At 60.4% G+C, this 115343-nt stretch carries 93 protein-coding genes and 1 pseudogene (2 of these 94 running past the window's edge); 49 read left to right on the plus strand and 45 right to left on the minus strand.

Annotation, left to right across the window (positions count from 1 at the left end):
* The 9 genes from CSQ93_RS08105 to CSQ93_RS08145 all read left to right on the plus strand — a co-directional run.
* On the plus strand, positions 1–392 hold the 3' portion of the coding sequence (locus CSQ93_RS08105; RefSeq protein ID WP_099377631.1) for a sulfite exporter TauE/SafE family protein. The gene continues 379 nt to the left of window position 1, outside the view; only the last 392 of its 771 coding nucleotides appear in the window; the start codon falls outside the window, past its left edge; it ends in the stop codon at positions 390–392.
* A gap of 22 nt (positions 393–414) precedes the next feature.
* A complete protein-coding gene (locus CSQ93_RS08110; protein WP_099377632.1) occupies positions 415–2841 on the plus strand; it encodes a heavy metal translocating P-type ATPase in 2427 nt (808 codons plus the stop codon).
* Positions 2841–3020 (plus strand): cbb3-type cytochrome oxidase assembly protein CcoS, encoded by a 180-nt coding sequence (gene ccoS / locus CSQ93_RS08115; protein WP_099377633.1) that lies wholly within the window; start codon positions 2841–2843, stop codon positions 3018–3020. The genes CSQ93_RS08110 and ccoS overlap by 1 nt, the downstream gene beginning before the upstream one ends.
* A 241-nt stretch (positions 3021–3261) precedes the next feature.
* Positions 3262–4689 (plus strand): cytochrome-c oxidase, cbb3-type subunit I, encoded by a 1428-nt coding sequence (gene ccoN / locus CSQ93_RS08120; RefSeq protein WP_046681775.1) that lies wholly within the window; start codon positions 3262–3264, stop codon positions 4687–4689.
* A gap of 15 nt (positions 4690–4704) precedes the next feature.
* Positions 4705–5319 (plus strand): cytochrome-c oxidase, cbb3-type subunit II, encoded by a 615-nt coding sequence (gene ccoO / locus CSQ93_RS08125; protein ID WP_099377634.1) that lies wholly within the window; start codon positions 4705–4707, stop codon positions 5317–5319.
* 1 nt (position 5320) lies between these two features.
* Positions 5321–5524: a cbb3-type cytochrome oxidase subunit 3 gene (locus CSQ93_RS08130; RefSeq protein WP_035823305.1), complete on the plus strand. Its 204-nt coding sequence runs from the start codon at positions 5321–5323 to the stop codon at positions 5522–5524.
* A complete protein-coding gene (gene ccoP, locus CSQ93_RS08135; protein WP_099377635.1) occupies positions 5517–6437 on the plus strand; it encodes a cytochrome-c oxidase, cbb3-type subunit III in 921 nt (306 codons plus the stop codon). Before CSQ93_RS08130 ends, ccoP begins: the two co-directional genes overlap by 8 nt.
* Before the next feature lie 2 nt (positions 6438–6439).
* Positions 6440–7822, plus strand: coding sequence for a cytochrome c oxidase accessory protein CcoG (gene ccoG, locus CSQ93_RS08140; RefSeq protein WP_035823309.1), 1383 nt, complete (start codon positions 6440–6442; stop codon positions 7820–7822).
* A 54-nt stretch (positions 7823–7876) separates the two neighbouring features.
* Entirely contained in the window at positions 7877–8401 is a 525-nt protein-coding gene (locus tag CSQ93_RS08145) for a FixH family protein (RefSeq protein ID WP_099377636.1), read from the plus strand.
* A 3-nt stretch (positions 8402–8404) separates the two neighbouring features.
* Here CSQ93_RS08145 and fnr read toward each other — a convergent pair whose 3' ends face one another.
* Positions 8405–9163, minus strand: coding sequence for a fumarate/nitrate reduction transcriptional regulator Fnr (gene fnr, locus CSQ93_RS08150; protein WP_099377897.1), 759 nt, complete (start codon positions 9161–9163; stop codon positions 8405–8407).
* Positions 9164–9412: 249 nt separating this feature from the next.
* Here fnr and CSQ93_RS08155 point away from each other — a divergent pair, with 249 nt between their 5' ends.
* Positions 9413–12487, plus strand: coding sequence for a response regulator (locus CSQ93_RS08155; RefSeq protein WP_099377637.1), 3075 nt, complete (start codon positions 9413–9415; stop codon positions 12485–12487).
* Positions 12488–12613: 126 nt separating this feature from the next.
* On the opposite strand, the gene CSQ93_RS08160 is transcribed toward CSQ93_RS08155, so the two are convergent.
* From CSQ93_RS08160 to modA, 4 genes are read right to left on the minus strand one after another with little or no spacing between them, the layout of a single operon-like run.
* A complete protein-coding gene (locus CSQ93_RS08160) occupies positions 12614–13381 on the minus strand; it encodes a TOBE domain-containing protein (RefSeq protein WP_199534327.1) in 768 nt (255 codons plus the stop codon).
* Between the two features lie 34 nt (positions 13382–13415).
* Positions 13416–14117, minus strand: coding sequence for a sulfate/molybdate ABC transporter ATP-binding protein (locus tag CSQ93_RS08165; protein ID WP_099377898.1), 702 nt, complete (start codon positions 14115–14117; stop codon positions 13416–13418).
* A gap of 17 nt (positions 14118–14134) precedes the next feature.
* Positions 14135–14806: a molybdate ABC transporter permease subunit gene (gene modB, locus CSQ93_RS08170; RefSeq protein ID WP_099377639.1), complete on the minus strand. Its 672-nt coding sequence runs from the start codon at positions 14804–14806 to the stop codon at positions 14135–14137.
* Between the two features lie 17 nt (positions 14807–14823).
* A complete protein-coding gene (modA, locus tag CSQ93_RS08175; protein ID WP_099377640.1) occupies positions 14824–15582 on the minus strand; it encodes a molybdate ABC transporter substrate-binding protein in 759 nt (252 codons plus the stop codon).
* A gap of 166 nt (positions 15583–15748) precedes the next feature.
* On the opposite strand from modA, the gene CSQ93_RS08180 reads away from it, so the two are divergent.
* Positions 15749–16531 carry a sterol desaturase family protein gene (locus CSQ93_RS08180; RefSeq protein ID WP_099377641.1) on the plus strand — a complete coding sequence of 261 codons (783 nt, stop codon included), beginning with the start codon at positions 15749–15751 and terminating at the stop codon, positions 16529–16531.
* Here CSQ93_RS08180 and CSQ93_RS08185 read toward each other — a convergent pair.
* From CSQ93_RS08185 to CSQ93_RS08195, 3 genes are all read right to left on the minus strand, one after another.
* Positions 16528–17532, minus strand: a complete 1005-nt coding sequence (locus CSQ93_RS08185) for a bile acid:sodium symporter family protein (protein WP_099377642.1) — start codon at positions 17530–17532, stop codon at positions 16528–16530. The two genes, CSQ93_RS08180 and CSQ93_RS08185, sit on opposite strands and share 4 nt — an antisense overlap.
* 100 nt (positions 17533–17632) lie before the next feature.
* Complete coding sequence (rhaI, locus tag CSQ93_RS08190) at positions 17633–18928, minus strand: L-rhamnose catabolism isomerase (RefSeq protein ID WP_099377643.1); 1296 nt, start codon at positions 18926–18928, stop codon at positions 17633–17635.
* 59 nt (positions 18929–18987) lie between these two features.
* Entirely contained in the window at positions 18988–21096 is a 2109-nt protein-coding gene (locus CSQ93_RS08195) for a bifunctional rhamnulose-1-phosphate aldolase/short-chain dehydrogenase (protein ID WP_080753378.1), read from the minus strand.
* A gap of 329 nt (positions 21097–21425) precedes the next feature.
* Here CSQ93_RS08195 and CSQ93_RS08200 point away from each other — a divergent pair, with 329 nt between their 5' ends.
* The 7 genes from CSQ93_RS08200 (at position 21426) to CSQ93_RS08230 (ending at position 28731) form a co-directional block, all read left to right on the plus strand.
* Positions 21426–22259, plus strand: coding sequence for a DeoR/GlpR family DNA-binding transcription regulator (locus tag CSQ93_RS08200; RefSeq protein ID WP_099377644.1), 834 nt, complete (start codon positions 21426–21428; stop codon positions 22257–22259).
* An 89-nt stretch (positions 22260–22348) separates the two neighbouring features.
* The gene (gene rhaS, locus CSQ93_RS08205) at positions 22349–23335 is read left to right on the plus strand and encodes a rhamnose ABC transporter substrate-binding protein (RefSeq protein ID WP_416208788.1); all 987 of its coding nucleotides are present in this window, start codon (positions 22349–22351) and stop codon (positions 23333–23335) included.
* 114 nt (positions 23336–23449) lie between these two features.
* Positions 23450–25000 carry a sugar ABC transporter ATP-binding protein gene (locus tag CSQ93_RS08210; RefSeq protein WP_099377646.1) on the plus strand — a complete coding sequence of 517 codons (1551 nt, stop codon included), beginning with the start codon at positions 23450–23452 and terminating at the stop codon, positions 24998–25000.
* On the plus strand, positions 24988–25983 hold the full coding sequence (locus tag CSQ93_RS08215) for an ABC transporter permease (RefSeq protein WP_099377647.1): 996 nt from the start codon (positions 24988–24990) through the stop codon (positions 25981–25983). The genes CSQ93_RS08210 and CSQ93_RS08215 overlap by 13 nt, the downstream gene beginning before the upstream one ends.
* Positions 25980–27029 (plus strand): ABC transporter permease, encoded by a 1050-nt coding sequence (locus tag CSQ93_RS08220; RefSeq protein WP_416208787.1) that lies wholly within the window; start codon positions 25980–25982, stop codon positions 27027–27029. Before CSQ93_RS08215 ends, CSQ93_RS08220 begins: the two co-directional genes overlap by 4 nt.
* Positions 27030–27031: 2 nt before the next feature.
* On the plus strand, positions 27032–27346 hold the full coding sequence (gene rhaM, locus CSQ93_RS08225) for an L-rhamnose mutarotase (RefSeq protein ID WP_099377648.1): 315 nt from the start codon (positions 27032–27034) through the stop codon (positions 27344–27346).
* 8 nt (positions 27347–27354) lie between these two features.
* Positions 27355–28731, plus strand: a complete 1377-nt coding sequence (locus tag CSQ93_RS08230) for an FGGY-family carbohydrate kinase (protein ID WP_099377649.1) — start codon at positions 27355–27357, stop codon at positions 28729–28731.
* A gap of 59 nt (positions 28732–28790) precedes the next feature.
* Here the strand turns inward: CSQ93_RS08230 and CSQ93_RS08235 are convergent, their stop codons facing one another.
* The 4 genes from CSQ93_RS08235 to CSQ93_RS08250 form a co-directional block, all read right to left on the minus strand.
* Positions 28791–29153 (minus strand): BON domain-containing protein, encoded by a 363-nt coding sequence (locus CSQ93_RS08235; protein WP_034752546.1) that lies wholly within the window; start codon positions 29151–29153, stop codon positions 28791–28793.
* A 267-nt stretch (positions 29154–29420) separates the two neighbouring features.
* The gene (locus CSQ93_RS08240) at positions 29421–30788 is read right to left on the minus strand and encodes a sigma 54-interacting transcriptional regulator (RefSeq protein WP_099377650.1); all 1368 of its coding nucleotides are present in this window, start codon (positions 30786–30788) and stop codon (positions 29421–29423) included.
* Positions 30785–31327 (minus strand): hypothetical protein, encoded by a 543-nt coding sequence (locus CSQ93_RS08245; RefSeq protein WP_233516111.1) that lies wholly within the window; start codon positions 31325–31327, stop codon positions 30785–30787. Before CSQ93_RS08245 ends, CSQ93_RS08240 begins: the two co-directional genes overlap by 4 nt.
* Complete coding sequence (locus CSQ93_RS08250; RefSeq protein WP_099377651.1) at positions 31324–32736, minus strand: HAMP domain-containing sensor histidine kinase; 1413 nt, start codon at positions 32734–32736, stop codon at positions 31324–31326. Before CSQ93_RS08250 ends, CSQ93_RS08245 begins: the two co-directional genes overlap by 4 nt.
* A 283-nt stretch (positions 32737–33019) precedes the next feature.
* Between CSQ93_RS08250 and CSQ93_RS08255 the strand changes: the two genes are divergently transcribed.
* Complete coding sequence (locus tag CSQ93_RS08255) at positions 33020–35890, plus strand: insulinase family protein (protein ID WP_099377652.1); 2871 nt, start codon at positions 33020–33022, stop codon at positions 35888–35890.
* A gap of 24 nt (positions 35891–35914) precedes the next feature.
* On the opposite strand, the gene CSQ93_RS08260 is transcribed toward CSQ93_RS08255, so the two are convergent.
* Positions 35915–36319, minus strand: coding sequence for a VOC family protein (locus CSQ93_RS08260; protein WP_099377653.1), 405 nt, complete (start codon positions 36317–36319; stop codon positions 35915–35917).
* A gap of 55 nt (positions 36320–36374) precedes the next feature.
* Positions 36375–37271 carry a helix-turn-helix transcriptional regulator gene (locus CSQ93_RS08265; RefSeq protein WP_099377654.1) on the minus strand — a complete coding sequence of 299 codons (897 nt, stop codon included), beginning with the start codon at positions 37269–37271 and terminating at the stop codon, positions 36375–36377.
* Between the two features lie 129 nt (positions 37272–37400).
* Here CSQ93_RS08265 and CSQ93_RS08270 point away from each other — a divergent pair, with 129 nt between their 5' ends.
* Positions 37401–38438, plus strand: coding sequence for a methyltransferase domain-containing protein (locus CSQ93_RS08270; protein WP_099377655.1), 1038 nt, complete (start codon positions 37401–37403; stop codon positions 38436–38438).
* Between the two features lie 12 nt (positions 38439–38450).
* Here the strand turns inward: CSQ93_RS08270 and CSQ93_RS08275 are convergent, their stop codons facing one another.
* Positions 38451–39350 (minus strand): LysR substrate-binding domain-containing protein, encoded by a 900-nt coding sequence (locus CSQ93_RS08275; RefSeq protein ID WP_099377656.1) that lies wholly within the window; start codon positions 39348–39350, stop codon positions 38451–38453.
* Positions 39351–39462: 112 nt separating this feature from the next.
* On the opposite strand from CSQ93_RS08275, the gene CSQ93_RS08280 reads away from it, so the two are divergent.
* Positions 39463–40722, plus strand: a complete 1260-nt coding sequence (locus CSQ93_RS08280; RefSeq protein ID WP_099377657.1) for an MFS transporter — start codon at positions 39463–39465, stop codon at positions 40720–40722.
* Here CSQ93_RS08280 and CSQ93_RS08285 read toward each other — a convergent pair.
* A complete protein-coding gene (locus CSQ93_RS08285) occupies positions 40719–41378 on the minus strand; it encodes a helix-turn-helix transcriptional regulator (RefSeq protein WP_099377658.1) in 660 nt (219 codons plus the stop codon). The two genes, CSQ93_RS08280 and CSQ93_RS08285, sit on opposite strands and share 4 nt — an antisense overlap.
* 125 nt (positions 41379–41503) lie before the next feature.
* Here CSQ93_RS08285 and CSQ93_RS08290 point away from each other — a divergent pair, with 125 nt between their 5' ends.
* Genes CSQ93_RS08290 through CSQ93_RS08310 form a run of 5 tightly spaced genes read left to right on the plus strand, consistent with a single transcriptional unit; the run spans position 41504 to position 48238 of the window.
* Positions 41504–41986: a DUF2165 family protein gene (locus tag CSQ93_RS08290; protein WP_099377659.1), complete on the plus strand. Its 483-nt coding sequence runs from the start codon at positions 41504–41506 to the stop codon at positions 41984–41986.
* Between the two features lie 46 nt (positions 41987–42032).
* Positions 42033–43133 carry an efflux RND transporter periplasmic adaptor subunit gene (locus CSQ93_RS08295; RefSeq protein ID WP_099377660.1) on the plus strand — a complete coding sequence of 367 codons (1101 nt, stop codon included), beginning with the start codon at positions 42033–42035 and terminating at the stop codon, positions 43131–43133.
* A 15-nt stretch (positions 43134–43148) separates the two neighbouring features.
* Entirely contained in the window at positions 43149–46241 is a 3093-nt protein-coding gene (locus CSQ93_RS08300; protein ID WP_099377661.1) for a MexW/MexI family multidrug efflux RND transporter permease subunit, read from the plus strand.
* Entirely contained in the window at positions 46238–47638 is a 1401-nt protein-coding gene (locus CSQ93_RS08305; protein ID WP_099377662.1) for an efflux transporter outer membrane subunit, read from the plus strand. The genes CSQ93_RS08300 and CSQ93_RS08305 overlap by 4 nt, the downstream gene beginning before the upstream one ends.
* A 24-nt stretch (positions 47639–47662) precedes the next feature.
* Positions 47663–48238, plus strand: coding sequence for a DUF1349 domain-containing protein (locus CSQ93_RS08310; protein ID WP_099377663.1), 576 nt, complete (start codon positions 47663–47665; stop codon positions 48236–48238).
* A gap of 1 nt (position 48239) precedes the next feature.
* On the opposite strand, the gene CSQ93_RS08315 is transcribed toward CSQ93_RS08310, so the two are convergent.
* Both CSQ93_RS08315 and CSQ93_RS08320 read right to left on the minus strand, forming a co-directional pair.
* The gene (locus CSQ93_RS08315) at positions 48240–48638 is read right to left on the minus strand and encodes a DUF4440 domain-containing protein (protein ID WP_099377664.1); all 399 of its coding nucleotides are present in this window, start codon (positions 48636–48638) and stop codon (positions 48240–48242) included.
* Positions 48635–50056 carry an MFS transporter gene (locus CSQ93_RS08320; RefSeq protein ID WP_099377665.1) on the minus strand — a complete coding sequence of 474 codons (1422 nt, stop codon included), beginning with the start codon at positions 50054–50056 and terminating at the stop codon, positions 48635–48637. The genes CSQ93_RS08315 and CSQ93_RS08320 overlap by 4 nt, the downstream gene beginning before the upstream one ends.
* 127 nt (positions 50057–50183) lie before the next feature.
* On the opposite strand from CSQ93_RS08320, the gene CSQ93_RS08325 reads away from it, so the two are divergent.
* Together CSQ93_RS08325 and CSQ93_RS08330 are read left to right on the plus strand one after the other, a co-directional pair.
* Positions 50184–51086, plus strand: a complete 903-nt coding sequence (locus CSQ93_RS08325; RefSeq protein ID WP_099377666.1) for a LysR family transcriptional regulator — start codon at positions 50184–50186, stop codon at positions 51084–51086.
* A gap of 115 nt (positions 51087–51201) precedes the next feature.
* Positions 51202–52029, plus strand: a complete 828-nt coding sequence (locus CSQ93_RS08330) for a hypothetical protein (RefSeq protein WP_158301173.1) — start codon at positions 51202–51204, stop codon at positions 52027–52029.
* A 24-nt stretch (positions 52030–52053) separates the two neighbouring features.
* On the opposite strand, the gene CSQ93_RS08335 is transcribed toward CSQ93_RS08330, so the two are convergent.
* The 4 genes from CSQ93_RS08335 to CSQ93_RS08350 form a co-directional block, all read right to left on the minus strand.
* Entirely contained in the window at positions 52054–53109 is a 1056-nt protein-coding gene (locus CSQ93_RS08335; protein WP_099377668.1) for a bifunctional nicotinamide-nucleotide adenylyltransferase/Nudix hydroxylase, read from the minus strand.
* Positions 53106–54821 (minus strand): NAD+ synthase, encoded by a 1716-nt coding sequence (locus CSQ93_RS08340; RefSeq protein ID WP_099377669.1) that lies wholly within the window; start codon positions 54819–54821, stop codon positions 53106–53108. Before CSQ93_RS08340 ends, CSQ93_RS08335 begins: the two co-directional genes overlap by 4 nt.
* A gap of 94 nt (positions 54822–54915) precedes the next feature.
* A complete protein-coding gene (locus CSQ93_RS08345) occupies positions 54916–55428 on the minus strand; it encodes a ClbS/DfsB family four-helix bundle protein (protein ID WP_099377670.1) in 513 nt (170 codons plus the stop codon).
* On the minus strand, positions 55428–56072 hold the full coding sequence (locus CSQ93_RS08350; RefSeq protein WP_099377671.1) for an ArsR/SmtB family transcription factor: 645 nt from the start codon (positions 56070–56072) through the stop codon (positions 55428–55430). The genes CSQ93_RS08345 and CSQ93_RS08350 overlap by 1 nt, the downstream gene beginning before the upstream one ends.
* A 59-nt stretch (positions 56073–56131) precedes the next feature.
* Here CSQ93_RS08350 and CSQ93_RS08355 point away from each other — a divergent pair, with 59 nt between their 5' ends.
* On the plus strand, positions 56132–56620 hold the full coding sequence (locus CSQ93_RS08355) for a DUF2938 domain-containing protein (protein ID WP_099377672.1): 489 nt from the start codon (positions 56132–56134) through the stop codon (positions 56618–56620).
* Here the strand turns inward: CSQ93_RS08355 and CSQ93_RS08360 are convergent, their stop codons facing one another.
* Positions 56621–59050, minus strand: coding sequence for a DUF3772 domain-containing protein (locus tag CSQ93_RS08360; RefSeq protein WP_099377673.1), 2430 nt, complete (start codon positions 59048–59050; stop codon positions 56621–56623).
* Between the two features lie 268 nt (positions 59051–59318).
* On the opposite strand from CSQ93_RS08360, the gene CSQ93_RS29430 reads away from it, so the two are divergent.
* Positions 59319–60998: a methyl-accepting chemotaxis protein gene (locus CSQ93_RS29430; RefSeq protein WP_099377674.1), complete on the plus strand. Its 1680-nt coding sequence runs from the start codon at positions 59319–59321 to the stop codon at positions 60996–60998.
* Between the two features lie 112 nt (positions 60999–61110).
* Here the strand turns inward: CSQ93_RS29430 and CSQ93_RS08370 are convergent, their stop codons facing one another.
* From CSQ93_RS08370 to msuE, 3 genes are all read right to left on the minus strand, one after another.
* Entirely contained in the window at positions 61111–62139 is a 1029-nt protein-coding gene (locus tag CSQ93_RS08370; RefSeq protein ID WP_099377675.1) for a methionine synthase, read from the minus strand.
* A 28-nt stretch (positions 62140–62167) separates the two neighbouring features.
* Positions 62168–63145, minus strand: a complete 978-nt coding sequence (locus CSQ93_RS08375) for a DUF1852 domain-containing protein (protein ID WP_099377676.1) — start codon at positions 63143–63145, stop codon at positions 62168–62170.
* Positions 63146–63213: 68 nt separating this feature from the next.
* Positions 63214–63795 carry an FMN reductase gene (gene msuE / locus CSQ93_RS08380; protein ID WP_099377677.1) on the minus strand — a complete coding sequence of 194 codons (582 nt, stop codon included), beginning with the start codon at positions 63793–63795 and terminating at the stop codon, positions 63214–63216.
* A gap of 128 nt (positions 63796–63923) precedes the next feature.
* Here msuE and CSQ93_RS08385 point away from each other — a divergent pair, with 128 nt between their 5' ends.
* Positions 63924–64823, plus strand: coding sequence for a LysR family transcriptional regulator (locus CSQ93_RS08385; RefSeq protein WP_099377678.1), 900 nt, complete (start codon positions 63924–63926; stop codon positions 64821–64823).
* A 19-nt stretch (positions 64824–64842) separates the two neighbouring features.
* Positions 64843–65709, plus strand: coding sequence for a methylenetetrahydrofolate reductase (locus tag CSQ93_RS08390; RefSeq protein WP_233516129.1), 867 nt, complete (start codon positions 64843–64845; stop codon positions 65707–65709).
* Positions 65710–66238: 529 nt separating this feature from the next.
* On the opposite strand, the gene CSQ93_RS08395 is transcribed toward CSQ93_RS08390, so the two are convergent.
* Complete coding sequence (locus CSQ93_RS08395) at positions 66239–67090, minus strand: hypothetical protein (RefSeq protein WP_099377680.1); 852 nt, start codon at positions 67088–67090, stop codon at positions 66239–66241.
* A gap of 989 nt (positions 67091–68079) precedes the next feature.
* Between CSQ93_RS08395 and CSQ93_RS28775 the strand changes: the two genes are divergently transcribed.
* Positions 68080–68625 (plus strand): hypothetical protein, encoded by a 546-nt coding sequence (locus tag CSQ93_RS28775; protein ID WP_158301175.1) that lies wholly within the window; start codon positions 68080–68082, stop codon positions 68623–68625.
* A 493-nt stretch (positions 68626–69118) separates the two neighbouring features.
* On the opposite strand, the gene CSQ93_RS08400 is transcribed toward CSQ93_RS28775, so the two are convergent.
* The 8 genes from CSQ93_RS08400 to CSQ93_RS08435 form a co-directional block, all read right to left on the minus strand.
* The gene (locus CSQ93_RS08400; protein WP_099377681.1) at positions 69119–70207 is read right to left on the minus strand and encodes a hypothetical protein; all 1089 of its coding nucleotides are present in this window, start codon (positions 70205–70207) and stop codon (positions 69119–69121) included.
* Positions 70207–71883, minus strand: coding sequence for an AAA family ATPase (locus CSQ93_RS08405; RefSeq protein ID WP_099377682.1), 1677 nt, complete (start codon positions 71881–71883; stop codon positions 70207–70209). The genes CSQ93_RS08400 and CSQ93_RS08405 overlap by 1 nt, the downstream gene beginning before the upstream one ends.
* On the minus strand, positions 71880–73256 hold the full coding sequence (locus tag CSQ93_RS28780; protein WP_158301176.1) for a restriction endonuclease subunit S: 1377 nt from the start codon (positions 73254–73256) through the stop codon (positions 71880–71882). The genes CSQ93_RS08405 and CSQ93_RS28780 overlap by 4 nt, the downstream gene beginning before the upstream one ends.
* Positions 73253–74707, minus strand: coding sequence for a class I SAM-dependent DNA methyltransferase (locus tag CSQ93_RS08415; RefSeq protein WP_099377683.1), 1455 nt, complete (start codon positions 74705–74707; stop codon positions 73253–73255). Before CSQ93_RS08415 ends, CSQ93_RS28780 begins: the two co-directional genes overlap by 4 nt.
* A 42-nt stretch (positions 74708–74749) precedes the next feature.
* A complete protein-coding gene (gene hsdR / locus CSQ93_RS08420) occupies positions 74750–78253 on the minus strand; it encodes a type I restriction-modification system endonuclease (protein WP_099377684.1) in 3504 nt (1167 codons plus the stop codon).
* Positions 78254–78789: 536 nt separating this feature from the next.
* Complete coding sequence (locus CSQ93_RS08430; protein ID WP_158301177.1) at positions 78790–80595, minus strand: AAA family ATPase; 1806 nt, start codon at positions 80593–80595, stop codon at positions 78790–78792.
* Positions 80585–81040 carry an ABC-three component system middle component 2 gene (locus CSQ93_RS28785; protein ID WP_233516112.1) on the minus strand — a complete coding sequence of 152 codons (456 nt, stop codon included), beginning with the start codon at positions 81038–81040 and terminating at the stop codon, positions 80585–80587. The genes CSQ93_RS08430 and CSQ93_RS28785 overlap by 11 nt, the downstream gene beginning before the upstream one ends.
* Entirely contained in the window at positions 81030–82067 is a 1038-nt protein-coding gene (locus CSQ93_RS08435; RefSeq protein WP_158301179.1) for an ABC-three component system protein, read from the minus strand. The genes CSQ93_RS28785 and CSQ93_RS08435 overlap by 11 nt, the downstream gene beginning before the upstream one ends.
* Positions 82068–82271: 204 nt before the next feature.
* On the opposite strand from CSQ93_RS08435, the gene CSQ93_RS28790 reads away from it, so the two are divergent.
* Entirely contained in the window at positions 82272–83315 is a 1044-nt protein-coding gene (locus CSQ93_RS28790; protein WP_158301180.1) for a TniQ family protein, read from the plus strand.
* A 9-nt stretch (positions 83316–83324) separates the two neighbouring features.
* Here the strand turns inward: CSQ93_RS28790 and CSQ93_RS08440 are convergent, their stop codons facing one another.
* The 4 genes from CSQ93_RS08440 to CSQ93_RS29165 are packed head-to-tail and all read right to left on the minus strand — an operon-like array spanning position 83325 to position 89520.
* Positions 83325–85100: a TnsD family Tn7-like transposition protein gene (locus tag CSQ93_RS08440; RefSeq protein ID WP_099377687.1), complete on the minus strand. Its 1776-nt coding sequence runs from the start codon at positions 85098–85100 to the stop codon at positions 83325–83327.
* A gap of 14 nt (positions 85101–85114) precedes the next feature.
* Complete coding sequence (locus CSQ93_RS08445) at positions 85115–86638, minus strand: ATP-binding protein (RefSeq protein WP_099377688.1); 1524 nt, start codon at positions 86636–86638, stop codon at positions 85115–85117.
* On the minus strand, positions 86639–88825 hold the full coding sequence (locus CSQ93_RS08450; protein WP_099377689.1) for a DDE-type integrase/transposase/recombinase: 2187 nt from the start codon (positions 88823–88825) through the stop codon (positions 86639–86641). It lies immediately after the preceding gene.
* The gene (locus CSQ93_RS29165) at positions 88825–89520 is read right to left on the minus strand and encodes a TnsA endonuclease N-terminal domain-containing protein (RefSeq protein ID WP_199534313.1); all 696 of its coding nucleotides are present in this window, start codon (positions 89518–89520) and stop codon (positions 88825–88827) included. Before CSQ93_RS29165 ends, CSQ93_RS08450 begins: the two co-directional genes overlap by 1 nt.
* Positions 89521–89906: 386 nt before the next feature.
* On the opposite strand from CSQ93_RS29165, the pseudogene CSQ93_RS08465 reads away from it, so the two are divergent.
* A pseudogene (locus tag CSQ93_RS08465) lies at positions 89907–91038 on the plus strand (IS256 family transposase).
* A gap of 305 nt (positions 91039–91343) precedes the next feature.
* Here CSQ93_RS08465 and glmS read toward each other — a convergent pair.
* Entirely contained in the window at positions 91344–93173 is a 1830-nt protein-coding gene (gene glmS, locus CSQ93_RS08470; protein WP_099377690.1) for a glutamine--fructose-6-phosphate transaminase (isomerizing), read from the minus strand.
* A gap of 161 nt (positions 93174–93334) precedes the next feature.
* On the opposite strand from glmS, the gene CSQ93_RS08475 reads away from it, so the two are divergent.
* Positions 93335–93808, plus strand: a complete 474-nt coding sequence (locus CSQ93_RS08475; RefSeq protein WP_099377691.1) for an Lrp/AsnC family transcriptional regulator — start codon at positions 93335–93337, stop codon at positions 93806–93808.
* Between the two features lie 651 nt (positions 93809–94459).
* Here CSQ93_RS08475 and glmU read toward each other — a convergent pair.
* Complete coding sequence (gene glmU, locus CSQ93_RS08480; protein ID WP_099377692.1) at positions 94460–95836, minus strand: bifunctional UDP-N-acetylglucosamine diphosphorylase/glucosamine-1-phosphate N-acetyltransferase GlmU; 1377 nt, start codon at positions 95834–95836, stop codon at positions 94460–94462.
* Between the two features lie 25 nt (positions 95837–95861).
* Between glmU and CSQ93_RS08485 the strand changes: the two genes are divergently transcribed.
* From CSQ93_RS08485 to CSQ93_RS08505, 5 genes are all read left to right on the plus strand, one after another.
* Positions 95862–96767 carry a DUF6279 family lipoprotein gene (locus CSQ93_RS08485; protein WP_199534314.1) on the plus strand — a complete coding sequence of 302 codons (906 nt, stop codon included), beginning with the start codon at positions 95862–95864 and terminating at the stop codon, positions 96765–96767.
* Positions 96768–96837: 70 nt separating this feature from the next.
* Positions 96838–97497, plus strand: a complete 660-nt coding sequence (rsmD, locus tag CSQ93_RS08490) for a 16S rRNA (guanine(966)-N(2))-methyltransferase RsmD (protein ID WP_099377693.1) — start codon at positions 96838–96840, stop codon at positions 97495–97497.
* A gap of 112 nt (positions 97498–97609) precedes the next feature.
* Complete coding sequence (gene coaD / locus CSQ93_RS08495) at positions 97610–98107, plus strand: pantetheine-phosphate adenylyltransferase (protein ID WP_034752633.1); 498 nt, start codon at positions 97610–97612, stop codon at positions 98105–98107.
* Between the two features lie 14 nt (positions 98108–98121).
* Positions 98122–98385 (plus strand): YfhL family 4Fe-4S dicluster ferredoxin, encoded by a 264-nt coding sequence (locus CSQ93_RS08500; RefSeq protein WP_035823425.1) that lies wholly within the window; start codon positions 98122–98124, stop codon positions 98383–98385.
* Between the two features lie 112 nt (positions 98386–98497).
* Complete coding sequence (locus CSQ93_RS08505; protein WP_099377694.1) at positions 98498–99094, plus strand: chalcone isomerase family protein; 597 nt, start codon at positions 98498–98500, stop codon at positions 99092–99094.
* An 81-nt stretch (positions 99095–99175) separates the two neighbouring features.
* Here the strand turns inward: CSQ93_RS08505 and CSQ93_RS08510 are convergent, their stop codons facing one another.
* Positions 99176–99481 (minus strand): hypothetical protein, encoded by a 306-nt coding sequence (locus CSQ93_RS08510; protein WP_099377695.1) that lies wholly within the window; start codon positions 99479–99481, stop codon positions 99176–99178.
* A 192-nt stretch (positions 99482–99673) separates the two neighbouring features.
* On the opposite strand from CSQ93_RS08510, the gene CSQ93_RS08515 reads away from it, so the two are divergent.
* Positions 99674–100654, plus strand: a complete 981-nt coding sequence (locus tag CSQ93_RS08515) for a LysR family transcriptional regulator (RefSeq protein WP_034752642.1) — start codon at positions 99674–99676, stop codon at positions 100652–100654.
* Between the two features lie 51 nt (positions 100655–100705).
* Here CSQ93_RS08515 and CSQ93_RS08520 read toward each other — a convergent pair whose 3' ends face one another.
* Entirely contained in the window at positions 100706–102262 is a 1557-nt protein-coding gene (locus CSQ93_RS08520; protein ID WP_099377696.1) for a methyl-accepting chemotaxis protein, read from the minus strand.
* A gap of 205 nt (positions 102263–102467) precedes the next feature.
* The gene (locus tag CSQ93_RS08525) at positions 102468–102923 is read right to left on the minus strand and encodes an Lrp/AsnC ligand binding domain-containing protein (RefSeq protein ID WP_010393827.1); all 456 of its coding nucleotides are present in this window, start codon (positions 102921–102923) and stop codon (positions 102468–102470) included.
* Between the two features lie 206 nt (positions 102924–103129).
* Here CSQ93_RS08525 and putA point away from each other — a divergent pair, with 206 nt between their 5' ends.
* Positions 103130–106783 (plus strand): trifunctional transcriptional regulator/proline dehydrogenase/L-glutamate gamma-semialdehyde dehydrogenase, encoded by a 3654-nt coding sequence (gene putA / locus CSQ93_RS08530; protein WP_099377697.1) that lies wholly within the window; start codon positions 103130–103132, stop codon positions 106781–106783.
* Between the two features lie 75 nt (positions 106784–106858).
* Here putA and CSQ93_RS08535 read toward each other — a convergent pair whose 3' ends face one another.
* Positions 106859–107635 carry a 5'-methylthioadenosine/adenosylhomocysteine nucleosidase gene (locus CSQ93_RS08535; protein WP_099377698.1) on the minus strand — a complete coding sequence of 259 codons (777 nt, stop codon included), beginning with the start codon at positions 107633–107635 and terminating at the stop codon, positions 106859–106861.
* Between the two features lie 1452 nt (positions 107636–109087).
* On the opposite strand from CSQ93_RS08535, the gene CSQ93_RS08540 reads away from it, so the two are divergent.
* From CSQ93_RS08540 to CSQ93_RS08565, 6 genes are all read left to right on the plus strand, one after another.
* Entirely contained in the window at positions 109088–110713 is a 1626-nt protein-coding gene (locus CSQ93_RS08540; RefSeq protein ID WP_099377699.1) for a GMC family oxidoreductase, read from the plus strand.
* Between the two features lie 133 nt (positions 110714–110846).
* Entirely contained in the window at positions 110847–111617 is a 771-nt protein-coding gene (locus CSQ93_RS08545; protein WP_034783853.1) for an ABC transporter ATP-binding protein, read from the plus strand.
* Complete coding sequence (locus CSQ93_RS08550; protein WP_099377700.1) at positions 111617–112339, plus strand: ABC transporter ATP-binding protein; 723 nt, start codon at positions 111617–111619, stop codon at positions 112337–112339. Before CSQ93_RS08545 ends, CSQ93_RS08550 begins: the two co-directional genes overlap by 1 nt.
* 76 nt (positions 112340–112415) lie before the next feature.
* Complete coding sequence (locus CSQ93_RS08555; RefSeq protein WP_099377701.1) at positions 112416–113624, plus strand: ABC transporter substrate-binding protein; 1209 nt, start codon at positions 112416–112418, stop codon at positions 113622–113624.
* A gap of 164 nt (positions 113625–113788) precedes the next feature.
* Positions 113789–114673: a branched-chain amino acid ABC transporter permease gene (locus tag CSQ93_RS08560; RefSeq protein ID WP_034752662.1), complete on the plus strand. Its 885-nt coding sequence runs from the start codon at positions 113789–113791 to the stop codon at positions 114671–114673.
* Positions 114674–114704: 31 nt separating this feature from the next.
* A protein-coding gene (locus CSQ93_RS08565; protein ID WP_035823444.1) for a branched-chain amino acid ABC transporter permease crosses the window boundary here: on the plus strand, positions 114705–115343 show its 5' portion. 342 nt of this gene lie beyond the right edge of the window; only the first 639 of its 981 coding nucleotides appear in the window; the start codon lies at positions 114705–114707; its stop codon lies beyond the right edge, outside the window.

The following is a 115343-nucleotide window of genomic DNA, read 5'->3' on the forward strand; positions in this document are numbered from 1 at the left end:
TGGAAGCGGCCGGCAACGTCGTCTGGCGCCGCGTGCGGCCCCTGTTGAAACCGCTGATGCCGATGGATACGCCGTTAAAAGCGCTGGCCGTGGGCGGGCTGTGGGGCTGGGTGCCGTGCGGCATGGTCTACAGCGCGCTGCTGACGGCCATGCTGCAAGGCTCGGCGCTGAACGGCGCGGCCACGATGGCCGCCTTCGGCCTGGGCACCCTGCCCACCCTGCTGGGCATGGGTTTACTGGGTACGCGGCTGCGCGCGCAGATGCAGCGCCGTCCCGTGCGCATCGCCAGCGGCTTGCTGGTGCTGGGCTTTGGCCTGCTGGGCCTGCTGCGCGCCGCGCATGGCGTGTCGCTGGGCTGGCTCGACGCCCTGTGCGTCACGGGCCATCCATGAAAAGACGCATGAAACCAAACCTATGAATGCTGTTTTACAACCCTCCGCCTGCTTCCATTGTGGCTTGCCCATACCAGGCGGCTCCAGCTGGAACGTCACCATCGACGACGTGCCGCGCGCCATGTGCTGCCCCGGCTGCGAAGCGGTGGCGCAAACCATCGTCGACATCGGCCAGAGCGCATACTACCGCGACCGCGACGAATATGCCGTCAACGCGGCTGATGCGACCATGGTGCCGCCCGAGCTGCGCCTGTACAGCAATGATGACGCGCAATTCGCGCGCGACGCCAGCAGCTGCGAAGCGACCCTGTCCGTCGAAGGCATCCGCTGCGCCGCCTGCGTCTGGCTGATCGAGCGCCAGCTGACGCGTCTGCCCGGCGTACAGGCGGCCAGCCTGAACGTCGCCACGGAGCGCCTGTACGTGCGCTGGAGCCGCGCCGAATGCGAACCGGGCGACATCCTGCAAGCCGTGCGGCAAGTCGGCTACACGGCCTATCCGTATGATGCCGTGCGCCATGGCGAGCGCCTGCAAAAGGCCAGCAAGACCCTGGGCCGCCAGCTGTTCGTGGCCGGTCTGTCGATGATGCAGGTCATGATGTACGTGGCGCCCGCCTACCTGGCCGAAGATGGCACGCTGGACGACAATATGGCCAGCCTGATGCGCTGGGCCAGTTTGCTGCTCACCTTGCCGGCCATCTGTTACTCCGCCATGCCCTTCTTCCAGGGCGCCTGGGTCAGCTTGCGCGCGCGCACCCTGGGCATGGACGTGCCCGTGGCGCTGGGCATCCTGGCGGCCTTCTTCGGCAGCGTGGTGGCGACCTTTACGGGCCGCGGCGAGGTGTATTACGACTCGGCCACGATGTTCATTTTTCTCTTGCTGTGCAGCCGCTATTTCGAGCTGCAGGCGCGCCGCAAGGCCGCCTCGGCCCTTGAGCGCCTGCAGCACGCCTTGCCCGCCTCCGCCTCGCTGATGGCGGGCTTCCCGGACCACCGCGCCACCACCCTGGTGCCGGCCGGCAGCCTGGCCGTGGGCGACATCATCCTGGTCAAACCGGGCGAGGCAATCGCCGCCGACAGCGTCATCATCGAAGGCACGAGCGCGCTTGATCTGTCGCTGCTGACGGGCGAAAGCGCGGCGCAGCGCAGGAAAATGGGCGAACAGGTGCCGGGCGGGGCGATCAACGCCAGTGCGGCGCTCATCTTGCGCGTATTGAAACCGGCGCGCGAAAGCACCCTGTCCGATTTATTGAAACTGATCGAGCGGGCCGGCAGCGGCAAGCCGCAGATCGCGCAGTGGGCCGACAAGGTCGCCGCCTGGTTCGTGCTGGGCCTGCTGCTGTTTGCCATCGCCGTGTTCGCCTTCTGGAGCTGGCATGACCCAGCCCAAGCCTGGCCCGTGGCCATTGCCGTGCTGGTCGTGTCGTGCCCGTGCGCGCTTTCTCTGGCCACGCCGACGGCGCTGGCGGCCGCCACCGACAGCCTGTTGCGGCGCGGCGTGCTGATCGTCCAGCCACACGTACTGGAAACCTTGCACCGCGCCACCCACATCGTCTTCGACAAGACGGGCACCCTGACCCTGGGCCGGCCCGTGCTGCGGCAAATCGAAGGACTCGGCAGCATGGGCGAGGACGCGTGCCTGCAGGTGGCCGCCGCGCTGGAAGCGGGCAGCGCCCATCCGCTGGCGCAGGCGATACTGGCAGCAGCCAAGGAACAGCCACGCACGCACGCGGAACAGTTGCAGGAAGTACAGGGCCAGGGCCTCGAAGGCAGCGTCGATGGTGTGCGCTACCGCCTGGGCAATGCGGCCTTTGTCGCCGCCATCGCCGGCCCGCCGCTGGGCGATACGGCCGTCGGCATGCAGGGCATGACGCCGCTGTACCTGGGCACGCAAGGGCGCTGGCTGACGCGCTTCCTGCTCAGTGACGCGCTGCGCCCGGAAGCGCGCGAAGTGGTCGCGTATTTCCACCGGCGCGGCAAGCAAGTCGTGCTGCTCAGTGGCGACCAGGAAGCGCTGACGCAAAGCGTGGCGACGGAACTGGGCATCAACACGGCCTGCGGCGAATGCCTGCCCGATGAAAAGCTCGATTTCGTGCAGCAACTGCAGGCCACGGGCGCCGTGGTGGCGATGGTGGGCGACGGCATCAACGACGCCGCCGTGCTGAGCGGCGCCGACGTGTCCTTCGCCATGGGTTCCGGCGCCGCCCTGGCGCAGGCCCATGCGGACACGGTGCTGCTGTCGAGCCAACTGGTTTCCGTGCTCGACACGGCGAAAACGGCGGCGCGCAGCATGCGCATCATCCGCGAAAACCTCGCTTGGGCAACCCTGTACAATCTGACGGCCATCCCGGCCGCCGCGCTGGGTTTTTTGAACCCCTGGCTGTCCGGCGTCGGCATGGCTGCCAGCTCGGCCGTCGTCATCGCCAACGCCCTACGCCTGCGGAAAGTCTAATGGAAGCTCTTTACCTCCTGATCCCCTTGAGCGTCGTGGTCGTCTTCATCGCCCTGTGGGTGTATTTCACGGCGTCCGACAGCGGCCAGTTCGACGACCTCGTCGGACCGGGCCTGCGCGTGTTGCAGGACGACGATACGACAGCCAAGCCGCCGACGCCCGGCGAACCGCATCCCTGACCCCACCAGCCCGGCTGGCGTCCCGCACGCCATGCCGGCGCGTCTGCCCCTCATCCCTCCTGATTGCAGGGATCTTGCATGGCTTTTTTGACGGGAATTTGATCGAGATATCACTTTATTTCGATGCCAGTTCGCTACGCTTATTTCATCCGGGGAATTTTGATCCACATCAAAGTTTTTTCGCGGTCAAACACTTACTCTCTGGCCACCATCATAAATAGTAATTCCAGGGAGAGTCTTTGTGGATCAATCGCTGAACTATAACTACAAGATCGTGAAGCAATTCGCGGTCGCTACTGTGGTATGGGGCATCATCGGCATGCTGGTTGGCGTTATCATCGCCGCTCAGCTGGCCTGGCCTGCCCTGAACCTCGATATACCATGGCTGACATACGGACGCTTGCGTCCGCTGCACACGAATGCGGTGATTTTCGCCTTCGGCATCTGCGGCCTGTTCGCTACTTCGTACTACGTTGTACAACGCACCTGCCAGGTGCGCCTGTTTTCCGACAAACTGGCCGCCTTCACGTTCTGGGGCTGGCAAGCGGTGATCCTGTGCGCCGTCGTCAGCCTGCCCATGGGCCTGACCCGCGGCAAGGAATACGCGGAACTGGAATGGCCTATCGCCATCCTCATCGCCGTCGTCTGGATCGCCTATGCCATCGTGTTCTTCGGCACCCTGATCAAGCGCAAGGTCAAGCATATCTACGTGGCCAACTGGTTCTTCGGCGCCTACATCCTGGCCGTGACGATTTTGCACGTGGTCAATGGCGCCGTCATGCCAGCCTCGTTCACCAAGTCGTATTCCGCGTATGCGGGCGTGCAGGACGCCATGATCCAGTGGTGGTACGGCCATAACGCGGTGGGTTTCATCCTGACCGCCGGCTACCTGGGCATGGTTTACTACTTCATCCCGAAACAGGCCGAGCGCCCCGTGTACTCGTACCGTCTGTCGATCGTCCACTTCTGGGCGCTGATCTTCACCTACATGTGGGCCGGCCCGCATCACCTGCACTACACGGCATTGCCTGACTGGACGCAATCGATCGGCATGGTCTTCTCGCTGGTCCTGCTGGCACCAAGCTGGGGCGGCATGATCAACGGCATCATGACCCTGTCGGGCGCCTGGCACAAGCTGCGTACCGACCCGATCCTGAAATTCATGATCGTTTCGCTGTCGTTCTACGGCATCGCCACCTTCGAAGGTCCGATGATGTCGATCAAGACCATCAACTCGCTGTCGCACTACACCGACTGGACCGTTGCCCACGTGCATGCGGGCGCCCTGGGCTGGGTGGGCTTCATCACCATGGGTTCGATCTACTATCTGCTGCCACGCCTGGCGGGCCGCACGCAGATGCACAGCACGCGCCTGGTCGACGTGCACTTCTGGGTGGCCACCATCGGCATCGTGCTGTACATCGCCGCAATGTGGATCGCCGGCGTGATGCAGGGCCTGATGTGGCGCGCAGTCAATCCGGACGGCACCCTGACCTACACCTTTGTCGAGAGCGTGAAAGCGACGTATCCGTACTACGTGGTGCGCGTGGCCGGTGGCCTGCTGTACCTGTCGGGTATGTGCATCATGGGCTACAACACCTGGATGACCTTGCGCGGCAGCAAACTCCCCGTCGCCCGCATTCCGGAACTGAACGCGGCGCACGCCTGATAGGAGCATAAGCAAATGAAATTTTCACATGCATGGATTGAGAGAAACCCCTGGCTGCTGATCGCCCTGGTCACCGTGGTGATCAGCATCGGCGGCGCCGTCGAGATCGTCCCCCTGTTCTTCCAGAAGAGCACGACGGAGCCGGTCGCCGGCCTGAAACCGTACTCGCCGCTGCGCCTGGCTGGCCGCGACATTTACGTGCGCGAAGGCTGCTACAACTGCCACTCGCAGATGGTGCGTCCGCTGCGCGCGGAAACGGAACGCTATGGCCACTATTCGGTCGCTGGCGAGTTCGTCTACGACCGTCCGTTCCAGTGGGGTTCCAAGCGCACGGGGCCGGATCTGGCCCGCGTGGGCGCGCGCTACAGCGATGAATGGCACCGCACGCACTTGAACAACCCGCGCGACGTGGTACCCGAGTCGAACATGCCGTCCTACCCCTGGCTGGCGAAGACCAAGCTGGTGCCTGACGACATCATGCCGAAGATGCGCGCCCTGCAACGCCTGGGCCAGCCGTACAGCGATGCAGAAATCGCCGCCGGCCCCGCGCAGTTGCAGGACAAGACGGAAGAAGACGCCCTGGTCGCCTATCTGCAAGGCCTCGGTACATTAATCAAAACAAGGAATTAGCATGGCAATCGAAAACCTGTTTGACAGCGCCAGCAGCGTCATGACGGTGGTTTCCTTTACGACGTTCGTGGGCATCCTGTGGTGGACGTTCAGCCGCAGCAACAGCGACTTCGACGCGGCGGCACGCCTGCCGTTCGCCGATGACGCGCTCGACTATCCGGCCGAGGCCGAGATGAACCTGGCGAAGGAGCATCACCATGGCTGACTTTACCAATGGCTTCTGGAATATCTACATCGTCGTGCTGTCCCTGCTGGGCATCATCGGCTGCGGCGTGCTGCTGTACTCGCAGTCGAAAATCAAAGTGGTCGAGGGCGCCCCTGCCGACGGCACCACGGGCCACGTCTGGGACGAGGACTTGAAGGAACTCAACACGCCGATGCCGCGCTGGTGGATGTGGTTGTTCTACATCACCATCGTCTTCGCCCTGGCCTACCTGTTCCTGTATCCAGGCCTGGGCACCTATGCCGGCAGCCTGGGCTGGAAATCGACGGGCCAGTACGAGGAAGAGCTGAAGAAGGCGGAAGCCGACTACGGTCCCCTGTTCAACAAGTACCTGAGCCAGGACTTGAAGACGGTGGCGGCCGATCCGCAGGCACTGGCCATCGGCCAGCGCCTGTTCCTGACCTATTGCGCGCAATGCCACGGTTCGGATGCGCGCGGCAACAAGGGCTTCCCCAACCTGACCGACAAGGACTGGCTGTATGGCGGTGAACCCGACATCATCAAGACCACCATCCTGCACGGCCGCAATGGGCAGATGCCACCGATGGGCGCCGCCCTCGGCTCCGAAAAGGATGTCGAGAACGTGGCCCATTATGTGCTGAGCCTGTCCGGCTCGACCTCGGATCCCGTCAAGTCGGTGCTGGGCAAGGCCAAATTTGGCGCCTGCATGGCCTGTCATGGCGCCGATGCCAAGGGTAACCAGATGCTCGGCGCGCCGAACCTGACGGACAAGACCTGGCTGTACGGCGGCAGCGCCGATACCATCATGGAAACCGTACGCAAGGGACGCAACAACACCATGCCGGCCTTCAGTGATTTCCTCGGCGAATCCAAGGTACACGTGCTGTCGGCGTATGTCTGGAGCCTGTCGAATCCGCAGGCACCCGCCAAGTAAAAATGGAACCTCAAGTCATCAAGATGTATGCGGCCCGCGAGCAGATCTACCCTCGCGAGGCCAAAGGACGCTACGCTACCTGGCGATGGGTATGCGTATGGCTTACCCAGCTGGCGTTCTACGGCTTGCCGTGGTTGACCTGGAATGGCAGGCAAGCCCTGCTGTTCGATTTGACCACGCGCAAGTTCTACATTTTCGGCGTCGTGCTGTGGCCCCAGGATTTCATCTATCTGGCGGCCCTGCTGATCATCTGTGCGTATTTGTTGTTCCTCGTCACGGCCATTGCCGGGCGGGTGTGGTGCGGGTTCTCTTGCCCGCAAACGGTATACACGGAAATTTTCCTGTGGGTCGAACGCCGCATCGAGGGTACGCGCAGCGCGCGCATGGCCCTCGACAAGCAGGGCCCCTCCGTGCGCAAGGCGTTCAAGAAGACGGCCAAGCACCTGGCATGGGGCGCCATCGCCCTGTGGACGGGCTTTACCTTTGTCGGCTACTTCACGCCGATCAAGGAACTGGCGCAGTCGGTGACCACCTTGAATTTCGGTCCCTGGGAATGGTTCTGGGTCTTGTTCTACAGCCTGGCAACCTACGGCAACGCGGGCTGGCTGCGCGAGCAGGTGTGCAAATACATGTGCCCCTACGCGCGCTTTCAGAGCGCCATGTTCGACCAGGACACCCTGATCATCACCTACGATGCCAAGCGCGGCGAACCACGCGGCGCCATGAGCAAGAAGGCCGGCAACAACGACAAGCTGGGCGACTGCATCGATTGCACCCTGTGCGTGCAGGTGTGTCCGACCGGCATCGATATCCGCAACGGCCTGCAGTATGAATGCATCGGCTGCGCCGCCTGCGTCGATGCCTGCAACAGCGTGATGGACAAGGTCGAGCGGCCGCGTGGCCTGATACGCTACAGCACCGACCATGCGATGGAAAACAACTTCAATTCGAAGCAGATACGCCAGCGCGCCATGCGCCCGCGCGTCCTGATCTACACTTCCATCCTGGCCCTGATCATCATCGCCGTATGTACGTCGCTGGCCCTGCGCACGCCCCTGAAAATGGACGTGATCCGCGACCGCGGTTCGATGGGACGCGAAGTGGAAGACGGCATGATCGAAAACGTCTACCGCCTGCAGATCATGAACACGTCCGAGCAAAGCCAGCATTTCAAGATCAGCGCTTCCGGCTTGCCGGGCCTGACCTTGCTGACGCGCGAAGAAGTGACCTTGCAGCCGACGGAAACGCTGGGCTGGCCGATCCGCCTGCGCGTGCCGCACGGCGTGGGAGAGAAGGGTTCGAACAAGATTGCGATCGAATTGCAATCGCTGGACAACCCCTCGCTGCATGTGCGCGAAAGCGCGGTATTCATCGTGCCGCGCTAAAGTAGGAAGGCCGGTCCCCGCATGGGGATTGGCCGTTTACACAGGAGAAATACCATGTCCGACAGTCTGAAACTGCAAGCCCCCGTTGCACCGTGGTACAAGCATCGCTGGCCATGGCTGCTGATGATCGGCCCCGGCCTGTCCGTGGTCGTCGGCAGCTTCATGGGCTATATCGCGTTTACGCAGCCCGATGCGCTGGTGGTGGGCGATTATTACAAGCAGGGCAAGGCGATCAACCAGGATTTGAAGCGCGACACGATCGCCAGCGACCTGGCCATGGATACCAGCTTGTCCTACGACGTGGCGTCAGCGCGTCTCAGTGGTTCCGTGCACAGCTTCGGCAAAGCTTACCAGGGTCCGCTGCAGCTGCACCTGGCGCATGCGACCCTGCCGGAAAAGGACATCAAGCTGCTGGTGCGGCCCGATGCGGCCGGCAATTTCTCGGTGGCGCTGCCGATGCTCGAGCGCAGCCGCTGGCAAGTGCTGGTGGAAAATGACAAACGCGAGTGGCGCCTGTCCGGCATCTGGACCTGGCCGCTGCAACGCAGCATCGCGCTGCATGCGGACGAAGAGCTGTAAGCCTTATTTGCAGACGTCTGTACCGGCCGTAATGGCCTTCAGCTTGGCCGGCTGCAATATCTCGATCTCGCGGTTCGACACGCGCAGCCAGCCTTCCTTCTTGAATTTGGATAGCAGGCGGCTGACGCTCTCGATGGTCAGGCCCAGGTAGTTGCCGATTTCCTCGCGCGACATGCGCAGCTGGAAATTGCTGCCCGAATAGCCGCGCGCTTCATACCGCGACGCCAGGTTGACGATGAAGGCGGCAAACCGCTGCGTCGCCTGCATATTGCCCAGCAACAGCATGACGCTTTGCTCGCGCGTGATTTCCTGGCTCATCATGCGGTGGAAATGGCGCAGCAGAGTCGGCATATTGCCCAGCAATTGTTCCAGGCTGGAAAACGGGATTTCACACACTTCGCTGTCTTCCAGCGCCACCGCATTACAGTGGTGGCGGTCGGCGCTGATGGCGTCCATGCCCAGCAGTTCGCCGGCCATCTGGAAGCCCGTCACCTGCTCTTCGCCACCGGGATTGATCTGGTACGTCTTGAAGTGCCCCAGGCGGATCGCATACAGGTTCTGGAACGAATCGCCGATACGGAACAGTGAAGCGCCGCGCACGATCTTGCGGCGGCGGCCAATGATCTGGTCCAGCCTGTCCATGTCGCCCATATCGAGGCCCATCGGCAGGCACAATTGATGCATGCTGCAGGTCGAGCATCGCGCACGCAACGCCTCCACGTTCACGGTGGGCAAGGTGGGAGTGAGTAGCGCTTCAGTCATGTCGGTACCTTTTAGAAAATGCAACAACAAGTTTACTGCATACAGCTGCATACAGGGTTGCCGTATGCCAATTTCACCGTAATTTCGGCGAATAAACGACGTCCAGCCTTTAATTATATGGCAACATCGTCAAAAGCCCGTACGGGGCGGGCAATTTGCGCGGTGGCGCTTGCCAAGCTGGGGTATTGATAGGAAAATTCCTGACAGCATTATCTGCCGCCTGTGCCGCCCGGTACTGAAAAGGAAATCATGAAGCCTCTCGGCATCAAAGCAAAAGTCGCGCTGGCCACCAGCCTGACCTCGATCGCCATGATCGCGCTGGTCACCATGATCCAGGTGCAGCACATGCGCGACGACTTCACCCGAGTACTGCTGAGCCAGCAATCGTCCCTGATCACCCGCACCGCTGCCGAGCTCGACGACAAGCTGGGCATGCTGCTGCAGATCGTCACCCTGACGGCCCGGCAACAGCCGCCGGAATTGATCGCCCGGCCCGCCCAATTGCGCGAATACTATTCGCGCCGCTCGATGCTGGTGCTGTTCGATGACGTGCTGGTGCTCGACGCGCAGGGCGCCATCGTGGCCGACATGCCGGAAGTGGCGGGGCGCGCCGGCATCAACGTTGCCGAACGCGAGTATTTCCAGACCGTCCTGCGCACGCGCCAGCCCATGATCACCGAACCGATGCTCGGTAAATCGAGCGGCATGCCCATCGTGCAGATGGTGGCGCCCGTGCTGGCCGCCGATGGCCGGGTGGCCGGCGTGGTGATCGGCGTGCTGCGCCTGTACAAGGACAACCTGCTGGGCCGCCTGCGCTCGGAAAAGATCGGCAAGAGCGGCTATTACTTCATCCTCACGCGCGGCGCCGTGCCACGCTATGTGCTGCACCCCGATACGAGCCGCTTGCTGCAACCGCGCAAGCCGAACGCCAACCTGACGACGACCCAGTTGCTGAAGGAAGATGGCGAAGGCAGCATGGTCAGCACCAACAGCCGCGGCATCACGGCCGTCAACAGCTTCAAGCGCCTGAAATCCGTGAACTGGCTGCTGGCCGCCTCGCTGCCCGTCGAGGATGCCTTCGAACCGTTCGATGGCGTGCTGTACCGGCTGGTGCTGTGGAGCATCCTCGCTTCGCTGCTGGCCGCTGCCGTTCTGGGCTGGGTCACCGTGCGCCTGCTGTCGCCGCTGGTGCGCCTGCGCGACACCTTGCTGGCCCTGCGCACCAGCGGCAGCCGCTTCACCCCCGTGCCGGTACAGCAGCGCGACGAGATCGGCGAACTGACGGAAGCGTTCAACGGCCTGATGAGCGAACGCGACCGCCTGCAGCAGGAACTCGAAGCGCGCGCGGCGGAGCTGGAACAGGAACGCGACCGCGCCGAAGCGGCCAACCGCGCGAAGAGCGATTTCGTGGCCAACATGAGCCATGAAATCCGCACGCCCCTCAATGCCGTGCTGGGCATGGTGTATTTGCTGGGCAATACCAGGCTCGACACGGAACAGCGCAAGTATCTGACCATGGTGCGCGTGGCGGGCCAGTCGCTGCTGGGTATCCTCAACGACGTGCTCGACTATTCGAAGATCGAGGCGCGCCGCATGGAATTGTCGCCTGTCGAATTCGACCTCGACGAAGTCATGAATACCCTGGCCACGACGATGACGATGAATGCGGGCGAAAAGGAACTGGAACTGGCCATCGCCGTCGAACCCGATGTACCGCGGCGCCTCGTCGGCGACGCCCAGCGCCTGCAGCAAATCCTCGTCAACCTGGCCGGCAACGCCATCAAGTTCACGGAGAGCGGCGAAGTGGTGGTGGCCGTCAGCCTGGCCGAGAGCGAGAGCGGCCGCGCCTGGCTGCGCTTCGAAGTGCGCGACACGGGCATCGGCATGACGGAACTGCAGCAACAGCAGCTGTTTTCCGCGTTTTCCCAGGGCGACCAGAGCATCACGCGGCGCTTCGGCGGCACGGGCCTGGGCCTGGCCATCAGCAAGCAGCTGATCCACATGATGGGCGGCGACATCGCCGTCGCCAGCAGCGAAGGCAAGGGCAGCCGCTTCTGGTTCAGCGTGCCCTTCGAGATGCTGGCGCAACCGGCCGAAACGCGGCGCACGCCCGCGCTGGGCCAGCTGCGCCTGCTGGTGGCCGACGATAACCGCACCACGCGCGAACTGATCGTCAAGCTGATCGAGGCATGGGGCTGGCTGGCCGACGAAGTGGACTCCGGCTTTGCCGCCATCGAACTGTACCGCGAACGCCTGGCGCAGCAGCAACCGTACGACGTGGTGCTGGCCGACTGGCACATGCCCGTCATGGACGGCCTGGCCACAGCCAAGGCCATCCGCCAGGCGGCCAGCGGCCAGCGCCAGCCCATCGTGGTGATGGTCAATGCCTTCGCCCGCAACCACCTGGAGGAAATTTCCAGCGCGGCCGAGGCCGACGTTGTGCTGATGAAGCCGATCACGGGCTCCAGCCTGTTCGATGCCCTGCACCAGGCGCTGATTACCAAGAACGACGGCGGCGAGCCACGCATGCTGCACCAGCCGCTGGGCACGGAACTGGCCGGCGTGCATTTCCTGCTGGTGGAAGACAATCATTTGAACCAGGCCGTGGCGCGCGGCATCCTCGAACACATGGGCGCCACCCTGGACGTGGTGGGCGACGGCTTGCAAGCCGTGGAACGGCTGCGCACGGAAGCGTTGCGCTACGACATCGTGCTGATGGACATGCAGATGCCCGTCATGGACGGTTTCAGCGCCACCCACATCATCCGCACGGAACTGCGCCTGAACCTGCCCGTGATCGCCATGACGGCCGGCGTGCTGGCGTCCGAGCGCGAGCGCTGCATGACGGCCGGCATCAGCGACTTCATCGCCAAGCCCGTGGTGGTGGAAGAGATGATGGAAGTCATCCTGCGCCACCTGTCCAAGCGCCCGCAAGTGCAGACGGCCGAGCCGGCACGCGTCGCCGATGAGGAAGTGTTTTCCATGGCACCGCTGATGCGCGTGATGGGGCGCGATGCGAAGGGGCGCGGCGTGCTGCGACGCATGGTGGAAGACGCGCTGAACAAGGGCATGACACCCGTGCGCGACGCCGAAACAGCGTTGCAGGCAGGCCGCCACAGCGACGTGGCGCGCATCCTGCACAGCGTGCGCGGCTCCGTCGGCACCCTGGGCACGAAACGCCTGATCCGCGCCGCCTTCGCCACCGAGGAAGCCATCGATGCGGGCCGTCTGGACGAGGTGCCGGCGCTGCTGGCGCACACGGCGCAGGAACTGGAACTGGCGCTGGCGGCCGCGGCGGATTGGTTGTCCAGGCTGAAGGATTAGCACCCAAACGCCTAAGAAAATCGTAGCGAGCGGCAGTGAGTTGTGCCTAAGAAGCGCAACCGTGCTAGAGCACGGTGAGCATCGCAGGCCGCAAATCGCGACGCGCAGTAGGTTTGCTTTGGCGTTTTATGCGGGCACGCCCAGAATCACGCTGGACGCCTTGAACATCGCCGTCACATTGCTGCCAAGCTCGATGCCCAGGTCGGTACTGCTTTGATTCGTGATGATGGCGGCGATCGTGCCGCCGCGCGGCAGGTCCAGCACCACTTCCGTGTTGACGGCGCCCGTCTGCACGCGCGTCACCACCCCGGCCAGCTGGTTGCGCGCGGAAAAGCGCGCGCCATGGCTGTCCGTCACGAGGATGATCGACGAAGCCTTGATCAGCGCGAACGCTTCCGCGCCCGGCACCAGGCCCAGGCTGGCGCTGCTGCCCTGCGTGACGATGGCCACGATGTGCTGGCCGCCCGGCAATTCCAGCGTGACTTCATCGTTGACGGCGCCCTGTTTCAGTTCGGCCACCTTGCCCAGGAATTGATTGCGTGCCGTGGTTTTCATGGCCATTCTCCGTATGAGTAAAAGGTCGTCGGCGATGCCTTCCGCCTGGCTGCCCAGCTGGCGCAGGTAACGGGCATGCTCGCGCTCGATGATGCGGAAATTGTCGACCAGCTGGCGTCCCCGTGGCGTCAGCCGCGTGCCGCCGCCGCCCTTGCCGCCCGTCAGGCGCTCGACCAGCGGTTCGCCAGCCAGGTTGTTCATCGCGTCGATGGCATCCCAGGCCGCCTTGTAGCTCATCTTCACAAGCTTGGCCGCCTGCGTGATGGAGCCGCACTCGGCGATGGCACCCAGCAATTCCACCCGGCCGGCGCCGCCCAGGTTTTCTCCGCCCACCGTCATCCATACCGAGCCTTGCAGGCCAATGGCCGCTGATTTATCCAATGCGTTCACCCAATGCCATGTGTTCTTCCCTGTTATCGATCTGCCCGTCGCGCAAGTACAGCACATGCTCGCCCAGGATGCGCGCATCTTCCGGATCATGTGTGATCAGGATCATGGGCACGTCCAGGCGCTGCTGCCACTGGCTCAGTTCCAGCCGCATTTTGACACGCAGGGCCGGATCGAGGGCGGCAAACGGCTCGTCGAGCAGCAGCGCAGCCGGCTCGGCCACGAGCGCCCTCGCCAGCGCCACCCTTTGGCGCTGGCCACCGGACAACTCGTCGGGAAACTGCTGCGCCAGTTCCTGCAAGTGGAATGCGTCCAGCCAATGCTCGACCTTCTGCAATTTTTCGCGCGCGCGCGGGTTGAACCAGCCGCGGCTCAGGCCAAAACCCACGTTCTGGCGCACCGTCAGGTGCGGGAACAGCGCGTAATCCTGGAACAGATAGGCGACATTGCGCTGCTGCGGCGGCAAATTGATGCCGGCGGCGGAGTCGAACAGGGTGCGCCCGTTCAGGCGGATATGTCCTGCATCCGGTGTAAACAGTCCGGCAATGGCTTTCAGGGTCATGCTCTTGCCGGCGCCGGACGGGCCATACATGGCGATGCGCTGGCTGCTGGAGGTGCATTGCACCTGCAGGTCGAAGCGGCGTTTGCCGGAGCGCAAGGTGGCGCGGAGGTCGAGGTCGAGTTGCATAGGCATCATCATAGGCGTCATTTGTGCGCGATGCGCCCGGGTGCCAGGCGGCCAGCCGACAACAGCACCACGATGCAGACAACAGAGATAATCAGGACCAGCGTATTGGCCACTTCATCCTGACCCGCCTGCACGGCTTCAAACACGGCCACCGACAGGGTCTGCGTCTTGCCGGGGATGCTGCCGGCCACCATCAGGGTGGCGCCGAACTCGCCCAGCGCGCGTACAAAACCCAGCAGCACGCCGGCGAGGATGCCGCGCCAGGCCAGCGGCAAGGTCACGCGAAAGAAAATCGCCATTTCCGAGATGCCCAGCACGCGGGCCGCCTGCTCCAGCTGGCCGTCGACGGCCTCGAAGGCGGCGCGGGCGGGCTTGAAGACGAGGGGAAAGGCGACCACGGTGGAGGCGATCACGGCGCCCTGCCACGTAAAGATGAGGTTGATGCCGAAGTTATCCTGCAGCCAGATGCCCAGCGTGCCGCGCCGGCCCAGCAGCACCAGCAGGTAATAGCCGAGCACGGTGGGCGGCATCACCATCGGCAGGGTCAACAGGGCGTCGAGCAGTTCGCGCCCGGGAAAACGCGTGCGCGCCAGCAGGTAGCCCGTACCGATGCCAAGCAACAAATTGAGCGCCGTGGCCCATGCTGCTACCTTGAGCGACAGGGCCAGCGCGGTCCAGGCGATATCCATGCAGGTGCGTACCTAAATTATGGCTTTTTGAAACCGTACTTGGCGAGAATGGCTTGTGCCGGCGCCGTCTGCAGGTAGCTGACGAAGCGCTTCGCTTCGGCCGCATTGCCGCTGCCCTTGATGGTGGCGATCGGGTACAGCACGGGCGCGTCCAATGGCACCTCCAGCACCACGTTGACCTTGTCTTTCATGATGGCCGCGTCGGTGGCGTAGACAAAGCCCGCATCGACTTCGCCGCGCGCCACGTAGTCGAGCGACTGGCGCACGTTCTGCGTGCCGATGGCCTTGGCTTGCACGGCATCCCACAGCTTCGCCTTCTTCAGCGCGCCTTCGGAGTAGCGGCCGACGGGCACGCTGGCCGGGTTGGCGATGGCCACGCGCGTCACATCTTTATGCGTCAGGTCCGTCAAACTCTTGATGCCCAGCTTGCTATCGTGCGGCACGATCAGCACCAGGCTGTTGCCGACGAAATCCATGCGGTCGGCCGGCAAGACGAAGCCCTGTTTTTGCGCCGCATCCATGGTTTCCTGGTCGGCTGAGGCAAACACGTCCACGGGCGCGCCCTTGACGATCTGTTGCAGCAGCACGCCCGAGGCGGCGAAGTTCAGGGATACCTTGCTGCCTGGATACTGCGCCTCGTAGCTTTGCGCCGCATCCTTGAACGCATTCGTCAGGCTGGCCGCGGCCGACACCACCACTTCGCCGGCAAGGGCGGAGGTGGCGGCGGTGGCCAGCAGAGCGGTGCCAAGCAGGCGGGCGAGGGAGGTGAGGCGCATGATCGTATCCTTGTAAAGTGAACGGTGAACAAGGAGCGTAATATACACTTATATATAGCGTTCTGCCATTGCATGGGTCAAGACAATGCCAATGGCATTGACAGATGCAGATGGCCGGACTATTTTTAAGAATAGAAGAATATCCACTACTTTCCAGGGTTAAACGATGGGATACGCAGCGGTACTGCTTGGCCCCTCGATGCTCCTGGCGGTCATTCTTCTGGCACTGCTCATCGAGAGGCGGCATCCCCTGCAGCAACAGCCTTCGGGTGCGTCACGCTTCAATCTGGCGTATATGGTCATCTATGCCGCCAGCGGCGCCATGCTTGCCCCGCTCACGGCCATCGTCACGGTGCAGCTTGTCAATGCAGCCGGCGGCGGGTTCATCAATCTCGACGCATCCGGCTCGATGCTGGCGCCGGCATTCATCGTGTATGCCCTCAGCATGGATTTTCTGGAATACGCCTTTCATCGCGTGCAACACCGCGTACCCGCCATGTGGGCCATGCATTCCTTCCATCACAGCGATACGACCATGAATGCCAGCACCACGACCAGGCACTATTGGGCCGAAGCGGGCATCAAGGCACTGAGTATCTATCTGCTTGCGGGGATCTTGTTCAAGACCAACATGGTGATTTTAGGAATGTACGGCATCCTGGGCTTGTATCATGTTTTTCCGCATATGAATGTCCGGGTCGGCTTTGGCCGTTACTGGATGTTGTTCAATTCACCGCAGTACCATCGCGTTCATCATTCGGCGCAAGCTGAACATTTCAACCGTAATTTCGCCGGGCTGTTCCCCGTCTTCGACCGGTTGTTCGGCACCCACCATATTCCCTGCGCGGAAGAGTATCCGCCGACGGGTCTGGACACGGGCAAGGCGCCGGGAACCTTGCTTGACGCGCTGACGTGGCCAGTGCGCAGCAAGGCCCCGTCCGCGCCCTAGACGCGCGCCACCGCCACCTCGTCGCGCCGCGCATACCGTTGCGCGATCACGGCGCAGATCATCAGCTGAATCTGGTGGAACAGCATTAGCGGCAAGATCACCATGCCCAGCGAACGCGTGGAAAACAGCACCTTGGCCATCGGTACGCCGCTGGCCAGGCTTTTCTTCGAGGCGCAAAAGACGATGGCGATTTCATCTTCCTTGTTGAACCCCAGGCGGCGGCTGACAAAGGTGGATATGCCCAGCACCAGCGCCAGCAGCAGCAGGCTGATCAGCCCCAAGGCCACCAGCGTTTCCACCGAAATCGTATGCCACAGGCCTTCGCTGACGGCTTCGCTGAAGGCCGTGTAGACCACCAGCAAGATCGAACCCTGGTCGACGTATTTCAAGGTGGCTTTATGGCGGTCGACCCAGCGGCCGATCCAGCGGCGCAGGAACTGGCCGGCCAGGAAGGGCAGCAGCAGCTGCATGACAATCGACAATACCGCGTCCACCGACGACTTGCTTTCCGCGCCCTTGGCCACCAGCAAGCCCACCAGGATGGGGGCGAGGAAAATGCCGATGAAGTTCGAGGCCGAGGCGCTGCAGATGGCGGCCGGCACATTGCCGCGCGCCATGGCCGTCATGGCGATCGACGATTGCACGGTAGAGGGCAGAGCGCACAGGAACAAGATGCCCATGTACAGGTCGGGCGTGAGGAAGGTCAGCGCCAGCGGGCGCAAGGCCAGGCCCAGCAGCGGAAACAGGACAAAGGTGCTGGCCAGCACCAGCAAGTGCAGGCGCCAGTGCATGGCGCCGGCCACCACGGCTTCGCGCGACAGCTTGGCGCCGTGCAGGAAGAACAGGGCGCCGATGGCCACCGTGGTGATGTTGCCGAAGACCACGGCCGTCTGGCCCGTGCAAGGCAGGAAAGTGGCCAGCGCCACGGTGACGAGCAGGGCGAGGGTGAAGTTATCGGGTTGCAGATTGCGCAGCAGGGCGCGTGGAGAGAAAGAAGACATGCGTGGACCTGGTAGCGGCGCAGGACAGCGCCAGTGCCAGGCATTCTACCTGCTTGCTTGGCGGCATGCAGGGAAGATGCATGCCGCCCAGTTCGCTGCTTTAAACAATACCGCTGCTGCTCGCCCCTGCCTTCGGTGGACGCGCGACGCCACGCGCTTCGCGGTAACCGCTGCTGCGGTAGCAGGCGACCGGATCGATGGCCGCGCCCGAACGCAGGCGCGCCATGGCCAAAATCGCGCTGACATCGGTACGGAATGCCTGCTTCAAGGCCTGCGCGGACGCATGCACGTCATTGCTTTCCTGCAGGTGGCGCAATCCGGCGCGGTCGACCAGCGCGGACTGGATAAAGGCGCGCTGTACCTCGACGGCGCTGCTCATCAGGCTTTCGATCGGGTCGGTCACATTGTGCGACTGGTCCAGCATGTAGGCGGGGTTAAAGGTGCTGCCTTCGCGCTCGGCCGCATCGGCCAGTTCATTGAATACCAGGAACAACTGGAACGGGTTGATGCTGCCCGAATCGAGGTCGTCGTCGCCGTATTTGCTGTCGTTGAAGTGGAAGCCGCCCAACTTGCCGAACTGCGCCAGGCGCGCGACGATCATTTCAATATTCGTGTTTGGCGCATGGTGGCCCAGGTCGACCAGACATTTGGCTTTCGGGCCCAGGGTGGTGGCGCAGGCAAAGCTGGTGCCCCAGTCGGCGATGGTGGTGGCGTAGAAGGCCGGCTCGAACAGCTTGTGTTCGATGAAAATATTCCAGTCGGCGGGCAGGGCGCCGTAGATGTCGCGCATGCTGTCCAGGTAGCGCTCCAGCGCACCACGCAGATTGTGTTGGCCGGGGAAGTTGGCGCCATCGCCGACCCACACCGTCAGCGCTTTCGAACCGAGCGCGCGGCCCAGTGCTATGCATTCGATGTTGTGCTCGACCGCCTGCGCGCGCACGCTGGCGCTTTGCGAGGTCAGACTGCCGTGCTTGTAGGTGTGCTCCTGGCCCAGCTGGTCCTGGAAGGTGTTCGAATTGACGGCGTCAAAGCCCAGGCCATAGCCTTCGGCGACTTCACGCAGGGCTGCCGTGTCGCTCACTTTGTCCCATGGAAAATGCGGCGAGACGGCGGGCGTGGCTTGCGTCAGTTGATGGATGACGGCGCAGTCTTCCAGCTTTTCAAATATATTGCGCGGTTCGCCCACGCCGGGGAAACGGGCAAAGCGGGTGCCGCCGGTGCCGGCACCCCAGGTTGGCACGGCCACGGCAAAGGTCTGCGCCAGCGCCGTCAGTTTTTCAATGTCCTGGCCGCGCCGTTCCAGCACGCCGGCCAGCGCCGCATAGTCGGCGTCGAGGTCGGACTGCAGCTTGGCATTGTGTTCGGCCACCAGGCCTTCGTTGATCATGGTGTTCATGCTTCGTCTCCTTGTGCACAGCGCGGCGCGTTGGCCGGCTGCTTTTTTATAGGACTTGATTATCGTGTAAATGCGGCCGCGTTGCCGGCATCGACATTGATGATATTGCCGGTACTCTTGGCGGCTTTTTCGCTGGATAGGAAATACACGGCTTCGGCGATGTCTTCCGGCAGCACGCTGCGTTTGAGCATGCTGCGCTGGCGGTAGAATTCCTCGATATCGTCCGAATCGATCTTGTTCGAGGCGGCCCGCTCTTCCTTCCACTTGCCATCCCAGATGCGCGAACCGCGGATCACGGCGTCGGGGTTGACGACATTGACGCGGATGCCGTGCGGCGCGCCTTCCAGCGCCAGGCAACGGGCCAGGTGAATCTCGGCCGCCTTGGCGGTGCAATAAGCCGAGGCGCCACCGGAGGCCACCAGGCCATTCTTGCTGGCCACATACACCATGCTGCCGCCCAACTGCTGCTGCTTCATGATGCGGAAGGCGGCGCGGCTGACCAGGAAGTAGCCGGTGACCAGAATCGACTGGTTGCGTTCCCACATTTCCAGGGTCGTGTCTTCCACCGGCGCCGACGAGGCGATACCCGCGTTCGACACCAGCAGGTCGACGCCGCCAAAGCGCAGCGCGGCCGCGTTCAGGATGGCCTCTACTTCATGCTCGGCCGTGATATTGGCGCGCACCGTGGCGATATTGTCGCGGCCCGCCACCTTCAGCAGCGCCTGCTCGGCTTCTTCGAGGGCGCCGCCATCGATATCGGTCAGCATCACGCACGCGCCTTCCTGCAGCAGCTGGCGCGCCACGGCCTGACCGATGCCGCCGGCGCCACCGGTTATCAGCGCGATGCGGCCGGCCAGGCTTTTCGGTTTCGGCATGCGCTGCAGCTTGGCTTCTTCCAGCAGCCAGTATTCGATATCGAAGGCTTCCTGTTCCGGCAGGCCGACATAGGTGTCGACGCCATTGGCGCCGCGCATCACGTTGATGGCGTTGACATAGAACTCGCCGGCGATGCGCGCCGTCGCCTTGTCCTTGGCGAACGACAGCATGCCCACGCCAGGGATCAGATAGATGATCGGGTTGGCGTCGCGCACGGCGGGGCTGTTGTCGTGCTTGCAGCGCGTATAGTAGGCGAGGTAGTCCGCGCGGTAGGCGGCCAGCGCATCGTCGAGGCCCGCCACCAGCTTGTCGAAGTCTGGGCTGGCGGGCTCGAAGTCGATCACGAACGGGCGGATCTTGGTGCGCAGGAAGTGGTCGGGGCAGGAAGTGCCGAGCGCGGCCAGCGGCAGCAAATCGTTGCTGCAAACAAAATCGAGCACATTGGCGCTGTCGTCGAAGTGGCCCAGCTTGTATTCGTCCTGGCTGATCTTGCCGCGCAGCAGGGGCATCAGCCGCTGCGCCAGCGCGGCGCGTTCTTCCGACGGCAGCGGTGCGACCTTGGCGCCGCCAAACGCCGGTTGTCTGGTATTGGCGGCCAGCCAATCTTCGGCGCGCTTGATGATGGCCAGCGTGACTTCATAGCAGGACTTGGCCGTATCGCCCCAGGTAAACAGGCCGTGGCCTTCGAGGATGATGCCCTTCAGGTTCGGCTGCGCCTGCGATACGGCTTCCAGTTTCAGGCCCAGGTCGTAGCCGGGGCGCTGCCATGGTAGCCAGCCCAGTTCGCCTTCAAAAATCTTTTGCGTCAAAGCCTTGCTGTTGGCGCAGGCGGCGATCGCGATCACCGCATCCGGATGCATATGGTCGACATGCTTGCGCGCGATATACGCATGCAGCGGGGTATCGATACTGGCCGCGCGCGGGTTCAGGTTGAAGGTGCAATGGGGCAAATAGGCCACCATTTCGTCTTCCAGCGCCAGGCCACGGTAGCGGCCTTTCAGGGCATTGAGCTTGTCCATATACAAGGTGGAAAAGCCGTCGAGCTTGATGCTGCCCAGGTCGCCGCCGGAGCCTTTGACCCACAGCACTTCGGCTTGGTCGCCCGTCAGCGGATCGGTCATGGTGATCTTGGCCGAGGTATTGCCGCCGCCAAAATTGGTGATGCGCATATCCGAACCGAGCAGGTTCGAGCGGTACAGCAGCAGTTCCGGTTCGCTCAAGGTTGCGGCGTGCGCGTCGTCCCACAGCGAGGCCATGGGCGCGGGCGATTTGGTGTCCATCGTGGCGGTCATACAGTGTCTCCATTATTGGTTATGTGTGCGATTGCCATGACCGCATCTGTGTGCGGAGCAGCTGGCGGCAGCAGCGCTCAGTAGAAATCAGCGGCCTGGCCATGTCAATCAACAAGCAATCAAAACGGTGAGAGAAACGCAAATAATCATCATGTTGATCGGAACCCCGATCAGCCATTTGCGCAATGGGCAAATAATCACCATGTTGATTGATTGATTGTTGACATGGACTGCTCAACTGCTTAGGCTGGCTCACCGATAAAGAAGTCGTCCCTGGCCATTGCGCACCGCGCCGCAGCCTCCAAGGAGATGACTCAAGAGGAGACAACGTGATCAATCACAAACGCCGCAAAGGGCTGTTGAAGTTACTCGCCGAGCACACCACGGCGAGCGTCGATCAATTGGTCAACTGGCTCAATTCGTCGCCGGCCACGGTGCGGCGCGATATCGCCTGGCTGGCCGAGCGCAATCTGCTGGTGCGCACCCGTGGCGGAGCGGAAAGCCTGCCGCAAAAAAAACAGCGTACGTTTGCGCTGTCGGGCGAGACATTCCAGAACAATATCGACCGCTGCGCCGCGCAGAAACGCGCGATTGCCCGCCATGCCTGCGGCCTGTGCGCGGACGGTGACACCATCATCATCAATGGCGGCACCACCACCTATCGCATGGTGGAATTCTTGGTCGACAAGCGCCTGAAAATCCTCACCAATTCCTTCATGATGGCCGAGCGCCTGTTGATGACCAGCGAGAACGAAATCATCCTGCCAGGCGGCAAGGTCTATCGCGAGCAGAACGTCATTTTGAGCCCGTTCGACAACGACATCAGCCAGCACCATTACGCCGGGAAAATGTTCATGGGCGTGTACGGCCTGTCGATGCTGGGCCTGATGGAAGCGGACCCGATGCTGATCCAGGCCGAAAAGCGCCTGATCAGCCAGGCCGAGGAACTGATCGTGCTGGCCGACAGCAGCAAGTTCGCGCGCAAGGCCGGGCTGATCCTGTGCGGCCTGAACCGCGTGTCCTGCGTGATCACTGATACGGGCGCGTCCGATGCAGCCGTGCAGATGCTGGAGCAATCGGGCGTGAAAGTACTGGCGGTGGCGCCCGAGCAAGCCGCTGAAGCGAGCCTGCTGCAGACGGAAAAGGAATGGCAAGTCCACTAAAAAAATAATAAGAACAAGATGGCAGGGGACATGGTGTCTACCGCCACATCAATAATAAAAGGAGACGTGGCATGAAAATGAACAAAATGATGGTGGCGGTCCTGAGCACCTGCATGATGGCCTGCCTGGCCACCGGTGCCCAGGCGGCGGAAAAAATGAAGATCGCGATGGTCGTGAAGAACCTCGGCAACGGCTTTTTTGACGCCGCCCACGAAGGCGCGAACGAAGCGGCCAAGCAACTGGGCGACGTGGAAATCATTTACACGGGCCCAACCACGGCCACCGCCGAAGGCCAGATCGAAATCATCAGTTCCCTGATCAGCCAGAAGGTCAAGGCCATCGTCATTTCCGCCAACGATGCCAATGCGCTGGTGCCGATCACCAAGAAAGCCATGCAGCGCGGCATCAAGGTCATTTCCTTTGACAGCGGCATCGCCAAGGACGGCCGCCTGATGCAATTGAATCCATCGAGCCCGGCCCTGATCGGCCAGAAGCAAATTGAAATGGCGTCTGACGCCATCGGCGGCGCCGGCGAGATCGCCATCCTGTCGGCCACCGCGCAAGCGACCAACCAGAATATCTGGATCGGCGAAATGAAGAAAACGCTGGCCCAGCCCGCGTATTCGAAAATCAAGCTGGTGTCGACCGTGTATGGCGACGACCAGTCCGACAAAAGCTACCGCGAAGCGATTGGTTTGCTGCGCAGCAACCCGAACCTGAAAGCCATCATCGCCCCGACTACGGTTGGCATCAATGCGGCCGGCAAGGCCGTGGTCGATGAAAAACTGGTCGGCAAAGTGTATGTGACGGGCCTGGGCCTGCCATCGGAAATGGCCGGCCACGTGAAGAGCGGCGCCGTGAAAAGCTTTGCGATCTGGAATCCGATCGACCTGGGCTACGCCGCCACCTATGCCGCGCACCAGTTCGTGACCGGCAAGGCGACCGGCAAGGCCGGCGAATCGATTGCGGTCGGCCGCATGGGCAAGCTGACCGTCGACGCGGCAGGCGAAGCGGCGCTGGCACCACCGTTCACGTACGACAAGGATAACGTCGACAAGTTCTCGAAGATCTTTTAAGTAGGTCGGATCAGGCGCGTAGCGCCGTAATCCGACAACACCAGCGACGTCAACAATGTTGTCGGGTGACGCCTCCGGCTAACCCGACCTACCATTTTTCTTATGTGAACGGCTATGTCACAGAATCCCCCTATTTCGCAGGCCGAGGCGCCGGTATTGCGCCTGCACGGCATCTGCAAGCATTTCCATGGCGTCACCGCGCTGAAAGACGTGGCGCTGACGGTGCGCGCCGGCGAAGTGATGGCGCTGATCGGCGAAAACGGCGCCGGCAAGTCGACCCTGGTCAAGACGCTGACCGGCATTTATCAACCGGACGCCGGCCATATCGAAGTGAACGGCCAGCGCGTGCTGTTTGCCAGCCCGCAAGACGCGATGGATGCCGGCATGACCGCCGTGCACCAGGAAACCGTGATGTTCGATGAACTGACGGTGGCCGAAAATATCTATATCGGCCGCCAGCCGCAGACCGGCTATCCGGCCCGCATCGACTGGGCGCTGATGGCCAGCCAGGCCGAAGCGATCTTCGCGCGGCTGGAAGTGCAGTTGCCGGTCTTGGCCAAGGTCAAGGACCTGAGCGTGGCGCAGCGTCACTTCGTCGAGATCGCCCGCGCCCTGTCGCAGGATGCGCGTGTGGTGATCATGGACGAGCCGACGGCCTCGCTGTCGCAGCGCGAAATCCACGAGCTGTACCGCATCATCGGCCAGCTGCGCGCGGCCGGCACGGCGGTCATTTTCATCTCGCACAAATTCGATGAAATCTTTGCCGTCGCCGACAGCTATACGGTGCTGCGCGACGGCCATTTTGTCGCTGCCGGTTTGCTGGCCGAAATCACCGAACCGCAGTTGGTGTCGCTGATGGTGGGCCGCGCGATCCACCAGGTATTTCCCAAGGTCGAGGTGCCACTGGGAGCGACCCTGCTGGAAGTGTCGCAGTTCTGTCATCCGACCGAATTTCGCGATATTCATTTTTCGGTGCAGCAAGGTGAGATCGTCGGCTTCTATGGCCTGGTGGGTGCCGGCCGCTCCGAGGTGATGCAGGCGCTGTTCGGCCTCACGCAAGGCGTGACGGGCACGGTCAAGATTGCCGGCAAGGAAGTGGCGATCCGCAGCGCCAGCGACGCCATCAAGCACGGCATCGCCTATGTGCCGGAAGACCGTCAGCACCAGGGCGCGCACCTGTCGCTGTCGATCGTACAGAACATTACCTTGCCGATTCTGGATGGTATCGGTTTTTTTCTCCGCAGCAAGCGTTCGCGTGAAACCGCGATTGCGCGCCAGTTCAGCGAACAGCTGGAACTGAAAGCCAGCCATTTTACGCAAATGGTGTCGGAACTGTCCGGTGGCAACCAGCAAAAAGTGGTGCTGGCCAAATGGCTGGCCACCAAGCCGAAAGTCATTATTCTCGATGAACCCACCAAGGGCATCGATATCGGCTCGAAAGCGGCCGTGCACCGCTTTATCAGCGAGCTGGTGACGCAGGGCCTGTCGGTGATTTTGGTGTCGTCGGAATTGCCGGAAGTACTGGGCATGGCCGACCGCGTGGTGGTGATGCACCAGGGACATATCAATTGCGTGTTGCCGCGTGCCCAGGCGACACCGGAAAAAGTGGTTGCCGCCGCCTCCGGCAGCGCGTACTCGAACGAGGAACTCACATGCACTACCTGAAACAACGCGAAGTCCAGCTGGCGCTGCTGATCGTGCTGCTGGCCGGCGCCGTGGGCCTGCGCGCCCCCGTCTTCCTGACCCCGGGCAGCCTGGGCAACCTGCTGACCGACAGCACTTTATTGATCATGCTGGCGCTGACGCAAATGTTCGTCATCGTCACGCGCGGCATCGATCTGTCGATGGCCTCTAACCTGGCCTTGTCGGGCATGATGGCGGCGCTGCTGGCCGTCAATTATCCCGACCTGCCCTTGGCGCTGGTGATGCTGGTGGCAGTGCTGATCGGCCTGCTGCTAGGCCTGGTCAATGGCTATCTGATCGGCTACCTGGACCTGCCGCCCATCGTGGTGACGTTGGGCACCATGAGCGTGTACCGCGGCCTGGTGTTCGTGCTGTCCGGCGGCGCCTGGGTCTCGTCGCACCAGATGCCGGCCAACTTTATCGCCTTTCCATTGAGTCATTTGTTTGGCGTGACGCACCTGGTGTGGATCGCGGCAGTCGCCATTCTCGCCACCTGGCTGCTGGCGCGGTATACGCGCTTCGGGCGCGACCTGTATGCAATCGGCAACCAGCCGCTGGCGGCGCGCTATGTCGGCATCTCGACGGCACGGCGCCTGTTCTGGACGTATGGCCTGTCAGGCATGATGGCGGGCCTGTGCGGCTATCTGTGGGTGGCCCGTTACGCGGTCGCGTATTCGGAAATTGCCTACGGTTTTGAATTTACCGTGATCGCCGCCTGCGTGATCGGCGGCATCAGCATCGCCGGCGGCGCCGGCACCGTGGCCGGCGCCGTGCTCGGCGCGCTGTTCCTGTCGGTGATCAACAACGCCTTGCCGATCATCAAAGTGTCACCGTTCTGGCAAAGCGCGCTGACGGGCATCGTGATCCTGACAGCCGTCCTGATCAATGCACGCGGCAACAAGAAAGCCGGGCGCCAGATCCTGCCGCTGGCCATGCTACAACCCTCATCAAGGAGCGCCGCGTGAACGCGATCTCGACTTCCCTGCACCAGCCTGACGCGGCCAAAACGTCATCCGACAAGGCACCCGGTTCGCGCTACACCATCCTCGACCGCAAGGCGCCGCGACTGTCGCATTACCTGGCGCATTGGGAAGCGCTGCTGGCGTTGCTGCTGGTCGCGGTATTCATCGGCAACAGCGTGTTCCTGCCGAACTTTTTCGACACCTATAATCTCGCCGACAGCACCTTCAATTTCAGCGAAAAAGCGCTGATTGCATTGCCGATGGCCTTGCTGATCATCTGCCGCGAAATCGATATTTCCGTCTCGGGCACCCTGGCGCTGTCATCGGTGGCGATGGGCTTTGCGCACCACCACGGCGTGCCGCCCGAAGGCCTGCTGTTCGTGGCGCTGGCCATGGGCGCCGTCTGCGGCAGCCTGAACGGCGTGCTGGTGACGCGCTTTGCCTTGCCGTCCATCGTCGTGACGATCGGCACGGTGGCGCTGTTTCGCGGTCTGGCCAGCGTGATCCTGGGCGACCAGGCCTACACCGGTTACCCGCAACTGCTGATCGACTGGGGCCAGGGCTATTTCTTCGACATCATTCCGCGCCCCTTTGTGATCCTGCTGGCATTCGCCGTGCTGTTTGCGGTGCTGCTGCATGCGACGAGCTGGGGCCGGCGCATCTTTGCCATCGGCAGCAATCCGATGGCGGCGCGTTTCTCGGGCGTGGCGGTGGACCGCTACCGCTTTGCCCTGTTCGTGCTGACGGGCGCCATGGCCGGTCTGGCCGCCTGGTTGCTGACCGGACGCATCGGCAGCACGCGGCCGAATATCGCCATGGGCTGGGAACTGGAAGTGATCACCATGGTCATCCTCGGCGGCGTCAGCATCGCCGGCGGCAAGGGCAGCATCGGCGGCGTGATGCTGGCCGTGTTGCTGCTGGGCATGGTCACCTATGGCCTTGCGCTGCTGAATATTCCTGGCGTGATCATGACGATCGTGGTCGGCATCTTGTTGCTGATTACGATCGCCCTGCCGCGCCTGTTGACCCGCACATCGACGAAAAAATAATCATGGAACAAATTGCTTTCAAGATGCAGCTGAAACCCGGCAATGCCGCAGAATATCAACGCCGCCACGATACCATATGGCCCGAGCTGGCGGCCTTGCTGCACGAGTCCGGCGTGCGCGACTACAGCATCTTTCTCGATGAAGCGACGGGTGCGCTGTTCGCCGTGCTGCGCCGCATGGACGGCCACGCGATGGAGTCGCTGCCGCAGCATCCGGTGATGCGCCGCTGGTGGGATTACATGGCCGACCTGATGGACACGCAGAGCGATGCCTCGCCCGTCGTCGTGCCGCTGGCACCCGTGTTTCACCTCGCCTAAGGACTGCCGTGACCATCGACGCCACCGTTGTACTCGATATCGGCAAGACCAATGCCAAGCTGACCTTGCTGGATGCCGCCGGCGCCATCCTGGCCGAACAGCGCTGCCCGAACAACATCATTCAAACAGGACTGTATCCGCACCACGATACGGAGCGCCTGTGGCACTGGCTGCAAACCACCCTGGCCGCGTTTTCACGCCTGGCCCGCATCAGCGCCATCGTGCCCGTCACCCATGGCGCCACGGCGGCGCTGGTCGACGATACGGGCCTGGTGCTGCCCATCCTCGACTATGAGTCGACCTTGCCGCAGGCGCTGGCGGCCGAGTACGCGGCGCTCAGGCCAGCCTTTGGCGACGGCCTGTCGCCGCAACTGCCATGCGGCCTGAACCTGGGCTTGCAGCTGTACTGGCTGGCCAAAACGTATCCGCAGGAATTCGCCCGCGCGCGCCATATCCTGACCTACCCGCAATACTGGGCCTGGAGACTGTGCGGCGTGGCGGCCAGCGAAGTGACGTCACTCGGTTGCCATACGGATTTATGGCAACCGCAGCTGGGCACCTTTTCCTCGCTGGTGCATCGCATGGAATGGACGCAGCTGTTTCCGCCGCGGCAAGCGGCATGGACGGCGCTGGGGCCGGTGCGAGCCAACCCAGCGCTGCCCGATTGCCAGGTACTGTGCGGCATCCATGACAGCAATGCTTCGCTGCTGCGCTATCTGGAGACGGAGGCGAACGACCAGCCGCGCACGATATTGTCGACCGGTACCTGGGCGATTGCCGCCGCGTTTGGCGCGCGACTGGACCGGCTCGATGAAACGGCCGACATGCTGGCCAATGTCAACGCGCTTGGGCAACCCGTGGCCTGCATGCGCTTTATGGGCGGACGCGAGTTTTCGGTGCTGGCAGGAGGATCTCCGCAAGTATGCGATGTGGCCGATATCGAACGGTTGGTGCGGCAGGGCAGCCTCGCGCTGCCGTGTTTTGCCGAGTCCGGCGGGCCGTTCGTCGGGCAGGCGGGACGCATCGTGGGGCCGGCGCCACAGACGGCGCAGGAATACTACGCGCTGGCCACCCTGTATTGCGCGTTGATGAGCGACTATTGCCTCGATGCCCTGGGCGCCGGCGGGCCGGTGATGGTGGAAGGCAGCTTTACCGACAACCCGCATTTCGCCTCCGTGCTGGCAGCGCTGCGGCCAGGCCAGGACGTGGCCGTATCGCAGGACACCAGCGGCACCACCTGCGGCGGCTGGATGTTGCACCGCTGGGGCGAGGTGCCGGCGCTGGAGTCGACGGTGATGGCGGCGCTGGCCTTGGACGGCCTGACTGCTTATCGAGAACAATGGCGGGCGCTCGCAACCGAACCGGCCTTGAAAATACGGGCGTAAACGAAAAATGCCCTGTCCGCAGACAGGGCAACCCGGAGTAAAGTACAGCGCGAGGGGGATTAGCCGGCGGCTTTGACTTTCAGCTCGTTCTTGATTTCTTTCACGCCGCTCACGGAAGCGACGATCTGCACGACGCGGTCACCCGCTTCGGCGCTCGGCACGTCGCCCGACAGGACGACCACGCCTTGCTGGGTTGCTACCTTGACTGGCAGGGCAGCGGCTTGCGCATCGGCGCTCAGGGCGGCCTTGGCCGAGGAAGTGATGGTTTCATCAGGGACGGCAGCGGCGGCGTTGGCGGCCACGACGGTGTCAGCAGGAGCTTGTGCTTTTGGTGCGGAGTCAGCGGCATGCGAAGCGGTGATCGAGGCGCCCGACAGTACGATAGCGGCAACCAGGGTATTGAACAGTTTCGATGTTTGCATGGTAGTTCCTCTCAATGAAGTTAAAAGCTTCTTACTTGGATAAAGCAACACTTTGAAGCGTCACATCTACCCATACAGCAAGCACCGTGCCAGCTTTTAAATTACATTCAAAATCAACGACTTACATGCAAACGCAATTTTTCCAGCGCATTTCGCAGCGATCTGGCCCGAAAAACGGGGGGTTTTGTCGCCTGACAGCGACAGCTTATGGCAACAATATCAATGTTTTAAAATAAGTCGTTGATTATTAAGGTTTTATTTTTGTCGCTATTCAGCGACAGGGTCGCCATCGCCCCGGAACAGGGCCGGCGTCAGCTCGTATTTCTGTAATAAGCGGTAGAACTCCGTGCGGTTGCGGTCGGCCAGGCGGGCCGCGTCGGCCACGTTGCCATCCGTCAGGCGCAGCAGCTGAATCAGGTAGTCGCGCTCGAAGCGCTGCTTGGCTTCGTTATAGCTGAGCGCTTCCAGCGACGGCACGCGCAGGGCCCGCTGCACCAGGGACAAGGGCACCAGCGGCGCCGTGGCCAGCGCGCACACTTGCTCGACGACATTGACCAGCTGGCGCACATTGCCGGGCCATGGCGCCGCTACCAGGGCCGTGAGGGCGTCTGGCGCGAAGCCATTCAACGGTTTCTGGTACTTGGCCGCCAGCTTCTGCAGGAAATGGTTCGCCAGCAGGGCAATATCTTCGCGGCGCTCGGCCAGCGGCGGCAGGGTCAAGGTCACCACGTTCAGCCGGTAATACAAGTCTTCGCGGAATTGCCCCTCGGTCATCGCCACGTCGAGGTCGCGGTGCGTGGCGGACAGCAAGCGCACGTCCACCGGACGCGTCTGGTCGGCGCCGACGGGGCGCACGGCCCGCTCCTGCAGCACGCGCAGCAGTTTTACCTGCAGCGGCAGCGGCATGTCGCCGATCTCGTCCAAAAACAGGGTGCCGCCATCGGCCGCCTGAAATAGCCCTTCGCGGTTGCCGACGGCGCCCGTAAACGAACCTTTCACGTGGCCGAACAATTCCGATTCCAGCAACTGCTCGGGAATGGCGCCGCAGTTGACGGCGATGAACGGCGCCTTGGCGCGGCGGCTGGCGTTGTGCAGCGCGCGCGCCAGCAACTCCTTGCCCGTGCCGCTGGGGCCGCGTATCAAAATGCTGGCATCGGATCCGGCCACCAGCTTGGCTTCGGCCAGCAACTCGGCCATCTGCGAACTACGGCTGATCAGCTCGGCGCGCCAGCTCTCGTCGCCCGATGCTGGCGCCGGCATGACGGTGGACAAGTTGATGGCATACGCCACTTTTTCCATCAAGAGCTTGCCATCGAACGGCTTCGTCAGATACGCAAACGCGCCGCGCGCCGTCGCGTCGACGGCGTCGGGGATGGTGCCGTGGGCCGTCAGCAAAATGACGGGCAGGGCCGCATGCTGGCGGCGGATTTCATCGAACAGGGCCAGGCCGTCGCGGCCCGGCAATTGCACGTCGGTAATGACCAGGGCTGGCAATTCCACGGCCAGGCGCGCCAGCGCCGCTTCCGCGCTGCCCACGGCCGTCACGCGGTAATTGCCAGCCTTCAGGCGGATGGTCAGCAGGCGCAGCAGGTCGGGGTCGTCGTCGACCAATAAGATGTGGGCGTGTTCGCTCATTTCGGCGCTCCCGCGGCAGGGCGCACGGACAGGCTGCGCTCGATGTTTTTCAATGCTTCGAGTTTTTCATTGAGCAAGTCGATGCGGCGCTGAGCGTCGCGCAACTGCGTGTTGAGCTTGTCGATGCTCTCGTCCTGGCGGCGCAGTTCCGCGTATTGGCTGCCCAGCAATTGCGCCAGCGGCGCCAGCAGTTGCGCGTCCTTGCCCGTGGCCGTGGCCAGCGGTTCCAGCAACGCTTGCGCGCGGGCCAGGTCGCCGGGACCGCGCAAGGCCGCTTGCAGCATGGCGCGGCGCAGCGTGTTGTGCGGCGCGTGATCGGCTTTCGCCAAGTCCAGCTGCGCCTTCACCAGTTCCGACGGCGTCATCAGGCGCAAGGCGCCTTGATATGCGAGCAATTCCGTCAGCTGGGGGTCCGTCACCACCACCACGCGCGGCGGCGTCTGCACCAGCACGGGCGTCTGGGTGGGGGGCTTGGCGGCGCAAGCGCCCAAGAGCAGCGCGCAGGTGGCCATGGCGGCCAGGGGAATTCTCGTCATCATAAGGGCAGTTCTATCCGAAAATGCGCGCCGGCGGAGCGCGGTAAAAGAGTGACGCTGCCATCGTGGGCGGCGATATATTCACGCACGATGGACAGGCCGATGCCATTGCCGTTGCGCGCGCCGGCCGCCTGGCGCACGCCCTGGTAAAACGGCTCGAAGATGCGCGCGGCATCCTCGGGCGCCACGCCGGCACCTTCGTCGATGCAATCGATGCGTACACGGCCGCCTTCGCAAGACAGGGTGAAACGCACGGTGCCGCCTTCCGGACTGAAGCGCACGGCATTCGACAGCAAATTCGCCAGGGCCGTCGCCAGCTTGTCGCGGTCGGCCTGCACGATCAGGGATTCTCCCTGCACCTCGACCGTCAAACGGCGCGCCAGCCATTGCAGACGCTGCCCGGCCACCACATCTTGCAGCAAGACCAGCAAATCGACCTTGCTGTGCGCCAGGTGCTGGGCGTCAAAAGCGGCGGTATTGTAGCGCAGCAAGTCCTCGATCTGGGTTTGCAGGGACGCCGTGTTTTGCTGCAGGATGCCGGCGATTTCGCGCTGGCCATCGCTGAGCTTGCCCGCCACCTCGTCTTCCAGCAAGGCCACGCCTTCGCGCAGGGCCGCCAGCGGCGTTTTCAGCTCGTGCGAAATGTGGCGCAGAAAACGTTCCTTGTCGGCATCGAGGTCGGCCAGACGCTGGCGCAGCCAGTCGAGCTGCTGGCCCAGGCGGCGCGTGTCGGCCGGTCCGCCGACGACGATGGGCTGGTCGTAGCGCTTGTCGCCCAGGCGCTCGATGGCCGTCTCGATGCGGCGTAGCGGGCGCGACAACAGAAAGCCGAAGCAGGTGGCCAGCACGGCCGCCAGCAGCACGGCGCCACCGACCAGCACGCCCAGCACGCGGCGCTGGCGTTCCAGCTCGGCCAGCAGGGCGTCGTTGCGGCTGCCGATTTCCGTCTTGCTTTCGCGCGCCAGGCTGTCATTGATCTGCGTCATGCGGGCAAACGCGCGGTACACGACGGCATGGCCATCGCGCTTGCGGCGCTTACCCGCCTGCAAGACTTCCCACGCCGCTTGCGCCTGCACCGTCCATTCATCGGCCAGCTGGGAAGCGAACTCGGGCGTGGCCCGGTTCAGCACTTGCAGCGCCGCCGTCGCTTCATCGCGGGCGGCCGCGTAGCGTTCGCGGAAGACGGGATCGTCGAGCACGAGGAATTGACGCGCGCTACGCTCCATGGCCAGGGTGCGCTCGGACAGCCGCTGCGACTGTTCCGTCAGGGCAATCGCCTGCGCCGCCGTCTCGCGCCCCAGCCGCGCCAGGTGCTCCAGGGTCAGCAGGGCTTGCACGGAGGTGGCCGTCAAAATGCCCGTCGTCAAAATGAAGGCGGCAAATAACAGTTGGCGAAAGGAAAGTCGGGACAAGGTAGGCGCCTTCGGTTCAGTCTGGACAGTAAAAGGCGCATGGTACGCTAAGCCTCCATCGCGGGGCGCCACCCGTCAAAAAATAGCTGATCTGGCAACGTTGTTGCTTTTGCGGCCGGCAAGCAAGCCACGGCGGCGGCGCGCAGATACTCCTAGTACAATAGGGAAAAGCTTCATACAGGCATCAAAGTGGCCCCGGCCCTGGCATTACGCCACTTTGCCCCCACATGTGATGCAGCCCCACCGACACTCCGAATCACCTACCGCAGAGATCCCATACCGCATGAGCACATTTGAAAAAGTCAGCAGCAACTTCATTCCAGTCTTGCAGGCAACCATCGAGCAATATGTCGAGCCAGCAACGGGCATGCGTCATATCCACATGCATACCGAGCAGGCTGAGATGGTGTTCCTGGTGGCCTTTCCCACTGTGCCGGAAGTGAGCGACGGGCGCGCCCACATCCTGGAACACCTGGCCTTGTGCGGCTCGTCCCGCTACCCGGTGCGCGACCCTTTCTTTTCGATGCTGCGCCGCTCGACGGCCACCTTCATGAATGCGATGACCTATCCGGACCGCACCGTGTATCCGTTCGCCAGCACCGACCGCAAGGATTTCTTCAATCTGCTCGACGTGTACCTGGACGCGGCTTTCTTCCCGAACCTCGATTACCTGAACTTCCGCCAGGAAGGCTGGCGCCATGCGTTCGAAGGCGACAAACTGGTGTACCAGGGCATCGTCTTCAATGAAATGAAGGGCGCTTTCAACAGCCCCATGCGCGCGCTCGACAGCGGCATCGCCAGCACCTTGCTCAAGGGCACGACCTACGAAGTGGAATCGGGCGGCGATCCGCTGGTAATCCCGGAACTGACGCATGACATGCTGAAAGAATTCCACGCCAGCCATTACCACCCGTCGCAAGCCGTGATCATGACCGCCGGCAATATCGAAGCGTCGGCCGTGCAAGAACAAGTGGCCGAACGCGTGCTGTCCAAGCTCAGCGGTTTCTCCGAACGCCGCCTGCCGCAGCTGGCCCCCGCCTGGACGGCGCCGCAGGAAAACATCGTGAAGATTCCGTCGCAGGAAGCGCGCGACGATGAATTCGGCCTGCAATTCGCCTGGCTGATGGGCGAGTCGAGCGACCCCATCGCCTACTACCACGCGCATTTGCTGTCGCACGGCTTGCTGGGCGAATCGTCGGCGCCCGTCATGCGCGCCATGGAATCGGCCGGCTATGGCCGCCCATCGGACATGAATGGCCGCGACGCGGGCATCCGCCAGATGGTGTTCCACATCGGCATGGAAGGTTTAACCAAAGAACAGATCGCCGATGCGCACCAGCGCATCTGGACGGCCCTGGAAGAGACGGCGGAAGAGGGCATTCCCGCCGCCGTGCTGCACGCGGCCTTGCGCGACATCAAATACAGCCAGCGCGAAATCAGCAGCGGCCGCATGCCTTACGGCCTGGGCCGCTTGCTGCACGCCTTGCCGCTGGCCATGTATGGCGGCGACGTCATGGACGCCTTCGACAATGCGGCCATCCTGGAAACGCTGGAACAGCAGATCGAAGACCCGGCCTTCTTCAAGCAGCTTGTGCGCGAACTGATCGCCAACCCGACCCGCCTGACGACGCACGTGGTGCCCGACAGCGCCTACTTCACGGACCGCGCGGCCCAGGAAGACGCCAAGCTGGCGGCCCTGCAAGCGCGCCTGACGGATGCCGAGCGCGAGCACATCGTGGCCGAGTCCGCCGCGCTGGAAGCGCATCAGCAACTGCCATCGAATTCGGAAGTGCTGCCGCGCATCCGCCCTGGCGACGTCAGCGCGCTGCCGCGTCCGGCATTGCCGATTCCCCCTGCCGTCAACGGCGCCGTGGCGTTCAGCATCGCCTCGAACGGCATCAGCTATGCCAACGTGCTGTACGACGTGTCGGGCTTGCCGGAAGCGTCGTGGCCATGGCTGCGCCTGTACACGGACCTGGCGCCGGAACTGGGCGTGGGCGACATGTCGTTCGACGACGCCAGCGCCTGGCGCCAGAGCATGGTCCCATCGTTCCACATCGGCCTGGAAGCCATTCCCCGCCCGCAACAGGCGATGCGCGTGGAATTGTCGTTCTCGGCCAGCGGCTTGCGCGAAGAACACGCGGCCATCGCCGCCGTGCTGTCGGCCTGGATCGCCAAACCCCGCTTCGATGAAGAAGAGCGCCTGGCTTTCCTGATCGAAAGCCTGGTGCAAGACAAACTCTCCAGCCTGGCCGAGTCCGGCAACCGCTACGCCATGCTGGCCTCGGCGGCTCCCCTGTCGCCGACGCGCCGCTTCGACGACATCGTCGGCGGCCCGGCGGCACTGCCGTTCTACCGCCGTTTGCAGCAGCTGAGCAAGACGTCGGCAGGCTTGCAGGAAATCGCGCGCGAGCTCGACACCCTGCACGCGCACATCATCGCCCAGCAGCCAACCGTGCTGTGCGCGGGCCTGGAGCAGGATGGCATCGCCCTGGCTCGCTTGCTGGCATTGCCGGTAGCCAGCACGGATGCCACGACGCCTGGCGACACGGCAGCGCCAGCAGCCTTGCCGCTGGCCAACACGGCCCTGCATGCGACGAGCCAGATCAACCATTGCTTCGTTTCCTGGGCCGTACCCGGCGTACACAATCCGGACGCCTCGGCCCTGGCCGTGGCCGCTGAACTGATGACCAACCAGGTGCTGCATACGGCCCTGCGCGAAAAAGGCGGCGCGTATGGCGGCAGCGCCAGCTATGCGGCCGGCGCCGGCACGTTTACCTTGAGTTCCTACCGCGACCCGCGCCTGGCCGGCACGTTTGCCGACTTCGGCACGACGCTGGATCAAATCCTCGACGGCGATTTTTCGCAAGAGCAGGTGGAAGAAGCCATCATCTGCGTCATCAAGGGCCTTGACAAGCCGCACTCGCCATACGCGGAAGCGCTGACGGCGTGGAACATGCAGCAGCGCGGCACGACGGAAGCCGTGCGCCAGCAGTTCCGCACCGGCGTATTGACCTGCACCCTGGCGCAGATCAAGGACGTCACGCGCACCTGGCTGAAAAACGGCCAGCCGAGCCGCGCCGCGTTTGCGGGCAACACGACGCAGGACCTGGCCGGGCTGGAAGTGGTGGATTTGCTGGCGCTGGCTTCTTAAACGGCCGTTACGACGCGGTAGCCATCACTTGGGTACCGCGTCAGGTTCCATGAACATCAGTTCCCACTGATGCCCATCGGGATCCTGAAAACTGTGGCCATACATGAAGCCGAAATCCATCGGCTCCTTGTAGATGCTGCCGCCCGCCTGGACGGCCTTCGCCACCAGCGCATCGACTTCGCCGCGGCTCTCGGCCGACAAACACACGAGCACTTCCGTCGCCACGGTGGTGTCGCACAGCTGCTTGGGCGTAAATTGCTTGAATTTTTCGTGCGTCAACAGCATCACGAAGATGTCGTCGGCAACGATCATGCATGTTGCCGTTTCATCGGTGAAATGGGCATTGAAACTGAAGCCCAGCGCCGTGAAAAACGCCACGGAGCGTTCCAGCGACTGGACGGGCAGATTGACAAATATTTTGCGGGCCATCATGTCTCCTTGAGGTGAGATGAAAAATGCTGCCCGCCGATTCTACACCGGCTTGTTACGTGCCAGCGCGTCCCACGGTCTTCGGCGCGTAGCCGAAATAACGGCTGAACGCGGTGCTGAAATTGGACGGATGGCGATAGCCCGTTTGCCAGCCCGCCTGCGCCACCTGACATCCATTTTCCAGCAGTAACTTTGCCCGCTGCATGCGCAGCGCCAGCAGGGTGCGCTGCGGACTGTCGTGGTAGCGGTAGCGCCACCCCTGCTTGAGCTTGAACAAGCTCAGTCCCGCTTGCAAGCACAGGTAATCGAGCGTCAGGTCTTGCGCCATCTGCTCCTGCATCAGCGCGTGGACGCGTTCCAGTTTGGCGATATCAGTCTCGGACCAGCGCGGCAAGGCAGCGGGTGCGGGCGCCGGACGCAGCGCCCGCAACTGTTCCGCCAGGATACTGAGCACGCCGATATGCACGGCCAGCGGATCCGTCGCGCGCAGCAGCGAGCGCGCGTGCAGAGCGCTGCTGCGCGTCGTGGCCGCATGCGCCAGCTGGCGCGCACCACCGTTCGGTAACAATGAAGTCAGGCCTTCCGGCCAGTAGCGCGCCAGCGCGTCTTCGCCGACCAGCACGCGCAATTGCACCGCCCGTTGATCCGCCTCGAAACGGCGCTCGCCGCTGACGTGGTGAAACGCCGTCACCGTCGTATGGCCGCCCTGGAAACGCAATTGCCCGCCATCGCGCGTCGTGTAACCGGACGCGCCTTCCAGGCCGATGGTAATGACCATGCCGCCCGCATCGTCATGCTGCGATGGCTCGACGAGGGCAAGGCGCGGGCGGTAATCGGAATGCACGAGCAGCAAGCCCTGGTCGACCTGGCGCTGGTCCGCGCGGCACGCGCCCATTCCGGGGTCCAGCTGGCGCCGCGTCCAGCCTGCCGCTTCCCTGTCCTGTTCCCTCATCGCTCCCCCTGTTTTCCACGCGCCGTCGCGCATACGAAATGCGCCGCGTCGCATACAAATGCAAATGATAATTATTCTCATTGTTACATAAAATAGGCTTTCTTGCCTACCTCGCCGAAAGGAAATGCCATGCCGTTTACCACGCAACATGCCTTGCAACCCTACTGGGACCTGGCCGTCGCGCCCGTCCAGGCCGATGGGCTGGCCGCCGCCCTGGAACTGGGCATTTTCGAGGTGCTGGCCACGCCGCACACGCCGGTGCAGCTGGCCGAAGCCCTGTCGCTGCACGCGCCGCACACGGCCCTGCTGCTGGAACTGCTCTGGAGCATGCAGGTGCTGGAACGCGATACGGCCGATGCCGATGCAGACACACAGCGCTACCGCTGCACGGCCGCCACCTTGCAGTATTTCTGCCGCAACTCGGTGGCCTTCTGTGGCGACGCCTGGCTGTACCGGCTGCATGCGCTGCGCCACTTCGCCACACAGCTCAGTACGCTGGTGCGCGAGGGCGGCAAGGCCGCGCCCTACAGCACGGCGAATGGAGTCAACTGGGCCGTTGCCGCACAGCAGCAGATCGGCCAGGAACAACGCGCCGTCACCATGCGCGCAGCCCTGTCCGTGATGCTACGGATCGCCCCGTTTGCAGACGGCAGCACGCCGCTGCGCCTGCTCGACCTGGGCGGCGGTCCGGGCTGGGTTGCCATTGCGCTAGCGCAAGCCCATGCGGGCTTGCATGGCTGCGTCTTCGACTGGCCGGAAACGGCGGCCGTGGCGGCCGCCAACATCGCCCATGCGCAACTCTCTGACCGCCTGGAGACGGTGGGCGGCGACCTGGACAGCGACGATATCGGCAGCGGTTACGACCTCATCTGGTGCTCGTCCGTGCTGCATTTCGTGCCCGATATGGCGGCGGCCTTGCGCAAGATTAATGCGGCCTTGAAACCGGGTGGCGTCTTCGTTTGCGTGCAGGCGGAAATCGCTCCGGCAGCCGTTGACGCGGCGCGCGTGCTGCCGTATTACTTGCCGATGCGCATGTTGGGCCGCACGGTAACGCGCCAGGGGAAATTGGCACAATTGCTGCGCGACACGGGCTGGCGGCAAGTGGAGCAGTACGGCGCCAGCGATTTCCCCATGGCACCCGTGCAAGTGCTGATTGCGCGCACTTGAATGGCAGGCGTTTTACGCCGCACCTTGTTGCAGCGACTCGATGATCAGGCTGGCCAGCCGCTCGACGGGCGGCCTGGACACGCTGGAGGCGCGCAGCAATTCCAGCGACAACGGGGGCAGGGCGGGCAAGCCCGCCGCCACGTGGTCGAGCGCGCAGACGGAAGAGGGCAAGCCCAGGCTGGTGCGCACCGTCACGCCCAGCCCGGCGGCGGCCGCCGCCCACAGCCCCGCCAGGCTGGGGCTGGTAAACGCCGTGCGCCAGGCGATGCCGGCCCGGTCCAGCGCCTGCGTGGCGCAGCGCTGGAACAGGCAGTCGCGGTCGAACGTAATGAGCGGTAAAGGTTCGCCCGATTCGGGCCGCCAGGCCAGGCTGGACGAGGCGATCCAGCGCATGGCCGGTTCGGCGATATGCTGGCGCTGCTGCGGCGGATACTCGGCCACATCGGCGATGCACGCGCCGCCCCACAGCAGGGCCAGGTCCAGCTGTCCCATGGCCAGCCCTTGCATCAAGGCCGTGTTGCGCGCCACGTGCGCTTCGATGCGCACTTTCGGATGCGCGCGGGCAAAGCGCCCCAGCACGTCCGGCAGCAAGGCTTCGCCAAAATCCTCCTGCAAACCGAGCCTGATCCAGCCTTCCAGTTCCGCGCCGCGCAAGGCGACGGCCGCCTCGTCGTTGAGTTCCAGCAGGCGGCGCGCATAGCCGAGCAGGACTTCGCCGGCCGGCGTCAGCGCCAGTCCCCGGCCATCCTTGCGGAACAGGGGCATGCCTGCCTGCTCCTCGAGTTTTTTCAGCTGCGCGCTGACGGCCGAGGTCGAGCGGCCCACCTTGTCGGCTGCGCGGGCAAAGCTGCCCAGCTCGATGCCAGCCACATAGCTGCGCAAAAAGGCGATGTCGAAATTCAGCAAGCTCATGGCGTGACGGAGATTGTCCTGTTTTATGGGATGGTGACTGGTAAATTATCTGATATTCAGAACGATCGTACTGCGCAACACTGTCAGGGTCAACCACTTTCCCCTCCCTGCCATGACCACCAACTGCCCTGCCGTTTCCCTTCCTGTCACTGCGCCCGCACTGGGCGATGCCCACCGCTGGAAAGTGCTGGCCGTCGGCGTGGCGGCCAACGCCAGCTTTTCCGCCGCCGCCAACGGCATGCCCACCACGGCCATCTGGCTGCGCAGCGGCTATCACCTGAGCAATACGCAACTGGGGGTGGCGCTGGGCGCCATGGGCCTGGGCGTGGCCCTGACCGAATTGCCATGGGGCATGGCTACCGACCGCTGGGGCGACCGGCCCGTGCTGCTGACCGGCTTGCTGGGCACCATGCTCGCGCTGTTGACCTTGCTGCTGTGGATCACGCCGGCTGACGGTTCCGTGCCGCCCTTATGGGCGCTAGCGGCCGGGCTGGCGCTGGTCGGCGTGCTGGGCGGCAGCGTGAATGGCGCCAGCGGCCGCGCCGTGATGCGCTGGTTCGGCGCCGGCGAACGCGGTTTCGCCATGAGCATCCGTCAGACAGCCGTGCCCATGGGCGGCGGCCTCGGCGCCCTCGTCCTACCCAGCCTGGCATCGCGCTACGGTTTCATGCCCGTGTTTGGCGCCCTGGCCATCGTATGCGGCCTGTCGGCGTTTTTTACGTGGCGCTGGATGCATGAGCCCGACTTGTCTGCCGAGGCCGCCACGGGGCCGCACAACGCGTCCACGGGCCTATCTGCAGTGAAGCAGCCGCTGCCATTAAAAAACCGTAAAGTCTGGCGCATGGTGGCCGCCATCGGCTTGCTGTGCGTGCCGCAGTTTGCCGTGCTCAGCTACGCCACCGTCTTCCTGCATGACCATGGCCACCTAGGCCTGGCAGCCATCACGGCCGTGATGGTGGCCCTGCAGGCGGGCGCCATGGTGATGCGCATCTGGAGCGGGCGCCATACGGACCGCCACGCGAACCGGCCGGCCTACCTGCGCGGCTCGGCCCTGGTAGCGCTGGCCTCGTTCATTTTGCTGGGATGCATCGCCTGGCTGCAGGCACCGGGCTGGCTGTTGATGGCCGCCGTGGTGCTCGCCGGCATCGCCGTGTCCGCCTGGCATGGCGTGGCCTACACGGAGCTGGCCACGGAGGCGGGCGGCGCCAACGCGGGCACGGCCCTGGGCATGGCGAACACGGCCGTATATGCGGGCCTGTTCCTCACGCCGATTGCCATCCCGCATTTGCTGGCGGCCAGCAACTGGTCCGTCGTGTGGTGGCTGGCGGGGCTGGTGGCGCTTGCTACCCGCCCGCTGTTTCCGAAAGACTAGGGCAGCGCCCTGATCCGATACACGCAGCGCATGGCGTTGGCCAGCACATGCTGCTCGCGCACGATGCTGGCGTGCGGTCCCACCACTTCCTGGAACAGCTGCAGTTCCGAGCGGCAAAAGCCCTGGCAAGTGCGTGCGGCGGCGCAGATGGGGCAGTGGTCTTCGATCAGCAGCCAGTCGTCGCCGTCCGCTTCCACGCGCGCCATATAGCCCTCTTCATCGCGCACGGCCGCCAGTTGCTGCAAGCGCGTGGGCAAATCCGGCGCCGAGCACGCCAGCGCATACGCGCTACGGCTTTCCTCTTCGCGCTGCGTGATGAGTTTATCCAGTCCCGCCTCGCCGAACAGCTGGCGCACGGAACCGATCAGCTTGATCGTCAGCTGCGCATGCGTGTCGGGAAAGCGCGCATTACCCGCTTCCGTCAAGACCCAGTTCTGGCGCGGCCGGCCAGCGCCTGCCTGCGCTTCCTGGCGTCCCTCGATGAGGCCCGCCGCCACCAGCTTTTGCACTTGCTGGCGCGCCGCCTCGCCCGTCATGTCCAGGGTCTTGGCCAGGGTCGCCGTGGAGACGGGGCCCTTGGTCTTGATGAAATACAGGATGCGCTCCGTCGTTTGCGGCGCTTCGCTATTATCCAAACGTTTACTTGTGTAATTCATTTCGCTCAACTATCATGGGGCCAGTTAACCAACTAATTGCTTGCATAATAGGCCGGTAGCTCCCTGCTGTCGAGGAGTTTCCACGTCCGCATGCCGGCAAGACACTTTCTTGGACTGGATTTTCAATGCAGCTGCAGCACTCTCTCTGGCTGTTTCACGCCATCCTCGCCACCGGCCTGGCCACCTGGCTGACCCTGGCCACCCTCAACAACCTGCACGCCTTCCAGGGCGCCGTCTGGGCCATCGGCAACACCATGCGCATGGATCCATTGCGCCAGGACCCGACCATCCAGACGCCGCTGCTGCGCCGCGCGCTCACGTCCTTGACCCTGCACCGGCTGTCGCTGGGCGTGGTGCTGGCCTTGCAGCTGCTGGCCGCCATCGCCGCCTGGACGGGCGTGACGCTGTTCTTTGGCGCCTCCCTGACGGCGGCGCTGCCCTGGCTGAACCTGGCCTTGTGCGCCATGGCCGCCTTTTTGCTGCTGATGCACCTGGGCGGCCTGTGGTTCGGCTACTGGATCGCGCAGGAAGGCTTGCAGACGACGCATCTGGTGCTGCTGCTGTGGACCATCGCGCTGTTTGTACTTTTCAACGCGCAGCGGACCTGATCAGCCTCCGCTGCGCCTCTTCTTCCCCGCTGTAAAGGACTTCATCATGAATACGAAACTCGTCGGCGCTTCCGCGCTGGCCATCACCCTGGCCGTCGCCGGCGCCGCCCTGTATCCGCGCGCGGACTCCCATGCGGCCGATGCCGCCGCCTATCCCGCCACCAAGGTGGCGCTGGTGCCCGTCGTGCTTGGCACGCAGGAACGCTACTTTTCTGGCGTGGGCGAACTGGAAGCGGCGCGCCAGGTGCAGGTGGCGGCCGAGACGGGCGGACGCATCACGCATATCCGTTTCGAATCGGGCCAAAGCGTGGCGGCCGGCGCCATCCTCGTCCAGCTGAATGACGCGCCGGAACAGGCGACCCTGCTGCGCCAGCGCGCGCAACTGAAAAACGCGGAAAGCAGCCATGCCCGCACGGTGCAGATGGTGAAGGAAAAGGCGGCCACGCAGGAGCAATTGGATAGCGCCCTGGCCGCGCGCGATGCGGCCCTGGGCGACGTGCGCCAGACGCAAGCGCTGATCGCGCAAAAGACCATCCGCGCGCCGTTCGCCGGCCAGCTGGGCATCCGCAAGGTGCACGCGGGCCAGTACCTGAACGCAGCCGACACGGTGGCCAGCCTGATCGACACGAAGGCGCTGCTGGTTAACTTCGCCCTCGATGAACAGAGCAGCGCGAAACTGGCGCCCGGCCAGGCCGTACAAGTGCTGGTGGACGCCTATCCCGGCGACATCTTTACGGCGAAGATCAACGCCATCGATCCGCTGATCGCCCGCTCGCGCATGGTGCAGGTGCAGGCGGCGCTGAGCTATCCGCGCGGCGCTTTAAAAGCAGGCATGTATGCGAATGTGCGCGTGGCGCGCGAAGCAGGACAACAACTGACGGTGCCGGAAACGGCGGTGACCTACAGCGCGTATGGCGACACGGTCTTCGTCGCGCAGCAGGAGGGCAAGCAGCCGCTCACCGTCAAGCGCGTGGGCGTGAAACTGGGCGAGCGGGCAGGGGGCCGCGTGGCCATCATCGACGGCTTGCGCGAAGGCCAGCGCGTGGTCGCTTCGGGCCAGCTGAAACTGGCCGACGGCATGGCCGTGCAAGCCGTCGCCAATACCCTGGACGAGGCCAAGCGCGCCGCGCCCAAGGCCGGCTCTTAAGGGAAGGCCATCACCATGAAATTTACCGATTTATTCGTACGCCGCCCCGTGCTGGCGCTGGTGATCAGCACCTTGATTCTGATGCTGGGCGTGATCGCCCTCCTGCAGCTGCCGATCCGCCAGTATCCGATGCTCGAATCGTCCACCATCACGGTCAAAACCACGTATCCGGGCGCCTCGGCGGAACTGATGCAGGGTTTTGTCACGCAGCCGATTGCGCAAGCCGTCTCGTCGGTGGAAGGTATCGATTACCTGACCTCGTCGTCGGTGCAGGGCAGCAGCACGGTCACCGTGCGCATGGAGCTGAACCGCGATTCCACACAGGCGCTGACGGAAGTCATGGCCAAGGTCAACCAGGTGCGCTACAAGCTGCCCGAAGGCGCGTTTGACCCCGTCATCGAGCGCTCGGCCGGCGACTCCTCGGCCGTCGCCTATGTCGGTTTTGCCAGCGAGAGCGTGTCCGCGCCCGCGTTGACGGATTACCTGGCGCGCGTGGTGCAACCGATGTTCGCCACCATCGACGGCGTGGCGAAAGTCGACGTGTACGGCGGCCAGCAACTGGCCATGCGTTTGTGGATCGACCCCGCGAAACTGGCGGCGCGGGGCCTGACGGCAGCCGACGTGGCCGACGCCGTGCGGCGCAATAACTACCAGGCGGCGCCCGGCAAGGTGAAGGGACAATTCGTCGTCTCGAACATCAGCGTCAACACGGATCTGACCAGCGTGGCGGAGTTCCGCGACATGGTCATCCGCAAGGGCGGCGATGACAGCGCCACCCTCGTGCGTTTGAAAGACGTGGGCACGGTGGAACTGGGCGCGGCCGCCACGGAGACGAGCGGCATCATGGACGGCGTGCCGGCCGTGTATCTGGGCCTGTCGCCCACGCCCGGCGGCAACCCGCTGGTGATCGTCGACGGCATCAGGAAGCTGCTGCCCGAGATCCAGAAAACCCTGCCGCCCGGCGTGAAAGTCGAGCTGGCGTTCGAGACGGCGCGCTTCATCCAGTCGTCCATCGACGAAGTGGCGCATACGCTGCTCGAAGCGCTGCTCATCGTCGTCATCGTCATCTACCTGTGCATGGGTTCCCTGCGCTCTGTGCTGATACCCGTCGTGACCATCCCGCTGTCGATGCTGGGCGCGGCGGCGCTGATGCTGGCCTTCGGCTTCAGCATCAATCTGCTCACCTTGCTGGCGATGGTGCTGGCCGTGGGCCTTGTGGTCGATGACGCCATCGTCGTGGTGGAAAATGTGCACCGGCATATCGAGGAAGGCAAGACGCCCGTGGCAGCCGCCCTGGTGGGCGCGCGCGAAGTGGCCGGCCCCGTGATCGCCATGACGATCACCCTGGCCGCCGTGTATGCGCCGATCGGCATGATGGGGGGACTCACGGGCGCGCTGTTCAAGGAGTTCGCGCTGACCCTGGCCGGCGCCGTGGTGGTGTCGGGCGTGGTGGCCTTGACCTTGTCGCCCGTGATGAGCTCCCTGCTGCTGCAGCCCAAACAATCGGAAGGGCGCATGGCGCGCGCGGCCGAGCATTTCTTCGAGGGTCTCACCAGCCGTTATGCGCGCCTGCTGGACCGCTCCCTGCACCACCGCTGGCTGAGCGCCGGTTTCGCCGCGCTGGTGATGGTGAGTTTGCCGTTTTTATACCTGCTGCCGCAGCGCGAACTGGCGCCGGCGGAAGACCAGGCCAGCGTGCTGACGGCGATCAAGGCGCCGCAGCATGCCAACCTCGATTACGTCGAACGCTTCTCGTACAAGCTCGATGACATCTATAAAAACGTGCCGGAGACGGCGTCGCGCTGGATCATCAATGGCGGCGAAGGGCCGGCATCGAGCATCGGCGGCATCAACCTGACGCCGTGGGCCGAGCGTTCGCGCAATGCGGCCGTCATCCAGGCCGAATTGCAGCACGCCGTGGGCGACGTGGAAGGCACCAGCATCTTCGCCTTCCAGCTGGCGCCCTTGCCGGGATCGAGCGGCGGCTTGCCCGTGCAGATGGTGCTGCGCAGCGCGCAGGATTACGCCACCCTGTTCCGCACCATGGAAGACGTCAAGCAGCGCGCGCGCGATAGCGGCCTGTTTGCCGTCGTCGACAGCGACCTCGATTACAACAACCCGGTGGTAAAAGTGCGCGTGGACCGCTCGAAGGCGAACAGCCTGGGCATCCGCATGCAGGACATCGGCGAATCGCTGGCCGTGCTGGTGGGCGAAAATTATCTGAACCGCTTCGGCATGGATGGCCGCGCCTACGACGTCATCGCACAAAGCCCGCGCGAACAGAGACTCACGGCGCAAGCCCTGACGCAGCAATACGTGCGCGCCGACGACGGCAGCCTGCTGCCCCTGTCCGCCGTCGTCTCGGTGACGGAACAGATCGAGCCTAACATGCTGACCCAGTTCAACCAGCAGAATGCGGCCACCTTCCAGGGCGTGCCCGCGCCCGGCGTGACCCTGGGCGACGCCGTGGCCTTCCTCGATGGCGTCGCCAAGACCCTGCCACCGGGCTTCAGCTACGACTGGCAATCGGACGCGCGCCAGTTCGCCACGGAAGGCAATGCGCTGCTGCTGGCTTTCCTGGCGGCCGTCGTCGTCATCTACCTGGTACTGGCGGCCCAGTATGAGAGCCTGACGGACCCTTTGATCATCCTGATCACCGTGCCCCTGTCGATTTGCGGCGCGCTGATTCCGCTGGCCCTGGGCTACGCCACCGTCAATATCTACACGCAGATCGGTCTCGTGACCCTGATCGGCTTGATCAGCAAGCACGGCATCCTGATGGTGGAATTTGCCAACGAATTGCAGGTGCATGAACAGCTCGACCGCATCACGGCCATCCGCAAGGCGGCGCAGATCCGCTTGCGCCCGATTTTGATGACGACGGCCGCCATGGTGGTGGGCCTGGTGCCGCTGCTGTTCGCTTCCGGCGCGGGTGCCAACAGCCGCTTCGGCCTGGGTGTGGTGATCGTCTCGGGCATGTTGATCGGCACCTTCTTTACCCTGTTCGTGCTGCCCACCGTGTACACCTTTCTGGCCCGCCGCCACACGGCCGACCATGCCACGCCGCGCGCACGCGATCTATCGCAGGCGCTGAAGGAATCCATATGAAAAATTACCGCTATCTAGCTTCCCTTTTGGCTGCCCTTTTCCCCATGCTGGCCGGCTGCGCCATCAGCCCCGCCTACGTCACGCCGGGCACGCCCGCCATCCATTTGGCCAGCCCACAGCAAGCGCAATTCGCACCCGGCGCGAGTACCGTCAGCGAAGCCGCCTGGTGGACATTTTTCGACGATGCGCGCCTGTCGCAACTGATCGCCAGCGCGCTCGAACACAACCTTGATATCGCGCAGGCGCAAGCCAATTTGCTGGCCGCACGCGCCATCTTCGACGAACGCCGGCTCGATGAACTGCCCACCATCACAGGCCAGGCAGGATGGCAGCGCAAGGTGCAACAGGACACGCCAGACAGCCGTGCCGCCAGTACCAGCACGCGCGTGGGCTTCGATGCGCAATGGGAAATCGACCTGTTCGGCCGCCTCGCGCATATTTCCCGCTCGGCGCAGGCACGCGCCGACGCGGCGCAGGCCGATTTGCGGCAAGTGCAACTGACGATCGCCGCCGACGTGGCGCGCAATTATTACGAGGCCCTGGGCTACCAGCAAAACCTGGCGCTGACGCAGGCGCAGGTGCAAAGCTGGCGCGACACCGTCGCCCTGATCGACGCGCGCATCCGCGCCGGCAGCGGCTTGCCGGAAGAGCGCTACAACGCGCTGGCCAACCTAGCGCGCAGCGAGGCGGCCTTGCCGCCATTGCAGGCTGGCTTGCGCCAGGCGCAGTACCGGCTCGATGTCTTGAGCGGACAAGCACCGGGCGCCATCGCGCTGGCCACCACGCCGCGCCAGCAGGCGCCGCTGGCGGGCCAGCTGCCCTTGGGCGACGTGAACCGCCTGATCAAGCAGCGCCCCGACGTGGTACGCGCCGAGCGCCTGCTGGCCGCCTCCAGCGAAGACGTGGGCGCCGCCACGGCCGACCTGTATCCGCGCCTCAGTCTCGGCGGCTTTTTGGGCTTTTTCGCCCTGCGCGGCAGCGGCGTGTTTGACAGCGGCGCACGCGCGGTCGAGGTGGCGCCATCCGTCAGCTATCCCGCCTTCCGCCTGGGCAGTGTGAAGGCGCGCTTGCGTGGCACGCAGGCCGAAGCGCAGGGCGCGCTGGCGCGCTATGCGCAAGCCATCCTGGTCGCGCAGGAAGACGTGGAAAACGCCATCACGCAACTGGCGGAAAACCAGACGCGATTGGCCTCATTGCTGCAGTCGGCGCGCCACGGCAACGCGGCCCTCGGCATCGCCAGCACGCGCTATGCGGGTGGCTCCGGCAGCTACCAGGCCGTGCTGGAAAACCAGCGCGCCTTGTACGATATCCGGCGCGAAGCGCTGCTGGCGGAAACGGCGTCCTACATCGATGCGATTGCCCTGTACAAGGCGCTGGGATGGGGGCAAACTATGTAGCATTTTCATGCATGAGGAGATGCGATGTTCACGCAAGGCAGCTGGCTCAATCCACCGGAAAACTGGTCCGCCGACGGCGCACAATTGCGCGTGACGACGGATGCCAGCACGGATTTCTGGCGCAAGACCTCATACGGTTTTATCCGCGACAGCGGCCACTTTTTCGGTACTGAAGTCAAAGGCGACTTCACGGTGCAGTTGCACGTGGCGGCGCAGTATTCTGCGTTGTACGACCAGGCCGGTTTGATGGTGCGCATCGACGAACAAAACTGGATCAAATGCGGCGTCGAATTTTCCGACGGCCAGCTGTTGTTGAGCAGCGTATTGACCTTGGACAAATCGGATTGGGCCGTCAGCATCGCGCCCGCCATGCCGGACGGTTTCTGGCTGCGTGTGACGGTGGCGCAAGGCGTGATCCGGGTGCAGTATTCGACCGATGGCAAGCTATGGCCGCTGCTGCGCCTGGCGCCGTTTCCCGTCGCCGCGCGCTACCTGGCGGGCCCCATGTGCTGCACACCGGAACGTGGTGGCCTGGAAGTGGCTTTTTCGCAGTTTTCCATCGCTCCGGCGCAACAAAAAGACTTGCATGATTTAAATTAAATTAAACCACCCACGTCTCGTGCAAATGGCGCCACAACAGGCTACCATCCGGTGTTTTGTCATACACGACGGTCGACAGCCTCTCGGTGTTTTCTGCGCCCGGCAGTGACTGGCATTCGCGGTAGGACACGGTGGCGCCAGCCGTGCTTTCCTGGATCATTACCAGGTCCGTGATGCGCATGACGAGGCCCGGGCGGCTGCCGGCGGCGACGCAAAAAAACGCCGCCAATCCGGCGCCATCGAGCTGCTTGCCACCGGGTGACACCATCGTGAAACCGGGCGAAAACCGCGCCAGCAAATCAGCGCAATGTTCCGGCGCCGTGGCTTCGCCGGAAAGCCACTCGCGGATCAGCACATGCGTGGATAAAACGTCGTCAAAATACGGGTTTGTTGCAGTCATTTTTTGCTTGCTCCATGTTGTAGTAAAAGGTCGAGAACGGCGCGGTTGTCGATACGCAGGCACAGTGCCAGCGGCAGTACGCACGAGGCGGCGGCGAGGGCAAAGCACCAGTGAAATACCTGCGCCGCACGCAGGTGCTGGGCAGGGTCATCGAGCGATGCGATGCCCTGCGTCGCCAGCAAGCCATTGAGCAGTACGCTGAGCAGCGCCACGCCCAGGCAAAAGCCCAGTTGGCGGTTGATATTCCACACGGCGCTGGCCTGGCTCAATTGCCCATCCGGCGTGCGCAAGAATGCCGTGCTTTGCGCCGTGCTGCTGCACAAACCACCGCCAAAGCCCATCACGGCATACGCACCGGCCAGCCAGAATAACTGGCCCGCCGCATCCACGCGCAGCAGCATCAGCATGCCCGCCGCCTGCAGCAGCGCACCAAAGATAAACAGCGGTTGCGGACCCACGCGGCGGTAGCTTTTGCCGGTCAGCGAAATGGCCGCAAACGAGGCCAGCGCCCACGGCAGCATCAGCGCGCCCGCCGTCGATGCGGACATGCCCAGCACGCCCTGCAGATACAGCATGGCCAGCAGGCTCACGCCCATGAAGACACCGGGCACCAGCAGATACATCAGCATGGCAATGCGCAGCAGCGGCTCACTGGCCAGGCGCAGGTTGAGCAGCGGCGTCGACTTGCGCAGCGCGCCGCGCACGTAGCCCCAGGCGCAGGCGGCGCCCAGCGCCAGCACGGCGGCGCCGGCCGGCACGTCGCCCGGCGTGCCCAGCATGGTCAAGCCCAGCAACAGCAGCAAAATCGCCGTGCTGCCCGCCAGCAGGCCGCCCACGTCGAGACGGGGTACGGCCGCGCGTGGCGGGTCGGCGCGCAGCCAGCAGGCGGCCAGCAGCAGCGCCAGCGCGGCAAATGGCACGTTCAGGTAAAAAATCCAGCGCCACGACAGGCTGTCGACGATGACGCCACCCAGCGCGGGCGACAGGGCGGGCGCCAGCAAGCCCACCAGCATGATGACGGAGGACAGGCCAGGGCGCTCGGCAGGCTGATACAGCTGGTAGGTCATGCTTTGCCCCAGCGGAATGAGCAAGCCGCCGCCCAGGCCCTGCACGCAGCGCCAGGCGATCAGCGCCTCGATCGATGGCGCCAGGCCGGCGCCGATGCTGGCGCATAAAAAAGTTAGCAACGATGCCATGAACACGGTTTTGCTGCCATAATAGGCAGCCAGCCAGGCGCTGGCGGGGATGACGATGGTCAGGCCGAGGATGTAGGCGGTGCTGATCCAGGCCAGCTGCGCCACCGAAGCGTGCAGGGCATGGCCGATGTCGGGATAGGCGACGCTGGTGATGAACATGTTGATCAGGTCGACGAAAAACCCCAGCAGATAGATGGCCGCCACCTTTTTGCGATAGTCCATGGTGCTCCGAATGGCAAACGGCCAGCTTAAGCGCTCAGCGTCATTTGCGTAACGGGCCAGCCCCGATTACACTGTCAAACAAATTTTGACAAACCTCTACAACCCGCATGCCTCCTCATTCTTATTTATGATCAGTCTTGACCGTTTGGGTATTTTCATCGCCATCGTCGACGCCGGTTCGCTGACGGCGGCCGCCGTCGTGCTGGGCCAGAGCAAGGCCGTCGTCAGTTTTAACTTGAAACAGCTGGAGGCGGAGCTGGGCGTGTCGCTGCTGACGCGCAGCACGCGCAGCCTGGCGCTGACCGACGTGGGGCGGCGCTTTTACGAGGATTGCCAGCGCGTGCTGAGCGAAGCGCAAGGCGCCATCGAGACGGCGCGCCAGGGCCACCTGGGCTTGCGCGGCACCTTGCGCCTGACCACCACCGTCGAGTACGGCAGCCGCACGGTGATCCCCGCGCTGATCGCCTTTGCCGCCGCCCATCCGCAGCTGCAGATCCAGCATTCGTCGTCGTCCTCGCACGAAGACCTGATCTCGGGCCGCTACGACCTGGCCATCCGCATGGGTTCCCTCACCGATTCGAGCTACCGCGCCGCGCTGATCGAGCCGTATGCGATCTGGCCCGTCGCCTCGCCCGCCTACCTGGCCAGCCTGCCCGGCCGGGACATCGCCACCTTGGACGACTTGCAGCGCGCGCGCTGGCTGGCGCACAGCCGCCTGACCACGCCGCTGCGCTGGGACGTGCACACGCCGGACGGCCCCGCCGCCTTTGCCGTGCAGGACGACGCCGCCATCCATTCCGACTCCGCCTCGGCCCTGCTGGGCTTTGCCCTGGGCGGCTGCGGCGTGGCCCTGCTGCCGCAATGGCAGGTGGAGGCGGAAGTGCGCGCGGGACGCCTGCGCCGCCTGCTGCCCGACGTCGTCTTCCCGCAGCAGGGCGTGTATGCCGTGTATCCGAACACGCAGCACATCGCGGAAAAGGTGCGCGCCTTTATCGACTTTTTGCGCGCGTTCGTGGGCACGCCGGATTGAAATTTCACTTCGTCAATATTTGATCACTACAACGGTTTCCCGGGGGCAAACGGGCGCCCCTTTCGTTTTGCACGGCCTACACTGGAAGGACGTTGTTCACCAATTGGAGACCATCATGGCACATACATTGGCAGCAGTTTTCGCCGTCCGCGATATGGCCGAGCGCGCCCGGCACGACCTGATCACGGCGGGATTTCCCGGCGCCAACATCCGCCTGCACGATGCGGGCAGTGACGACACTTCCGCCACGGAAAACATCCGCCGCGACGACAGCGACAGCCTGCTCGACAATATCAAGCATTTCTTTACGGACCTGTTCGGCAGCCACGCCGATCGCCACATCTATGCGGAAGCCGTGCGGCGCGGGCATGTCGTGCTGACCCTGGAAGGCGCGAGCGACGCCGATATCCAGCGCGCCACCGACATCGTCGAGCGCTATGCGCCGCTCGACATCGATGCGCACGCCGAGCACTGGCGCGCCGGCGGCTGGCAAGGCGCGCCGCACGACGACAGCGGGCGGCGCCAGGGCGCCAGCATGCAGTCAAGCGCGCCATCGCGGCAGGGCATGTCCGCCAGCAATATGAACGAGGCGCCAGGGTCGCAACAATTTGCCAGCGACATGGCGCCACCACCGTCCAGCGCGGGCGCCAACGCACGCCGCTACCCCAGCGCCGACAACTTGCCAGGCACCAGCTACGATGACGAGCAGTACTACCGTAGCCACTGGAGCGCCACCTATGTCGCCACCGGCGCGCGCTTCGAGGACTACGATCCCGCCTACCGCTATGGCCATTCGATGGCGAACAGCGACAGCTACCGGGGCCGCCCGTGGGACGACGTGGAAGCGGACCTGCGTTCCACGTGGGAGCATACGTATCCGCAATCGGCATGGGACAACTTCAAGGCGGCCGTCCGGCACGGCTGGGAACGCATCACGTCCTGATGCGCGAGGAGGGGGACAGCCCCCTCAGCGCCCCTCGTGCGTGAGCTTGAGGAAGTGGTTCAGGATGTGAAAATGGTCTTCGAAGAATTGCTCCTCCATGGCCGGCAGCGACGCCACGGGTACCCACTGCGCCAGCGCCGCATCGTCGGCCGCCGTCACGGCCGGCAACTGGCGCGTCTTCAAGTCAAAGTAATGCGCATGCGTGATGGTGCGCCCGCGCTGGCTGCGGTCCGGATGGTCGAACACGGCCACGCCGACCAGCGCCTCGACGAGGGTGGGCGCCAGCACGCCCAGCTGGGTTTCTTCCGCCAGTTCGCGCAAGGCGCCCTGCAGCAGGCGTTCGCGCGGCTCCAGGAAGCCGCCGGGCAGCGCCCACAGGCCCTTGCCAGGATAGCCGCCGCGGCGCACCAGCAGCACGTGGCCGCCCGTCTGCACCAGCGCGTCGACCGTCGTGAAGATGGGCGGATACGGCGCCGCGCGCCAGCGCGCCTTGTACGCTTCGATGGCGCGGTATTCCTGCACCAGCGGCGCGTACCACGGCAACAAGGTCCACGCCTTCACATACTGGCCGATGGCCGCCGGCAGCAGCTGCGCCACGGCGCTCAGCGACACGTCCACGTCTTGCGCCTCGAACAGCACGTTGCGAATCGCCGTTGCGCCGATGGGGGCACCGGGATCGATCTCCAGATTGAGTAACTGCCAGTGCGGGAAGTGGTGCAGGTAATAACTGGTGGCATCCTTGAAACAGGCCACCAGGGCGACGCGCTGCGCCGCGGGCACGGCGCCCGTCACGGCGCGCCGCACGGCATCGGCCCACAGGCCATCGTCGTAGTAATCGCGCACGGCCACGTAATGCACACGCGCGCGCTGCGCCTCGGGTAAGGTCGCGGCGATCATGGCGGCCCGTTCCTGCCACGTAAACGGGTTTTTCGGGCTGCGCGCATGGAAGGCGGAGCCGAGCACCACCACCACTTGCGCGGCCGTCGCCAGCGCCTTTTGCAGCAAGCCCGCATGGCCATTGTGAAAAGGCTGGAAGCGGCCGATCAGGATGGCCGCGTCGGCGGAATAGGATGGGGTCATGCGTCGTCTCCGGTGGGGTAGTGGGCGGCGATCGGCAATTGACGCCCGCTGCCAAAGGCGCGCGAACGCACGCGGATGATGGGCGCCGCCTGGCGCCGTTTGTACTCGTTGCGGGCGACCATGCCGAGGATACGCGTGACGAGAGCCCGCCCCTCGTCCGTCTCGCGCAGCTGGTCGACCAGGGTCAACGCTTGCGCGCTTTCGGCCGCGGGCAAACGGCGTCCCTCGATATGCCATTTGAGGATTTCATCGAGCACGGGATATGGCGGCAAGCTATCCGTGTCGCGCTGGCCCGGCGCCAGTTCCGCCGACGGCGGTTTATCGAGCACGGCGACGGGAATCAGTTCGCGCCCGGCGCTGGCGTTGAGGTGGCGCGACAGGGCGAACACCTCCGTTTTATACAAGTCGCCGATCAGTCCCAGTCCCCCATTCGTGTCGCCATACAGGGTGCAGTAACCAACCGAGATTTCGCTCTTGTTGCCGGTGGTGAGCAGCAGGGCGCCGAAGGCATTCGAGTACTCCATCAATATCGTGCCGCGCACGCGCGCCTGCAGGTTTTCCAGCGGCAGCCCTTGCAGCTTGCCGTCGAAAGCTGCCGCATAGCCGGCTGCGTATTGCGCCACGATGTCGCGGATCGCATGCGTGTGCAGGGTGATGCCCAGGTTGGCGCACAGGGCGACGGAATCGGTGACGGAGCCGGCGCTGGAAAACACGGACGGCATGGTGATGCCCGCGACGTTGTCGGCGCCCAGCGCCTCGACGGCCAGGGCCAGGGTCAGCGCCGAGTCGATGCCGCCCGAGCAGCCGACGACAACTTTCGTAAAGCGGCAGCGGCGCGCGTAGTCGCGCAAACCAAGCACGATCTGGCGCCGCGCAAACTCCACGGCAGGGATGCCTTCCGGGTCGGGCACGGGGAAAGGCTGACCATCGGGCCGCGTAAAACGGCCGCCGGCAAAGCGCAGCAACTGAAAATCTTCGACGAAGCGGGCCGCCTCGAATTGCACGCCCAAGGTCGGCGACATGGCGAACGAGGCACCGTCGAACACCAGCTGGTCCTGGCCGCCCACCTGGTTGACGAAGAGCAAAGGCAAGTTCACGCGCGTGCAGGCGGCGCCAAACACGGCATGGCGCTGCGCCCGTTTGCCGATGTCGGACGGGCTGGCGTTGATGCTGACGACGAGGTCGGGCCGCGCCGCGTGCAGGGCGTCGAAGGGGTTGACGGCGTAGGCGCGGCCATCGTCGTTCCAGCCGTCTTCGCAAATCATGAAGCCCACCTTGCAGCCGGCGATAGCGAGGGTGCAGGCGCCGGGCGGCCCCGGCTCGAAATGGCGACCCTCGTCGAAGATGCCGTAGGTCGGCAGCAGCTGCTTGTAGTATTCGGCCACGATGCGCCCGTCGCGGATGGCCAGCAAGGCGTTGTACAGGGGCTTGCCGACGCCGGGGTTCGGCCGCGCCGTGCCGATGACGGTGACCAGCGCCGTCCAGCGCGTGGACGCTTCCAGCAGCTGATTCAGCGCCTGCTGCATGTCGCGCAGGAAGGCGGCATCTTCGAACAGGTCGCCCGGGTAATACGCGCACAGCGACAATTCGGGGCACACGAGCAGGTCCGCACCTTCCTCGCTGGCGCGCCCCATGCGCGCGATGATGGCGGCACAATTGGCGTCGAAGTCGCCCACGGTGGGATTCATCTGGGCGAGGGCGATGGTCAGCATGGCGATCCTTCATTGGTTACGCTTGAAACCACTATCCTGCCTGAAATTTTACTGAGCGTACTGATGCAATCGTGCAAGCCAGCCGATCCTGCCGCTACAAGGTCTTGAGCCAGACCCGCAAGCGCGTGCGCGCATTCGCATACGGCGAAGCCGTATTGAACTGGATCATGCGCCCCATCGTGTAATGCGTGTACCAGGGCTGGCCATACAATTGCGCGTCGTCATGGCTTTCTATCAGCGCCAGCAACTGCTTCTTCGCCTGTGCCAGGCGCTGCAGCAAGTCGTCCATGCTGAGTTCAGCATAGTCCGCATAGAAGCGCTGCGCCAATTTTCCCAGAGCGTTCCACGTGAAACCTTCAGCGGGAAAAGCGATGTCCTCGATGCGTTTGCCGTCACGCAGTTGCGCGTGCCAGTGCAAGACCAGCTCATTCCAGCCCACCAGATAGGCGAGCAGGTCGCACACGCTCATGCGCGTGCCCGCCACTTGTCCTTCTAGCACGGGTTCCAGCGCCAGCGCCGGCGGCACGCGCGCCAGCTCCTGTATCAACTTCGCGTACGTGACGTTGATGGCGTCTATGAGTTCCTGCTTGCTGTCGGGAATCGCCATCACGCTGCCTTCACGACCGGCAAGCCGGCCGTCTGCCAGTCGTCATAACCGCTGCCGAGGCGACGCGCATGCAAGCCGTGCTGACGCAGGGCCGCCACCGCCTGCACGGACAGCACGCAATACGGGCCGCGGCAATACGCGGCGATCTCGGCGTGCGCGGGCAATTCGCCCAAGCGACGCTGCAAGTCATCAAAAGGAATATTGATCGCACCGGGCAAGTGGCCGGCGGCAAATTCCTGCGCGGGCCGCACGTCGAGCACGGTGATGCTGGCCTCGCGCATGCGCTCCAGCAACTCGTCGCCCGTGATCGCTTCCACATGGTCGCCCCGTCCCAGCGCCTGCAACTCGCTGCGCTGGTGCTGCGCATACACGTCCAGCGCATCGAGCAACTGCATGACAGGGCCGTTACCGAGCCGGTACAGCACGCGCTTGCCGTCGCGCCGCGCCAGCACGAAACCGGCGCGCCGCAACTGCTGCAAATGCTGCGAGGTATTCGCCACGGACAGGCCCGTCAACTCCACCAGCTGCTCCACTGCATACTCGCCGTGCACGATCTGCTCGAGCAGGCGCAAACGCGGCGCGCTGCCTAAAATATGGGCAAACCCGGCGGAACCGGTCAGCAATTCGATATCAGCATTTTTCATTGACACGATGCTAGCACCCTTATAACATTCAAGCAATCAATTGAATGTTAGGGGCGATAATGCAAATACTCTGGCTCGATGCGCTGGCGATCGGCGTGGGCGCGACGGCGGTGATGGATGTGTGGGCGGTGGCCTTGAAACGCTACTGGTGCATCCCCTCGCTGAACTTTGCGATGGTGGGGCGCTGGCTCGGTCATTTGCCGCGCGGCACCTTGAGCCACGCCAACATCGCCCAGGCGGCGCCCGTGCGCGATGAAGCCATCCTGGGCTGGACGGCCCATTACGTCATCGGCGTGCTGTTTGCGGCCATGCTGCTCGCGCTGGTGGGGCAGGAGTGGGTGCAAGGGCCGACCTTCGCGCCGGCGCTGCTGGCGGGCCTGGTGAGCGTGGCCGCGCCGTTTTGCATCTTGCAACCGGGCATGGGCGCCGGTCTGGCCGCCAGCAAGACGCCGCACCCAAACGCCGCCCGCCTGCGCAGCCTGATGGCCCACACGGCGTTCGGCATCGGCCTGTACCTGGCAGCCCTGCTGTGGTCGACTATCCGCTGATCAGCTCGTCAGCGGCGGCACGGGAGCCGGTGCCGGTGCGGCTGCCACCGCTGACATGGCCGGCGCCTCGGGCTGCGCCGGCACAGTGCTCAGCACCATCGTGCTGGGCTTGGCAATGGCGATGTGCGCCTCGTCCAGGCGCTTGAGCAGTTCGAACAGCAGGGCGCTGCGGATGCCCGACGTCAGGCGCGGCGACGAGGCATAACCGGTGGCGTTGAACAGCAACAAGCCATTGTCGATGCCGTCGAGCTGCACGTTGGGCGCCGGCGTGTCGAGCACGTCGGGATTGTCGACAAAGGTGGACAGGATCAGCGCGCGCGCCGCTTGCGCATCCGTGCCCAGCGGCAATGGCAGCTTGACCTGCACCAGGCCCAGCGGATTGGCCAGGGTGACGTTGCGCACCGTCTTGGTAATGAATTCCGAGTTCGGCACGATCACCGTCGAGCGGTCGCCCAATTGAATTTCCGTGGCGCGCACATTGATGCGGCGAATGTCGCCTTCCACGCCGCCCAGCGAGACCCAGTCGCCCACCTTCACGGGGCGCTCGGCCAGAAGGATCAGGCCAGAGACAAAGTTCTGCACCACGGCCTGCAAGCCAAAACCGATACCCACCGACAAGGCCGACGCCACCCATGCGATGCGTTCCAGGCCGATGCCAGCCGCCGACAGGGCCAGCGCCACGGCCAGCACGCCGCCGATGTAGCCGAACAGGGTGATGAACGACACTTGCATGCCCGTGTCGAGATTGGTGGTCGGCAAATAACTGTTTTGCAACCAACGCTTGAACAAGCCCAGCGCGACAAAGCCGACGAGCAGCACCAGCAGGGCCTGGATCAGCGCGGCAGGGCGGATCGCCACCTCGCCGATAGCCAGGCCATCCTGCAACTTGCCGACACGCTGGAACAACTCGCCCGGACCTTCGCCGAACGGCGCCAGCAGCAGCATCAGGGCCAGCAGCACGACGATGGCGCGGCCAATGCCCGACAGCAGCACTGCCGCCTGGTCGCGCGCCTTGGGCGTGGCCAGCACAGGATGGGCCGCGTCCGGCGGCGGCGGCGTGGACGCCAGCAGCATGCAGATATCGTCCACCAGCACCGTCAGCAAATACGTGCTGCACAGCACGACGATGACCCAGGCAATTTGCTTGGCGACAAAGCTGCCGAACGCCACATAGCCGACCAGCAGACTGATGACGCTGGACGCCAGCGCCAGCCACAGCAGCACCGTGACGCAGCGCAGCCACAGGGGCGTGACCAGGGTGGCGGGATCGGCCTCGCGCAACTGGCGCCAGCAGCGCTCGGCCCGCATCAAGCCGTAGGCGATGGTCGTGCTCATCACGAGGGCGACGATGCAGTTGACGGCCACGGCCGTCGACAAGCCCGCATTGATGACGATGGTGACTCTTTCCGTCGCCCACACGAGCACGACGATGAAGGAAAACATCGAGGGAAAATTGCGCATGCGGTGCGCCAGCGCGTCCGGCAAGGGCAGCAAACGCCACGACACGCGGCGCGGCGACAGCAGCGCGTGGCCGAGTCCCGCCGTAAAACCGGCAAAACAGATGATACCGATCAAGCTGCTGAGAAAAGTCGAGGTTTTTTCGGACAGGCCGCCGTCCCAGCGCAAGCCCATGGCCAGCAATTCCGCCACCAGGCCCGGCGTGGCCAGCGCCAGCACCAGCACGGCCAGCGCATGCAGGGAACGGCGCAAGCGGCCATGCGGCACGCGCGTGGACGTCACCACCAGCAAATAGCGCGAAGCCCAGACGCTGGCGCCGATCACGGCCACGATGGCGGCCAGCAAGCCGCCCCAGGCCGACCACGGCGTGGCGCTTGCCGCGTTCGCCAATTCCAGCTCCAGCGCCCGCAGGCGCTGCAAATTCTGCGGCAATTCCGCATGCAGCTGTTTCCAGAACGAGCCGGCGAGTATCGAGGCCGTGCGTTCGCCCAGGCGCGCCTGCAACTGCGCGCGGCGTACCGTCGACACCTGCTCCGACGCCTGCGTCGCTTCCACGGCCAGCAAGCGCGCCAGTTTTACTTGCGCATCGAGGGCGCTGCTGGTGCGGTCCAGCTGGCTGCGCTGCGCCGCCACGTCGGGGGCATCCTTCGTCCCCGCCGCCGGCTTGCCCAGCTCGGCCAGCCGCGCCTGCACGCTGGAGAGCGTGGGCGTGAGCGCATCGGCCACCTTGTCCGCCTCGGCGCTGGCCGCCAGCGCATCGGCACGCATCTGCGACAGGGTCGCATCATCGAGCTCCGCCTCGCCATCGAGCGCTTTCTGGATGCCGGTGATCTGCTTGCGCAAGCCATCGAGACGCTGGTCGGCCGTGGCGGCGTCATCGACGGGCTGCGACCAGGCGGGCGGCGCGGCCAGCGAGCACGCCAGCAGTAACGCCAGCAGAAAGGGGAAGAAACGGAGACGGAAAGAAGTCATGCGGACCTATGGCTGAAAATGAGAAAAACGGCCGGATTGGCGATGGCGCCGGTCATGGCGTGCCGCCCGGCGGGTGCCTGCCAATATAGCTGAAAACACCGGCAAGCCGCAGGATAAGCGCAACTGGCGTGTGCTGCGGAGGGAAACTAGGCATATTGCCCTATGGAAATATCATTCGAAAAGGTCTAGGATCGTCGTCCGCTTGGCGGCGCGGCAGCCATCTGCACGCCGCCGACCTTTTCACCATTCCCTCCGTATTGAGACAGCCATGAAGTTTTTATCCCACCTGACCATCGGCACACGCCTTGCCACAGGCTTTGGCACCATCGGCGCCATGCTGATCATCATCTCTTGCCTGGGCATTGCCATGCTGGGCAAGATCAACCAGGGCACCGGCCATATCGTGCATGACAGCATGCCCAAGATCGAGCTCGCCAACAGCGTATCGGCCAACATCAACGACATCGCCATTGCCCTGCGCAACATGATGCTCAGCGCCGATCCGGCCGACCAGCGCAAGCAAACGGACGCCATCCTGGCCGCGCGCCAGGCAGCGGCCGGCAATCTCGGCAAGCTCGCGGGCATGCTCGATTCCGACCGCGAACGTGCGCTGCTGGCCAAGATGAACGACGCCAACACGCGCTACGCACAGGGGCAGGAGGCCTTGCTTGAACTGATCAGAAGCGGCACGCCGGACGACAGCAGCGCCTACCTGTACGGCCAGCTGCGCCCCGTCTTGCTGGTCTATAAACAATTGATTGCTGAACAGATCAGCTTGCAAAACACCCTGGCCGCCACGGCGGGCGACAATGCCAATGCCACCTATGCCAACACGCGCACCTTGCTGATCGGCATGTCGCTGGCTGCCCTGGCCATCGCGGCGGCCTTGGCGTATGGCATCACGCGGTCGATCACCGGTCCCGTCGCCACGGCGCTGCAGGTGGCCAACACGGTAGCCGCAGGCGATTTGCGCAGCCAGATCACGGTGCAGTCGCGCGATGAAATGGGGCAACTGTTGCAGGCACTGAAGCGCATGAACGACAGCCTGGCGCACACGGTGGGCACGGTGCGCGCCGGCACGGAAACGATCGCCTCGGCCTCGTCCGAAGTGGCGGCAGGCAGCCTGGACCTTTCTGCGCGCACGGAGCAGCAAGCCAGCTCGCTGGAAGAAACGGCCTCGTCCATGGAAGAGCTGACCTCGACCGTCAAGCAGAATGCCGACAATGCGCGCCAGGCGCACGTGCTGGCCGACACGGCCTCCGGCGTGGCGCAGCGCGGCGGCGCCGTCATCGCCCAAGTGGTGGCGACCATGCGGCAAATCGATGCCTCGTCAAGCAAGATTGCCGACATCATCGGCGTCATCGATGGCATCGCCTTCCAGACCAACATTCTGGCCTTGAACGCGGCCGTGGAAGCGGCGCGCGCGGGCGAACAGGGCCGCGGCTTTGCCGTCGTGGCCACGGAAGTGCGCAGCCTGGCGCACCGCTCCGCTGCCGCGGCCAAGGAAATCAAGACCCTGATCGACGACTCGACCCAGACCGTGGCGGCCGGCAGCGAGCTCGTGCATCAGGCCGGCAACACCATGAGCGACCTGGTCGACAGCGTGCGCCGCGTGACCGACATCATGGAAGACATCACCTCGGCCAGCGCGGAACAGACGGCCGGCATCGAGCAAATCAACCAGGCCATCAGCGAGATGGACAACGTCACCCAACAAAATGCGGCCCTGGTGGAAGAGTCGGCAGCTGCGGCCGCTGCCATGCAGGAGCAGGCGGCTACTTTGGCGCAGGTGGTGAGCGCCTTCAAGCTCGACGCCGGCGCACCGGCAAGCAAGCCGGCAATCGCTGCGACAACCGTACCGCGCCAGCAAGCCGTCGCCCTGCGCGCGCCGGCGGCCAGGAAAACTGCGCCAGGCGCCACGGCGTCGTCCGACTGGGAAGAGTTCTAAGGCAGCAACGCCACAGGTGCCTCTCGGCGCCTGTGGCGTCATGCAGCATGGCCTGCTTCCTGCTAAGCGATCTGATCCATGTCAATAAACAACCAAGTTTGACACGGCGCGGCTAGGCCGAGAGTTCTCTCCGGATGATGTCCGCGCCAGCACTGAGCGCATTGAGTTTGCCTCTTGCCACGCGGCGCGACAAGGGCGCCATGCCACAGTTGGTGCTAGGGTAGAGTTTGTCGGCATCGACAAAGCGCAGCGCCTTGCGCAGGGTGCTGGCTACTTCCTCCGGCGTTTCAATGGTATTGGATGCCACGTCGATGGCCCCGACCATCACTTTTTTACCGCGTATGAGTTCAATCAGGTCGATGGGAACACGCGAGTTGTGGCATTCCAGCGAGATGATGTCGATATTCGATTGCTGCAGCTTGGGGAAAGACTCTTCATATTGGCGCCACTCGGAGCCCAGCGTATTTTTCCAGTCCGTATTGGCCTTGATGCCGTAGCCATAGCAAATGTGGACGGCCGTTTCGCATTTCAGTCCTTCGATTGCCCGCTCCAGGGTGGCAATCCCCCAATCATTGACCTCATCAAAGAAAACATTGAATGCGGGTTCATCAAACTGGATGATATCGACGCCAGCCGCCTCCAATTCGCGGGCTTCCTGATTGAGGATCTTGGCGAATTCCCAGGCCAGTTTTTCGCGGCTCTTGTAGTGGCTGTCGTACAGCGTATCGATCATCGTCATCGGGCCTGGCAGCGCCCATTTGATCGGCTGCTTGGTTTGCTGACGCAGAAATTTGGCGTCTTCCACAAAAACCGGCTTCGGACGGCTCACCGCACCAACGACGGTCGGCACGCTCGCATCGTAGCGGTCACGAATCCTGACGGTCTCGCGTTTATCAAAATCCACGCCGCTCAAATGCTCGATGAACGTGGTGACGAAATGCTGGCGGGTTTGCTCGCCGTCACTGACGATATCGATGCCAGCCAGCTGCTGTTCCTGCAGTGACAACAGCAAGGCATCCTGTTTGCCCTCGATCAATTCCTCGTCCTGTAACTTCCAGGGCGACCAGAGTTTTTCAGGCTGTGCCAGCCAGGAAGGTTTGGGCAAGCTGCCGGCAGTGGAAGTAGGCAATAATTTTTTCATGATGATTGATGTCGTGTATTGTGATTAATCAGAGAGCGTAGTTCGCAGCCCATTGTTCAAGAACATTTTTGTAGGGCTTGATGAAGTGCTCTTCCGTATATTTGCCCTGCTTGACCGCCAGCTGGCTGCGCTCTTCCCGGTCATAGACAATTTGCGTCAATGAGTAATCCTGGTTCTTCAGGCTAGGCTGATACAACTTCCCTGCCGCGGAATTGGCGTTGTAAATTTCGGGCCGGTAAATCTTTTGGAACGTTTCCATCGTGCTGATGGTGCCGATCAGCTCAAGATTGCTGTAGTCACCCAGCAGGTCGCCGATAAAATAAAACGCCAGCGGTGCAGCACTGTTTGGCGGCATGAAATAGCGCACCTGCATCCCCATTTTCTCGAAATATTCATCCGTCGAGGAGAACTCATTTTGCTGATACTCGACGCCCAGGATGGGGTGCTGGTTTTCAGTGCGCTGATAGGTTTTGCTGCTCGAGGCGCTGATGCAGATCACCGGCGGCTTGCTGAAGCGCGCTTTGTAAGCATTTGATTTGACAAAGTGCTTGAACAGCTTGCCATGGAAATCGCCGAAATTGTCCGGCGTGCCAAACGTGGATTTATTATTGTTGTGCTCTGGCAGCAACACGCTGAAGTCGTAATCGCGCACGTACGAAGAGAAGTTATTCCCGACGATGCCATCGATGCGCTCATTGGTTTTTTTATCCAGGATATTCGGCTTCAATATCTCGATCAATGGAATATTGTCGCCTTCGGCACCGATATTCAACTCGACGGAAATGATTTCAAGTTCTACTGAGTAGCGGTCTGCCTTCGGGTTGTCCCAATGCGCCAGGCTGTTGAAGCGGCTGTCGATCATCTTCAGGGTATTGCGCAAATTCTCCTGGCGACGCTCTCCCCTGGCCAGATTGGCAAAGTTGGTCGTCAAGCGCGTGCTGTCCGATGGGTGATAGTTTTCATCGAAAACAATGCTCTTGATGCTGAATACAAAATCTTTGCTCATGGTGATCTGTCCTGATGTCTGCGAAAAAGATGAATGTGTTGCTTGCCTGGTGACCGTGGCGATGCGTATCAGGCCGCAACCAGCGCTTCAGCGGCGGCATGTCTCGCCTGGCGCGTCAAGCCGACCAAGGGCAATGCCCGTTGGACGGCCAGCGCGGCCCGCTGGATCAGGGCCTCGTCCTGCAGACGGTAGTCGAGGAAATCCTTGTCGGTCGCGTAGACGCCCAGTGGCAATGTGCGTGCCTGGAAAAAGCTGAACAAAGGCCGCAACTGGTGGTCGATCATCAGGGCATGGCGTTCGCTGCCGCCGGTGGCCGCCAGCAAGATCGGCTTGTCGATCAAGGCATCCTGATCAATGAAGTCGAAGAAGTGCTTGAACAGTCCCGTGTAGGAACCACGGAAGACCGGTGTTGCCACCACCAGGATGTCGGCTTGCTCGACCGCCGCAAGTTCCCGCTCCACCGTATCGGGCAGGTGGGAACGCCAGGTCGCGCCGGCAAGCTGCGGTGCGAGCTGGCCCAGCTCGACCAGACGCTGTTCGCACAACACTTCATCGGCGATCAGGTCCATCAGGTGCTCTGCCAGGGCTGCCGCCTTGGAAGGACGTTGCAGCCCGCCGGAAACCGCGACTAAACGAAGTGGACGTGTCATGTTTGCTTTCATAGGGATGGATGCGCCAGGGCCGAAAAATACAGGCAACAAGGGGATCGATGATAGCGGCGAAGATCGATGACGTATAATGGTCTTATTTCATACATCCATGAACATGGCTCATCTCAATGCTTGAACGCATCCACCTCAGCATCGTCCAGCAGGTTGAGAAACAAGGTTCGTTGACGGCCGCCGCAGGCGTGCTGCACCTGACCCAGTCGGCCCTGAGCCACAGCATGAAGAAGCTGGAGCAGCAACTGGGCACCGACGTCTGGCTGCGCGAAGGGCGCAACCTGCGCCTGACGCAGGCCGGCCAGTATCTGCTGGCGGTGGCGAACCGGGTGCTGCCGCAACTGGACCTGGCCGAGGAGCGCCTGGGCCAGTTCGCGCAGGGAGAGCGCGGCGCGTTGCGCATCGGCATGGAATGCCACCCTTGCTACCAGTGGCTGCTGAAAGTGGTGTCCCCTTATCTGGCCGCCTGGCCCGATGTGGATGTGGACGTCAAGCAAAAGTTCCAGTTCGGCGGGATCGGCGCGCTGTTCGGCTACGAGATCGACTTGCTGGTCACGCCCGACCCGCTATACAAGCCGGGGCTGACATTCGAACCCGTGTTCGACTACGAGCAGGTGCTGGTCGTGGCCAAGGGCCATGCCCTGGCTGCGGCGGCGTATGTGAAGCCGCAGCAACTGACCCAGGAAGTGCTCATCAGCTACCCCGTCGACATCGAGCGCCTGGACATCTATAACCAGTTCCTGTTGCCGGCCGGCGTCACGCCCAGGCGCCACAAAGCCATCGAAACCACCGACATCATGTTGCAGATGGTGGCCAGCGGCCGAGGCGTGGCCGCCCTGCCGCGCTGGCTGGTCGAGGAATATGCGGCCAAGATGGACGTCGTGCCTGTGCGGCTAGGCCCACGCGGCATCGCCAAGCAGATTTTCCTGGGCGCACGCGAGACGGACACCGCCATCGACTACGTGAAGGCCTTCATCGCACTGGCGCGCCAGCCTGCCAGCGCTCATGCGCAGTGAGGCTATGGTCGGCCCCTTGATGCATCCCGCTCAGCCCTGGCCCGCTGGCAACATCACTGATGCCTATTCCCTGGAAGCCAGTACGAAGGACATTGCTGCTTTGAGTGCGGCGGCGCCCCGGATATTGCCTGGGTCCACCATTTCCATTCCCTACCTGGCACGCGAGGACGACGACACGCGGCTGACCGCAGCGCGGGCCGTGCGCAAGCTCGGCTTTGAGCCCATGCCGCACTTGTCTGCGCGCCGTATCGTCTCGCTCGCTGGCTTGGAGTCATTCATCCAGCGCGCGGTCGCTGAAGCGGGCGTCGAGCGCTGCTTCGTCATCGCTGGAGATCCATCCACCCCGATGGGGCCGTTTTCCGACAGTGCCTCGCTGATCGACACAGGCGTTTTCGAGCGCGCGGGCATGAAGGTGATCGGCGTGGGTGGCCACCCGGAAGGCCATCCGGTGATGAGCAAGGCTGAACAGTGGGAGGTGCTTGAACGCAAGTGCCACAGCATCGAGATGCGTGGCATGGCGCCCTTGATCGTCACGCAATTCGCGTTTGATGCCGACATCGTGTTGACGTGGTTGCAAGCGCTGCGCGCGCGTGGCATCAACCATCCCGTGCGCGTGGGCGTGCCGGGCCCCGCGAGCATCGCGGTGCTGGCGCGCTATGCCGCGGTGTGCGGCGTGGGCGCCTGCGCCTCGATGTTATCCAAGTACGGGATTTCCATCGGCAAGCTGTTCGGCACGGCGGGGCCGGATCTGTTTGTCGAGCGCCTGGCCGCCGGGCTGACAGCGGCCCATGGCAAGGTCAGCCTGCATTTCTTTCCCTTCGGCGGCATCGCGCAGTCGGTGAAGTGGGTAGAGCAGTACCGTTCTAGCACCGCCCCGGCCCCTTGAAGCAGATGTCGACGAATAATAAAGTCTGACACAACGGTCCATTAAAAATCAATGACTTATCCTTTTAGCTTCGTACCGACGAGCGAAATAAAGTTTGACACAAAGGACGACTTTCACGCTGGTGCCTAGATTCTTGCAATAATAAAGTTTGACACAAAGGCGTCGAAGCTTGGTCGGCCAACTCAGAAGTTGATAACGAAATTCTTGCACTATTAAAGTTTGCTACTACTTTCGCTCGGGAGACGCGGCTTCACCTTACGATCATGATGGGTAAAGTTGGCAAAACTATTTTATGCTGCGCCTGATCGCGGGTTGCGCGAAGAAGCTGGGAGCCGCAGGGCCAAAACTCGACTTGCTGGGGTTAATTCACGAGGGTAACGGTTTTCGGCCCAAAGGGGTGCCTTGGAAACAGCCATGCTTCTCGTTTCACACGTAAAACTACCATCCTATGCGGTACCGCCCTACTGTAGCGATGCCGTGATAAAAGTATGGTAGCTCGATTACCAGCGTGCCGATGACGACTCGGTGATCAATCGTCCTCAAATACTGCCGCGAGTTCCTGACTCCGCCTTAAACGCACGTTTGCTGCAAGAACAGATCGATCTGATCGTTGAGGTCCCGAATCGTGGTCCCCAAGAAATTCCTCAAAGCTTGTATCGTCAATCTCGATTCCCTTGAAGCCAGCCTCGGCCGGGGAAGCCCGATATGGATCATGACTGGAGCCGCGCAACCAGTACTGGTTTGACGAAAAGTTTTGGCCAGTTTGCTGCTTGATCTCAAGTGCCGTGCGCACGGTTAGCAGGCCCACTGCCGCAAGCAGAGACACCGCTGATGAAAAGTGATTCCGCGAAACGCCGAGCGTGACTGCGCCTTGGTCATAGCTCAGTTTTGCCATGTTGGTGTGTTTATCCCTGATCGATGCTAGGTAAAGGTAGAGCTGGAGTGCATGCAAGCTCGACCGCTTGCGGTTAGGCAGCTGCATCAAAGCCTGGATGGCGTTTTCGCTCTTCGAGCCGTACAGGGGGCGCTTTGGGAGTTTGACCCAGTACGGCGGTTCGTCAAAACCAACAATCTGCAGGATGGTCGGGCGCCCACCAATCCTAGCAACGATGTTCCATTCGACTAACAGCTTGAGTCCATCCACGACCATTGGTCGCGACAGATCGAGCAGTTCGCATAGCGTGGTGAGCGAAAGCTGCGCGCTACCTGCTGGGAGACGATCCGTCTCGTGGAACTCAGCCTTCAGGCAGATTGCAAGGTAGATTTTCAATGCCGCGATCGCAGTGCCTTGTGATGCAGCCCGAATCCGCTGCTGGAACTCAGGGTCTTTTTGCCAGGACACGGGCATTTTCCGCCAACCGAACTCTTTGTTGTTATCCATGCGTTATTTCCTTTTCGATGCACTCTTGATCGCCACGGCTGCCAGCCATACAACAGCGAGCGCGACGACGCCAATAATCAAGATAGCCAGATTGAGAGGTGCAATATCGGCAGCTGATTGCACGAGGGAGGATGAAAGCTGCTGCATGGTGTAGCCCCAAAAAAAATTAACGATGACAAATTCTAACGGGCATAGCCGACAAATATCTAGATAGCGTATTTTCTAAGAGTCTACCAAAATCCTTTTTATTTCAATGGGTTATGTTCTATTTCTCTATAATTTTACGGTAAATGGGAAGAAAATTGAACCGTTGAAAAAGCAAATAAATTACTGTTTTTCTCTCTCTCATTAACCTTTCTATCCTGTCATTTACCAATATGAGCAGCGTCCGTGGGAAACAACGAGACGGGTCGACGTCACTAAGCGATCCGGGGAACGTCGCAATGGAAGCGCCTGGTCACCGCCGGGCGCAGTGAGATCGATGAGATGCCGTCATATAACTGCGCTTCGATTTGGTAACGCTCGCGCAGGAAGCGGAAGAGAGGCGCTGCTCCCGGCATAGAACGCATTCTGCAGTCTGGCATCATTCCCGCGCCGTGCACGGCTAACCTAACTGCGGCCCCCGTTAGCTACACCGACATCACCTGAACCTGCTTGGCCGACATGGCCGACATCAAAACGAATAAAACCGGCGTTTGTGGACTACTCGCAAACAGGCCCGTTTACATTTGACCTCAATTTCGATCAAGCATCAGCCTTGTCCTGCAGCGCTATTTGCCTCCGTCAGCCGACGGCACTTTGGCGCGCACCGGCAACCACCTACAGTTTTTTCCTGTCGGTCCTGGCCGCCATTGAGGCGGCCAGGATCACGTCGACCATAGACCCGTCGTGTTCACTTCGTCACACTGTTAACTCTGTTTCGTGAAAGAAGTATACTTTTCAATTATTTCGCTGTATATTTCACTGTAATTCAACCAAACGGAGACTCTATGTCCCTTCAATTTATCAATGACGCGAATGGTAATCCTGCCTACGTTGTCATCCCCTATGACGAATATCAACGTAACGAAAGCTTGAATGTCGAAGCTGACGAAACAAAGGTTTCGACATCCTTATTAAGTACCGACGGCCTTTACGTCACTTTGCCACATGGCGGCCCAGGCGCGAAAATCGATCTGCGCCAGTTTATCGATGCCTGGGTACGCCGTGGAACAAACTGGGTAGTGGCAGTTAGCAAACGTCAACAGGCTTACGACAAGTTCGAGAATGAGCTGAAAAATGGTCTGGATGCAATTTTACGCCGTTGCTTTCTGCCACCCAACTCACCTTATATGAATACAATGCAGGCAACCACAGCTGTAGTTGACGCCTTGGTCGAAACCGGCGTTTTCAGACATTCAGTTGAAAAAATACCTGGCTATTACCGCGCAGTGCAATGTATCCACATTAATGTAGAAGAGGCTGTAGCATTTTTAGAGAAAAATGGCCATCCAAAAAATCCGCTTGAAATTCACTACTTTGTATTGCCGTTCTAATATTAATATTAGTACATGAGGGGGACGCGATACTGCGTCCCTTTTTTTGTATAAACAAGAACTTTCACTGTGCCGTTACACTCGGTGTAGCATTTCAGTACAGACCTATCTTTCATGCAGTGCATTCTAATTAGTTTCACGTTGCAGGCGATGCGTCGCTAACTACTAAGTACTAACCAAAAATTTACGGTGAGTTCGGCACCGAAACCTTGCATCAGATACAGGCTGCTCGACGACGTGGACAGCTTGTGTTCGAGCAGCCCCTTTGCTTGACCGGCGGCTGTCGCCCCATAGCTGACGTCGGTAAGCGCCTCGGATCAGCCCCCCTAAAGGGTCGGCTAAATTGGATTCGCGGTCACAGGCCGCAAGCGCCGGTTTTGAATTTGTATTTCCGCTTCGCTCGAGCTGATTTCATATTTACTTCAGCTGCGTACCCACTGCTTTCCTAACAGTCACCAGCGCGGGGTGGGCTATGCAAAGAGATCGGTGTTCACTAGAAGAACAGCGCCTCCATATCCTGAATCGCTTGGGGCGTGGGAGCAGTAGCCTGATGCAAAGCCGCTCGGCTTCTTGGATTCATGCCTCTTACCGCTGCGAAGACGCGCGCACGCCAGTAGTTGAAGGGCGTCAGCCTTTGTGCTTCGGCTTTGGCAAGCCCGGCGTCGCGGAGTTTCTCCAAAAAGGATGCATCGTCAGGCGCGCGAGCATCCTCGGCCAACTTTGCTCCCAATTCTCTGAACTCGCCCTCCACACGAGACTTGATCTGATAGACGTCATCCCAGGTCGCGAGCTTTTCTTGTCGATCAGGATCAGTGCTCCCGAAGTTAACGACCACGCGCGGAAACAGATCGTGCGCGTCATCTATAACCACCTCGATCTCTTGCAACGACACACTTTCGGTCCACGGCGAAAAGCTGAGGCGACGGGCCCCATCCTTGAGAAGCAAGTCTTTGGCCAGCTTGGCCTTGGAGTTGCAGGTGCTACAGATGGGCAGCAAGTTCTTAGGATCGACTCCGTATAGCGGGTACAAGTCTTTTGCCAGAAGGTGGTCGTACGGGCCGCGCCACTGCTCGTTGTCGTTCTCGTCAGCCCGAACCTGAGCAAGGTATTCGGTACCGCAAACGCAGCACACATTGCCATTACCTGGCGCATTGGCGTGACGGAAGCGAGCGTAGTGGTCGTCAATGCATTCACCACATGCCTGCTCCACGCCTCTGAGCTTCGCCGTGCGTTGAAACAGGTGAACTGCGAGAGTCTTCAAGGCGGGAAATATTGCATCAGGTATGGGTAGCAGCGGCTCTGTTCGATCAGTCAGGAATGTGCAAGGCTCTATGTTGAGTGCCAGTGAGTCCTTGAGGGCTTGCTTCTGCCGTTGATGAAGCGCTGACAAGTTCGCCACCAAAGCGTCAATCGCTGCACAAGTCGGCGGATTTCCAGTTACTGCAGCGCATAGGCTGGCTGGAAGGTCTGTTTCGTCGACTTGCCGCCCCTCAAGCGTGGCCAGCATCGTCTCTCTAAGAAAGCGATTGAGTCCGTCGAAAACCTTGGACTGCTGAAGATTGGGGCTGATCGCAAACAGCATCAGCTGGCCCGCAGTTTGTTGATGAGGTACGAGCGTTCCATCGACTCGCCGACGGAATCTTCAAGCCATTCCAGCTTTTGTTCGGTTGTGAGTTGAGGGTTTTGCAGTCGCTCACGAATTTCGTGGACAGCAGTCTCGGAGATCGTTGCACGCAGGTTGAAGTGCTTTTTGATCAGCACGTCAAACGATGCGCCAAAGGTTTCTCCAGGCGGATTCATCATGTCAGTCACGCCGTTGACCTTCTTAAAATGGAACACCGCTTCGCGAGGCAGTGAAGAAACCAGAAACGGCGAGTGCGAGGAGATGATGGCCTGAGCTTTTCCATTGGCCTCATTCGCCTTTTCAAAGTCCAAGTGGAATCGGGTGCGCCAGCTTGGGTTCAGGTGCGTTTCGGGCTCGTCGTAGAGGAACAGCGTCTCATCGTCCCCGAAGAGTCGCACGGCACCCAGTGTCAATAGAAGCTGCACTTCTCCGTCGCTCAAGTCGTCAAACGCGATACTTCGCTCGCCATCAGACATCCATAGCTCCTGCACAGAAAGTGGGAGCTTCCCTTTCAGCGGCTTCTCTACATGGCCTTGAAAATTATCTCGTCGCAGCTCGCGCTTCACGATCCCTGACCATTCATCGCCCCCCAGAAGTTGAAGCTTGTACAGGGCCGAGAACCATTGGTCGGGTTCTCGCGAGTCGTCAGCCATCCGACGGATGACTTCCGGGTCTAAGAAATCGATCTCGATGTCGCCGGCCAAGTAGTCCAGTTCCAGCAACTCATACTCGGGCTCGCTAGTTCGTGGGGAAATCGGTGTACACCTGTTTGGCCCCGCCAATTCGATTAAGCGCTTGATGTCGCGAGTGTTGTCTGAAGCGGTCGCTTGGCCACGCAGGTCGTACCTCAACACCACGCGCGCTGGATGGCGGAAAGGGATCTCATTCCACACCTCGTCACGATCAGCATACGGAAGCATGCCGAGTGTGGCGATCAGCAGCGCTGCGCAGTCATAGTCGAGGAAAAGGTTTCTGGGTACCGCCGTGTCTTTCTCGCGTAACCTGAAAAGACCCGATTCACGGTCATGCCCTTCGGCAGCGAATATTCCCGGGCTACGCCTGAGATAGCGCTCATTGATGGCCAGCGTTGCCCTTTCATCCACTTCGGGCTGCGCAAGCTCCTTCTTCAAGTTTGCCCGGACCCGAATCACGTCAAAGTACTGAAGCGCATTGCGCATGAAGGGTCGTTGAAGGTTCTCGGACATGCCTGAGGCGTATCCGATGACCCGCGGTAGCGTCAACTCTTCCAATGAGCCATCTGCCGTGATCTCAGTCCATGCCCCCTGGGCCGACTGCGCAACACCATCGCGAGGCTGGGCAGCCAGCTGATGCACCGCAATACGAAGACGATCCCGCGTGTCTACGGCGAACCGGCGCAGACCTTCGTAGCGAGACGATGCCATCTCGTACCTAACGCGGAAGTCATACCCCAGCGGCCCACGTACCCGGAAGTCCTGTCGCTGTCGACGTTCAAGGAAGGCAAAGGCTTCAGCGATGAGTTCCATCACCTGCGACTTACCCGAGCCGTTGGTGCCGATGAGGACGGCCACGTCACCCTTCACCGATGAGAAGTCAAAGGCCTGATCCCTCAGGCCTTTGTATTGCCCGAACAGGTCAATCGACAGCAGTTTCATACGGCGCTCTTCCGCCCGCGCTTCGCACTGGTCGACGTTGCTTCCTGCTGCAGTCGGCGTAGCAGTTCACTGGCCGGTTCGTCATTAGGGTCTTGCGGCACCAATTCACCACGGAAAGCCTTGGCCAGCAGTGCCGGGCTCAGGCGCTCGGTGGCGGTCTGCGCGGTTCGCAGGCGGCCTTCGAGCCGGTCGGCAAAGGCGAACAGACTTTCGACTCTACGAATGATCTCAGACTGTTCTTCGCGACCTGGAAGCGGATAGGAAATAGCATTGAGGATTGTCTGATTCAAAAACAACCTTGTGCTTCCTTTGCAGAGCTCATCGACCTGCTTAAGTACCTGGGTACACCCAAGAAATAGAAATACAAAGTAGTTTGGCTCGATAATAGCTTCGTCCAGCACGACCCGGATAATGTTCGTCGAGAAACGCAACTCGCCTAGCCCCGCCGGTATGACACACACCTCGCCAACTGTTCCAGATCGAGAGATGATCACATCCCCCGCCTGAAGGTCATATGCTGAAAGCTCCAAGGCTTTTTCGGGAGTGATGCGAATTTTCGATCCCGCAAGGAACTTGCCGTGATCAATATTCTCGATACCTACAACCTCGATGCCTTGAGCAACGTGCTCGGATTTCGAAAGAAGAGTTCCGAACGGGCCTGTCTTTAACGGCGTTCGGACCTTCGAAAGCAGGTGTGCCATCTGCTTCGCACTAAACGGTGTCTCTTTGACTGCGTCTGATGCAGCCTTCATGCCGTGCGCGGTGCGCCAATCCTCAGTCAACCGCCCCGAGGTGGCGGCGGCAAGGACGGACTGGCGGAAGCGTTTGAGGAAGGTGGCTACACGGGCCAGCCGAATATTGACGGCGTCCACACGGGTGAGGACGGTATCGAGTTTGTCGACGATGCGTTTTTGCTCATTGCCAGGAGCGATTGGCGCCACAAAGGACCGGACATCTTTCCCACGGACTGCCGGGTAGAGGGCGCCCTGCACCAGCGAGTTCATTGCATCCACGAAAGCACTTGTCCGAACTAGGTAGCCGAGCCACCTAGGATCAAGACCTGGGGCTCGCAAGACCTCAAAACCCGTTGAGGCAATCTGGCCATCTAGCGATTGGTCGACGAGCGCGACCGCGTTCAGATTGGGTCTAGTTGTTGACACAATCGTGTCACCAGCCCTAATTCGCTTCCGGGCGCGCGAAGGCGCGTCTTTGCCTAGAAGGCGTTGCGGCGCAATGACCTTCTTTTTGAAGCGATCAACCGACCCGATGTCGACGTAGGTGAACTCCATGTCAATTGCAGGGGCAACTTGTTCTGTTTCAACGCATACCGAACCAATCGGAGCTCGTGCCCATGAGGAAGGGAGTTGGCTCATTGCTGCTCCCCCAGCTCCGCCAAGATCTCTTCTAGTTCCGCCAACGCACCGTTCAACTCGTCGACTGCCTCTCGCGCCAACACCGCCGGCTCGGGTAGGTCGGCAGCATCTTCCGCGTTCTCGTCCTTGAGCCAAGCGATGTCCAGGCTATCGCCCTTTTCGCTGGCAATCCAATCGCGGCGGAAACGGCGGAAACGGCCATGTTCGTCCTGTTCATGCCGCGTGGCCTTGCCGTTGGGCTCGTCCCCATACGCGGCGATGAAGTTGGCAAAGTGCGCCTCGGTAAGCGGGGTACGTTTGCCGAACTTGGGGGCGTTAGCGCGCATGTCGTACACCCAGACTTCTTGCGTGCTGCCGGTGGCGGCCTGGCTGACCTTCTCAAAGAACAGCACGTTGGTCTTTACCCCCTGGGCGTAGAAGATGCCGGTGGGCAGACGCAGGATGGTGTGCAGCCGGCACTTATCCATGAGGTCGCGGCGGATGTCGGCGCCCACGCCGGCCTCGAACAACACGTTATCGGGCAGCACCACGGCGGCACGGCCACCGTCACGTAGGTGGCGCACTATATGCTGCAGGAAAGCGAGTTGCTTGTTGCTCGTCGCAAAAGTCAGGTCGTCACGCGTGGGCCCGCCACCGCCCTTGGCGGTACCGAAGGGCGGGTTGCTGAGGATGATGTGGCTCTTGGGCAGGCCGCTGCCCGCACTGCCCAATGTATTGCCAACGTGCACCACGCCCTCATCGTCGCCCTCCATGCCATGTAGCAAACAGTTCATGAGTGCCAAGCGGCGGGTACCGGGTACTAGCTCCATGCCCAGGAAAGCATCGTTGCGTTGGAACTTGCGCTGCTTCTCGCTGAGGTTGTATAGGTCGTCCTTCTGGTCCTTGATGTAGCGGTCCGCGGCAATCAGGAAGCCAGCCGTGCCCGCTGCCGGGTCTTGCACGGTCTCGCCCGGCTGCGGCTTGATGACCCGCACGATGGCGTCAATCAACGGGCGGGGCGTGAAGTACTGTCCGGCGCCGCTCTTTGTTTCGGTGGCATTCTTTTCCAGCAGGCCTTCGTACAGGTCGCCGAGGCCGTCCTGCCGGGCGCTGAACCAGTCAATGCCATCAAGGCTTTTGACCAACTGCTCCAGGTGCCGGGGTTCCTTCAGGCTGGTCTGCGCGTCTGCGTAGATGGCAGCGATCAGCCGGTCGTCGCTGTCCGAAAGCCTGAGCAGTGTCTCGCGGTAATGGCGAAGTAGGTTCAGGCCGCTCTTGTCGCGCAGCTCCGGCCAGCGGGCAAAGGGCGGTAGCTTGTGAGCCTGAAGGATGCCGCTTTCGGTGTTCTCGTACTCCATCTTGATAAAGAGCAGCAACACGAGTTCGGTGACGTAATCGCTGTAGTTGATGCCGTCGTCGCGCAGCACATCACAAAGATTCCAGAGCTTTTGGACGATGTCTTGGGTGGTCATTTTTGAGTTTTTTTATTCTGTTGAGTGTTAAACGTTGAATTGTTAGGCGGCACGTGGCCAGAGACCGGCAGCCAACGCCCCCATCACACTGTCAAGCTGTCCGCCCAGCAGTTTGTCGAGCTGCTTCGCACCACCGTCGTTGGCGAAGGCGTTGTTGACGAAGGCTTGGTCGATGACCAGTTCGTGCGTGAGCTGTTTGGCCAGGCGGTCAAGCCATTTGCGCTGTACCGGTGTCCAGCCGTGTAGGGCGTAGATCTTCAGCATCGCCTGGGTCACCCGCTGGTCGAAGGGCAGCAGAGCTTCACCCAGCGCAGCTTGGCGGATGTAGGCGATGACACCGGCAGCGATGTCCTGGTTGCTGTGCTTGCGCCAAGCAGCCTTGAGGCTGGCTTCGGAGTAGCCAGCACCGTCGAGCAACAAGCGAACCTCCTTGAGCTGTTCGCGAGTGAGGTCCCTCGGGCGGTTGACGACCGCGGCCATGGCGACCGACTGGTTGACTTGCGCGCGCACGAAGTGGCTGAAGCTGTCGAGGTAGTCCTCGGGCTTGGCGTACAAGCCCCAACTTTGGCTGCGTTCCCGTAGCTCGTCGGCATGTGCGGCGATGACAGGCATGTAGGCAGTGCCTAGGAGCTGTTTGACCTCGGCAAGTTGCAACAGCAGGCGTGTGTTGTGGCGCAGAAAATCGGCTGCCGCCTGGGAGCCACGCTCCTGCCCGAGCTGATGCAAGTGGCGGTGCAGTTGCTGCGGCGGGACTCCCCATTGCTGCTCCAACTGGTCTAGCTTTTCTTTCAGGGCCGGCTTCTTCTCGGCCTTGTGCGCAGCATCGCGCAGAACGCGCATGAGCTTCTGGTTGAGCTGGTCAAGCACATCGTCCGCGTGGCTGCGGCCGGGAGCGCTGCCTGCGGCCTCGTGCGCGGCCGGGTTGTTCAGCTCTTCGAACAACTGTTCCAGCGTAACCTTAGGGTCCTTCACCAACGGCTGCATGGTGTTGACGGCCTGCAGCGAGGCGTACAGGTCTACCGGGTCGTAGATCTTGAAGACGGTCTTGCCGATCTCGTCGCAGCGCCGGGTGGCGCGTCCAATCATCTGTTCGTACAGGATGCGCGAACGCACCCGGCGCATGAAGACTAGATGGCAGATGGGTGGCACATCGATGCCGGTGGTCAGCAAGTCCACCGTGATGGCGATGGTGGGGAAGCGCTCGTTCTTGTAGCGACGGATGAGCTGGTCGACTTTGTCGGACGCACCAGTGATTTTTTCCACTGCGGCTTGGTTGTAGTGGTCACCGTACACAGCCTTGAAAGCGTCGCCCAACAACCGTTTGACCATGTCGGCATGCGCATCGGTGGCACAGAAGATCATGGTCTTCTCTTCGCCCATAGGGTCCAGCTCTTGAGCGAGCTGTTCACAGATGACGCGGTTGAATGGTTCGCTGATGACGCGCTTGTTGAAGCTTTCGAGCTCGAAGTGCAGTTCGTCGTCCAGCTCGGCAGTTTCGATTTCGCCGGTGCCAAGGTTGATGGCCTCAACCAGTTGGCCGCTGTCGAAGTGAATGCCGTGCTGGCTCAGCAGGGTCTGGTAGCGAATGGGGGGCTCGTGGTCGATGAGCCAGTCGTCCGCCACGGCTTCACGGTACGAGTAGGTGTAGACAGGTCGGCCAAAGATGTCGGTGGTGTGGCGCGCCGGAGTCGCAGTCAGCCCCACCTTGACGGCGTCGAAGTAGTCCAGCACGCGCCGGTAGGTGGAGAGGTACTGGGCCTGGTCACGCAGGGCGAGTTCACCTTCAGTCATGTCCTGATCCAGCGTGTAGCCGCGGTGGGCTTCGTCAACGATGATGCAGTCGAAGGTGTCCAGCGGAGGCGGGTTGTCGCTGCCGAAGATACGCTTGACCATGGCCTGCACCGTTGCCACCTGCACGCGGGTTTCGGCCTCGGCAGCCATGTCGCCGAGTTCAGCGATGTTGTAGATCTTGGACAGGGGTTGGCTTTGCTCCAGCGGTGCTTCATTGAAGGCATCGATGGCCTGATCGCCCAGCGCCGTGCGGTCCACTAGGAACAGGATGCGACGGAAGCGCTCGGTCTTGAGCAGGCGGTAGATGAGGCCGATGATGGTGCGCGTCTTGCCTGTGCCGGTGGCCATGGCCAGCAGGCAGTTGGTCTGCCCGGCGGCCAGCGCGGCTTCCACCGCGCCGATGGCTTTTTGCTGGTAATCGCGCAGCCCTAAGTAGGCAAAGCTTTCCTGTTGCAGCTTGGCTTCCGCCTCGGCCTTGTTGCGGCGGAGCTGGTCGAGCAAGCCGTCAGGTGAGTGGAAGCTTTGCAGCGGCTTGGCCAAATTGCCCTGGTGGCGCAGATCGCGGAACCAGGTGCCGCTGGCTTCAGGGCTCTGCTTGACCAGCGGGCGGCCGTTGCACGAGTAGGCAAAGGGCAGATGAAACACGCCTCCCTGACCGTCGGGCCATGGGCCCAGGCGGCCTTCAGCCAGCCAGGCGGCTTCGTGCTCGTGCCCGATTTGCAAGCCGCGTGCGTAGCGCTCGGCCTGGCCGATCTTCCCGGCGACGTTGACGTTCAGGCGCTTGGCCTCGACCGCTGCAATGGGCATGAGACCAGCGAACAACACGTAGTCGGCGCCCTGCTTCCCCGCAGTGGGCCACTCGGCAATCGCCAGGTTGCGGTTACGCTCCGGCCGCGCACCCTTGGCGTGCGTGAGCGCGTGGGTGTCGGCCTCCCAGCCAGCGTCTTTGAGCATCTGGTCGATGAGCAGGCGCGTAGACGCTTCGTCCATCGCCACCTTCTGTGCAGCCTGTGTGGCGCGCTGGGCAAAGGCCTGAATGTCCTGTGAGCTCGGAATGGCTGGTTGGGCATTGGCGGCTTTCAGATGTGCGTCAAATTCGGCCTTGAGGGTGGCGTAACGGGCGCTGGCCTCTTCGGCCAGGCTTTCGTAAACGCTGCGCTCTTCTGTTGCCCGTTCGGCCAGTAAGCGCTCTTGCGCCGCTTGGGCAACCAGAAGGTCGGCCATCAGAGCGTTGGCTGCCTGTTCAGTCTGTGCTTCCTGAAGGTGCTGCGTGAGGTCGGCCACTTGCTGCTGCAGCGCGAACAGCCGCTGGCTGGGATCGTCCGGCAAAATGAAGGGACCGGGCTTGAATTCTGGGTTGCTGCCGAAGATTCGGTGGAACCACAGCGCGATTTCACGCGCGACCTTCAGCGCCTCCAAGCCCTCACGGAAACCGATGCGGTGATCTGCCTGATGCGCAGCCTCGTTGCCTCTGTGGCGCAGCAGATGGAACATCTGTCGTACTTGCGGATCCAGTCCCAGACGCTGGTCCACTGCGCGCAGCAGCTCGGCCTGGGTGGGTTGAATCAGGCGGACACCAACCCGGGAGGCCACATCCTGCGTGATCGACTCGGCTAACAACCGCAGCTTGAGCACGCAACTTGCCGGATCAAAAGGATAAAGCAGCTCCGCCGTCGCCCCAAGATCAGCGAGCAACGGGCTGTGCTCAGCTAGAAATCCGAAATTGCTGAGTCCTTGCGCGATGCCTCTCACCATTGACCTTTTGCTCCCTTGAGTCCTTGCAAGCTGGTTCGCCCGCGGTGTTTGGTGGAGTTACCCTTTTACAACGCTCTTATGCCCGCTTGCGGCGTCCGCCGCCCCTTCACTTCGAATACCTCGCGATCTGCAGTACTCGAGCACCATGAACTCGACCATAGATGCCAAGCTGCGCCGCTCCTGCTCAGCGGCGGCGACCAGCGCAGTCTTCACATCCGGCGGGACTCTAACGCTAACAACCTCTGTCTTCGTGACGGCCACGAGCTGCTCCTGTGTGAAAAACGCTAGCGTTTTGCCAAGTATATCAGGAATGGTCTTTCCGGCCAACAAGTCATCGGCATTGGCGCGCTCTGCGCAAAGAACCATGGCGCGCGCATGTGTGTTCGGGCGCTAACTGAACATGGCTGCCGGCCGGGACATGCTGTACGCATGTCGATCATTCCGTTACCCAGGTAATATAAAGCAAGGAACGCGCAACGACGAATCGTTGATGAAAGGTTTCGGCACCGCTTTCACAATAAATTTCGCCTGACTACTTAGTTCACCGGGAAGAAACCATAACGCCCCAGATTATTGTTTCGCGTAAAGTGCTGGTAATTCATTGACGATAGAAGATCGACCTCGGGCTCTTGGTTATCGAAGATGATGACTTGATTTTCCGTATAGGCATCGCATAGATCTCGATACACAGAGTAGACCATGTTCGGTTCAATCGATTCGTCTTCCTCTCCCTGCTCGATATCTGCCGGTTTATACGTTGTTAGCGGGGAGTCGAGAACAACAAATCCAGGGTGCCTGTTCGAAGGCATCAAAGTTTTCATCAAACCTAGTACAAATGCAGAGAACGCGACTGCACGATAGCCCTTTCCGAAGTCCTTACGAGGTGTTCCACCGATCTCCAGGTCCCGCGACTTGTCCAGGAACTTCGTAGGTGAGTAATCTGGAAAGCCCCAGCGCTTCAGAATGTCTTCAACGTTTTCTACGAAATGGGTAAGCTGTTCAGAGAAATCGTCAATCTCATATGCAGCTCTTTCCTGAGGTTCATAGCTTCGCAACCGATCCAGTTCGACTTGCGCTGCATTGCGGCCCTCAAGTCGAGCAAGCGAGGCAGCTAACTCCGTCTTCTTCTGCGAATGTTCGTTCTTAGAAAATACCAGTTGGTTCAACTTTTCGCCGACATCTGCTTGCAATTCAGCATCCATCTCAGTAACACGAGTCTTAATTCGCTCGACATTAGAGAGACCGCTGCCAATCGTCTCATCCAATTGCACGATTGCACCCTGCAGGTCCTTCATCTGTACTTCAATCTTGTGCGCCTCGGCATGCGCACTTTGGAGCAAGATATCAACGTCCACATCCGTCGTCGCTTCATCAAAATGCGAACCGCATGTAGGACAACTTACCTGCCCATAGTTCTCGAGTAAAAGAGCGGCTTCAGATAGACCCACGACGCGCGAGCGATCCGATTCGTACTTTTCCATGAGTAAGCTAAAACGCTGTCTCAAAGCCTTGGCGTCGCCGATCTCGTTCTCAACGTTTGCTGCGAGCATGAGCTCATCTTTACGTCGCTGCAGAAATTGCCCCTTGGATAGAACCAACTCCTGAATTCCTGTATCAAGAATTTGGATGGATCGGTCAAGCTTGGAGATTTGATCTTGAATCTCTACTGTAGTCTGCGTCGGAGTTGAAACCTCTGGGAAAATGAGCTGCATCAGCGCCTCTAGCTGCTTAACCCTTCGCTTTATCGATTCGGCGCTCTCGTCAGTATCGCGGGTATCTTTTGCACGGCTCTCGTCAGCTCCGGTGAGCAGCGTTTTTAGAAGTGACTTCTCAAGAGTGGTGTCTGTCCTTTGCCCAGTACCCAATGGCGAGTAACGAGCAACAATGCGGTCTTCGTCCACTACAAAGATCGGCTCAAGAGTACGCAGCGATAATGCACGGGTGGTGTGGTTTTCTTTACTGTAGAGAAGAAGTTTGTTATTGAGTCCAATCTTCGATAGAAAATAGTTGGAGAGATTCTTCAGATCGGGTTTATGACGCCCCTTCAAAACGACTTGCTGGCCGTTAGCTGTCGTTACCGTGGTTGGGGAATTTAAAAAAAATTGACGTGAAATTTTGAACGATTCAGTGCCTTCTTCCATCGTCAAAATAACATTATTATAGCCATTAGATTCCTTTATGGATTTCGGAACAGCCGAGGCTCCTAGTGCGAATTTAAAGCATTCAATCAAATAAGATTTTCCTGTATTAGAAGGCCCAGCAACCACGTTCAATCCTTTCGAAAAATAAAGGACTGCCGGTCTAACGTTTTCGCCAACTACTTCAATAGACTTAATTATCATTTTTTTGGAAAGACCTGTGTATATAACCAATACGCTGACTATCGATTAGATCAAAATTTTCTTCTAACCAAAACAGATTAGTCCATAAATTTCTAAAATATTCAGATTTAAGACAACCGACGTATTGCGGGGTATTCTCGGATGCCTTGAAGAAAACTCCATCAGAGTTCGCCACAGACGAAATCAGACCCTTGCTAATAAACAATTTTAACGCAGCAGGAAGAATTTCTCTTCTACGAATAATCTCAGCTACTTTGTTTGGTAGATCAGTATGAAGATTTAAGGGGCCACCAAATTCTTTTGAATATAATAAAACATAGTCAAAGAAAACTAGCCTATCAAGATCCAATGCTCGTTCAGAGAAGCAGGTCAAAATGAAGCTAGCTCGAGTTGCAAGCTCGATTCTGCTATTGAAAATTGATATAGGAAAATTGTCACTCATCATTTTTCCAGACAAATTTCTTATCATTAACAATGTGATGCACTAGACCCTTTTTGTCCTGGATCTTCATATAAAATTTTAGGGGGTGGGATTCGTATGATATCTTTGAAGTGGCCTCACATACTTTCAAATACCTAGTATAGCCTTCTGCATAAGTAAGGTTGACTGTAGGTGATATCGCCTCATAACACTCTTCCTTAAGTTCTTGGAAGCTACTTGGCGGCAACCAATCTCTAGAAAATAAATCAAGCGATGTGGCACAAAAGTAATTGTTCCGTGCGCTGTTAAATTCTATGTTCAGTTTCTGATGTCCCGGTAAAGAAGCCAAGTCCACAGGGAATTTTTTATAATCAGAGAATGCGTCCAAAAGCGCCTGCACATACGTCTGCTCCACCCCCCAGTCAACATCCACAGGAGCTGCCGCTGGCGTTGGGCGCTTTCGTGAATAAATTCCAAATCGAATCTCGTGATATGGTGTCGATCTATGTAACTCGATCAATCTGATTGGAGGAATATCATCGAATATAGTGAAATCAACGGATTCCTCGATATACTTTCGTAAGTCGGCGGTTAGCTCCACTTCAGCCGTTGACGTGATCTTATTTTTGATCGACTTTTCCCAGCGATCTAGAACTTCTTGCTTTAGGCTCTTTCCAGTCCTATCATTAATAACTTTAATTAGATGAGTACTACTTCCTTTCGGTGAAACAAAATAGTACTCTTTCGGAAGATAATATTCTTTAATATAGCTATAATAGATGAGTTTACCTACCTCTAGGGCGACATCAGCCACACTTAACTTATCGCTATAGTGTTTGCATTGGTAATTTACCCAGCCAGTCGCGGTATAGGCGATTACATCTCGCCCCATATCGCCGCCACCGCCGCACCGAACAACCTTCACATACTTGTCTTTAATGCAGGAAACAAATTCAAGGGTGAAGTCCTCCCAGGTATCCTCATCCCAGGTCGTCAATCTAACCAATGGACTAATAGGGGTTCCTGTCGCAACCGCTAGTGCCGTAATCATTTCACTGGGCTGTGAAGGTTCTGGTATGGCCGTCTCGGCACTTGGCACTAGTGAGTTAGGTTTCATAAACCGATAGGTGGGAATGGATCGAAGCAGATAGCGGCGCTCCCGCATAACTCAGGGAATTAAATTTAAGTGATCGCGGCAGTATTTTACTTGTTGACGCTCAGCAAATTCTATCGAAATGTCACAGATCAGCCTCGCATGTATTTGAGCATCGAAACCACGGGGCTTGATAACATCGTGTATGAAACCCCTAGTCAATCGCTGCGATACCATGGCAATGGCGGAGGCGCGCATTTGACGGCGGGCTTCGAGCCCGTTACGGTTGCGTATCCTATTATCCCCCTCTGCTACATGACTCATGCTGTGAATCACAAAGTTTCCAGGCTCCCGTTTTTTCCAGAATCATTTCCCGGTGAGACACTTTACGGAAGAGTCTCTCGCTACCATTTGCTCTCGGCCGAGCCCAATCACGAGAAGACATTTATCTCCCTTTTCAGCGTACCGAGCAACGAAATGAACTTCACCGACGCTGCGCCTTTCGCCCTGAGTGCGTTGGTGCGGCGCCTGCCTGGGCCGCCGCATGTACGGCTGGGTCAGCTTCTTGAATTGAATAGTTTCGTCGCTCTCGTCATGCCAGTACTGACAGCGCCCGATTGGGAGTATCCAGATCCGAAATTTGCCGAAAGTAACGTATGCTTAAGATGCGCTGCTGACGAAAGCGCAGCCGATCAACTGCCTTATCTCCATCGATCGCATCAACTACCAGGCGTCAAAGTCTGCTGGAAGCACGGCACCAGGCTCATTGATACTTGCCCGCGCTGCGAGGAACCCTTCCGAATTGCTGGAAAATTCTGCTCGGTGCCGATGCTCCCTTGTCAATGCGGTTGGAAACCGTTAGCGCTGGGGACCAGCGGCCACGATAATATACGCGACCAGGAATTTGCAAAAATGGCTCACCGTGTCTTCCAGCGCAGGACTTACGAAACACCGGCATCACGCTTGATCCAGTTTTTTCAAATGCATATCGACCACAGCGTATTTCAACGGAAATCGGATGGCAGGCTACCAAGCCATAATCTGACAATCGGTATTGCCGAACATCTTGAGAGGAACCACTCCACGCTTGAAGTGGCGTCCGCTGTATCGCGATTTATCCGCTCTGGCAAGAGCCCGAGTGCATGGATCGCCAATCTAAATCCTCACGTTCTGGAGATGAAGGCACGGCATCGACGGGATGGGTAGAAGCACAACTTAAAGGAGCGTGTAGGCCAGTGCTTCGTTGGAGGGATGCAATTTACGTACTCCAGCAAGCCGCAGCACTTCCCATAGCTGGTGGTGGAAGTCAGGCCGTTTTTTCAACTCGCAGTAAGCCCACATAATGCGCCGGCGTTGGTGAGCTTGTGCAGATTCAGCGCACGTTTTAAGCGCTGCTTCGGTCAATGGGAGATTGGACAAGCTGTGCTCGATTGTGTCAGCCATGGACGTAAGCCTTTTTAGCTTTGTCTCATTGATATACGTCGGCTTACCCGGCATGCTGCGTAGCTGCGCTTCGATCTCAAAAATCTGGCGAGCAAGTGCTGTATCACGCCGACGCCAATCCACGCAGCGTTTCCTAGTCCGCATGGCTGGGAATGTTTTGAGTTGCTCTGTCAGCCACAGCCCATCATGCCTGCGCAGCCAGGCATAGGCGGCTTTGTCAGATCGTGAATCCATATACCGCTGGCGATATTGCTCTCTTAGCAATGCGAACAGCTTTGCTTCATACTCTTGGGCCAACGCCGCATCCATACGCAAGATCCGATACACCGACACGATAGAAATTGCATGTCTCTGTGCCACTTCTTCAATACATAGCCCAAGCCTCAGGGAGGTTCCGACATCAGTCACACGCTCCGCGGTAAGATGCTTGGGGCGCTTGGAAACTCTGATTCCGGCGCGGGCAGCCTCGACAGCCGCTGTCGTCACGCTGATTCCCATCACGCCAGCAACGCCAGATAAGGTCGCGCCTTGGAAAGACAATTTTTCAGCCAGTACTGACAGATCAATTATCTTGCGTGCACGTGAGGTAAGCGGCATGTCCGGCACCGCTTCAGCACATTGAAGGTTAGGCCGGTCCTCAACACAACGCAAACAGTCCATCAGAACGATATGCAGCATGGGATGGACGATTGCTTCCCGCGGCTTTCTTAACAGATTGAGCGCGCAGTCAAAAAGCCTGCATCGCACCACACTAAATTCGATATTCACCGGCAAGCAATTGCAATAAAGTCCGATCAATTGATCCAGATCGTCAATGCGTATTCTGCCATTGGCACGGATGAGGCCATGCGCAGCCGCACTTGAACGATGCAGGCGGTGGATGCCTTCTGCGCCCTTGGTTTGCATACGGCCATGCAACACGTCACCACTCAACAGAGCAAGTCGCAAAGCGGTTTCCTGCTGTATGTCGGACAAGTGAATGTCGTCCAAGTGGCCCGCTATGGCTTTATCGTCCGGCAGGAGCAGCTTATGCCTATTGAGCTCAATCGTTTCAGCGGCTAGCGCACAGAGTGTTTGTTTGTGGACAGGACATACGAGCACTCCAGGTAATTGGTGGACGCGATGCCAATAAGGCTGGCCAGTAGTGAAGTATTCCTCCTGCGCGCAGATCCGGCAAAATCTCAGTTGGTTATGGCCTCCCAAGCGGCTTGCTATTAACCCGATGGACATCTTGATGCCAGAGGCGCTGTCACCACGCATGGCTGCATACACCGAGCTCGCACGCCGTGCCGGCATAAAGGCCGTATAAAAAGCCAAGAGCGTATTGTTAGAAGCAATGTCGTCAACGCTGACATTGGCCTCGTTCGGGAGCCTGGACACTAACGTGTCCAATTTGCTTGGTAAAGCCGAGACGACGACATGAGTGTGTCCGCCGATCAACTCATGCAGCGACGCCCTGTCAACCTCTTGACCGGAAAGACGATGGTAACGGCACAGGCGGCTATATAACGTTTCATCCGGAAATGAGGCAGGGAAGTAACGTAACATAGCTGCCCCATCTTCTATGCGGCCATATACGCAGGCTCAAACTCGAATGGGTCACTGGCCAACCAGCCAGCGGCGCGGAGCACATTCGTCGCTTGCGAGACGGTCGGTATTTTCGCCGACATGGGTACCATACGGGCCACCTTCGTTGGTGCGGCAGAGCTAGCCTTTTGTGAAGAATCAGCGTACATATCGCCAACGGAGCTCTGCTGCGCAGCGGAGGCATTATTGGCAGCTGATTCAGAATCGGCTGTTGTTCCCGCCCCCCCGAGTCTTTTCTGCTGCTGTGCGCGTAAGATTGAGATGGCGGTAGGAACGACATAGAGATCGTCCTGCATGATTTTTTCCAATTGATCGTCGAGCGGTAACAAATCCTCGAACTGGCTCATCTTGGCTGGATCTTTACTTCGTAAAGCCTCGATCGCTGGCAACAACAACTTCATCTTTGTACCAGCGATATGCTTAAAAACGGTCTCATCAAGTTGCTCGATGCCCGACTGAATTGCATATCGTTGCCCCAAGATCATGAACCGGGCCAGAAAGTCGGTGACGCCTTGGGTCAAATCATAGATGGTGGCTTTTAACGCATCGGTCAACTCGCAGGGATTTTGAACCCATTGATAGTCCCACATTGTCTCAAGCAACAGATTCCACGTCTCATCATGCTCTTCCGGTTGTTTGAAATCGTACACGCCTTGACCGGAAACCCTGCGGGCGTTCCTGACAACATCAGCAAAAAGTCTTGCCATAGCGTTGGTTCCCACAAATACGACAGGAATGCCTATGGTGTTGATTAACGTGACGAAGAAATTGAGCATGCTTTCCTTACCCGGCGTTTTTGCCGCGTTAAGGTGCTGTAGCTCATCAATGAAGATGGCGCCGACAAAATACGTGCTCGCCGTCTGCTCCATCGCTTGAATCAAACTCGATACACTGCGCTTAGTTCGATAATGGGTTACGTGAATATCATCTCCAAGCGCTGCATCAACAGCGCGAAAGAACGCTTGGCACAACCCAACCAATGAGCCGTCATTTGGACAATCAAATCGTAGCCAAGCAATCTGTGTATGAATGAAATCGCGCCCGTGGTATCGGGTATGCGTAATAACCTGTGGATAAAGATTCAGGACCGCCTTCAACGCAGTGGTTTTTCCCATTCCACTCAGTCCAATCAAACTGAACGTTGAGGCTGTAACGTTGGTAATTGAAGAGCCACTTTGGGCTCTGATGGAATGCAAGTGCCGCCACGTGGCTGCATCCATTGGATTTCGCCCGATGTAACCACTACGTAGAACTGAAGAGATGACAGCTTCCAGTTCTAGATGAATCATAAATGGCTGGATCAGATGCGATATCCGATTTAAGCAATGCATGCGAATATGCTTAGGAAGTGCTCTTTCTTCTCCCGGTAAAGGGGGAATCGAGGCCAAACCTTCCCCCGCATCTTCTTCAGACAAAATAGGCGGCAAGGCCTCAATTAAGGGATTACCGGCGTACTCCAATACTGGAGAGTCCTCATAAAATGCTTGAATTGAAACCACTTATTTGCTCCTATTTCTACCGGCACGGCTCAACAAACTAATCACCTCAGCCCCTCTCGCACCCGCATATTCGCTGGCTACGCTTGACTCCCTTTTGGCTGGAGCTGGAGCAGACGTAAGTCCAGCCGCAAATGGTTCGCTATTGCCACAAAGCGCTGCTGCGGAAGCATCGGCTCTCTGTATGTCGCGCTCCAGGGCTCGATTGCCCTTAATGCCAGCCACCGCAGCCGCGGCTGATGTAGGCGCCTGCGCTTCTTGCTTCGCTGCGCTCGCCGTTGCAACAGTAGACTCCACGAATCCAGCGAGATCGACCCTGCTATTGAGCGCGGCATATTGGCTCTCTGGAGAAATTGCCCCAGTTATCGCGAGCATATCGACTACCTCTTCAGTGCGCATACCGACACATCGCGCTTCAGTAGAGCGGAGCGGACATTGCACAAAGGCGCCGGATCTATCCTTGATCCAGATGTGATCGGCCATCGGTTCAGACCAAATGTCGATACTTTCGCGACCATTGGCCCTGGCATTCGCCGAACGCTTTCCAGTCGGATCTAGCACATTGTTGTAAAACATTCCGTTAATGTAAATCCCACCTGCCTGCACCGAGCCTCGGGCCTGAGGCAGCAGATGCAGATATATCTCTTCGCGGGTTCGCTCATTTGGCTCGATCAAGTCGTTTTGCGCCGCCCAGTTCCAAATCGCGATAGGTGTGGGCTCAACGTTCTGCCCAATCATGACCTTTGAAAGACGTTTAGGGTCACGACTATGATGATTCCAATCCAGCACAGACCTGATCATGATGCTCGTGAATTGATGGAGGTCGAGCGTGGCATCTAGACGGTAATCTCGTTGCCCCCGCTCCTTCTCCCGGCTTTTGAGCCCACCAGGCATCCAGCGGATCTGGCCACGGCTTTGCAGGAGACGGAACGAGCTTTCGACCGTACCCTTCCAGTCAGCGCGAAACGGCGGAAGAATATCGAGCGTAATAGACAGCTTATGCATCGCCTGCTCCGCAGCCTCACCTAACATTTCACCCCGGTCGCCAACAACCTCATGTGGAAGGTGCTCGCAAGGCCAATCCGCCGGATCGATAACGATCCCGAAGGAAGCACAATAGGCTACCTTGTCAGTGAAAGCATTAAATAGCGCGTGCCGCGCTATGTTCCAGCTAGGTCCTTCCAAGCCCACATGCAGACCGACGATCATTCGCGACATCACGTCAATGACAACATATACAACCGGGCGGCCGATAATCCAATTGCGATTGAAGCGACTAACCAGATAAACGTCCGCAATCGTGGCGTCAATTTCGAACCGGTGACACGGACCACGCAAACCATGATGAGCGTTCCCAACGATAGGCCGGTGGTCCATCGCCCACTTGGTTTCCCCCTTTCGGCCCCGCATGACATCCATCGCGTCAAAGGCTTTTTTACCCCAATAGGAAAATTGTGTCGGAGAGGGTACTTGGTCCAATTGCTTGAGTGGCGCACCTCCACAACTGCCATCTGGAGATGCAACTTCTACACGATAAAAGTGGTCCAGCATCTTATTGTATGCATCAATGATGAGCCGGGTTCCATTATTTTTGTACAGCGTATAACCGATTTTGATGATCCGCTTATCGTCTTCAGTAAGTTTTTTTGTTGTCTGACTCTCTTCGCCCAAGTAGCGGGCAGGACGCCCCGCCTTCTTCTCGCCCGAGTACTCTCGCTCGACACCAGGTGCCCCGGAATGAATATACTTCCCGAGGAAAGCGTTTGGCGTCATGCCAAAGGCCCAGTAACGGTAGACAAGGCGATAGATCGTTTTCTTTGGCTTGTTTATCTTGCTGGCGTACGCCGCAATGATGGGCCCAAGTTTGCCTGGCAGATAAATTTGCTTGTCAGCAAAAATAGGGCCGATCAGACCCCATAGTTGAGTTCGCTTAGCTTTGGCGGCATCGCTTAGCTCGTCTTCTGTTTGCAGCATGAATGAGGGCAGGCGCATCGATACCTTGCGCAACTTATCAGCAGCAAGCATTGATTCAAGGTCGCTAAGCCGCATCGGCGTCGGCACACCATACGGCTCTTTGAGAGCAAACAACATGACCAGGTCAATCTCTCGGTCTGTCCAAAGAACACGCATCGGGTGCTCAAACGGCGGTTCGGCGAAAACCGCCTTCAGAACTGCATTAACAGTTAGCATTATGCGGCCCTCCTGTTCGTTTCACGAAGGGCCGGTATCGACAGTTTCGGGCATTTCAAAGTGGGGTCCAACGGGGTGCTAGCGATGTCCGTCACAATGCTCTTGTTCCAGAGTAAGTGCTTTAAGAGTTTCATACCTGATCGGTATGGGATGCCGGCCGTCGTTGAGGCGCCACGTACCAAAGACGCCATGGTCCGATCGCCATCCGCCGCTTTTAGAACGAGCTCCGTGAATCGGCTTTGCTGGTCTGGCGAAGCATCCACGGGTTCCTCCATCCGTGCAGACCTGTGTAACCATTCCAAATTGTCGAAGAGGATCTGGCTACCCACTTTTTCTGTCACAATTTTCCAGTCCGTTACAGAGCTTTCGGCCCATATTGCCCGCTCCAGATCAAGCTTATCAATAGTCCATAGCCCACTATTGGGATCAACAAGGTCTTTCTCATACTTGCAGGTTCTGATCGCCAGTCGTTTTTTTTGTCCGGGTTCCTGAAGTGTGACCACGAAGTCGGACGTCAACACAAATGGAAGTTGCGTGCCTACAAAAACCGGATACTGGATGCCCATTTCCGCAGCGATGTCCCGGGCCTTCGATGTCGCAAACAATGGGTACTGTTCGCGGATGTCTACCACCAGGTCAGAAAATTCAAGCAGAAGGAAATAGCGAAATTCCAGGTCGGAAAAAAAATGGTGCATGCGCCCAGATTTTATGCCTGGGGCTTTGCGAGACCGGCCTAGTGATGGAATATCTTGCACGCGCAGCACGGTTTGTAGGATGAGCCTTCCCCTTGTCCGTACCCCTGTTTAACAAAGCGCGCAATATCCGCTTCGGTCTTGAATCGTCTCTTTCCCATAGCGAAATCCTGTAGATCTTTGCGAAAAATGCCATATGGTAATGGTCAGGGATTCAAAGCGCTAGATTCAAACCGAACGGCGTAGAGTTTTGGCAGTGTGATAGTTAGGTTAGCAGCTTTTAAGCTACATTCCAGTTTACTGCCTGTTGTGATGCATCCTGCACGTGCTCACCGGTGACCCAAATCGGGCTGGCCCTCCGGTCTCAGCGCCACATAGGTGAAATCGATATGGCCGAAAAGGGGGCAGACGCATATTTCATCCGCCAGACACTGCAACACGCGCTGCAAAGGCTGATGGAAATGGACGTCGAAGCGCTGTATCAGGCCGCCTACGGCGAGCGCAGCGAGGAGCGCATCAACAGCCGCAACGGCTACCGCGACCGGGCCTATGAAACACGGGCCGGCAAGGCCTGGAGCCGCGGCGCACGGCCGAGAAAGCGCTGACGGCGGTAATCCCGGAAGCTTATATCCAGGGCATTTCAACGCGTTCGGTCAATGAACTGGTGAAATCCATGGGCATGACTGGTGTGTCCAAGAGCCAAGTTTCGCGGCTGTGCGAGGAAATCGATGAGCGCGTGCAAGCCTTCCTGGACCGGCCCATCGAGCGTGACTGGCCCTACCTGTGGATCGTCGCCACTTGCGTTAAATCGCGCCAAGCCGGACGGGTGGTATCGGTAGCAGTAATAATCGCTGTGGCCGTCAATACCGACGGCGTGCGCGAAATTCTTGGCGTGGCCAAGAGTCTTTCCGAAGGAGAACCGCTCTAGACGGACTTCTTGCGCGGCCTGACCCGGCGCGGTCTGCGTGGCGTCAAGCTCGTCATTTCCGATGCCCATGAGGGACTCAAAGCGGCAGCCAGCAACGTGCTCAAGGCAACATGGCAGCGCTGCCGCGTCCACTTCATCCGCAACGCGCTAGCGCATGCTGGCAAAGGCCAGCGCCAGGCTGTGCTGGCCATGATCAATACCATCTTCGTACAGGAGACGCCGGAGGCGGCCAGTGGCCAGTAGCCAGTAGCCAATGGCGAACTGTGGCCGACTGGCTGCGGGCCAAATTTCCCAAGCTGGCCAGCAAGATGGACGACGCCGAACATGAAGTGCTGGCCTTCATGGGCTTCCCCAAGGCACACCGAACCCAAATTCACAGTACCAACCCGCTGGAACGGATCAATGCCGAGGTGAAGCGACGCACCAACGTCATCGGTATCTTCCCCAATGACCAGGCCATTATCCGACTCGTCGGTGCCATGATGCTCGAACAAAACGACGAGTGGTCGCTGAAGCCGCGATAGATGCAGCTTAAAGGATTGCAATCCTTGAGCGGAAATCAGTCTGCACGGCTCTCTGCCGTGATCAACTGACCAGGGCCCCAGCACCTTGAGAATCACATCTCATACACCACGTCTAGGGACACCATTACACAAATCGGAAATTATGCCCTGATGGGTCTAGGGCACTGGCAGGGCCAGAAGTACGCCTGCTGTGCCTGGGCAGACCTTATTCTTTGATTGACATGAGGAAGGAAACACACCGCTTGAAAGCCGCTGCCAGGGCCAAAAGCCACGCCAGACGGCCTTTGTCAGACTTTATTATTTTTTGTCAGACTTTATTATTTATTGTCAGACTTTATTGTTTGTCCACAGCAGAAAGGCCGAATCCGGCCTGCTTACTCCACCGTCACCGACTTCGCCAGATTGCGTGGCTTGTCCACATCCGTGCCGCGCGCCAGTGCCGTGTGATACGCCAGCAATTGCAGCGCGACCACGTGCAGGATCGGCGACAGGTCGCCGTAGTGCTCGGGCAGGCGGATGACGTGCAGGCCTTCGCCGGAGCTGATGCGGGAATCCACGTCGGCGAAGACGTACAACTGGCCGCCGCGGGCGCGCACTTCCTGCATGTTCGATTTCAGCTTTTCGATCAGGGCGTCGTTTGGCGCGATGGTGACGACCGGCATTTCATTCGTCACCAGGGCCAGCGGGCCGTGCTTGAGTTCGCCGGCCGGATACGCTTCGGCGTGGATATACGAGATTTCCTTCAGCTTTAACGCGCCTTCCAGGGCGATCGGGTAGTGCATGCCGCGGCCCAGGAAGAGGGCGTTTTCCTTGCGGGCGAATTCTTCGGACCAGGCGATGATTTGCGGTTCCAGCGCCAGCACGGAAGCGATGGCGACGGGCAAGTGGCGCATGGCTTTCAGGTGCGCCGCTTCCTGTTCTTCGGAGAGGCGCCCATTGACTTGCGCCAGGCACAGGGTCAGCAGGAACAGGCCGGCCAGCTGCGTCGTGAACGCCTTGGTGGAGGCCACGCCCACTTCCACGCCGGCGCGCGTGATGTAGGCCAGCGCGCATTCGCGCACCATGGCGCTGGTGGCCACGTTGCAGATGGTCAAGGTGTGCTGCATGCCCAGGCTGCGCGCATGTTTCAGGGCGGCCAGGGTATCGGCCGTTTCGCCGCTTTGCGAAATGGTCACCACCAAGGTGTTCGGGTGCGGCACGCTGTCGCGGTAGCGGTATTCGCTGGCCACTTCCACGCTGACGGGCACCTTGGCGATCGACTCGATCCAGTACTTGGCTGTCATGCCCGCATACGAGCTGGTGCCGCAGGCGAGAATCAGCACGCGGTCGATCTGCTTGAAGATGGCATAGGCGTTGTCGCCGAACAATTCCGGCATGATGCCCGTCACGCCTTCGAGCGTGTCGCCGATGGCGCGCGGCTGCTCAAAAATTTCCTTTTGCATGTAGTGGCGATACGGGCCCAGCTCGGCCGCGCCCGTGTGCGCGTGCACGGTCTTCACTTCGCGCTCGACGGGCATGCCGTCGACGTCGACGATCCAGCAGCGCGACAATTGCAGGTCGACCACGTCGCCTTCTTCCAGGTAGATGATCTGGTCCGTCGTGCCGGCCAGGGCCATGGCGTCCGACGCGACAAAGTTTTCACCGTTGCCCAGGCCGACGATCAGGGGCGAGCCCTGGCGCGCGGCGACCACGCGGTGCGGTTCGTCGCGGCAGAACACGGCGATCGCATACGCGCCGTCCAGGCGTTTCACGGCCTGCTGCACGGTTTCAAATAAATCGCCGTTGTACATGTGCTCGACCAGGTGGGCGATCACTTCCGTATCCGTCTGGCTCTGGAAGACGTAGCCGAGGGCCGTCAGTTCGGCGCGCAGTTCATCGTGGTTTTCGATGATGCCGTTATGCACCAGCGCCACGCGGGCGTTCTCTTCCGTTGGGGAAAAGTGCGGGTGGGCATTGAAGGAGACAGGGGCGCCATGCGTGGCCCAGCGCGTGTGGGCGATGCCCGTAAAACCGCTCAAGCCTTCTTCGGCGATCTGCTTTTCCAGCTCGGCCACGCGCGAGGTGGAGCGCGAACGCTGCAAACGGCCATCCGCATGCAGGGCGATGCCGCAGGAATCGTAGCCGCGGTATTCCAGGCGCTTCAAGCCTTCGACCAGGATGGGAGTGATATTACGTTGCGCTACCGCGCCGACGATGCCGCACATGGAAACCTCTGTCTAAAATTTAATCAATGCATGCATGCTAATGCAGAGCGTATGAAATATGCTTTCTAAATACGTATATTTTTGACTGAATATTTCACCTCTATTTTGCGATGAAATATTATTTCATTTAAACTCAATATATTTTCAAATTCATCAAAATCATGAGCGAACACAACATTACCCTCGACGAGATCGATCGTCGCATCCTGAACGCCTTGCAAATTGATGCATCGCAAACCAACAGCGAGCTGGCGCGCTCGGTACACGTCTCGGCGCCCACCTGTTTGCGCAGGGTCAAGCATTTGCGGGAAAGCGGCGTCATCGAGCGGCAAGTGGCCATCGTCGCACCGCAGCTGGTGGGCGCGCGCCTGACGGCCATCGTGGAGATCACGCTCGACGTACAGGCGGCGGAGCGCATGGCCGAATTCGAGCAACTCGTGGCACAGGAAGCGGCCGTGCTGCAATGCTACCGCGTCTCGCCCGGGCCCGACTTCGTGCTGATGGTGCAAGTGGCCGACATGCCTGCCTATCACGCGCTGGCGCACCGCCTGTTTGCTGCGCACGCCAATGTGCGCAACGTGAAAAGCTATTTTTCCACGTTCCGCAGCAAATTCGAGACGCGCATCGCCGTGTGAAGCAGGCTGCAGACAAGTTATCCCTGCTTATCCCTGGTTTTTCGTCTGCTTATACACAAGCTTATCCACAACACAAAAAATTACAGATTTCCACAGCCGCCACATCCGGCCTCGCGTGAGGCCTCTGAATAAATATACATGGGCTCCAGGATAAAACTTATCCCGGCTTATGCATCGCTTATCCACGTCTTGAGAACAGGCTTTTGCACAGCTTTACCCACAGCCGACATTCAAGAATAGCCCTTGAATATCCTTCAAATACAATGACTTACAAGTTATCCATCACTTGTTCGCAGATTACGCACAGGCTTATCCACATTCCAGATAAGCAAAAATCAGGGCATGGTTTGGTAGCCTACGCAGGCTGACCCATATGCTGGAGCGGCAAGCTGGGCCAAATAACTTATCCCGTCTTTTCCACAGGATCTTTACCGTTTATACGCAGCTTATACCGGGCTTATCCATCACTTGTCCGCATGCTTGTTCACATATTTATCCACACATAACAATACGGAGAAAATACTGTGTGGGAAAAGTGGCGTGACTTATCCCGAGTTGTCAGTCCACTCTCCACAGGATTATCCACAGGCGTAAAAAAACGCCGCCAGCCCGGACAGGCTGACGGCGTCATGCGAACCGAGGACGGCGCGCTTATTTCTTGATTTTCACGGGACGCGTCCAGCCGTCGATGGTCACCTGGCGCGCGCGCGAGACGGTCAGCTTGCCGGCCGGCGCATCTTTCGACAAGGTCGTGCCGGCGCCCAGGGTGGCGCCCTTGCCGACGGTGACGGGCGCGATCAGCTGACTGTCGCTGCCAATGAAAGCATCGTCTTCAATTACCGTGCGGAACTTGTTTACGCCATCGTAGTTGCAGGTAATCGTGCCAGCGCCGATGTTGACCCTGGAGCCGATGGTGGCGTCGCCGATGTAGGCCAGGTGATTGGCCTTGCTGTGCGCGGCGATCTGGCTGTTTTTCACTTCGACAAAGTTGCCGATGTGCACGTCTTCCGCCAGGACCGTCCCCGGGCGCAGGCGCGCATAGGGGCCGATGATGGAAGCAGCGCCGACGACGGCGTCCTCGATATGGCAGAAGGGCTTGATGTGCGCGCCAGCGGCCACCGTGGCGTTGATGAAGACGTTGTTGGCGCCCACGCGCACGCCGTCGCCCAGTTCCACACGGCCTTCGAACACGCAGCCGACGTCGATGGTGACATCGCGGCCGCAAATGAGTTCGCCGCGCACGTCGATACGGGCCGGATCGAGCAGGGTCACGCCCCGTTCCAGCAGCGCTTGCGCGATATTGTTCTGGTGGATGCGTTCCAGCTGGGCCAGCTGCACCTTGCTGTTGACGCCCGCCACTTCCCATACGGCAGCAGGGTGGGCCGAAGTGACGGCCACGCCGTCGGCGACGGCCTGGGCAACGATATCGGTCAGATAGTACTCCCCTTGCGCATTGTCATTCGACAAGGCCGACAGCCATTGCTTCAGCTGCACGGTAGGCGCGACCATGATGCCGCTGTTGATTTCCTTGATGGCGCGCTCTTCAGGCGTGGCATCCTTTTCCTCGACGATGCGCACGATGGCGCCATGCTCGCGCACGATGCGGCCCAGGCCATAGGGATCGTCCTGTTCCACGGTCAGGATGGCCAGCTTATCGTTGCCGGCCGCCTGCACCAGTTGCTGCAGGGAAGCGGCGCTGGTCAGCGGCACGTCGCCGTACAGGATCAGGGTCGGCACGCTGTCGTCCAGCAAAGGCAGCGCTTGTTGCACGGCATGGCCGGTGCCCAGCTGCTGCGCCTGCTCAGCGGCGTCGATCTGCACGGCATGGTTCACCTTGTAGCCGTCGAGCAACGTCAGCACCGCTGCGCCCCCATGCCCGTAAATCACGCATAATCGGGACGGCGCCAGGCCGCGCGCCGTGTCGATGACGTGCGACAACAGCGGCTTGCCCGCCAACGGATGCAATACCTTGGGCAGTGCCGACTGCATGCGTTTGCCCATACCGGCAGCGAGAATGACAACGTTCATAGACCGTCTTTTATAAGTTAAGAATATGAAAAAGTTTAACACGCAGGCCCCGTCTTCCACGCCTTCCAGCCGCTTTACTTATGCCGTGCTGGCCATACTGCTCGTCGTCATGGCCGGTTGCAGCGGCTTGCGCCTGGCCTACAACAATGGCGATACCGTGCTGTACTGGTGGCTGAACGCGTATGTCGACCTGGACCGCGACCAGAAGGGCTGGGTGCGCGAGGATATCGACAAGCTGTTCGACTGGCACCGCAAGACGCAATTGAAGGATTACGTGGAAATCCTGCGCACGGGCCAGAAGCAGCTGCAAGGCAATGCCACGCAGGCGGACCTGATGGCCGACTACGGCGAGATCAAGCAGCGCACCCAGGCGCTGTTGCTGAAGGCGGCGCCCGAACTGGCCGACCTGGCGCGCTCGCTCAAGCCCGAGCAGATCGCGCAGATGGAAAAGAAATTCAAGTCGAACAATGAGGATTACCGCAAGAAATACCTGAGCGGCGACCAGGAAAAGCGCCAGAAACTGCGCTACAAGAAAGCCATGGAGCAATTCGAACTGTGGTTCGGCAGCTTCAGCAGCGAGCAGGAAGCCATCATCCGCAAGGCGTCCGACGCGCGTCCGCTGAACAATGAGATCTGGCTCGACGAACGCATGCGGCGCCAGCAGAACGTGTTGAACCTGGTCAAGAAAGTCCACCAAGAAAAGCTCGGCAAGGAAGCGACCGCGGCCTTGATCACGACCCTGATCAAGGACAGTTTCGAGCGCCTTGAGCATTCCGAGCGCAAAGCCTTCTTCGATGCCTACGAAAGCAGCACGGCGCAGATGGTCATGACGGTGATCAAGAACGCCACGCCGGCGCAAAAAGCCCACGCCGTCAAGCGCATGCAGGGCTGGATCGACGATTTCAATTCCCTGGCCACGCAAGCCAAATAGAGAGGCAGCGCCAGCAGGGGGGAGGGGGCCATATGCTATAGTGGCCGCCATCGAATTGAAGAAGTCCCCCATGCAAAAGAAGATCAAGAAACCCGCCAAAGTCCCCGTCCACCACGCGCCGCCACCGAACCAGGTGCGCATCATCGGCGGCCAGTGGAAGCGCTCCGTGCTGCCTGTTTTGCAGGCACTGGGACTGCGCCCGACACCCGACCGGGTGCGTGAAACCGTATTTAACTGGATCAATCACTTGCGTGACGGCGACTGGTCCAACGCCCAGGTGCTGGACCTGTTCGCTGGCAGCGGCGCGCTGGGCTTCGAAGCGGCCAGCCGCGGCGCAGGCTCCGTCACCATGGTCGATACGCACACACCCGTGGTGCGCCAGCTGGAAGAGAATAAGGCGAAATTGCGCGCCGACAATGTCCAACTGCTGCGCGGCGACGCCCTGCTGACGGCGCAAGGCCTGGCAGCGCGCGGCCAGCGCTTCGACCTGATCTTCCTCGATCCCCCCTACCAGCAGGATTTCCTCGCGAAAGTGTTGCCCTTGTGCGCCAACCTGCTCAAGGAAGGCGGCATGGTGTACGCGGAATCGGGCTTGCCGCTGGTCTTTGACGAGAATAGCGAGCTGGAAAAACCGGAGTGGATGGCGCCATGGGAAGTCATCCGCGCCGACAAGGCGGGCACCGTTTATTATCATTTGCTAACTTACAACAAAGTGCCGGCAACTGCCTGAATCTGCCTATAAATGAGGCAAAAAAGCTCCCTGGCCCGAGGCACTGCACCAAGGTGGTCACCAATTTCAGGCATAATGCGCGTCTATATTGGTGCATCGTCAGGGAGCCGCAATGGTTGTAGCCGTTTATCCAGGAACATTCGATCCGCTCACGCGCGGTCATGAAGATTTGGTGCGCCGCGCATCGGGTCTGTTTGACAAGCTGATCGTCGGTGTCGCCGACAGCAAGAACAAGCAACCGTTTTTCTCGCTCGACGAACGCCTGGAAATCGCCAATGAAGTACTTGGCCATTACCCGAACGTGCAAGTGGAAAGCTTTTCCGGCTTGCTCAAGGATTTCGTGCGCAAGCATGAAGCGCGTGTCATCGTGCGCGGCTTGCGCGCCGTTTCCGACTTCGAGTACGAATTCCAGATGGCGGGCATGAACCGCTACCTGCTGCCCGATGTCGAAACCATGTTCCTGACGCCATCCGACCAGTACCAGTTCATTTCGGGCACCATCGTGCGCGAAATCGCGGCGCTGGGCGGCGACGTCTCCAAGTTTGTCTTCCCCTCGGTGAACCGCTGGCTGCAAAACAAGATTGCCGCCAACGCTGCTTCATCGCAATAAGTAAGAGTGAAATCATGGCATTACTGATCACCGACGAATGCATCAATTGCGACATTTGCGAGCCCGAGTGCCCGAATGACGCGATCTACATGGGCGCGGAAATCTACGAAATCGATCCCAACAAGTGCACCGAATGCGTGGGCCACTTTGACGAGCCGCAATGCCAGCAAGTGTGCCCCGTCAGCTGCATCCCCTTCAATCCCGCCTGGCGCGAAAGCCCGGAGCAATTGATGGCCAAGTACGAACGCCTGCAAGCTGAACTTCCCGCCAAGACTTAAGCTTTTCTCCCGCGCCACTTCTGGGCCACTTCTGCGTGGCGCCAGCTTCTGCCAACTGTTCTACACTGTGTGCTGACTTATCCACAGCCCATGGTTTCCACGGAGGTAGAAGATGCAAATAAGCACATCCCGTTTGGGCCGCTCCCTCGCGGCCGCCTGCCTGAGCGCCGTCCTGGCACAGCCGGCGCTGGCCGTCGAGATCGGCGGCGTCAAGCTGGACGACACGGTGCAGCTGGCCAGCCGCGAATTAAAACTCAACGGCGCCGGCGTGCGCTACAAGGTCATCTTCAAGGTCTACACGATCGCCCTGTACCTGCCGGAAAAGAAAACCCAGCTGGCCGACATCCTGGCCCTGCCCGGACCGCGCCGCCTGGAAATCGTCATGCTGCGCGACATCACTTCCGACGAACTGGGGCAAGCCTTCATGCAGGGCTTGAAGCGCAGCTCCGACCAGGCCGACCGCACGCGCCTGCTGAGCCAGACGATGCAATTCGGCGCCATGTTCGAAATGGTGCCCGGCCTGAAAAAGGGGGACATTCTCACCGTGGACTGGCTGCCGGAAGAGGGGACATTGTGCAAGCTGAACGGCAAGCAAGTGGGCGACACGGTGCCGGACCTGGCTTTTTACAATGCGCTGCTGAAAATCTGGATCGGCGCCCATCCGGCCGACACCTTGCTACGCGCGCATTTGCTGGGCGATATGGCTTAAAGCGGCCTGAAGCGGCCTACACGAAAACGCGGGCGTAAAAAAAGCCGGTGCATGCCGGCTTGTCTTTCTGCAACAGCGGGCTTATGCGCGGGTCGACAGGGCGCGCAGTTCGGCGGCATTGCTTGGCGACACGCCATCCATCTTGCCCAAGGTGCGCTGCAAAGCTTGCGCTTCGCGCATCTGCTGGCGTGCCAGGCGCTCTTCGCGGCTCAGCTTGGGGCGCACCACCAGCATCATGGCGCGGGCGATGCCCACCAGCAAAGGCTTGAACAGCAGGGCGAAGGCGCCCACGGCGACGATCACCAGCACGAGTTGCAGGGCGTTCAGCAGGGAAATCTCCAGCACGGGTGCGGATACTGCGTACAGGGCGGAGGCGAAGGTAGACATAGTGTTCCAGTGCATTATAGAATTTGCCAGTACTATAGTGCAGTGCAACATATAAATCTAATTCCATTTCTTGATACCAATTATATGAATCGTGAATGGAAAACTGTAATATTTTTTGACGAGTGAAAATATTCGTGCCCGGCGCGGTTTACACTCTTAAGTAATCAATTCAACTTTTATCTTGGGCTTTCCATGAGTTTTCTGACGCTGGATCTGAACTTGCTGCGTGTTTTCGACGCCGTCATGACGGAACAAAACCTGACGCGCGCAGCCGGCCACCTGGCGATGACGCAGCCGGCGGTATCGAACGCCATCAAACGCCTGCGCGAGAGCCTCGGTGACGAATTGCTGATCCGCACGGCGTATGGCGTGAAACCCACGCCCCGCGCCGAAGCGCTGTGGCCATCCGTGCGCTCGGCCCTGGCCAGCCTGGAAGCGGCTGTCACACCGGAAACCTTCGACGTGTCGAAGACCCACGCCACCTTCCGCATGGCCATGGCCGATGCGACGGCCGCCTTCTGGCTGCCGTCATTGATGCGCTCGATCGAACGGGAAGCACCGGGCGTCAACGTGCGCATGATGCCGCTGACCACGCGCGAACCGCGCCCGATGCTGCTGCGCGGCGATATCGACCTGGCCGTCGGCTTCTTTCCTGGCGTGGCGGCACAATTGTCGAGCGAAACCGGTTCGCCCATCCGCCACGAGCGCCTGTATTCCGGCAAGTATGTGTGCGTGATGCGGCGCGGCCATCCGCTGGCCGACAAGGAATTGACCCTGGATAACTACTGCGCGGCGAACCATTTATTGGTGAGTTTTTCCGGCCGCGCGCATGGCTTGATCGACGAGGCGCTGTCGCAGATCCACCGCGAACGGCGCATCTTGCTGACGGTCAACCAGTTCTTCACGGCTGGAAGAGTCGTCGCCAATTCCGACCTGATCACGGTCTTGCCGCGCCATTTGATCGCCTCGACGGGCATGACGGAGTCCTTGCTGTACAAGGATTTGCCATTGACCTTGCCAGCCGTCCACCTGGACATGCTGTGGCATGAGCGCGACGCCCGCAGCCCCGCCCACAAATGGCTGCGTAATCACCTGGAAAGCATGAACACGCCCACTTTACGGACGGCGACGGCGGCCGGCGGCGGCGTGGCGCCGAAACCGCATATTGAGTAAGTTTTCTGCCAGCACCAAAAAAAACGCCTGATCAGACATCAGGCGTTTTTTTTATGCGTGGCTGCTGGACCGGTAACCAATCCTGAAACCGCCCCAGTGCTTGCCCTCGACGTGGATGGGCACGGATAAATCGTGCATGACTTCGCCCGTGTCGCGTTTATAGGTCTGCAACAGGAACGCCCTGGTATTGCTGCCGCAGCGCTTGCCCGTACGGTCGCTGAAGATGCGCTTGGTGCGGTTATTCACCATATCGGTGGCGTAGTCACCCGTCAGCGGCTGCGAGAATTTCTTGTTGTGTGTCGGAAAATAGCCATTGTTGTCGACGGCGCCCGCATACGCCAGATGGGGCAATGCCGCCAGCACGCCTTCCTGCAGGTCGGGCAGCACCTTGTCTGTAAATGCGTCGAACTTCGTGTTGTGCTTGGGCGGATTGGTATTCGGGATGGGGCGGTAGTGGCGGTCGAACAGGGCTTCGCGCGTGATGCGCCCCGACGCGATGGCTTGCTCGAACAATTTGCCCACTTCGCGCGCGGCGCGCTGGGCCGCCTCGCGGATCTCGTCGTGCGGCGTGGCCACGCTCGATTCGCCGAGGGCGCCGGCGATCACTTCGGCCCGCTCGGCCAGGGCCATGGCCGACTGCGTGGCGCGCGGCAATTCGGCATTCGTCGACAGCATGCTGTCGCGGATTTGCAGGATGGCGTCGGCGATCAGTTGCGTCGTCTCGACGTGTTCGCGCGAGGCGCGGGCGATCTGCCCGATCTCGTCCTCCGACTCGCCCGACGATTCTTCGATATGGCTGAGCGAGGCATGCACGCTTTCCACATTGCGCGCCGCTTCCGTGACGCCGGCCGCCAGCGAACTCATGCCGCGTGCGGCTTTTTCCGACTGTTCATTGATTTCGCGCACCATCACGCTGATTTCATCGGAGGCTTCCTTGGTGCGCTGCGCCAATTGCCGCACTTCCCCGGCCACCACGGCAAAACCGCGGCCGTGTTCGCCAGCGCGCGCGGCCTCGATGGCGGCGTTCAGCGCCAGCAAGTTGGTGCGCGCGGAAATATCGGAAATGGCTTCCGTAAAGCCCGTGATGCGTTTGGATTTTTCCTGCAAGCTCAGCATGTTGCTGGAAGCGCCTTGCGCTTCTTCGCGGGCGCTATTGATGCGACGCAAGCCTTGGTCCACTTCGGCGCGCGCCGCCACGCTTTCCACGCGCACGCCGGCGGCCACCTTGGCGGCCCGTTCCGCATTGGCGGCGATCTTTTCCGTCATGGCGGCATTTTGTACGGAGCTGTCGGCGATGTCGCTGGCCGTGCGCACGTCGAGTTCCACCTTCTGTTTGACGGAATCGACAAAATACGAGGTTTCCGCCGCGCCGATCATGATGGCATCGATGGCGTTGCCCACCGTGTCGGCGAACTGGTGCAAGCCCGGCTCGCCGCGCGGACGGCCGGCAAAGGCCAGCAGTGCGGCGCCGATGGCGGCGGCCACGCAGGCAATCAGATAGGGATGGTCGCCGCCCGACAGCAGCAGATAGGCCAGGCAACAGGCGATGGCCATGGCCAGGATCGTGAATACAAAGAAACGCACCAGCTGATGCTGCAACTGCTTCATTTGTCCCCCGCTGCGCGAACCCGTCACGTCCCGTTGAGGGGACGTGCTGTAACCGTATGCGGGGCGGGCACGATTGCCCACCTTGCACCCTGAAGTGACCGTCTGCGCGGCGTTTCAGGCGGCTACCGGATAGCAGAATTGTAGTTCTACCCTACAACATTTGTTCCGATAGCTCAATCAGAAAAGTGGGACGGCTACACCAAGGTCACTTAATTGGCAATTTGGTGGTGTTTTTGACCTCTTCCATGACGGCGTAAGTGTGGGTTTCCCGCACACCTTTCTGCAACAGCGTCTTGCCCAGGAATTCGCGGTAGGCGGCCATGTCCTTGACGCGCGCCTTGACCAGGTAATCGAAACCGCCGGCCACCATATGACATTCCAGTACCTCTGGAATGATTTGTACGCTATGCTTGAAGGCATCGAACACTTCCGGTGTCGTGCGATCGAGCACCACTTCGATGAACACCAGCAGCGACACGTCGAGCAGCTGCGGGTTTAACTGGGCCGTATAGCCCATGATGTAACCGGATTCGTGCAACTTGCGCACGCGCTCCAGGCAGGCCGCCGGCGACAGGTTCACGCGCGCGGCCAGCTCCACATTGCTGATGCGTCCATCGCTCTGCAATTCCATCAAGATTTTCTTACTGATCTTGTCCAGCATTCCTATCACCCCCAAATTAATATTATTTGGTTAAATTGTCGCATCAAAAACTATCTATTGCTAGTCCCCTGTATTACCAGAATTAATCCATAAGAATCCCCTTTACAATCGAATCATCTTAACGTCCGACTTTCTGTATTTTTTTGCACCAAAAAAGAGCAAGAATTACGTCAGTTTTCGTCCCCTTTTCCTTGTAAAGAGCACTTATGCACCCTGCAGGCCCCTCGGCTTTTACCCCGATTCCTTTTGCTGCGTTCCAGGCAGAAATCCTGCCCGAAGCGACACCACAACGCGCCGCCATCACCGCCGCCTATAGGCGCGACGAGGTTTCCGCCGTGCAGTGGCTGTTGCAACAAGTGCGCCCCAGCAGCACCGAAACGACGGCCGAAGGACAAGCGCTGGCGCACCGTCTGGTCTCGAACGTGCGCCAAAAACGCACACGCGCCTCCGGCGTCGATGCACTGATGCACGAGTTCTCGCTGTCGTCGGAAGAGGGTGTTGCATTAATGTGTCTGGCTGAAGCGCTGTTGCGTATACCCGACAGTCAAACGGCCGATCGCCTGATTGCCGACAAAATCAGCAAGGGTGACTGGAAGAAACACCTGGGCGAATCGCCGTCGCTGTTCGTCAACGCGGCCACCTGGGGCTTGCTGATCACGGGCAAACTGGTCAGTACCAGCAGCGAATCGGGCCTTGGTTCGGCCATGACCAAGCTCATCGCCAAAGGCGGCGAACCGCTGATCCGCAAGGGCGTCGACCTGGCCATGCGCATGCTGGGCAACCAGTTTGTAACGGGGCAAACCATCGAAGAAGCGTTGAAGAACAGCCGCGAGAATGAAACGCGCGGCTATCGCTACTCGTACGACATGCTGGGCGAGGCGGCCCTGACCCAGCAGGACGCGGCCAATTACTATGCCTCGTACGAAACGGCGATCCACGCCATCGGCAAGGCCTCGAACGGCCGCGGCATCAAGAACGGCCCCGGCATTTCCGTGAAACTGTCGGCCCTGCACGCCCGCTACAGCCGTGCCCAGCGCGCCCGCGTCATGGAAGAATTGCTGCCGAAAGTCAAAGCGCTGCTGTTGCTGGCCAAACAGTACAACATCGGCTTCAACATCGATGCGGAAGAAACGGACCGCCTGGAACTGTCGCTCGACCTGATGGAAGCACTGGCTTTCGATGCGGACCTGGCCGACTTCGACGGCATCGGCTACGTGGTGCAGGCGTATCAGAAGCGCTGCCCATTTGCCATCGACTACCTGATCGACCTGGCGCGCCGCAGCGGCCGCAAGTTCATGGTGCGCCTGGTGAAAGGCGCATATTGGGATGCGGAAGTCAAACGCGCGCAAGTCGACGGCCAGGAAGGCTATCCCGTCTACACGCGCAAGGTCTACACGGACGTTTCTTACCTCGTGTGTGCGCAAAAACTGCTGGCCGCCAGCAAGCTGATCTATCCGCAATTTGCCACGCACAACGCGCAAACCCTGTCGACCATTTATACCTGGGCGAAACGCGACGGCATTACCGACTATGAATTCCAGTGCCTGCACGGCATGGGCGAGACCTTGTACGACCAGGTCGTCGGTCCGGACAACCTCGACAAGCCGTGCCGTATCTACGCCCCTGTCGGCTCGCATGAAACCCTGCTGGCCTACCTGGTGCGCCGCCTGCTGGAAAACGGCGCCAACTCGTCGTTCGTCAACCAGATCGTCGACGAAAGCGTGGCCATCGATAGCCTGATCCGAGATCCGCTCGAGCAGGCGCGCCTGCAGGGCGGCTTGCCGCACCCGTCGATTCCGCTGCCGCTGGACATGTTTGGCAGCGAACGCAGGAACTCGGCCGGCCTGGACCTGTCGAATGAAGACACTTTGCGCACCCTGGCCACCGGCCTGGCGCAGCAGCAGACTTGGCAGGCAGCGCCGCTGATCGATGGCGCCGTCAGCCTGAATGGCCCCACGCACATGCTGCACAACCCGGCCCAGCACGACGACGTCGTGGGCAAAGTCATGGAAGCCGGTCCGGCCGACGTGGAAACGGCCCTGGCCAGCGCCAGCGCGTATGCCATGGATTGGCAAACGACGGAACCGTCGATCCGCGCGCAAGCCTTGCTGCGCGCGGCCGACCTGTTCGAAGAACACCACATCGAGCTGATGGCCCTGGCCGTGCGCGAAGCGGGCAAGTCCCTGCCGAACGCGATCGCGGAAATCCGCGAAGCCGTCGACTTCCTGCGCTACTACGCGGCACAGGTGGAACACGCGCCGAATACCCTGGCGCTCGGTCCCGTCACCTGCATCAGCCCGTGGAACTTCCCGCTGGCCATCTTTACGGGCCAGCTGGCCGCCGCACTGGCGGCAGGCAACGTGGTGCTGGCCAAGCCAGCCGAGCAAACGCCGCTGATCGCCCACCGCGCCGTGCAATTGCTGCATGCGGCCGGCGTGCCGCGCGGCGCGCTGCAATTTTTGCCCGGCAGCGGCGAGGTCGTTGGCGCGGGCCTGTGCAATGACACGCGCGTGAAAGGCGTGATTTTCACGGGCTCGACGGAAGTGGCGCAATTGATCAACCGCAACCTGGCGGCGCGCGCCGTGGCCGAAGGCATCGACATTCCCCTGATCGCCGAAACGGGTGGCCAGAATGCCCTGATCGTCGATTCGTCCGCCTTGCCGGAACAAGTGGTGCAAGACGTGATGTCGTCCGCTTTCGATAGCGCCGGCCAGCGCTGCTCGGCCTTGCGCGTGCTGTTCCTGCAAACGGAAATCGCCGACAAGACCATCCACATGCTCAAGGGCGCCATGCAGGAATTGCGCGTTGGCAATCCTGACCGCCTGGCCACCGATATCGGTCCCGTCATCGATGCGGAAGCGCAAGGTAACTTGCTGGCGCACATCAACAAGATGAAAACCATGGCCATCGATCACTATTCGCTCGATTTGCCGACCGTCAAAGGCACGTTCGTCGCCCCGACCGTGCTGGAAATCAAGTCGCTGGCACAATTGACGCAAGAAGTCTTCGGCCCCGTGCTGCACGTAATCCGCTACAAGCGGGCCGAACTGCCGCAACTGGTGCAATCGATCAACGACAGCGGTTACGGCTTGACCCTGGGCATCCATACGCGCATCGATGAAACCATCGATTTCATCACCAAGCGCGCGCATGTGGGCAATATTTATGTAAACCGCAACATCGTCGGCGCCGTCGTCGGCGTGCAACCGTTCGGCGGCGAAGGCAAATCGGGCACGGGACCGAAAGCCGGTGGCCCCCTGTACCTGAAACGCCTGCAACGCAATGCGCCGGCCGGCGCGCAGCACCAGCGCCAAGCGCCGCCAGCCCTGGATGCGCTGACCGTCTGGGCAAAGATGCATGGCCACGACAAGGTCGAGCAACTGGCACAGGACTATGCGCGCACCACCTTGCTGGGCAGCACTACCGTCTTGCCAGGCCCGACCGGCGAACGCAATACCCTGAGCTTTGCCGCGCGCGGCACGATACTCTGCGCGGCAACCACGTCCGGCACCTTGATGAACCAGCTGGCGGCCGTGCTGGCCACCGGTAATCAGGCCCTGGTACTGGCGCAAACGCCGGATCTGATTCCCGGCGACTTGCCGGCCGCGCTGAAAGACCGCATCCAGGTCGTCAGCAACCTGGAGTCGGTCAAGCATGATTTCCAGATCGCCATGATCGAGCCTAGCCTTGATGGCCAGCTCAAACCGCTGCTGGCGGCACGGGAAGGGGCCCTGGTGGGCACCATCGCCACCACGCAGGAGGGTGCCATCCCCCTGTGGCGCCTGGTCGCTGAGCGGGCGCTGTGCGTGAATACGACGGCAGCAGGCGGAAATGCCAGCTTGATGATGTTAAGTGTCTAAATTTTAAGCAGACAGTTAACGCGGAAGGGCAGAACCAGTGGTTCTGCCCTTTTTTTATGCACGCTAGCTGAAAAATCAGCCAGCCAGGCGCTGGCACAATTGCTGGATCACCGTCAACGCATACGGCGAGGCGACGGTTTGCACAAAACGCATGAAGTCGACTGCCGCTTCTTCGTTGGCGTTGTCGGAAATGGTGCGCATGACCGTAAATGGCACGCCCAGTTCAAAACACACTTGCGCCACGGCGGCGCCTTCCATTTCAACGGCCAGCAGGTCGGGGATATCAGCTTTGAGCTGGTTCACATGCGCGGCGCTGCTGATGAACTGGTCACCGCTGGCGATCAGGCCGCGGTGGACCTGTGCGTGCTGCAAGCCAAATTCCACGATATGCGCTGCCTTGAGCACGCTGGAGACATCGTCACGTAAGAAATCTTCGGCTGCACCAGCCAGTTGCGTGCTCAGTTCCAGGTCCGTGGCAAAACGCTGCAAGCCTGTCAGCGGCACTTCGAAGCGGGGAAACAAAGGGCGGGCGTCCATATCGTGCTGCAGCAGCGCTTCGGCCACCACGATATCGCCCACTTTCACGTGTTTATCCCCACTGCCTGCCACGCCGGTGAAGACGATGTGGGTAACTCCGTACTTTTCCACAAGGATAGAAGCTGTCATGGCAGCGGCAACCTTGCCCAGACGCGACAGGACGCACACAGCGTCGATATTCCACAGGGTTCCCAGGGTGTAGTCGCGCATGCCGTGCGAACGCCTCTGGGGGCCTTGCATGGCTTCTACGAGCCCCTGCTGTTCTTCGTGCAAGGCACTGATGATGCCTAAACGCATATTTTTGTGTGAATTCATGCTGTTTTTACAGGTTTTGGGGATTGCCAGACGGTTTACATGGTGAAAACAGCCGTTTCGGCGACTTTTCCACCGTTCGCGTTTGTCTCTGTGTTTTAAATAAAGATGTATACATAAAAATAGTAGTGATAGTAAACGGCCATTTTTTTGTGGATAAGTCGGTATACCATCGAAAAATCATCGACTTAGCGCACAAAAAAGTAGGCGCACAAGCATTGTATCTATGGAGGACTTATTTGGGATAAAAATCGGGCTGTGGACAAAGATCGACTTTTCCCACATCTCATCCTGTGGATATGCAGGCACTTATCCACACCAGCAAGCAAAAATCACGGGTTTTCTTGCTGTAGTGGCATGTTTGACGTGCTTCGTCTGCATTGATTGTGTTCTGGTAATCCAGCTTGAATGACCACGAGCGCTGTTCTTTCATACACCTTGGCATCCAGGTGATTTCTGAAGACGGTTTGGCAGTGGGTCGTACTGTCCGTCGTTGACTTCTTTTTTTGATGTTTTTGCATACTTTTGGGAAATATCCCCGGACTTCCGCTTTTTTTGTCGGTTTAGAATAGATCTATATATAAAAATAGTAGTAATAGTAAACGCGTTTTTTTCTGTGGATAAGTCGTTTTTTTTCAACAGGATCAACCGTTTACGCGAAAAATAAAACGTGCATAATCGCTGTATCACGCGAGGAGCAAAATTGTATAAAATGCGGGTCTGCGCATAACTTCGTGTTTACTCACAAGTCATCCTGTGGATATCAAGTGACTTATCCACAATCGTTGTAAATTTCCCCTCTTTTCAACATCGAACCGCTTGCTGGCACTGTGCCCGCTCAGGTCTGTTGACGTTTCCATTTTGCAAAACGGTTTGGCAGTGCAGTGCGCGTGATGCTGGCCGCGCCGGTTTTCGTTGCTCAGTTGTTGGCTCGATTTTTTTTAAGAACAAAAGGCGCTTGCAGTTTTTTTTGAAGACAGGCTTGCACACCTTCTTCAAGGGAAGGGCAGGCAAAGCGAGCTTGTCGGGTTTACCTTAATAAGTTGGTATACAAGAATAGTAATAGTAGTTAACGGGCGCCTCTTCTGTGGATAAGTCCTGATTTATCCTTGTAAACAATCGCTTGGCGTACGGATAAGCGCTGAGTAAGCGTTGTATCTGCCTGGGACGGTTTCTGGACAAAAAAATGTTGCTGAAAAAATTTTTCGTTTACGCACATATCGTCCCTGTGGATATCCATACGGTTATCCACAGCTCGCAGCCCTTGTTTTGCTGTTCTTTTTGACCTTTTCCCATATAGTCGGCCACGATTAATGTCGCCCTGGCTCGGCACTGGTGGTAATCTCAAGGCGGCTCAGCAGCCATGCATGCAGGAAGAAAGACAGACTCTGGTAATGGGACGCGGCGGGGAGACACGCTGCGCGACAGCTTGATGGCATACCGAAAGGAGCTTCATTGGAATCGGCAGGCGAATACGACTACATCATCGTGGGCGGCGGCACGGCAGGTTGCGTGCTGGCCAACCGGCTCACGCGCGACAAGGATGCCAGCGTTTTACTCGTGGAAGCGGGCGGCAAGGACGATTACGTGTGGATCCACATCCCCGTCGGCTATCTGCATTGCATCGGCAATCCCCGCACGGACTGGCTGTATTCCACGCAGGCGGACGCGGGATTGGGTGGGCGCAGCCTGATGTATCCGCGCGGAAAAGTCCTGGGCGGCAGTTCATCCATCAACGGCATGATCTACATGCGCGGCCAGGCCGGCGATTACGACCACTGGGCCGACTTGACGGACGACGCTTCCTGGCGCTGGGACAAGGTCTTGCCGCTCTTTAAACAAAGCGAGGATTATTACGGCGGCGCCTCGGAAAACCACGGTGTCGGTGGCGAGTGGCGCGTGGAAAAACAGCGGCTGTCGTGGGATATTTTGAACGCGTTCCGCGATGCGGCGCAGCAGGTCGGCATTCCGAAAACCAGCGATTTCAATGGCGGCGACAACAGCGGCAGCGCCTATTTCGACGTCAACCAGCGCCGCGGCATCCGCTGGAATACCTCAAAAGCATTCCTGAAACCGGCATCGCGCCGCCCGAACCTGACCATCATGACGGGCTGCCACGTGGAACGATTGCTGCTGGAAACGACGGAGTCGGGGCCCCGTTGCACAGGCATTGTATTTACGGGCGGCGGCACGCAGTGGCAGGCGACGGCCCGGCGGGAAACCTTGCTGACGGCGGGCGCCATCGGTTCGCCGCAATTGCTGCAACTGTCCGGTATCGGCCCGGCCGCCTTGCTGCAGCAGCATGGCATCGCGCCCGTGCTGGACTCGCCTGGCGTGGGCGGCAATTTGCAAGACCATCTGCAGCTGCGCATGGTATACAAGGTGCAGGGCGTGAAAACCCTGAACATCATGGCGGGCAATATGCTGGGCAAGATGCAGATCGGCTTGCAATATGCGCTGTTCCAGAGCGGGCCCATGTCGATGGCGCCGTCGCAGCTGGGGGCGTTCGCCAAGTCCGATCCGCTGCAAGCCACACCGAACCTGCAATACCACGTGCAACCGCTGTCGCTCGACAAATTCGGCGAACCCTTGCACGCGTTTCCCGCGTTTACGGCCAGCGTCTGCAATCTGCGTCCCACTTCGCGTGGCCACGTCCACATCGCGTCGGCCGACAGCTACGCGGCGCCGAAGATCGTGCCCAATTACCTGAGTACCGAGCAGGACCGCAAAGTCGCGGCCGATGCCTTGCGCCTGACGCGGGCCATCGCCGCCGCACCGGCCCTGAAACAATTCTCTCCGGAAGAATACAAGCCCGGCGTGCAATTCCAGAGCCAGGAAGAACTGGCGCAGGCGGCCAGCCAGATCGGTACCACCATTTTTCACCCGGTGGGTACTTGCCGCATGGGCCCGACCAGCGATGCCTTGAGCGTGGTCGACAGTCAGTTGCGCGTGATTGGCGTGGCTGGACTGCGCGTCGTCGACGCGTCGATCATGCCGTACATTACTTCTGGTAATACGAACTCGCCCACGGTGATGATCGCGGAAAAAGCGGCGCAAATGATACACGCGGCCTGGAAATAGCTGAGTAAAGGCGCGCGTTTGCGCCATTCGGGCTGGCGAAAAATCCCCGTAGTTATACTGTATTGTGCGTTAAATTTAAGTTGTGTATTATAAAAATGACTAAGTAGTACAAAAAGTACAACTAGGAGACACGATGTCAAACGTAATCTTGGAAACAAGAAATTTGACCAAGGAATTCAAGGGTTTCACCGCTGTGAGCGAGGTGAACCTGAAGGTAGAGCGGGGCCATATCCACGCCTTGATCGGTCCGAACGGCGCCGGCAAGACCACGTGCTTTAACTTGCTCACCAAATTCCTGGTCCCCACTTCCGGACAGATCCTGTTCAATGGGAAAGATATCACGGCGGCCAAACCGGCCCAGATCGCGCGTATGGGCGTGATCCGTTCCTTCCAGATTTCCGCCGTCTTCCCGCATCTCTCCGTGCTGCAGAATGTACGCATCGGCTTGCAGCGCCAGCTCGGTACCTCGTTCCACTTTTGGCAAAGCGAACGGTCCTTGAACCAGCTTAACGACCGCGCCATGGCCTTGCTGGCCGAGGTCGACCTGACGGAGTTTGCCGACACCATCACGGTCGACATGCCCTACGGGCGCAAGCGGGCGCTGGAAATTGCCACCACCCTGGCGATGGAACCGGAAATGATGCTGCTCGACGAACCGACGCAAGGCATGGGCCACGAAGACGTGCACCGCGTGACGGAACTGATCAAAAAGGTGTCGGCTGGCCGCACGATTTTGATGGTCGAACACAATATGAGCGTGGTTTCCGGCATCTGCGACAAGATTTCTGTCCTGCAGCGCGGCGCCATGCTGGCCGAAGGCAGTTACGCGGAAGTGTCGCGCAATCCGCAAGTGATGGAAGCGTACATGGGCACCACCCACGCGGAACTGGAAGGGGCACATTGATGACCGCTAGCAACAAGGCCCCCGCACTGGAAATTGCACAGCTGCACACCTGGTATGGCGAATCGCACATCCTGCACGACGTCAACCTGAAAGTGGAGCAGGGCGAAGTGGTGACTTTGCTGGGCCGTAACGGCGCCGGCCGCACCACCACCTTGCGCGCCATCATGGGCTTGACGGGCGCGCGCACGGGCTCGATCAAAGTCAATGGCGTCGAAGCGATAGGTTTGGCCACGCACAAAATCGCCCACCTGGGCATCGGGTATTGTCCCGAAGAGCGCGGCATTTTTTCCTCGCTGTCGACCGAGGAAAACCTGCTGCTGCCGCCGACCCTGGCCAGCGGCGAGAAGGGCATGTCGGTGGAGGAAATCTACGCCATGTTCCCGAACTTGCAGGAACGCCGCCACAGCCAGGGCACGCGCCTGTCGGGCGGGGAACAGCAGATGCTGGCCGTGGCGCGCATCCTGCGCACGGGCGCGCGTTTGCTGCTGCTCGATGAAATTTCCGAAGGCCTGGCGCCCGTCATCGTGCAAGGGCTGGCGCGCATGATCACCACCCTGAAAGCGAAGGGTTACACCATCGTCATGGTGGAACAGAATTTCCGGTTTGCCGCGCCGCTGGCGGACCGGTTTTATGTGATGGAGCACGGTCAGATCGTCGAGACTTTTGCTGCATCCGAACTGGAGGCCAAGATGCCGGTATTGACCGAGCTGCTTGGCGTGTAGTCCCCATGTAGTCTGTTGTACTCGTCATCGTCCAGCAATCGACTGAATAGCAAACAATAATCCCAACGGAGACACTATGAAACGTAACGCTATCGCCATTGCCACCGCCACCCTGTGCGCACTGGGCTTGTCCGCCGCCGCGCATGCCCAGGTATCGGGCGACACCATCAAGATCGGCTTTATTTCCGACATGTCGGGCGTGTATTCCGACGTCGACGGCTTAGGGGGCGCGGAAGCCATCAAGATGGCGATCGCCGATGCCGGCGTGGTACTGGCCGGCAAGAAGGTGGAATTCATTTCCGCCGACCATCAAAACAAGGCTGACATCGCCGCCTCGAAAGCGCGCGAATGGTTCGATCAGCAGGGCGTCGACATGCTGATCGGCGGCACCAATTCCGGCGCCAGCCTGGCCATGGCCAAGGTCGCGGCGGAAAAGAAAAAAATCTTCATTGCCATCGGTGCCGGTTCCTCGCGCCTGACGAATGAAGAGTGCACGCCCTACACCGTGCATTACGCCTACGACACGGTGGCGCTGGCGCGCGGCACGGGCGGCACCATCGTCAAGCAGGGCGGCAAGAGCTGGTACTTCATGACGGCCGATTATGCGTTTGGCCACTCGCTGGAAAAAGACACGGCCGAAGTCGTCAAGGCGGCCGGCGGCAAGGTGTTGGGCAGCGTCAAGCATCCGCTGGGCGCCTCCGATTTCTCGTCCTTCCTGCTGCAGGCGCAGGCAGCCAAGCCGCAAATCCTGGGCCTGGCCAATGCGGGTGGCGACGCCATCAACAGCATCAAGGCGGCCAACGAGTTCGGCCTGACGAAATCGATGAAACTGGCTGGTCTGCTGATCTTCATCAATGACATCCATTCGTTGGGCTTGAACCTGACGCAGGGCATGTACCTGACGGATGGCTGGTACTGGGACTTGAATGCGGAAACGCGCGCCTGGTCGAAACGCTATTTCGCCAAGATGAAGAAAGAGCCGTCGATGCTGCAGGCGGCCGACTATTCGGCCGCGGCCAACTACCTGAAAGCCGTCAAGGCGATCGGCACGGATGATACCGAGAAGGTCATGGCGTATCTGAAGAAGACCAAGATCAACGACATGTTCACCCAGAATGGCGAAGTGCGTCCCGATGGCCGCATGGTGCACGATATGTATTTGATGGAAGTCAAGAAACCGTCCGAGTCGAAATATCCATGGGATTACTACAAGGTGGTCGCCACCGTGCCCGGTGCACAGGCGTATGTGACCAAGGCCGAGTCGAAGTGTTCGTTGTGGAAGTAACGCTGTAGCCATACCTCCAGCGGATCGCCCGCCTGTGCGCGGGTGGTCCGTCCTGCATGCGCTTCGCTCGCAGGGTTCGCCTTGCGCTGCCGCACCCGTTTGCGGTGGCGCGTTTCCCTTGATACCACACCGCTACTCGGCGGTGCTTTTTATACTGTGATGCCATGGAAATTTTCGGCGTTCCAATACAAGCGATGATGAGCCAGCTGCTGCTGGGTCTCGTCAACGGCTCGTTCTATGCCATGTTGTCCCTCGGTCTGGCCGTCATCTTCGGCTTGCTTAACGTTATTAATTTCTCGCACGGCGCCATGTACATGATGGGCGCCTTCCTGGCCTGGATGGGCCTCAGTTATTTCGACATCAATTACTGGGCCATGCTGGTCATCGCCCCGATCCTCGTCGGCCTGGTCGGCATCCTGATCGAAAAGACCATGCTGCGCTGGCTGTATAAACTCGACCACCTGTATGGCTTGCTGCTGACCTTTGGCATCACCCTGATCATGGAAGGCGTGTTCCGCTCCTTCTATGGCGTCTCGGGCCAGCCGTATGCAGTGCCCGAAGCACTGGCCGGCGCCACGGACCTCGGTTTCATGATCTTGCCGAACTACCGCGCCTGGGTGGTGATCGCCTCGCTCTCCGTCTGCCTGGCGACCTGGTTCGTCATCGAAAAAACCAAGCTCGGTGCCTACCTGCGGGCCGGCACGGAAAACCCGAAACTGGTGGAAGCGTTCGGCATCAACGTGCCGCTGATGGTGACGTTGACGTTCGGCTTCGGTGTGGCGCTGGCCGGTTTCGCCGGCGTGCTAGCGGCGCCGATCATCCAGGTCTCGCCACTGATGGGCTCGAACCTGATCATCGTCGTGTTTGCCGTGGTGGTGATCGGCGGCATGGGTTCCATCATGGGCTCCATCCTGACGGGCCTGGGCCTGGGCGTGATCGAGGGCCTGACCCGCGTGTTCTACCCGGAAGGCTCGGCCACCGTGGTGTTCGTAGTGATGGTCATCGTGCTGCTGCTGCGTCCCGCCGGCCTGTTCGGCAAAGAAAAGTAATCCTCATCAGTCATGTATTGGAGCTACCACGATGAATAAGAATGTAGGCTACGCCATTGCCTTGCTGCTGGCGTTGGCGGCCCCGTTTTACGGCTATCCCGTCTTCCTGATGAAGCTGCTGTGCTTTGCCCTGTTTGCCTGCGCCTTCAACTTGCTGATCGGCTACACGGGTTTGCTGTCGTTCGGCCATGCGGCCTTCTTTGGCGGCGCCGGCTATGTCACCGGCTACGCGCTGCGCACCTGGGGCTGGCCGACGGAACTGGGCTTGCTGGCCGGCGTCGCCACGGGTGCCTTGCTGGGCCTGGTGATTGGCGGCCTGGCGATCCGCCGCCAGGGCATCTACTTTACGATGATCACCCTGGCGCTGGCACAGATGGTGTACTTCCTTGCCTTGCGCCTGCCGTTCACGGGCGGCGAGGATGGCTTGCAGGGTGTTCCACGTGGAACCTTGCTGGGCACGATAGACCTGGGCAATGACACCGTCTTGTACTATGTCGTGCTGGCCATCTTCGTGGCCGGCTTCGCCCTGATCGTGCGCACCATCCACTCGCCGTTCGGCCAGGTGCTCAAGGCGATCAAGGAAAACGAACCGCGCGCCATCTCGCTCGGCTACGACGTCAACAAGTACAAGCTGATGGCCATCGTCCTGTCGGCCTCCTTGGCCGCGCTG

It is taken from the genome of Janthinobacterium sp. BJB426 (assembly GCF_002735705.1).
GTDB lineage: Bacteria > Pseudomonadota > Gammaproteobacteria > Burkholderiales > Burkholderiaceae_D > Janthinobacterium.

Excerpts from the sequence above, each read along its gene's own strand:
- CSQ93_RS08110 (WP_099377632.1), top strand. The coding sequence starts at position 415 with ATGAATGCTGTTTTACAACCCTCCGCCTGCTTCCATTGTGGCTTGCCC.
- ccoS (WP_099377633.1), top strand. The coding sequence starts at position 2,841 with ATGGAAGCTCTTTACCTCCTGATCCCCTTGAGCGTCGTGGTCGTCTTC.
- ccoO (WP_099377634.1), top strand. The coding sequence starts at position 4,705 with ATGAAATTTTCACATGCATGGATTGAGAGAAACCCCTGGCTGCTGATC.
- CSQ93_RS08130 (WP_035823305.1), top strand. The coding sequence starts at position 5,321 with ATGGCAATCGAAAACCTGTTTGACAGCGCCAGCAGCGTCATGACGGTG.
- ccoP (WP_099377635.1), top strand. The coding sequence starts at position 5,517 with ATGGCTGACTTTACCAATGGCTTCTGGAATATCTACATCGTCGTGCTG.
- ccoG (WP_035823309.1), top strand. The coding sequence starts at position 6,440 with ATGGAACCTCAAGTCATCAAGATGTATGCGGCCCGCGAGCAGATCTAC.
- CSQ93_RS08145 (WP_099377636.1), top strand. The coding sequence starts at position 7,877 with ATGTCCGACAGTCTGAAACTGCAAGCCCCCGTTGCACCGTGGTACAAG.
- fnr (WP_099377897.1), bottom strand. The coding sequence starts at position 9,163 with ATGACTGAAGCGCTACTCACTCCCACCTTGCCCACCGTGAACGTGGAG.
- CSQ93_RS08155 (WP_099377637.1), top strand. The coding sequence starts at position 9,413 with ATGAAGCCTCTCGGCATCAAAGCAAAAGTCGCGCTGGCCACCAGCCTG.
- CSQ93_RS08160 (WP_199534327.1), bottom strand. The coding sequence starts at position 13,381 with ATGACGGTGGGCGGAGAAAACCTGGGCGGCGCCGGCCGGGTGGAATTG.
- CSQ93_RS08165 (WP_099377898.1), bottom strand. The coding sequence starts at position 14,117 with ATGCAACTCGACCTCGACCTCCGCGCCACCTTGCGCTCCGGCAAACGC.
- modB (WP_099377639.1), bottom strand. The coding sequence starts at position 14,806 with ATGGATATCGCCTGGACCGCGCTGGCCCTGTCGCTCAAGGTAGCAGCA.
- modA (WP_099377640.1), bottom strand. The coding sequence starts at position 15,582 with ATGCGCCTCACCTCCCTCGCCCGCCTGCTTGGCACCGCTCTGCTGGCC.
- CSQ93_RS08180 (WP_099377641.1), top strand. The coding sequence starts at position 15,749 with ATGGGATACGCAGCGGTACTGCTTGGCCCCTCGATGCTCCTGGCGGTC.
- CSQ93_RS08185 (WP_099377642.1), bottom strand. The coding sequence starts at position 17,532 with ATGTCTTCTTTCTCTCCACGCGCCCTGCTGCGCAATCTGCAACCCGAT.
- rhaI (WP_099377643.1), bottom strand. The coding sequence starts at position 18,928 with ATGAACACCATGATCAACGAAGGCCTGGTGGCCGAACACAATGCCAAG.
- CSQ93_RS08195 (WP_080753378.1), bottom strand. The coding sequence starts at position 21,096 with ATGACCGCCACGATGGACACCAAATCGCCCGCGCCCATGGCCTCGCTG.
- rhaS (WP_416208788.1), top strand. The coding sequence starts at position 22,349 with ATGGTGGCGGTCCTGAGCACCTGCATGATGGCCTGCCTGGCCACCGGT.
- CSQ93_RS08210 (WP_099377646.1), top strand. The coding sequence starts at position 23,450 with ATGTCACAGAATCCCCCTATTTCGCAGGCCGAGGCGCCGGTATTGCGC.
- CSQ93_RS08215 (WP_099377647.1), top strand. The coding sequence starts at position 24,988 with ATGCACTACCTGAAACAACGCGAAGTCCAGCTGGCGCTGCTGATCGTG.
- rhaM (WP_099377648.1), top strand. The coding sequence starts at position 27,032 with ATGGAACAAATTGCTTTCAAGATGCAGCTGAAACCCGGCAATGCCGCA.
- CSQ93_RS08235 (WP_034752546.1), bottom strand. The coding sequence starts at position 29,153 with ATGCAAACATCGAAACTGTTCAATACCCTGGTTGCCGCTATCGTACTG.
- CSQ93_RS08240 (WP_099377650.1), bottom strand. The coding sequence starts at position 30,788 with ATGAGCGAACACGCCCACATCTTATTGGTCGACGACGACCCCGACCTG.
- CSQ93_RS08245 (WP_233516111.1), bottom strand. The coding sequence starts at position 31,327 with ATGATGACGAGAATTCCCCTGGCCGCCATGGCCACCTGCGCGCTGCTC.
- CSQ93_RS08255 (WP_099377652.1), top strand. The coding sequence starts at position 33,020 with ATGAGCACATTTGAAAAAGTCAGCAGCAACTTCATTCCAGTCTTGCAG.
- CSQ93_RS08260 (WP_099377653.1), bottom strand. The coding sequence starts at position 36,319 with ATGGCCCGCAAAATATTTGTCAATCTGCCCGTCCAGTCGCTGGAACGC.
- CSQ93_RS08265 (WP_099377654.1), bottom strand. The coding sequence starts at position 37,271 with ATGAGGGAACAGGACAGGGAAGCGGCAGGCTGGACGCGGCGCCAGCTG.
- CSQ93_RS08270 (WP_099377655.1), top strand. The coding sequence starts at position 37,401 with ATGCCGTTTACCACGCAACATGCCTTGCAACCCTACTGGGACCTGGCC.
- CSQ93_RS08275 (WP_099377656.1), bottom strand. The coding sequence starts at position 39,350 with ATGAGCTTGCTGAATTTCGACATCGCCTTTTTGCGCAGCTATGTGGCT.
- CSQ93_RS08280 (WP_099377657.1), top strand. The coding sequence starts at position 39,463 with ATGACCACCAACTGCCCTGCCGTTTCCCTTCCTGTCACTGCGCCCGCA.
- CSQ93_RS08285 (WP_099377658.1), bottom strand. The coding sequence starts at position 41,378 with ATGAATTACACAAGTAAACGTTTGGATAATAGCGAAGCGCCGCAAACG.
- CSQ93_RS08290 (WP_099377659.1), top strand. The coding sequence starts at position 41,504 with ATGCAGCTGCAGCACTCTCTCTGGCTGTTTCACGCCATCCTCGCCACC.
- CSQ93_RS08295 (WP_099377660.1), top strand. The coding sequence starts at position 42,033 with ATGAATACGAAACTCGTCGGCGCTTCCGCGCTGGCCATCACCCTGGCC.
- CSQ93_RS08300 (WP_099377661.1), top strand. The coding sequence starts at position 43,149 with ATGAAATTTACCGATTTATTCGTACGCCGCCCCGTGCTGGCGCTGGTG.
- CSQ93_RS08305 (WP_099377662.1), top strand. The coding sequence starts at position 46,238 with ATGAAAAATTACCGCTATCTAGCTTCCCTTTTGGCTGCCCTTTTCCCC.
- CSQ93_RS08310 (WP_099377663.1), top strand. The coding sequence starts at position 47,663 with ATGTTCACGCAAGGCAGCTGGCTCAATCCACCGGAAAACTGGTCCGCC.
- CSQ93_RS08315 (WP_099377664.1), bottom strand. The coding sequence starts at position 48,638 with ATGACTGCAACAAACCCGTATTTTGACGACGTTTTATCCACGCATGTG.
- CSQ93_RS08320 (WP_099377665.1), bottom strand. The coding sequence starts at position 50,056 with ATGGACTATCGCAAAAAGGTGGCGGCCATCTATCTGCTGGGGTTTTTC.
- CSQ93_RS08325 (WP_099377666.1), top strand. The coding sequence starts at position 50,184 with ATGATCAGTCTTGACCGTTTGGGTATTTTCATCGCCATCGTCGACGCC.
- CSQ93_RS08330 (WP_158301173.1), top strand. The coding sequence starts at position 51,202 with ATGGCACATACATTGGCAGCAGTTTTCGCCGTCCGCGATATGGCCGAG.
- CSQ93_RS08335 (WP_099377668.1), bottom strand. The coding sequence starts at position 53,109 with ATGACCCCATCCTATTCCGCCGACGCGGCCATCCTGATCGGCCGCTTC.
- CSQ93_RS08340 (WP_099377669.1), bottom strand. The coding sequence starts at position 54,821 with ATGCTGACCATCGCCCTCGCCCAGATGAATCCCACCGTGGGCGACTTC.
- CSQ93_RS08345 (WP_099377670.1), bottom strand. The coding sequence starts at position 55,428 with ATGGCGATTCCCGACAGCAAGCAGGAACTCATAGACGCCATCAACGTC.
- CSQ93_RS08350 (WP_099377671.1), bottom strand. The coding sequence starts at position 56,072 with ATGAAAAATGCTGATATCGAATTGCTGACCGGTTCCGCCGGGTTTGCC.
- CSQ93_RS08355 (WP_099377672.1), top strand. The coding sequence starts at position 56,132 with ATGCAAATACTCTGGCTCGATGCGCTGGCGATCGGCGTGGGCGCGACG.
- CSQ93_RS08360 (WP_099377673.1), bottom strand. The coding sequence starts at position 59,050 with ATGACTTCTTTCCGTCTCCGTTTCTTCCCCTTTCTGCTGGCGTTACTG.
- CSQ93_RS29430 (WP_099377674.1), top strand. The coding sequence starts at position 59,319 with ATGAAGTTTTTATCCCACCTGACCATCGGCACACGCCTTGCCACAGGC.
- CSQ93_RS08370 (WP_099377675.1), bottom strand. The coding sequence starts at position 62,139 with ATGAAAAAATTATTGCCTACTTCCACTGCCGGCAGCTTGCCCAAACCT.
- CSQ93_RS08375 (WP_099377676.1), bottom strand. The coding sequence starts at position 63,145 with ATGAGCAAAGATTTTGTATTCAGCATCAAGAGCATTGTTTTCGATGAA.
- msuE (WP_099377677.1), bottom strand. The coding sequence starts at position 63,795 with ATGACACGTCCACTTCGTTTAGTCGCGGTTTCCGGCGGGCTGCAACGT.
- CSQ93_RS08385 (WP_099377678.1), top strand. The coding sequence starts at position 63,924 with ATGCTTGAACGCATCCACCTCAGCATCGTCCAGCAGGTTGAGAAACAA.
- CSQ93_RS08390 (WP_233516129.1), top strand. The coding sequence starts at position 64,843 with ATGCATCCCGCTCAGCCCTGGCCCGCTGGCAACATCACTGATGCCTAT.
- CSQ93_RS08395 (WP_099377680.1), bottom strand. The coding sequence starts at position 67,090 with ATGGATAACAACAAAGAGTTCGGTTGGCGGAAAATGCCCGTGTCCTGG.
- CSQ93_RS28775 (WP_158301175.1), top strand. The coding sequence starts at position 68,080 with ATGTCCCTTCAATTTATCAATGACGCGAATGGTAATCCTGCCTACGTT.
- CSQ93_RS08400 (WP_099377681.1), bottom strand. The coding sequence starts at position 70,207 with ATGCTGTTTGCGATCAGCCCCAATCTTCAGCAGTCCAAGGTTTTCGAC.
- CSQ93_RS08405 (WP_099377682.1), bottom strand. The coding sequence starts at position 71,883 with ATGAAACTGCTGTCGATTGACCTGTTCGGGCAATACAAAGGCCTGAGG.
- CSQ93_RS28780 (WP_158301176.1), bottom strand. The coding sequence starts at position 73,256 with ATGAGCCAACTCCCTTCCTCATGGGCACGAGCTCCGATTGGTTCGGTA.
- CSQ93_RS08415 (WP_099377683.1), bottom strand. The coding sequence starts at position 74,707 with ATGACCACCCAAGACATCGTCCAAAAGCTCTGGAATCTTTGTGATGTG.
- hsdR (WP_099377684.1), bottom strand. The coding sequence starts at position 78,253 with ATGGTGAGAGGCATCGCGCAAGGACTCAGCAATTTCGGATTTCTAGCT.
- CSQ93_RS08430 (WP_158301177.1), bottom strand. The coding sequence starts at position 80,595 with ATGATAATTAAGTCTATTGAAGTAGTTGGCGAAAACGTTAGACCGGCA.
- CSQ93_RS28785 (WP_233516112.1), bottom strand. The coding sequence starts at position 81,040 with ATGATGAGTGACAATTTTCCTATATCAATTTTCAATAGCAGAATCGAG.
- CSQ93_RS08435 (WP_158301179.1), bottom strand. The coding sequence starts at position 82,067 with ATGATTACGGCACTAGCGGTTGCGACAGGAACCCCTATTAGTCCATTG.
- CSQ93_RS28790 (WP_158301180.1), top strand. The coding sequence starts at position 82,272 with ATGTATTTGAGCATCGAAACCACGGGGCTTGATAACATCGTGTATGAA.
- CSQ93_RS08440 (WP_099377687.1), bottom strand. The coding sequence starts at position 85,100 with ATGTTACGTTACTTCCCTGCCTCATTTCCGGATGAAACGTTATATAGC.
- CSQ93_RS08450 (WP_099377689.1), bottom strand. The coding sequence starts at position 88,825 with ATGCTAACTGTTAATGCAGTTCTGAAGGCGGTTTTCGCCGAACCGCCG.
- CSQ93_RS29165 (WP_199534313.1), bottom strand. The coding sequence starts at position 89,520 with ATGCACCATTTTTTTTCCGACCTGGAATTTCGCTATTTCCTTCTGCTT.
- glmS (WP_099377690.1), bottom strand. The coding sequence starts at position 93,173 with ATGTGCGGCATCGTCGGCGCGGTAGCGCAACGTAATATCACTCCCATC.
- CSQ93_RS08475 (WP_099377691.1), top strand. The coding sequence starts at position 93,335 with ATGAGCGAACACAACATTACCCTCGACGAGATCGATCGTCGCATCCTG.
- glmU (WP_099377692.1), bottom strand. The coding sequence starts at position 95,836 with ATGAACGTTGTCATTCTCGCTGCCGGTATGGGCAAACGCATGCAGTCG.
- CSQ93_RS08485 (WP_199534314.1), top strand. The coding sequence starts at position 95,862 with ATGAAAAAGTTTAACACGCAGGCCCCGTCTTCCACGCCTTCCAGCCGC.
- rsmD (WP_099377693.1), top strand. The coding sequence starts at position 96,838 with ATGCAAAAGAAGATCAAGAAACCCGCCAAAGTCCCCGTCCACCACGCG.
- coaD (WP_034752633.1), top strand. The coding sequence starts at position 97,610 with ATGGTTGTAGCCGTTTATCCAGGAACATTCGATCCGCTCACGCGCGGT.
- CSQ93_RS08500 (WP_035823425.1), top strand. The coding sequence starts at position 98,122 with ATGGCATTACTGATCACCGACGAATGCATCAATTGCGACATTTGCGAG.
- CSQ93_RS08505 (WP_099377694.1), top strand. The coding sequence starts at position 98,498 with ATGCAAATAAGCACATCCCGTTTGGGCCGCTCCCTCGCGGCCGCCTGC.
- CSQ93_RS08510 (WP_099377695.1), bottom strand. The coding sequence starts at position 99,481 with ATGTCTACCTTCGCCTCCGCCCTGTACGCAGTATCCGCACCCGTGCTG.
- CSQ93_RS08515 (WP_034752642.1), top strand. The coding sequence starts at position 99,674 with ATGAGTTTTCTGACGCTGGATCTGAACTTGCTGCGTGTTTTCGACGCC.
- CSQ93_RS08520 (WP_099377696.1), bottom strand. The coding sequence starts at position 102,262 with ATGAAGCAGTTGCAGCATCAGCTGGTGCGTTTCTTTGTATTCACGATC.
- CSQ93_RS08525 (WP_010393827.1), bottom strand. The coding sequence starts at position 102,923 with ATGCTGGACAAGATCAGTAAGAAAATCTTGATGGAATTGCAGAGCGAT.
- putA (WP_099377697.1), top strand. The coding sequence starts at position 103,130 with ATGCACCCTGCAGGCCCCTCGGCTTTTACCCCGATTCCTTTTGCTGCG.
- CSQ93_RS08535 (WP_099377698.1), bottom strand. The coding sequence starts at position 107,635 with ATGAATTCACACAAAAATATGCGTTTAGGCATCATCAGTGCCTTGCAC.
- CSQ93_RS08545 (WP_034783853.1), top strand. The coding sequence starts at position 110,847 with ATGTCAAACGTAATCTTGGAAACAAGAAATTTGACCAAGGAATTCAAG.
- CSQ93_RS08550 (WP_099377700.1), top strand. The coding sequence starts at position 111,617 with ATGACCGCTAGCAACAAGGCCCCCGCACTGGAAATTGCACAGCTGCAC.
- CSQ93_RS08555 (WP_099377701.1), top strand. The coding sequence starts at position 112,416 with ATGAAACGTAACGCTATCGCCATTGCCACCGCCACCCTGTGCGCACTG.
- CSQ93_RS08560 (WP_034752662.1), top strand. The coding sequence starts at position 113,789 with ATGGAAATTTTCGGCGTTCCAATACAAGCGATGATGAGCCAGCTGCTG.